A 113367-nucleotide genomic window follows, 5' to 3' on the forward strand; every position below is an offset into this window, starting at 1 on the left:
CGTATTGAATGTGATGGTCGCGGAAACACCGCGCTTTTCCACGTCATTAGGATCCTGGAAGAACGCCATCGACGCAATTTCCGGCGTCAGAGGCTGGGTAGCGAAATTATAGGTCCCGCCGGTCAGAACGACCTGCGACGGAAAAACATCGCGCGCGAATTCGACATGATATTTTTCTCCCGCAGGCCAGGGCTTTTTCGGCTCGAATGTCAGGCTGTAATCGTCAGTCCAGCGCCATTCGCCTTCGATGGCTGGCGTGACGGTAATTCCGGTTAGCTGCCTGCGGCCCGCGAGGCGCAATTTGCGATCCGGGCGATAGCACTCGAGTCGGCTCTGCTGCACAGATTTGCCATTAACCGTCAGCGTCTGCTGGATTTTCTTAGACGAACAAAATCTAACTTGCAGCGGCGAGGCTCCCGCCAAACCTGGCTCCGCGCTTAAATAGGGGTTAAGCGTCAGAGAAATTGTATCCGGCAGTGCGCCCGTGACAGGTCCCTCGACTTTATTGGCCGTAACGGGCTGTGTGGCGGGAGAAGCAGCAAGAACAGGCAAGGAGAAAAGAAAAACGACCGCTGCCGCAATTAAACGCATATTCTTCTCCCCATGCTCACGATGAAGAGAGGCTATGGCAAAGCCCTGATAATTGCAACCAAGAGCAGAATATAAGACTCGGACAGCCCTTCCTGAAGCCCGGTTTTTTTATTCTTCAATCATATCCGATCAAAAGGCCGCGTGCCCTGATTCAGGATATCCAAATAAGCCTGATAGGAAAAGACCTTGTGCCGCTCCTTGCCGGTCATCTCGCGCACGATGCCCAGCTCTTCCAGCACCCCCAGCGCCCTGAGCGCGGTAGGCAGAGATACATTGCAAGCGGTCCTGATTTTGGCCGTCGTGGCAACCGGATGCCGCTGCAGATAGGCATGCACGGCCAGCACTGATGCTGCGGATTTGTCTGCTTCGATAATCCGCTCTTTGTCCTTGCCGAATAGCGCGATGATGGCCTGCGCTGTTTCAGCTGCCTGAGTTGCGGTTTCGGCAACGCCGGTCAGGAAAAATTTGATCCAGGACTCCCAATCGCCGGTTTCGCGCACGGCCTGCAAATGGTCGTAATAGGCTTGGCGGTTGGCCTTTAGATAAAGGCTGAGATAGAGCAGGGGCGTTTTCAGCACGCCCTCAACGCAGAGAATGAATGTGATCAGCAGCCGCCCCAGACGGCCATTGCCGTCGAGAAAGGGATGGATGGTCTCGAACTGCACATGCGCCAGTGCTGCTTTGATGAGAGCCGGGAGCGGGGTCTTCTCGTCATGCAAGAATTTCTCGAACTGTCCGAGCGTATCCATCAGCTTTTCTGGCGGCGGCGGCACAAAGCGGGCATTGCCGGGACGCGAGCCGCCAATCCAGTTCTGCGATTTTCGGAATTCGCCCGGCATTTTATGGCCGCCCCGGGCGTTGCTCATCAGCTTCTCATGGATCTCCCGCATCAGGCGCAGAGACAGCGGAAACTCCTTCAGCCGCTCCAGCCCGTAATTCATCGCCGCGACGTAACAGGAGACTTCCGTCACATCATCCATCGGCACGCCGGGCACCTCATCCGTCTCGAACAGCAGCAGATCGGACAGAGAAGACTGCGTGCCCTCGATCTGCGAAGACAGCACGGCCTCCTTGCGGATATACATATAAAGGAACAAAGCCGGGTCCGGCAGCACCATGCTCATGCCGTCGAGCCGGCCTAGCGCCGTATTCGCTTTGTCGAGCAGCGGATAAAGCTCCTCCATCCGCAGCGGCGGATCGGGCGGCAATTTAGGCGGCAGGTACGCCTTGTAAGGCTCGTTGCCAGCGGCGGAGCATTTAACATAGCGCCCAATGCGCTTATTGATTGGCTTGGCTGACATGATCACAAGTAACAAAAATTGCGATTTTCATTAGTTAAGCCAGATTAGCTCTCATGAGCATGAGTTGCAAGGACTCAAATAACGAAAAAGACTATATTTGTTATTTATTTTGACATGCTCTAAGGACTCTTTTTAAGCCACACAGGCGGGAAACTGAATATTTATGGTGCATTTCAATATGATAATGACATAATAGATAAGAAGAAAAAACAGTATAGAGGGTTTTTTCGCCTCATCTCCGCCAGTCATTCTAAACGATGCACAGCCACTTCCGTTTTGCGCCGGAATACCCGTAAAGATCAAAAGGCAAAGCAACGAAAATGCCAGAACATTCCTGCACACTGCTTGGCTTCTGATCGGTTGGATAGCCTTCATCCTTGTCCTTCCGGTAATATCGATTTCGTTAGACCAGCATTGCTTTCTAGCGGCTGTCCCCGCAAGCAAAAAACCTTGCTGGGCGTTCGTTGTCGCATTAAGGCCGGAGGCTCGGTTGCGCGATACTTCCTGGTTTTCCCCCATCTCCCATCATTTTCCCCATGTGGAAAGCGTTGCGGCGAAAAACCCCCCATGTTGGGGGCTAACGTATCGCAAACTTGTCCACCTTTATGCCTTAATTTAGGTTCATCCTTCCTATCGGCGCCCTTTGCGGATGCTGGCTAATCCATCTGGGGAACGACCGACCTTCATGAAACGCCGATTCTTATCACGTCCCGTTCTGGTTTTCGCGGCGCTGGCCTTGCTTGGCGCCGGCGGCTTGCTTTATTGGCAGAAACCGGCTGCTGGGGCGGCGGGCGCGGAGATGCGGGCCATACCGGTGCGGCTGGGCGATATCGAGGAAACGGTCACGGCGCAGGGCAAGCTGGAGCCAAGAGATTACGTTGATGTCGGCGTGCAAGTCTCTGGACAGCTTAAGAAAATTCATGTCGAGATCGGCGATCCAGTCAAGAAGGGCGATCTGATCGCCGAGATTGATCCGAGGGTTTATGAGTCGAAAGTCGCCGCCGACGAGGCGCAGCTGAAATCGCTGCAAGCGCAATTGGCCGAGCAGCAGGCGCAGGAAGCTTTCGCGCAGAAGACCCTCGACCGCAACCGCAGCCTTATCAAAAACAAGGCCATCAGCCAGGAAGCGCTCGAAGACAGCCAGACGGCCCTCAAGGTCGTGGAGGCCAAGATCGACTCTCTCAAGGCGCAGATGGACCAGCAGCGCTCCTCGCTGGACGGCGACAAGACGAATCTGAGTTATACGAAAATCTATGCGCCGATGAACGGCACGGTCGTTTCGCAGCCGGTGCGCGAGGGGCAGACGCTGAATGCCAGCCAGACCGCGCCGGTGGTCGTGCAGGTCGCCGATCTCGATATCATGACCGTGCGCGTCCAGGTCGCCGAAGCCGATGTGATGCGCCTTGCCGCGCAAATGGATGTCTATTTCACCACGCTCGGCGCGGACGACCGCAAATGGCACGGCAAGGTACGCCAGATTCTGCCGACGCCCGAGACCATCAACGACGTCGTGCTGTATGACGCGTTGGTGGATGTCGAGAATACCAATTATCTGCTCATGACCGGCATGAGCGCGCAGGTCTTCTTCATCGTCGGTGCGGCGCATAACGTGCCCGTCATTCCCGTGCGCGCCCTCGGCAAGCCCGCGGACGCGCAGGTAGCGGAGGGCGCCGGCGCGTCCTATCAGGTCAGCGTGGATAATAACGGCCGGCGCGAAGAGCGCACCGTGACGGTCGGGCTGATGACGCGCACGCTGGCCGAGGTGAAATCGGGCCTGAGCGAAGGCGAAAAAATTCTCGTGCCGGAGCCGGCGAAAAAATCTTCCGGCGGCGGCGCTCGCCAGGGCGGCATGCCGGGCGGCCCAGGCAGGACGCCGCGCCTATGACGGAGGCCGTCCCGCTTCTCGAACTCGTCGATGTTTCCAGGCAGTATCAGAGCGGCGACACCGTGGTGCGCGCCCTTGACGGCGTGTCCTTGGTCATCCGCCATGGCGAATTCGTCGCCATTATGGGGCAATCGGGGTCGGGAAAATCGACGCTGATGAATATCATTGGGTGCCTCGATAAGCCCAGTATAGGCACATACAGCATATTAGGACGCGTCGTGAACGGGCTGGACAGGGACAGCCTTGCCACGCTCCGGCGCGATACGTTCGGGTTTATTTTCCAGCGTTACAATCTGCTCGCGACGGCCAGCGCCGAGGAGAATGTCGAAATTCCGGCGATCTATGCGGGCGCGACGAAGCAAAACCGGATGGAGAAAGCGAAACGCCTGCTCGAGCAATTGGGACTGGGCAGCCGCGTCACCCATCGTCCCGCGGAACTGTCGGGCGGGCAGCAGCAGCGGGTGGCGATCGCCCGCGCGCTGGTCAACGATCCGGCGGTCATTCTGGCCGATGAGCCGACGGGCGCGCTCGACAGCAAAAGCGGCAGCGAAGTCATGGCGCTGCTGAAGGCGCTGCATGGGGAAGGGCGGACCGTCATCCTCATCACGCATGACGAGCATGTGGCCAGGAACGCCCGCCGCATCGTCCGCCTCGCCGACGGGCGCGTCCTTGATGATGCGCCCGTCGGCGGGCGCAGCGACGACGCGCCGGAGAATGCCGATATCATCGAGGGCGCGCTCATCGCGGGAAAACACGACATGCGCGCGGTCAGCGCCATACCGGAGCTTGCCGAAACCGCGAAAATGGCTTTTCGGGCGCTGCGGGTGAATTTTTTCCGCACGCTGCTCACGTTGCTCGGGATCATCATCGGCGTCGCGTCGGTCGTCGTCATGCTGGCGGTGGGCGACGGCAGCAAGCAGAAAGTGCTCGACCAGATTTCCGCGATGGGCACCAATCTTTTGTCGATCCGCCCCGGCGCGCCCGGCGTAAGATCGAGCGGCGACAACGCCACGCTGCTGCCGGACGATGCCGTGGCGATCCGGCGGTTGCCGAACGTCCATAGCCTGGTCGAAGAGCGCAGCAGCCGCCAAACCGTTCGCCATGGCAACATCGATTACGCCACCAGCATTCAGGGCACGGGTTACGCGCTGCCGGAAACGCGTGACTGGCCGATGGCGGCGGGAAATTTTTTCACGGAACGGGATTTGAAGAGCTATGCGCCGGTGGCCATTCTGGGGCAGACGGTGAAGGACAATCTTTTCCCCGGCAGCGCCAATCCGGTCGGCGCCTATATTCTGGTCAAGAACATTCCGTTCGAAATCATCGGCGTGATGGGTGCGAAAGGCGCGTCCAGCTTCGGCACCGATCAGGACGACATCGTCTTTATTCCCTATACGACCGGCATCATGCGCATCTTCGGCAAGACCTTCCTCAATTCCATCACGCTGCGCGTCGACGATGTGAGCAAGATCGACGAGACGCAGGACGCCATCACCGCGCTTCTCATTCGCCGCCACCGCGGCGAGGATTTCAGCATCCGCAACATGGCCTCTATCCTGGAAACCGCCACCAATACGCAGAATACGCTCACCATTCTTCTGGGCACGGTCGCGGCCATATCCTTGCTGGTGGGAGGCATCGGCGTGATGAATATCATGCTGGTCAGCGTGACGGAGCGCACTCGCGAGATCGGCATCCGTATCGCCACCGGCGCGCGGACGCGCGACATCATGCTGCAATTCAGCACCGAAGCGGCGGTGGTCTGCACGCTCGGCGGCCTGATGGGCGTCTTTACCGGCTTTCTGATCGGCTTTTGCCTCAAGTTTTTCGATGTCGAGGTCGTGTTTTCGGCGATGCCGGTTTTGCTTGCCTTTACCTGCGCGGTGGGCACCGGATTGCTGTTCGGCTATCTGCCGGCGAAGAAGGCCGCCGCGCTCGACCCGGTTATCGCTTTGGCCTCGGAATGATCATGCGCCGCATCATATTATCCTTTTTCATTCTGTCGCTCTCCGCATGCACTTTGGCGCCGGACTATGAACGGCCTGCTATCGATGCGGGCGCGAACTGGAAGGATATGGCTGCGCCCGAAGCCTCTGCCAATAACGAACCCCCGGTTTCACCGGCCTGGTGGCAGGACTATCAGAGCGGCGTGCTGAACCAATTGGTGCCCAAGGCGCTGGCGGGCAATAACGATCTGCTGGCCGGGTTTCAGCGCATCGAGCAGGCTCGCGCCGCCGTGACCAAAAGCGAAGCCGATCTGTTTCCGCAAGTCAGCGCTTCGGCAAGCCAGACGAAAGACCGCCAGGAAAGAAGCGGCATCGTGACCCGGAGCGACGGCAACAATATCGGGTTTTCGGTTTCTTACGAAGTCGATCTGTTCGGCAGGATACGCTCCGGCGCGGCGGCGGCGCAGGCGGATTACGAGGCCAGCCGCTTCGATCACGAAAGCCTGAAAATAATTACGGCCGCCGCCGTGGTCGAAGCTTACGCGCAGGCGCTGGCGATGACCGAACGGCTCCGCGTCGCCGACGATAACCTTGCCATCGCCAAGGACGTGCTGTCGATCATCGATGCCCGTTCCACAGCGGGAACTGCTTCCGACCTTGAGCTTTCACAACAGAAAGCGGCGGTCGCCAGCGCCCAGGCCGCCATGGCGGCGCTGGCCGCCAATCATGACGGCTTTCTCAATCAGCTGGCCGTGCTTCTGGGCGAAGCGCCGCAGAATTTCCGCGTCGAGGAAGAAAATTTCTCCGCGCTGATTGCGCCGAAAATTGTTCCCGGCTTGCCCGCCCGGCTGTTGCAGCAGCGGCCCGACATCAGGCGCGCGGAAGCGAGCCTGATGGCCGCCAACGCGGATATCGGCGTCGCGCGCGCGGCGTTCTTTCCTTCGCTCACGCTCGATGCGGCGGGAATATTGAGCGGCAATCCGGCTTCTACGCTGCTCTCGCTCGGCGCGTCGGCGCTCGCGCCTTTGTTCAGGGGCGGGGCGCTGGAAAGCGATCTCGAAATCACCAAGGCACGCAAGGAAGAGCTGGCGGCGAATTATCGTCAGACGGTGCTTACGGCATTTCAGGAATCGGGCAACGCGCTTTCCGCGCTGCGCGCCGCCGACAGCCGCGCGGCGCTGCTCGCGGACGCCGCCGCCGCGTCGCGCAACGCCTATAAGCTGGCGCGCTCCCGTTACGACAGCGGCAGCATCGATTTCCAGACTCTGCTCGATACGCAGCGCACGCTGCTGCAGGCGGAAGACAGCGCCACGCAAGCTCGCCTGGAACAGATCAGCGCCAGCGTTGATCTTACGAAGGCTCTTGGCGGCGGATGGAATGATCCCGGCCCGGTCGATTGAGACGGCACAAATTTCTTCAGACCAGATAATTTTCAGACCAGAATGTCCAGCCTCGTCGGCGGCGTGTTTTGCGATACGGTGTCTTGCGAGCTGGTCACCGGATTTTTTTCCGGCGGGCCGGGCGAGGACTGGTCTTTTTTGTTCGATTTCGCCTTCTCGGCCTAAATTTTGGCCTCAAGCTGCTGCATCTGCTGCGTGTATTGCGCGATTTTTTGCTGTTTCGTCTTCTCGTCGTCCTTGGTGCTGGCTTTTTCCTCGGCGATTTTTCTTTCCAAGGCCGCCTTTTGCGCTTCCAGGCTCGCGACGGAATCATTGCCTCCAGACGGCGGTGGCGGCGGCGAAGCTGAGGCGGATACGATATCCATGACGGTTCCTGCGAGAGATAGAATAGCCAAACCCGGCCAGCCGCCATTAGAGAGTGAAATTGTTTACAATTGATTAGAGCCGAAACCTAAGCTTAAAGCACAACATTAACAATATGTTCCATCCCATCGTCTTGGAGCGGGATGGCGGCGTCCGGCGGCAAGCTTTGGCCGTCCAGTTCGCAGGCGGTGACGGTGTGGCCCTTGCCGCTCCGATTTTGGACCTTGATGTGGTAGCGAGCGGATTTATAGCGATAGAGCATCTCGAAACCGGGCCAGCTTTGGGGAATGCAGGGTTCGAGGCGCAAGCTGCCGGCCTCGACCTGCAGACCCAAAATCGCTTCGATGCCGGCGCGGTACATCCAGCCGGCGGAGCCGGTGTACCAGGTCCAGCCGCCGCGGCCCATATGCTGCGGGTTGGCGTAAACATCCGCCGCGACGACATAGGGCTCCGCCTTATAGTGGAATACGGACATGCGCGATTCCGTATGCCGGATCGGGTTGAGCATATTGAACAGCGAAAAGGCTTTTTCGGTTTGCCGCGCCTTTGCCAGGGCGATGACCGACCACAGCGCGGCATGGGTGTATTGGCCGCCATTTTCGCGCACGCCGGGCGGATAGCCCTTAATATAGCCGGGGTCTTTCGGTGTGTGGTTGAAGGGCGGCTTGAACAGCAGCGCGATGCCCTCGTCCGGCATATGCAGATATTGCTCGACGGCCTGCATGGCGCGGGCGGCGCGTTCCGGCTGGGCGGCGCCGGAGATCACGGCCCACGACTGCGCGATGGAATCGATGCGGCATTCTTCGCTGGATGCCGATCCCAGCGGCGTGCCGTCGTCGTAATAGCCGCGCCGGTACCATTCGCCGTCCCAGGCGTTTTGCTCGACGGCTTCGGCCAGCCGGGTGCTGTGCTCCTGCCAGCGGGCGGCGCGTTCGGGCGCCAGTTTGGCCGCATGGGGCGTGAATTGCTTGATCGTGGCGATCAAGAACCAGCTTAGCCAGACGCTTTCTCCCTGGCCGTGCAGGCCGACGCGGTTCATGCCGTCGTTCCAGTCGCCGCCGCCGAACAGACTCAGCCCGTGCGCGCCGCTCGTCAGGCTGCGGTCGATGGCGAGCGCGCAATGTTCAAGCAGCGTGGCGATCCGCGACGACACCGTGGGCAGATAGAATGCCTCATGCTCGGAATCGGCGAGGACGCGGCCATCCAGGAACGGGACTTCTTCGTCGAGAATGGCGGCATCGCCGGTGACATGGATGTAATAAGCGGTGACGTATGGCAGCCATAGGGCATCGTCGGCGAAACGGGTGCGAATGCCTTGCCCCGCGTCGGCGGCCGAGGGCAGCCACCAATGCTGCACGTCGCCTTCGGGGAACTGCCGGGCCGCCGCGCGCAGAATGTGCTGACGCGTCCATTGCGGCTGGCAATGCGCGACCGTCATGACATCCTGAAGCTGGTCGCGGTACCCATACGCGCCGCTGGTCTGATAGAAAGCGGAGCGCGCCCACATGCGGCAGGCGATGGCCTGATAGAGCAGCCAGCCATTCAGCATGATGTCGGTGGCGCGGTCGGGAGTCTTGACGTGAATCTGGCCGAGCATGCCGGTCCAATAGTCTTTGACCTCGTCCAGCGCGACCGCGACATGCTGCGCGTCGTATTTCCGGGCGAGCGCCTGGGCCTCGGCGGGATTCGCCGCCGTGCCGAGCAAGAGAATAAGCTCGACCTCCTGCCGCGGCTTGAGAACCAGCGTGGTCTGCAGCGCGGCGCAAGGATCAAGTCCGGCGCCGGTTTTGCCGGACAGGGCTTTGCTTTGCATCAACGCGGCGGGATGCTGATAGGTGCCGTTGCGGCCGATGAATTCGCGCCGGTCGGCGGTCCAGACGACATGATTGGCGCCGAGATGGGCGAAGGCGATTTCGTCCGCGGCTTTATTCGTCCAGGCATTGCGGGCGAACATGGTGCCGGTGGTATTGTCCATGGTGGTGATGATGAGGCCTGCCGCGCTGTTGCCGGCGACGCCCAAGACCCAGTCATTATAAGACGTGACCGACAGCCGCCGCGTCGCCGACGATCTGTTGACGATGCGAAGCCGCGTGATCTTCACGCTGTCGTTCAAAGGCACGAACTGCGTCGACTGGGTGAAAATATCGGCGATGGTGGTTTCAAAGACGCTGTAACCCATGCCGTGCCGCGCGATATAGGTCGCGGCTTCCTTGCGGATCGGCGTCGCGGCGGGAGACCAGATCTCGCCGCTGTCCAGATCGGTCAGGTAAACCGCTTCGCCGCTTTCGTTGCTCACCGGATCGTTCGACCAGGGGGTGAGCTTGTTCTCGCGGCTGTTGCCCGACCAGGTATAGGCCGCTCCTTCCGCGCATACGTGAAAGCCGAATCCGGGATTGGCGATGACATTGATCCACGGCGTGGGCGTGTGCTGGCCGGGGGCCAGGATGGTGACATATTCGCGGCCATGGGCGGCGAAACCGCCGATGCCGTTGAAAAATTCCAGAGCGGGGCGCTCGGCGGACGCGGCGGTCAATCGCGCGGCGCGGCGCAGGCGCGGCGGATAAAAGACGATGTCCTCGCGGGTATTGATGTCGATTTGTTCCGCGAGGCTGCCGCGATGGCTCATCAGCACGACGCGGGCGGCGGCTTGCAGCAGCTTGCGGGTCTCGACGGCGAGCTGGTCGCCGCGCAGCACGTAAATCCTGCCTTTGCCGCCTTCGCCATAGGCGCCGGGCAAAGCCTGGCGCGTGCGGACGAGCAATTCCATCTCATCCTGCAGCGTCGCCAGATAGGAGGTGGGCTGCTCGTTGATAATCACCAGATCGAACTCGAGGCCCTTCATCGAAAGATAGCCGTGGGCCTTGACGATCTGGCGCAAGGTTTTCATGTCGGTAGCGACATCGACGCGCAGCAGCAGAATGGGAAGGTCGCCGGAGATGCCGGCGGGCCATAAGATCGCCTGGGCGCCCGCGCCCGCCTTGATCATTTCCGATTTCGGACGGAAAGCCGGATTGGAATAGATCAGCGGATTGGCCAGCTTCTGGAAAAGATGCGCCTCGTCCGGCGTGATGCCGAGATGCTGATATTGCAATTGGGCCAACGTCCAGGCGCGGGCCGCGGTGCGGCTGTACGCGCCTCGCGAGCGGTATTTGTGGGCGAGGTCCAGCGCTTCCTGGCGCGAGGAGGCGGCGAGAGTCCAGAAAGAGACATAGGTAGATGTGTGCGGCTTGAGATGCACGCGGCAGCGCAGGCTGAAAATCGGGTCGAGCACGGAACCGGCGGTATCGCTCAGGGGCCGTCCATCCATGGCGATAGGGCGGCGCGCGGTGTGGCCGCGCCCGAGAAAGCGCGCGCGATCGGTTTCATACTGCATTTCGCCGATGGTCTCGCCGCCGGTGGAAACCAGATGAACCGCCCAAATCGGGGGATCGTCGGGACTGCGCGGGCGGCGGGTGGCGAGCAGAGCGCCAAGCTCCGGCAGATATTCGGTTTCGACGAACATTTTAGAGAATGCCGGATGCGCGGCGTCGGTTGCCGCCGCCGTCAAGACCAGTTCGGCGTATGAGGTAAGCTCGATTTCACGGTCCGTATCGCTGTGGTTGGATATCCTCAGGCGGCGGACTTCGCCATGATCTTCGGACGAGACGATGATGTTCAGGATCGTCGTAATATCGCCGTCGCGCCGCTGATACTCGGCGTGATCCTCATGGAAAATGACGGTATAATCGTCCGGTTCCTTGCCGACGGGCTGATACGTCGCCGACCAGTAGCGGTCGCTGCGCATGTCGCGGATATAGAGGAAGCTGCCCCAGGCGTCGCGCGTCGGGTCTTCGCGCCAGCGGGTGATGGAGGCGCCGCGCCATTTGCTATAGCCGCCGCCGGCGGCGGTGACCATCAGGCTGTACTGGCCGTTGGCGAGCAGATGCGTTTGCGGCGTCAGGCTGTGCGGGGATTTGAATCCGCGCGGAATGGTCACCTGGACCTCGCGGATCGGCGCGATGGCTTCGACTTCCTCGGAACGCGGCTCGGCCAGAGCGACGTGGCGCGGCGGCAATTCCTGCAATAGAAGTTCCGTGGCCTGGATCAGCGGATCGGCATGGAAGCGGTCGCGCATCCGGCCGTTCTGCAGAACATTCTGGATCGCAACCAGACTCATGCCTTGATGATGCGCCATGTAATTATGGACGACGGCCCATTGCTCGCCTTCGGGCAGGCGCTTATGGGTGAAGTCGATCGCTTCATACCAGCCGTAATAGCCGTGCGCGCCGAGCGCGGCCATGCGCTGGTAGTTCTTAAGCGCGCTGGCGGGATCGACCATGGCGGCAAGGGCGGTGGCGTAAGGCGCGACGACGATATTTTCGCTCAGGCCGCGCTTCAGGCCCAAGCCCGGCGTGCCGAAGCTGGAATATTGATACGTCATCTCGAAATCGCGGGCGTTGTAGGCCGATTCCGAATTGCCCCAGGGAATGCCCAGCGTTTCGCCATATTCGATTTGCCGCTTGACGATCAGGCGGTTGGTCTGGCCGATGAGACTCGCGTCGGGCTCGTGCATGACCAGCGCGGGCATGAGATATTCGAACATCGATCCCGACCAGGAGACCAGCGCGGGCTTATGGCCGATAGCGGTGACGGTGCGGCCCAATCTGAACCAGGAATAAGCGTGGATGTCGCCCTTCGCGATCGCGACGATGGTGACCAGGCGCGCTTCGGAGGCCAGCAGATCGTAACAGCTTGGATCGAGGATATCCTCGGCGACGCGCATGCCGATGGACAGCATCTTGCGCTGGGGGTTGAGCAGGAAACGGAATTCCATGGCGCTGAAAAACGCGGCGGCTTGCGCGGCGAGGGTTTCGGTCGCCGCAAGCAGGACTTCCGCGGCGACCGCTCCTTGCCGCACGAGGTCAGACAGAGAACCGAAATTGGCATCATGGCCGGCGACGATCGCGGCGACTTTTTGAGGCAGATGAGATAGTTCTTCCAGCGTGGGGACGGTCTCGGCGAGGATGGCGCGCAGTTCTTTGGGCAGGGCGGCCATCAGTTCCGTCTGCGCCAGCCAGGGCATCATGCGCTGCAGGAGCCGAAGATCGGCCTGGATCGCTTCGGCGACAGCGCGGCACCACTGCTTGATGTCGGTATCGGCGCGGGCGGCTTTATCGCCGCGTTCGACGACATAGAGCGACACGAGATCGTCGTTGGTGAGGGCCATTTCGTTGAGCTTGACCAGCGCATGATAGGCTTTTTCCGGCGTCTGGGCTTCCAGGGGATATTTTTGCAGGATGGCCTGCATGCTCTGCGCGTTGGTTTGCAGCTGCTGCAAGACGAGATGGGGCGCATGCTGAACGGCGCGCTCCAGCACGTCATGAAGAATGGCGAGCGTATCGCCCAGTCCTTCGTGCCAGTTCGCGGCCAGCCATTTTTGTTTCGGCAGCGATTTGCAGAACTGGACGACGACAAGAAAATAACCGGCGAGATTGCCGCTATCGACGGAGGAAATATAGCGCGGCTCAAGCGGACGCAGATCGGTCGTGTCGTACCAATTGAAGAAATGGCCGCGATAGCGCTCCATCCGGTGCAGGGTGGCGAAACTGTTGCTCAGTCTCTCGAGGAGTTCCGCGAGGTGAATCCAGCCGAAATCGTAAGCGGCGATCGCCGACAGGAAATACAGGCCGATGTTGGTCGGCGACGTGCGATGCGCGAGGATGGGGGCGGGGTCTTCCTGAAAATTATCGGGCGGCAGCCAGTTGTCGGCGGCGGTGACGAAATGCTCGAAATAGCGCCAGGTCTCGCGGCCGATCCGGCGCAATTCCAGCTGTTCCGCCGCTTCCAGCCTGATTTGATCGGCGGGGGCGGCGGGCAGGCTGGAATAATACGCCAGCGCGGGGGCTGTCAGCCACAGCAGCAGAAACGGCAGCGCCAGAACCCACATCGCCGATTGCGCCATGGACAGAACGATGATGGTCATGGCCGTCAGAATCAGGCCGCCATGCATATAGCGGTAAAATCCGGCCAGCGTGCGCAGGCGCCTGACCTTGGCTTCGGCGGCGGGTATCCATTCCAGCAGGTTGCGGTGGGAAACATACAGGCGCCAGAGGGTTCGCAGCACCGCGTCCAGCATCAGCCATGCCTGATGCGGCAGGAAGGCGATGAAGAAGATGATCTGCTGGCCGGTGCGCCAGGCATCCGCGGACAAGGTGGCAAGATGGCTGAGGCGCGGGGTATCCCGGCGCGGCAATAGGCCCTCGACCAGGTTGATCAGCAGCGGCATGGTATAGGCGGCGATGATCAAGGTGGTCCAGAAGCTCGCGGCGCCCGGCGGAAAAGTCAGGCCGACCAGCAGCGCCAGGAAAGTAAAGGGGGCCGTCAAGGTGCGGCGAAGATTGTCCACCATCTTCCAGTGACCCAGCCATGGCATGTCATCGGAATAGGGGCCGAATATCCAGGGCAGCAGTTGCCAATCGCCTCGCGCCCAGCGATGCTGGCGGGTCGTGGCGACGTCATAGCGCGAAGGATATTCCTCGACGACTTCGATATCCGAGGCGAGGCCGGCGCGGGCGAAGATGCCTTCGATCAGGTCGTGGCTCAGGACGGCGTTTTCGGTAATGCGCTTCGTGACCGCGCTTTCAAAAGCGTCGATGTCGTATATGCCTTTGCCGGTGAACGAGCCTTCCTCGAACAAATCCTGATAAATATCGGAAATGGCGAAAGCATAGGGGTCGATGCCGCTGGCGCGATAGAAGACGCGCTGGAAAAGAGAATCCGCATGGCGTTCCGGCAGCGACGAGGAAACGCGGGGCTGCAGGATGCCGTAGCCTTCGATCACGTAACCCTGCTTGGCGTCGTAATGGGCGCGATTCAGGGGATGGGACATTTTGCCGATCAATCTTCGGACGGCGCCGCGCGGCAAGCGCGTGTCCGCGTCCAGCGTCACGACATAGCGGATATTTTCGGGCAGCTGTAACGCCGCATAATCGGCGGAGTCCAGAAAGCTCGTGGCCGCGGAGCCGCGCAGCAGCAGGTTTAATTCATGCAGCTTGCCGCGCTTGCGCTCCCATCCCATCCATTTCCGCTCCGTCGGATTCCATTGGCGGCGGCGATGAAAAACATGAAAGCGCGGCGTCGCGTCCGGCAGGGGGTGGCGCTGGTTGAGCGCGGCAATGGCTTGCCGGGTCAGGGCGAGCAAGCGATCGTCGTCCGGCATCGTTTCCTGATCGGCGTCTTTCCAGTCCGTCAGCAGGGCGAAGCGCAAATTATCGTCGGCATTGCTCAGATAATGCACTTCCAGCCGCTCGGTCAGCGACGCGACATCCGATTCCGAACCGATGAGCGCGGGGATGACGATGATGGTGCGCAGATCGTCGGGAATGCCCTCGCGCAACGACATGCCGGGCAGGATGGACGGCGCGAAAATATAGAGGGTGGCGCGATTGACGAGCGTGATCGCCGCTTCCCATGCCGGGAAAAAAGCGGCGGCGGACAAGGTGAATAAAATCCAGGGCGGGTTTTTCTGCAGGACGGTGCCGGCGAGGCCGAGTTCGATGATGCCGGTCACCAGCAGAATATTGGTCACCATATACGCGATGAAATTGGCGGCGGGGCGCGCTTCGCGAATCTTGTCCATCCAATTGCGCCGGTAGCCGATATCGGCGGCCAGCATGGCGCGGCCCGCGTCGATCAGGTAATAGCCCGGATCATGGGCGCGCCGCGCCACCCCCGCCGCTTCATCCTGTTTCTGGGCGGTCTGGGCGAACCAGAGGGTTCGCTCGGCCACATGCAATTCGGACAGTTTCGAGCGCCGCGCCAGTTTTTCGATAGCGCGGCGGTAAAGGTTGCGCGTCGGCAGATCCATGGCGCCAAAGCTGCTTTCGGCGCGGAGCATTTTGTCGACATGGCTGACCGTCTCGAAAAAATCGACCCAGTCGAAGGTCGAAATCAGGCTCATGCTGGTGATGATGTTGCGCACGGTGACGGTTAATGCGCCTTGATTTTGGTGGGCGGCGCTGACGATTTCCTGCGCCGAGCTTCCTTCTTCCTGCAGGCGGCTGTCGAGATGCTGAAGAAACGGAATGACGCGCGGGTCTTGATCGCGCAGCCGCTGGATGAGCTGCACGGCGAAGGAAGGCGACAGGCGCGCCTGTCCGATGCTCTTCAGGCCGGCCTCGATGTCTTTGGGGCCGGCCTCCGCCGCTTTCAGCAGCTCATCGGCCAGTTCGTCGGCTTTGGCGCGAGCTTTGCGGTCGTCGATGATCAGCGTGGCCGTGCGGCAGAGATTTTCCACCAGGGCGGCGCGCAAGCTGACGGCGACCGCCCATAATTCATTGATATTGAGCGACTGTTTGCGCTGATAGGCGACCACGAATCTTTCGAGCAGCTCCGGATTAAAGAAGCTGTCGGTATGCGCGATATAAGCCAGCGCGATGCCGTAAACCCGTGGAAAGCCCGCAAGCGGCCCTTGCGCCAGCTTGGGAAGCTCCCGGTAATAACTGGGAGGCAGATTGTTGCGGATAGCGCGTATCTGTTCTTCGGCGATAAAATAATTATCGACGACCCAGTCGGCGGCAGGCGGCATTTCAAATTCGTCGCCGATGGCTTTGGAGATGGCCAGATAGGCATGACGCAATTGCTGTTCGTTGTAATCCAGCCGCTTTCTGAGCAAGCGGTTATTGGCCGGCGCGCGGCTGATGACTTGCCCGGCGGCCAGGCTTTCCGCAAATTGTTCCAGATGCTCGGGGCTGAAGACTTCGCGGCGAATCAAATGTTCGTGGCGCGTATCTTCCATGGCGTTGGGGTGGGCGTGGCGATGGGGCATATTCAACCATATTCAAGCGGAGGGCATGGGGAACGCAAGCGGACCGAATTTATAAAGGAAAAGCGAGGTTAGCATACCCCGTCAACCGCGTATCATTTAACAAATCGGTCTTTTCGACAGAATGACTACGATGGTGTTCGCAACTGCAACAAAGCCTTGATTTTTTCATATTGAATGCCATGAGTGCCGTATCCGGGATTTGTGATGTGATCCTCTCCTTATGCTGCGCAAGAAGACAATAAATGCGATTGGCTGATTTCATTCGTGAACATAAGGAACGTATTATCAGTGAGTGGGAAGGCTTTGCGCAGACCTTGACTCCTGCCGCGGCCGATATGACGTCTCTCGCTCTCCGCGACCATATCGCGGAAATACTTATTTTTGTCACAAGGGATATTGAATCCACTCAAACCGCGCCGGAACAAATAAAAAAGCCGCAAGGAGAAAAACTCAACGGCCTGCGCCATAGTCCGGCGGAACTGCACGCGGCCTTGCGCCTGGCTGGCGGCTTTAACATCGATCAGGTCGTTTCGGAATATCGCGCTCTGCGCGCCAGTATCATCAGGCTATGGAACGCGGAAGGAAACGGCCCCGCCTGCCAAGATATTATGGATTTGACCAGTTTCAATGAATCCATCGACCAAGCATTGATGGAATCGATCAGCTATTACATGAAGAAAGTCAATCATTCCAAGAATCTGTTTCTGGGCATTTTAAGCCATGATCTTCGCACGCCCTTGAGCGCGGCGCTGATGTCCGCCCAGCTCATGCCCCAGATAGGCGCGCTTAACGAGCGCCAGGCCATGCTGGGCCTGCAAATCGTCGAGAGCATATCGCGCGCGAGCCAGATCGTCGCCAATCTGTTCGATCTGACCCGGGCGAGGTTCGGATCGGGGATTCCCGTTCTCAGAGATCATATGGATATGGGCTTCGTAAGCCGGCAACTTGTCGAGGAAATGCGTACCGTTTATCCCGATCGCATGATCGTTCTCGAAATCTCCGGCGAGCTGAAAGGAGAGTGGGACAAGGCTCGGGTAGGACAGGTCTTCTCGAATCTGATCGGCAACGCCGTACAGCATGGATTCAAAGAGACGCCCGTCAGCGTGTGCGTCAAAGGCACCCCCACGGAAGTTGCGCTATCCGTGCATAATGAGGGCGTTCCCATCCCCGGCGCGATGATAGGAAAAATATTCGATTCTCTGACTCGCGGCAGGGAAGGGGATGATGCGAGGCCGGCGGAGGAAGGGCATCTTGGCCTGGGACTCTACATCACGAAGGAAATCATCGCTTCTCATGGCGGAACGATCTGCGTGGCGTCGTCTGAAAAACACGGCACGACTTTTACCGCGCGCCTGCCGCGTGCCTGCTCGATGCAATAACTACCGCCGCGCAGCGGAAATGCTTGACTGGACAGAATGGGGCGCTTGCGGGCATAATCGGCTCGGTCAGCAGAGGAGTGTCTATGAGAAAGCTTGTTCTTGCCGTTGTCACGATTTTATGGGCGGCAGTCTCGGCTCAAGCGGCGGAGCCGGCGCCTGCTCCGGCGGCGGCGTCTGAACCGCCCATAAAAACCACCGCGCCGCTTCGGGTTGTCGCCAGCTTCAGCATTCTCGGCGACATGGTGGAAAATATCGGCGGCGAACTGGTAACCGTAAAAACTTTGGTCGGCCCTGGCGGCGATGCGCATAGCTATCAGCCGACGCCGGCCGATCTGAAGGCGATTGCCGAAGCCCAGCTTGTGGTTGTCAATGGGCTGGGTTTTGAAGGATGGATGAGCCGGCTGCTGGAATCCGCCGGTTATAAAAAATCCGTGGTTACGGCTTCGAAAGGCGTAGAGCCTCGTCTGATTTTCCTGAACGAGAGCGGCGATGAGGTTCAGCGGCAGATCACCGATCCGCACGCTTGGCAGAACCTCGAAAACGGGCAAAGATATGCGGCGAATATCGCCATGGCGCTGGTTGTCGCCATGCCGGATAAGGCATTGGCCCTTCTTAACCGCGCCGATAAATACCAGAGCGAAATCGGCGAGATGGATAAATATATCCGCGGCGAGATCGAAGCGATTCCGGCGCCGCAGCGAACGATTATCACCAGCCATGACGCGTTCGGGTATTTCGGCGAGGCTTATGGGATCAGGTTTCTCGCTCCTTATAGCGCGAACATGGACACCGAGCCTTCGGCGGCCAACATAGGCAGCCTCGTCACGCAAATCAAAAGCGAAGGGGTTAAAACGGTCTTTATCGAAAATATGACGAACCCTAAATTAATATCGCAGCTTGCCGCCGACGCGGGGGCTAAAATAGGCGGCACGTTATATGCCGACGCCCTGTCGGGCAAAGAAGGGACGGCGCCGTCCTATCTCGGCATGTTCAAGAACAACGTCCCGCTGCTTAAGGCCGCGATGCTGGAGAATAAGAAGAATTAGAGTTCGCTGTCCCCGAGCTTGGGCCTGCCGGGCGGCGGCGCGGGCGATGCGCTCTCTCCGTTATTCTGTTCGATATGGCTGCCGACCGGCAGACCCTGCATGCCGTTCTTGAATGGTCCGAAAGCGCGGTAGAAAAGGGCGAGGGTCAGGACGATGCCGAGCCATAACGCGGCGTTGCGCAACGCCTTGCCGCGATTAAGGCGCAAGATTCCCGGCGTCATCATCGCCGCCATCGTCATCATCCAAAGAATGCTGAGCCAAATACTGACTTGATCCATTTCGCTGTCCCGTCGTTATCGCGTTGCGACCGTATCAAATTTTTCGGGGAGCGGAAAGGTGGGGCGGAAAGAGGCGGGGCGCGAGCTACGATTTCGTGATCCTGACCGACAGCACGCCGAGGCCGATACTGCCTGCCGGGCTGTTGCCGGGCGCAAAATGGCAAACCGCGCCGTTATTGACATCGAATTTGAAGTTAATGGTCGTGTTGCCGCTGCCGCTGACATTGAGCGTTCCGATCTGGCTGTCGCGCACCTTGATCTGTCCGCCGCTCAGGCATTGCTCGACGGCGGCATCAGGCTGGCCCGCCGCGCAGTTCGGCCAGGCATCGCCGTTCGGCTGGAGCGAGGCGGCGGTGACCGTTCCGGAGCAGGAGCGTCCGTCGCGGGTCGTCGCGTTGCTGACGCCCACGGTTAAATTGCGCGAAAGCGAGGGGCGCACCGCGACATAGGCGCCCGGCTGCAGATTGGCGCCCGAGATAAAGTTGCCGATATCGGCTCCCGCGCCGACGCTCGCCGCGTCGAACATTCTCGGCGCGCCGAATTCCACCACCGTGCCGTCGCTCTTTTCGAAGCCGACATTATACAGCGTGAATTGATATTGTGCCGCGGGTGCCATGCAATCGCCGCCGCCGCTCATATCCGTCGTGGCGCAGCATGGCGGCAGCGACCCCGCGCCGCCGCTCGCGGGCGAACAGCCTTGAGCGTGGGCCAGGGCGAATGGAACGGCGAGCGTCAGAACAAAGACCGGCAGAAATAATTGAATGCCATTACGCATGTCGAGGGACTCCCGTTTCGTCAATTACCCCTGCTTACCGTCACCGTCAATCCGCCTCCGGCGGACATGGGATCGCTGCGTTCCAGGATGATGCGGTTTTCGCGGCGGACCTTGGACAGCATCAGCTTGGACAAATCGCGGTCGGCGAAAACACGTTTATCGAGGATGGGGCTGTCGAACAGGTTTTGCGCATTCTCCTGGTTCAATTTGATCCGCAGCATCATGAAACCTTCGGCGTCGCGGCCCTGGTCTTGCCTTGTTCCGGCTTCGACGCTGACCGCGCGATGCACATTGGCTTCGACGGAAAACTGCGCGCCCATGACCTGATGATCGTCGATTTTATGATCCCAGCGGTAGAATTTTCCGTAAACCCTTGCCCAGGGCATATAGGGCATTTGCGATCCCGCTTCTAGATCGAAGCCGCTCGGCACCTTTTCAACGGTGCCGTCCGGCGCGGAGCGCGCGGAGAAGCCGAAATAGCCGTTGGCGGTAAAGTCAAACGGGCCGAACTTCATCTCCCCGCCGATTCCGGTCCGGCGGTGTCCGCGCAGGAATTCGTAGTCGTAAAATACATTGGCGCCCGCCAGCATCCGGTCATGGAGCAGCAATTGGCGGTATCCGACGCCGGCATTGCCCGCGAAGCGCAACAGGTCGAACATGCGGTAGCTCACGCCGCTGAGCTGCGTGAAGCAGATTTTCTTTTTGTCGTCGCTTTGCCATATGGGCTGAACGGTGACGGCCTCGAAGCCGCGCCAGCCGGAAAGGTCGAAATTGCCGTTGACCTCGATGCGCTGCATCCAATCCGGCAGCTTGCCGATGAATTTGGCGACGAGATCGCGATTGTTCAGTTTCTTGGCGGCCATCGCCTGAAGCTGCGCCACCGTCATGCTGGTTATGACGCTGCTGTCATTGGTGCCGAAAGCGTTCTGCAGCGGCGGGACGGGATTGGCGCTCATATTGTGCGAAAGAGGAGGCAGCGTTTCCGCCCGCAGCTGGCTGGTCATGCTTATCAGGGCCGTGAAGGCCGCCGTCAGCAGCGCGCAGAACGCCCGGCGGCGGTTGCCGCTTTTAGCCGCTCTATATATTCGTCCCTTGGTTCCAAGACGCATGCCGGCCTCCTGCCAGTCAGCGCCGCGCAGCAATTGTTACATATTCGTAATAATATGGGCTGCGCCAGCTATTCGCCCAGAATCCAGTTTAACCAAAGCCATTAACAATACGGTTAAGATTACCCGTCATGGTGGAAAATTTTTTATTCTATTGCAATGCGATAGTGAGCATTTGCGCAAATTTTAGACTCCTTAAAATGTTTAAAGGCGGCAACATCCTATTAACGTTCGCGTGACGTGAAAATCCCTTGCCTTTACCGTGATTTGGACTAATATTCACTCCAGCATGAAGATTGACGTTTTGGGAGGTGGGCCAGAAAAGCCCGCCTTTTTTGTTGGGTTTGCGGGTTGCGGATGGAGCGGGAAGAGGTCGAGGCGCAAGTCGCCGTTCTTGTCGAATCCATGCTGCAGCGTATGGGGTATGAATTAGTTCGAGCGCAGCTGGCGGGCGCGCGGCAGGGTCTGACGCTTCAGATCATGGCCGAACGGCAGGACGGACAGACCATCCAAGTCGATGATTGCGCCGCGATTGCGAAGGCGCTCGATCCGCTGCTGGACGAAGCCGATTTGATCCCCGGCGCTTATAGCCTGGAGGTCAGTTCGCCGGGCATCGACCGGCCGCTGACGCGGGAAAAGGATTTTGCCGTATGGGCAGGGCACGAAGCCAAGATCGAGCTTCGCCATCCCATCGGCGGCAGGAAAAACTACCGGGGGATTCTGGCCGGACTGAAGGATGGAATGGCGCTGGTCAATATCGACGGCGAGGATCACGAATTGCCTTTAACGGCGATTGCCAAGGCGAAACTGGTGTTGACGGATAAACTTATCAAGGCCGCCGGGACGGCGCGCTGATCAGGAAGAGACGAGGTAGGGAAAATGGAATTACTGCATGTTGCCGATGCCGTGGCCCGCGAAAAAGGGATCGACCGCGACGAGGTTCTGGTCGCGATGGAGCAGGCCATACAAAAAGCCGGGCGCTCGAAATACGGCCATGAGCATGATATTCGCGCCACCATCGACCGCCGCACCGGGCTGATCGCGCTGCAGCGTTACCTGCAAGTGGCCGATCCGGTCGAGAACGAATTCACGCAAATTCCGCTGAAAACCGCGCGCAAGGCCAAGGCCGACGCCGCCATCGGCGATTTCATCATCGACGATCTGCCGCCGATCGATTTCGGGCGCATCGCCGCGCAGACCGCCAAGCAGGTGATCGTGCAGAAAGTCCGCGAATTCGAGCGCAAGCGCCAATTCGAAGAATACAAGGATCGCATCGGCGAAGTCATCAACGGCATCGTCAAGCGGGTCGAATACGGCAATGTCACGATCGATCTGGGACGCGCCGAAGCCGTGCTGCGCCGCGACGAGTGCCTGCCGCGCGAGCATTTCAAGAACCAGGACCGCACGCGCGCCTATATCTACGACGTGCGCGAAGAAGCCCGCGGGCCGCAGATTTTCCTGTCCCGCACGCATCCCATGTTCATGGCGAAACTGTTCGCCCAGGAAGTGCCGGAAATCTATGACGGCATCATCGAAATCAAGGCGGTCGCCCGCGATCCCGGCAGCCGCGCCAAGATCGCCGTCGTGTCGAACGACAGCGGCATCGATCCGGTCGGCGCCTGCGTCGGCATGCGCGGCAGCCGCGTCCAGGCCGTCGTCGGCGAACTGCAAGGCGAAAAGATCGATATCATTCCGTGGTCGCACGATCCGGCGACCTTCGTCGTCAACGCGCTCGCGCCCGCCGAAGTGAGCAAGGTCGTGCTCGACGAGGACAATAACCGCATGGATGTCGTGGTGCCCGACGAGCAATTGTCGCTCGCCATCGGCCGCCGGGGACAGAATGTCCGTCTCGCGTCGATGCTGACCGGCTGGGATATCGACATCCTGACCGAGAAGGAAGAGTCCGAGCGCCGCCAGGAAGAAGTCAAGCTTCGCACCTCGCTGTTCCTCGAGGCGCTGTCGGTCGATGACGTTATCGCCCATCTTCTGGTGGCCGAGGGCTTCACTAAAGTCGAGCAAGTGGCGGAAACGCCGATCGACGAGATCGCGGAGATCGAAGGCTTCGACGCCGATGTCGCGCAGGAATTGCAGCAGCGCGCCAAGACCTGGCTCGCGGACCGCGCGGCGGCTCTCGAAGTCAAGCGGCGCGAACTCGGCATCGCCGATGCGGTGCTGGGCCTGCCCCACATGACGACGGAATTCGCCGTCAAGTTGGGCGAGAAGGGCATCAAGACGCTGGACGATGTCGGCGATCTGGCGGGCGATGAATTGCGCGAGCTTTTGGGCAATGAGCAGTTGACCGAGAACAAGGCCAACGAAACCATCATGGCGGCGCGTGCGCATTGGTTCGCCGATGCGCCTTCGCCTGTCTCGTGACCATGAGGTACGCCGCTCATGATCGCCGCCGCCGAGGCAGACACTGTCGAACCGGACGATAATTTCGGCAAAGGCGATCCTTGCCGCCGCTGCATCGTCACGACTGCGATCAGGCCGCGCGAAGAGCTGATACGTTTCGTGGTCGCGCCGGATGGGCGGGTAACGCCCGATCTGGATGAGAGTCTGCCGGGGCGCGGCCTATGGGTAGGCTGCGACGCCCAGACGCTGAACGAAGCGGCGCGCAAAAACCTTTTCTCCAAAGCCGCGCGCCGGAAAGTAACGTGCCCGGCCGATCTTGCCATCGAAGTCGCCGGGTTGCTGCGGAGCCGCCTGCTGCAACTTTTGGGCCTTGCCCGGCGCAGCGGGCTTGTCGTCACCGGCTTTCCGCAGGTCGAGGCCGCCGTCGTCAAAGGCGATATCGCGCTGCTGCTGATCGCCGCCGATGCCGGCGAGGATGGCCCTTCCAAGCTGCGCCATAAGATTTCCCCGGATCGCATCTGGCGGATTTTAAGCAGCCAGGAACTGGGCCGCGCGCTCGGCCATGAGCAGTTGGTCTATATAGGACTTAAGCCCCAGGCCCTTACCGGCAAGATCGCGGCGACGTCCCGCAGATTTTCCGGATTTATCGGGCCGGAAAACCAAGGAACTCCCAGAAACCCCCAGGAACCCATTGCGTCCGAGCCGGGCTTGGCGCACATTGCCCCTATAATGGATAGAAGCGGATCATGAGCGAACAGGAAAACAAGAAAGTTCTATCTCTGGGCGGCAAGCCCAAGCTGGAATTGAAGAAATCGGCCGATCCCGGCGCGCCCGCGCACGGATCGGTACGGCAGAGCTTTAGCCATGGCCGGTCAAAGACCGTGGCGGTCGAAGTCAAGCGCAAGCGGGAAGGCGAAGTCGCGCCGCGCGCTCCGGGAGTCGAGACGCCGCAGGCGCCGCCTCGCACGAGCGGAGCGCCGCGCCAGCTGACCCAGGAAGAACGCAATGCGCGCGTGCGCGCCTTGCGCGGCGCGGTGCTGGACGGCACTGAAACGCGGCGCAATCTGCCGCCGGTCATTCCGACCCAGGTTCATCGCGAAACGGAAGCGGAGCAGCCGGGAGCGGAACCCGCGGACGGCGACAGTCTGCGCCGCCGCGAGCTTGAAGAACTGCGCCAAATCCAGGAACAGGAAAAGATCGCCGGAGTCGTGCGCAGCAAGGAAGACGACGCCCGCCGCCGCGATCTGGTGGAAGGCCGCCGCAGCGACGATGGCCGCATGCGCGCCGCGACCCGCATCGGCGACGTGGCGCGTCCCGGCGCGGTCGGCCGCCCTCCGGTCGTCGACGAGGAAGAAGAGCAGAACCGCAGGAAGCGCAAGGCGGGGATCGATGTTCCCACGCGCGCGCGCACCAGCACGCGCCGCCGCGACGGCCACATGACGATTCAGAAGGTTCTGGCGGGCGACGAAGGCGAGCGCACCTACAGCGTCGCCTCCATGCGCCGCCGCATCCAGCGCGAAAAGCGCCAGCAAACGGCGCAGCAGGAGCAGCAGAAATTCATCCGCGACGTGACGATTCCCGAAGCCATCACCGTGCAAGAGCTTGCCAACCGCATGGCCGAGCGCGCGGGCGATGTCATCAAGGCGCTGATGAAACTCGGCATCCTGGCGACGATCACGCAGACCATCGACGCCGACACGGCGGAACTGGTCGCCGCTGAATTCGGCCATCGGGTGAAGCGCGTGGCGGAATCGGACGTCGAGCAAGTGCTGCAGGATCAGGGCGACAGCGCCGAAAACCTGCTGCCGCGTCCGCCCGTGGTTACCGTCATGGGCCATGTCGATCACGGCAAGACCTCGCTGCTCGATGCGCTCCGCAAGACCGACGTGGTCGCGGGCGAAGCGGGCGGCATCACCCAGCATATCGGCGCTTATCAGATCATCCTGCCTCAAGCGCATCACGGTTTCGATCGCGTGACGTTCATCGACACGCCCGGCCACGCCGCTTTCACGGAAATGCGGGCGCGCGGCGCGAATGTCACCGATATCGTCGTGCTGGTCGTGGCCGCCGATGACGGCGTCATGCCGCAGACGATCGAGGCCATCCGTCACGCCAAGGCGGCCGCCGTGCCGATGATCGTCGCGATCAACAAGTGCGATCTTCCCAATGCCAACCCCATGCGCGTCAAGCAGGAATTGCTGCAGCATGACGTGCAGGTCGAGGATATGGGCGGCGAAGTGCTGACGGTCGAGATTTCCGCGAAGACCCGGATGGGCCTCGACAAGCTGCTCGACGCGCTTCTGCTGCAGGCGGAAATCCTGGAACTGAAATCCAATCCCGCGCGCAGCGCGAGCGGCGTGATCATCGAAGCCAAGCTGGAGCGCGGCCGCGGCTCGGTCGCGACCGTGCTGGTGCAAAAGGGCACGATCAAGGTCGGCGATATTTTCGTCGCCGGCGCGGAGTGGGGCAAGGTTCGGGCGCTGATCGACGACCGGGGGCAGAATATCACGGCGGCGGAGCCGGCGAAGCCCGTGGAGGTTTTCGGCCTGACCGCGACGCCGGACGCCGGCGACGATTTCATCGTCGTCGAGAACGAGGCCAAGGCGCGTGAAATCAGCGAGTTCCGCCAGCGCAAGAAACGCCAGCAGGTCGCGGCATTGACCGCGCGCGGCTCGCTTGAGCAAATGCTGGAAAACATCAAGGCGGGGCAGGCGAAGGAACTTGCCATCCTCATCAAGGGCGACGTGCACGGCTCGGTCGAAGCGATCAAGGGCGCGCTCGAGAAAATCGTCGACGAGCAGAGCGAGGTCAAGGTGCATGTGCTCGACGCCGCCGTCGGCCCGATCACGGAATCCGACGTGACGCTCGCCAACGCCTCGAAGGGCATGATCGTCGGCTTCAACGTCCGCGCCAATCCGCAGGCGCGTGAAATGGCGCGTCGCGACGGCATGGAAATCCGCTATTATTCGATCATCTATAACGTGATCGACGACGTGAAGCAGGCGCTGACCGGGATGCTCGCGCCCACCTTGCGCGAGAAATTCCTCGGCAATGCGCAGATTCTCCAGGTCTTCAACATCACCAAGGCCGGCAAGATCGCGGGCTGCAAAGTGGTGGAAGGCATCGTCAAGCGCGGCGCGAAAGTCCGCCTGCTGCGCGACAATGTCGTCATTCACGAAGGCACGCTCAAAACGCTCAAGCGCATGAAGGACGAAGTCAAGGAAGTGCGCGAAGGCTACGAGTGCGGCATGGCGTTCGAGAATTACGACAATATCGAAGCCGGCGACACCATCGAATGTTTCGAGCTGGAAGAAGTCGCGCGGCAGTTATAATTCTGGTGTAAATCCGGTTATGACAATTGAGTGCGATCCGTCCCTGCAATCCTCGCCCGGCGATTTCGGCATCGTCGTGGATGGCGCGACATTGCGGGTGCCTCAAGAGCTTTATGGATTTTTGCGGGAAATGAACCTGCATGACCCCGCGGATATCGTGTCGTCCATTGAAACCTTTCCCGGCGGTTTTGCCGACGCCCTCGGTTGGAACAACAAACAGGTTAAAGCCGCTTTGCGCCTGCTGACCCCTCAACTCGAGGGATTGGTGCACCCCGACATCCTCCTGCCGCGTATCCCCTACCAGTATGCCACGGGTGTCGTGCCGCTGGAGGAAGCGCCGCCAGCTCTGCCGGAAAGGCATCTTAAGCTCGTCAGCGGCGGTGGGTCTAACAAGCCGGGTCCAGCTTAAATCACGATAAGGGGGAAATCCATGATCGTTCGTCTGCCTGCTCTCATGGCGTTCTTTCTCATGGCGCTATCCGTCCCCGCCCTTGCCGCCGAAGATGCCGTCACGCTTGGCATCGGCGCGCCGCTGAGCGGCGCGGGGGCGATGTACGGCCCTGACGTTAAAACCGGCGTGGAACTGGCGGTCGAAGACATCAATGCGCAAGGCGGTGTTCTCGGCAAAAAGCTCAAGCCGGTCTTCGAGGACGATGTTTGCGATCCCAAAACCGGGGTCGTCGTCGCCAACCGCTTTATCAGCATGGGCATCGACATGGCCGCGCATTTTTGCGGCCCGGCCTGCCTTGCGGCTGCGCCGGTTTACGCCGAGGAAAACGTGCTGATGCTGACGGCAGCTTGCTCGCCCCCGCAGCTGACCAGTATGGGATTGCAGAACATAGCGCGGGTCTATCTCGGCAACGAGAAGCAAAGCCCGGCCCTTGCCAAACTTATCGGCGGGCATTTTGCCGGGAAGAAACTGGGATTTGTCTTCTCAACGGACTCATACAGCCAGAGTCTCGCCGACGGCATTACCGAGGAATTGAAAAAAAACCTATGGGATCGATCCTGACTTCATTGCGGCGCTGAACGGCACGGAATTGGATTTCTCCGCCATTATCACGCAGCTCAAGGACAAAAGAATTGACGTCGTCTATCTCGGCGCATGGCCGAAACAGATGTCCATGATGATGCGCCAGGCCTACGAAGCCGGTTATAAGCCGCAATTCATCGGCGCGGACGTCGCCCTCACCGACGATATGCCGAAGATCGCTGGCGCCGCCTCGGAGGGGATGATTTTCACCTTCGCGCCGCTGCCGGAATACACCCCCTCCGCCGCGCCCGTCTTGAAGAAGCTGGCCGAGCGCAACATGGCGGGACGCCCGTTCGCCATCTACAATTACATGATGATTCAGGTCTATGCCGAGGCGGTGAAAAAAGCGGGCACGACTGAAACCGCTGCCGTCATGAAAGCGATGAAGAGCAATAAATTCGCCACGATCATGGGCGAAGTATCCTTCGAGGCCGACGGTAGAATGACCGGCCTCGATTTCCAATATTACCAATGGAAAGACGGCAAAGTTAAACCGTGGAAAATGTAATCCCGGAACGCCGTTCAGCTATGTCCATTGGACGTACGCAGCGCCATGCGGGGAGCGGCCGCAGATAAAGAAGGCCGCTGCGGTTGCGGTGCGCTTCTTGCCGCGTCCTGTTCCCGTGCGATAGCCTCGATTTTTCCGGCCAGCGCTTCATGGCGATATGTTCTTGCGAGGCTTGCGGGAGCGCCGCGCCCCTCTCCTCCCAGATAGATGTTTCTTTCCTCGAGGAAATCGATGATCGATTCCTGGCCATATTGGGCCGCAATCTGCGCAGTGGTCGTTGGCTGTGATCCGCGCATGGCAACGATAGGCGCGCTTAAATCCTGTCCCAGAATATCCGTGGCAAATGCCAGCGTAGGAACATTGCCCGCTTCCCCCGCTTCGAGGGCAATGAGTCCGCGTTTTTCCTGCAGTTCGGTTTCCGTGGGCGCCAGGCCGCGATATTGGCGCATGAAAGCGCCCATAACGCCCTTGGCTATAGTCAAGACTTCAGTTTCCGAATATGTTTTAGCCATAAATTCTCTCTTTCCGTAAATTACATAAATATCGAGGCGACATTAATCCGCATTCCGCCCGCAAGCAATATATTCTTAATCGGCCACCACGATTCTGTTCCTGCCCGCATGCTTGGCGCGATAGAGCGCCTGGTCGGCGTCGTGGAGCAGATCGGCAATAGTGCGATCCGGCTTGGCTTGGATCAGGCCGAACGAGGCCGTGACGCGCAGCGGTTCCCGGCCGGGCAGCGGGATCGACCAGTTGGCAAGCGCCTCGCGCAGGCGCTCCACCACCTGCCGCGCGGCGTCGATGCCGGTCTCTTTCAGGCAAATCAGAAATTCTTCGCCGCCGAGCCGGTAGGCATCGTCGAACGAGCGTATCTGGCGGCTGATGACATCGGCGGCGGCTGCTAGAACCTGATCGCCCATGTCGTGGCCGTAAGTGTCGTTGACCGACTTGAAATGATCGATGTCGGCGATGGCGAGGCAGAAAGGCTGGTTCGTGCGCTGTAGCCGGTTGATCTCGCGTTGCAAATCCTCGTCCATGCCGACGCGCGATCTTAGGCCGGTCAGCAGATCGAGGCCGGAGGCGGCGACCGCGAAGGCGCGTTCCAGCCGCCGGATGCCGGTGATGAAGGCGTGGAATTTCGCCGCGACCGCGTCATAGTCTTCCGGGGCGAGGCCATGGCCTTCCGGAGCTTTCATCAGGACGAGCCGCGCCAGCGTATGCATCTGGTCATGCAGCACGGCGAGACGGTCGATCACCGGCTGATCGTGGGGCAGGGCTCTCGCGGCGTAGCGGAACCAGGCGATGAAGCCGGTCGGCGGCAGGAGGTTTTTGATCTGTTCTTCGCGCCCGACGATCGCGACGAAGGCGAGGCGGTGCCAGGCGACGAACCAGTCGAGATGCTCGTCCACCACGCGCGCGAGCGAGGATTCACCGGTAAGGATGGCCATTATTCTCCCCTTTGCGAATGGGGAAGGCTCAGGCTGCTTTGGCTGACTTTTTGGCTTGGGCGCGGACGATGCGGCGCTTGAGGGTTTTGACCTCGTCGCTCAGTTCCGACATCTTCGACTTGAGCAGATAGGCGTCGATGCCGCCGCGATGCTCGACGGTGCGGATGCCGTTCGGCGTCAGGCGCAGCGTCACCATGCCCAGCGTTTCCGACGGGAACGAGCAGACCTGCAGATTCGGCTGCCAGCGGCGGCGGGTCTTGTTGTTGGCGTGGCTGACATTATTGCCGAAATGGGGCTTCTTGCCGGTAACGGCGCATACACGGGCCATAACGATATTCCTTAACCATTATAATGATGACGCGCCATCAGCGGCAGCGGAGGCGGTTTTATAGGGGAAACTCACGCCAAAAGTCAAATTATCCGTGAAAACAGCGTTTTCGCGGAAATCCTACCCTTTTTTCACCGCGTAAATCTCGATATCGACGCGCACGTCGAATTTGACCGTGCTGTCGCCCGCCCATGGGCCCTGGCCCACGCCGAAATCGGCGCGGTTGAGCATGATGGAGCCTTTCGCCTGGGTGATGCCGTTCTGTTCCGCGAGCGAGAAGGGCAAATCTATATCGCGGGCGATTCCCCGGATCGTCAGCGTGGCGTGCGCGAGATACTGATCCGGCCCGGTCTGGGTAATGCGCTTGGTCGCGAAAGTCGCTTCGGGAAATTGCCCCACATTGAACCAGTCCTTGCCCGGCAGAGCGTCGTCGCGCTCCTTCGATCCCGCAAAGGCGCTGCCGGTATCGATGATGGCGACGATCTGGCTGTGTTCGAGATCGTCCGGGCTGAAGACGATGCTGAGCTTGAAGTCATTAAAGCCGCCGAAAAAGCGCGTGTCGTCCTGGGTCGCGGCGAACACGATTTTGCTGCGCATCGCATCGACCGTGTATTTTTGCGCCGCGGCTTCGGCGGGCGAGGAGAATGCCGCCAGCAGCAGGGCTGCGACCGCCAGGCGATGGAAACTAAATCTCGTCATGTTGTCCTCTCATGTTTTTAAGTGCTCTGGAAAACGCCGCGGGCATCATGGCCAGAAGCACGCTGTCTTTGTTGATGAAGTGATGCTTGAGCGCCGCCGCGATATGGAGGATCAGAAGGGCGATGAGCGCATAAGCCATATACTCATGCCATTCAAAAAGTTCGCGCGTCGTCTGGCCGGGATTCGGATCGCCATGAAAAAAAGGCAAGTGAGGCAATATGAAAAGACCGAAAATCCGCGTCGGTATCTTCATCGGCGACGATGAAACGCCGAGCCAGCCCACCAAAGGCATGCCGATCATCAGGCCGTAAAAGGCCCAATGAGCGGCACGCGCGGCGATTTTTTCCAGTGCCGGCATTTCGGCGGGCAAGGGCGGCACGGGATGCGCCAGCCGCCAGCCCAGGCGAAACAAGGCCAGCGCCAGGATCGTGAAGCCGAAGGATTTATGAAGCTGATACAGGACGAACTTATTCGAATCGGAATTGTCCATGCCGCCCATATAGAATCCGGCCGCCAGCATGCCGACGAGCGCGAGCGCCATCAGCCAGTGCAGAAAGACCGCAACGGCGCTGTACCGTTCCGCGCCCGCCACGGATTACGAACCCTGCTGGAACTCGGTTTCGATATAAAGCTGCACATCGTCGCCGACCATGGGCAGCCACTTCTTCATGCCGAAATCGGAACGCTTGATGGTTGCCGTGGCGCTGAAGCCGACGCCGGTCTTCTGGCCCATCGGATACGGACCCGCGCCGTTCAGCGTCACGGCCAGCGTCACCGGCTTGGTCACGCCGAGGAAGGTCAGATCGCCGGTGACTTCGCCATGCGTCGGGTCTTTTTGCTCCAGCTTGGTCGATTTGAACGTAATGGCGGGGAATTCCGCGACGTTGAATGCGTCCTTGTCGCGCAATTCTTCCTCCAGCTTGGCGTTGTTCACGTCGACGCTGGTGGCTTCGATGGAAATGTCGAGCTTGCTCTTGGTTGGCGCTTTGGGATCGAGATCGAGCGTGCCGCTGATTTTATCGAAGCGGCCCATATAACCGGAGAAACCGAGATGCGAGAGCCGGAACATCACATTGGTATGGCCGGGATCGAGCTTGTAAACGCCCGCGGAAACGGCTGTCAGGTCGGCCTTGGGCGGCGCCATCGGTTCGGCAAGAAGGGCCGGGGAGGCCAGGCCAATGCCAGCGGCCAGAACGAGAGCTTTCATAAGATTCTGCATAGCGAACTCCATAACGGGCGGGGGAAGGGGACGTGGCTGGGGCGCATACCCTAAATCATTCGTCGCCCGCGTCAAGTCGGCGGTGCCGGGAGTGCTTGCGTTAGGGGCGGTTCTGGGGCAAATTCCGGGCTCTTCGATCATGACGGAAAGGCACGGCCAGACATGAATATGCTCAATGAATTCAAGGCCTTCATCGCAAGGGGCAGCGTGATCGACCTTGCCGTCGGCAATGGTCATGGGCGTGGCTTTCACGGCTATCGTCAGCGCGCTGGTCGATTATATCATCATGCCGCCGATCGGGATGATCCTGGGCGGCATCGATTTCTCGGATTTCTTCATTCCGCTTGACGGCAAGCACTATGCGAGCCTAAAAACGGCCAAGGACGCGGGCGCCGCCGTTATCGGCTATGGCTTATTTTTGAACGCGGTCATCAAGTTTTTGATCGTCCGCCGCCGCAGTCTTCATGATCGTTAAGGCGGTCCATCGGCTTCAGGACAGATTAAAGGTGCGTTTGATTGCCGCGCCGCCTCCCCCGACGCCGACGGAAACATTACTGGCGGAAATCCGCGATTTATTAAAACATAACAAGGAGTCACTATGAAAAATACGCATCAGTTTCATTCCACCGTGCTGCGCGAATATGACGTGCGCGGCGTGATCGGCAAGACCCTGAGCGCGGCGGATGCCGCCGCGTTGGGACGCGCCTTCGGCACCGTGGTCGCGCGCCAGGGCGGAAAGAGCGTTGCCTTGGGTTATGGACGGACGGCTCAGCTCGCCGGAACTTTCCGCCGCGCTGGCGGAAGGGCTGATGTCGACCGGGCTGGCAGTCAAGCGCATCGGCCTCGGCCCGACGCCGATGCTGTATTTCGCCGTCTATCACCTCAAGGCCGATGCCGGAATCATGGTGACGGGTTCGCACAACCCGCCCGACTATAACGGTTTCAAGATGATGATCGCGCCGCATCTGCCCGAAGGCGGGCCGGTCTATGGCGCGGCGATCCAGAAATTCGGCGACATGGCCGCGGCCGGCGATTTCGCCGTCGGCGAAGGCAGCGCATCCGATCACGACGTGCAGGATGATTATGTCGCGCGCATGGTCAAGGATTACATCCCCGGCCGCGAGTTGAACGTCGTCTGGGACAACGGCAACGGCGCGGGCGGAGAAATTCTCCGCCGCCTCGTCGCCAAGCTGCCGGGCACGCACACGCTGCTGTTCGACGATATCGACGGCAAGTTCCCGAACCATCATCCCGATCCGACCGTGGCCGCCAATCTGCGCGATTTGCAGGCAGAAGTGGCCGCGAAGAAGGCGGACTGCGGCATCGCGTTCGACGGCGACGCGGACCGGATCGGCGCGATCGACGAGCAGGGGCGCATGATCGCGGGAGATCAGCTGCTGGCGATTTATGCGGGCGAAGTGCTGCGCGACCATCCCGGTGCGACGATCATCGCCGACGTCAAGGCGTCGCAGACCTTGTTCGACGAGATCGCGCGTCTCGGCGGCAAGCCGCTGATGTGGAAGACCGGCCATTCGCTCATCAAATCGAAGATGAAGGAAACCCGTTCGCCGCTCGCGGGCGAAATGAGCGGCCATATTTTCTTCGCCGACAAGTTCTACGGCCATGACGACGCGCTGTACTGCGCCGTGCGGCTGTTGAGCCTGCTTGCCCGCGCCGAGGAAACCCTTGGTGCGATGCGCGACCGTATTCCCAGCGTCGTCAATACGCCGGAACTGCGCTTCCAGGTGGATGAAAGCCGCAAATTCCCCGTCGTGGAAGAGATCAAGGCCCGCCTTAAGCTGAGCGGCGCGCAGGTCAACGATATCGACGGCGTGCGGGTGAATACGGCTGACGGCTGGTGGCTGCTGCGCGCTTCGAATACCCAGGACGTTCTGGTGGCGCGCGCGGAGGGTCGCGACGAAGCGGGCCTTGCGCGGCTGCGCGGCCAGATCGCCAGCGAGCTTGGCAAAAGCGGGCTGGAACTGCCGAGCGACGAGGCGGCATCGGGGGGTCATTAAGCGCAGGGGGCCATGGATACATCGACGGCAGAAGAATCCCCGGAACGCCAGGGACTGGTCTGGAGCGTCGAGGAAGAACAGCGGCTCTATGATGCCTTCGCCGCCGGCAAGACCATCAAGGAATGCGTGGCCGCTCACCAGCGGGCGCCCGGCGGCATTCGCTCCCGCCTGCGCGTGCTGGGCCTGATCGATGAAGACGGCAACACGGTCGAGCCCAGGCCGGAATTCAGCCCCAGCGCGGCATCGCAGAAACGGCACTTAAAGGAGATCGCTTCGCCGAAGCGGAAATCCGTCGTGCGCTCGGACAGGGAGAATCTCTCGCCCGAACTCAACGAGCGTTTCCGCGAAGCCCTGCGCCTGATGGAGGAAACGGACAGGAATCTGTTCGTCACCGGCAAGGCGGGCACCGGAAAATCCACGCTGCTGTCCTATTTCTGCCGCGCGACCGGCAAACAGCCCGTGGTGCTGGCGCCCACCGGCGTGGCGGCGCTGAACGTCAAGGGCCAGACCATCCACCGCTTTTTCAATTTCTATGTCGACGTGACGCCGGAGAAAGTCCGGCGGAAAAAAGCCAAGCCGCGCAACGCCAAGCTCTACAAGAAACTCAAGACCATCATCATCGACGAGGTTTCGATGGTGCGCGCCGACTTGCTGGATTGCATCGACGCTTTCCTGCGCTTGTACGGCCCCGATCCTTCCAGGGTTTTCGGCGGCGTGCAGATGATTTTCGTCGGCGACCTTTATCAGCTGCCGCCGGTGGTCGCGTCGCAGGAAAGGGATATCTTCGCCACGCATTACCAGACGCCCTATTTCTTCAGCGCCCATGCGCTGCAGGGCGGCGGTCTTGAAATCGTCGAACTGGAGAAAGTCTACCGCCAGAAGGATCATGACTTTGTCGATCTTCTGAATAAAATCCGCAATAATTCCGTGGAAGACCATGATATCGCGCGCATCAATAGCCGTCTGGCGAAACCCGGCCTTTCTCCGGATGGTGGTTTTCACATTACGCTGGCGACGACCAACGCCGTCGCCGACGCCCTCAACGACGATCATCTCGCCGCGCTGAAGGGCAAGCCTCGCAGCGCCGCCGCCAGGGTGGAGGGCGAATTCGGCAGGGAATATTTCCCCACCGCCACCGACCTGCAATACAAGACCGGCGCGCAGATCATGCTGCTCAACAACGACAGCAACAAACGGTGGGTCAATGGCAGCATCGGCGTCATCGAGGCCGTGAAAGAGGACGAGGAGGGCGAGGAATATCTTGCCGTCAAGCTGCAGGATGACGGCGGCACCGTCGAGGTCTACCCGTACACATGGGAAGTGTATCGTTTCGGCGTCGAGGATGGCGCGATAGTTTCCGAGCCGGCGGGAACCTTCACGCAATATCCGTTCCGCCTCGCCTGGGCCATCACCATTCATAAAAGCCAGGGCAAGACTTTCGAGCACGTCGTCATCGATGTCGGGCGCGGCGCGTTCGTTGCCGGGCAGATGTATGTGGCGCTCAGCCGTTGCACATCGTTCGAGGGGGTCAGCCTTAAAACGCCTATCCGGGCGCAGGATATCCGCACCGATCATCGGATTTTATCCTTCCTCGAGGACGGCCAATACCTTCAACCGGACGATAAGATGCCCCTGGCGCAAAAAATCGTCTTCATCCAGAAAACCATCGATGAAAACGCGGCGCTCGATATCACCTATCTGAAAGCCGACGACACTAAAATCTCACGCAAGGTCATTCCGCTGAGAGTCGGTCCCGCCACATATCAGGGCAAAGAATATGACGGCATGAAAGCTTTCTGCACCATCGGGGAGGAAGAGCTCATGTTCCGGGTGGACAGGATTTTGGAGATTGCGCGGGCGGCAGGGTGAGGGATTGAGTGGGAAAACTCAACCAGTCCGCCGTCGCTCCGCTTCGCGGAGCTATGGCGGACACTCGGTTTTTCTAAACTCGCTGCGCTCGTTAAGAAAAACCGGTGGTGGGCGATCACGGGCTCGAACCGTGGACCCGATGATTAAGAGTCATCTGCTCTACCAACTGAGCTAATCGCCCGCACCATCTTCGGGATTTTACGCCGCCTTGCCGTGGCAGGGGCGGCGCAGGGGGTTTGATACAAGCATCAGGCGCCGTTTGCAAGCTGTCTCTCAAGCCGTCTCCGCGGGGGCGGTTAACCATGGCGGGACGGCTAATTCCAAGCCGTTTCTAGGCCGCCGAATTCTCGCGCCATTTGATCGAGCAGCCGATGCTTGGAGTCTGGGCCGCGGGAGCCTTGCCGGTTTCGGCCACCTGCTTCATCGCCTCGAATAATTCGCGCTTGCCGCCTTCGATGCGTTTCATGCCGGACTCGTCCAGCCTGCCGCGATATTGCAGCGCCAGGTCGGGGCCGAAGCCGAAGAAATCCGGCGTGCAGACCGCGTCGTAAGCCTTGGCGACTTCCTGGGTCTCATCGATGACATAGGGAAAGGGGAAGCTATGCTTCTCTTTGAACAGGATCATATTGTCGAAGGAATCATCGGGATAATTTTCGACGTCGTTGGCCATGACGGCGATGCTGCCGATACCGAGAGCGGCCAGCTCTTTCATGTCGCGCGCGAGCTTGTCCGCGATCGCCCGCACGAAGGGGCAGTGATTGCAGATGAACATGACGACAAGGCCTTTCGGCCCTTTGGCGTTCGCAAGAGAATAAAATTTACCGTCGGTTCCCTTGAGCTTGAAATCCGGAGCCTTCCATCCGGCCGTTACCGGAGGCGTTTCGAGCGCGGCCATGATCTTCTCCCTGCGGTTAGCGAGATGCCCAGCATAACGGCAATGGCATAAAATACAAAGAGGGAGTCATACGCGTGAATGCAGCGCATAGGCTTGCATGTCTGGGGAGGCGGAAAAAGCGGAAAAGCCGCGCGGCAGTCATCGAAAACTGTGTAATTCCGCCGCATTGTGGTGTAGATATAATGAAAGCCTTGAATGACGCCCTTTCCGTCTTGCAATCGGAAATACCGGGAGAATAAAAAAGCATGGGGCTGGTTGCAAGTTTCCTTATGGTTTTTCTGGCGGGCGGATTGGCGGGATTGCTGATCAATGCCATCCATGCAGAACGGCGGCGCTGCAAAACAGCCGCTGGTCCCGAGTTTGACGAAGGGCGGAAGGCACAAAAAACCGCCGCAACCGATCTTGCCGTGGCGCAAGAAGCTCAGGCCGAATCCGGCATCGCGCAAAAAGCCGTGGAATCGGCTCAGGGCGCGGCAGACAAGCATGCGCGCGTCTCGCAGGACGCCGCCAGCCAAGCCAAGTCGGAATTCCTTGCCAATATGAGCCATGAAATCCGCACGCCGATGAATGCGGTGATAGGCCTCACCGATCTCATGCTGACGACAAAGCTCGATGAAAAGCAGAAGCAATATATCGGCATGTTGAAGACCAGCGCGGAAACGCTCATGGCGCTCATCAACGATTTGCTGAATATCGGCAAGATCGAATCCAGGATTATCGCGCTGGAGGAAGCTCCATTCGATATGAAGGTGCTGCTTGAGCAGGTCGTCAGCGTCATGTCCGTCAAAGCGCAGGAAAAAGGCGTCATCCTGTCGATGGATCGCGATCCGGGCCTGGATAGGATATTTCGCGGCGACGGCGCGCGAATCCGGCAAATCATGATGAATCTCGTCGGCAATGCGGTGAAATTCACCGATCATGGACGCATCTCCATCCATATCGGAAGCGACGGCCGCGAGGGCGGCAAAGAGAAGATTGCGATTTCCGTCAGCGACACCGGTATCGGCATCCCGCAGGAAAAGCTAAGGCATATCTTTAATAAATTCGGCCAGCCGGATACTTCTGCGACGCGCAAATGCGGCGGCATGGGCCTGGGGCTTGCGGTATCCCAGTTGCTGGCGGCATGCATGGGCGGCGCGATCGCGGTGGAGAGCGTTCCCGGCAAAGGCTCGACATTTACCTTGCGCCTGTTTCTGCCGGTGGAAAACGACGGCGGCGCGATCGGCTATTTTGACGATATGATCGACATGGACGAAGGGGCGAACGCGGAAAGGATGCCCATTCTGCTGGTCGAAGATTATCAGCCTAATATCCTGGTGGCGACGATCATGCTGGAGAATATCGGCTACCGTTGCGAAGTGGCCCGCAATGGACCGGAAGCCCTGCAAAAACTTTCTTCGGGCGCTTATTCCGTCATCCTGATGGATGTGGAGATGCACGGCATGGATGGATTCGAGACGACCCATCGCATCCGCGCGCTGGAGAAGGCGCGCGGCATGGCGCGTCATCCCATCGTCGCCCTTACCGCGCAGGCTTTGCTGGATACGAGAAAGAAATGCCTCGACGCCGGCATGGACGATTATCTTTCCAAGCCCTTCACGCCGTACAGCTTGCAGAGAAAATTGGCGGCCTTCGCGCCGGAAGGGCTGTCGGAAGCGGTTTAGCGTTTCCGGAAATTTTTTGCGATGGTGGGAAATATCCCTTGATTTTGTCTTTGTCTTGAGATATTGACAATCCCCAGAGGGCTTGCGCCCAAAATCTGCCGAGCCGAATAAATCCGCCGCGATGATGCATCCGGCGGATTTTTTTATCGCAGCGAATTTCGTTTCATCCAGCAGGGGCGTGCTGATGCTCGAAGAGAGTCTCAGAGAGGTGCATAGAAGCGCCGACAATTTGGCTTTCAGCCATTATATCAGAAGCGGTCATGTGCCGCCGATCCTGCTGGAGATCGTGCAGGCCACGTCTTCTCTCGAAGTCTTCTGCAAATATCGATGCAGGCATAAATTCAAACCTAAGTTCAGCCCCGGCCAGCCGCGCGTTCCTGCTGGCAGTCCCGATGGTGGGCAATGGACGGATGGGGGCGGCGGAGGTGGCGGGCCGACAGGAGGCGGCAAGCCAGAGGAAGCACCCGCGCCGCCGGGCCAGGTCTACGATTGGACCAACGAGCCGAATCCTCGCCGCGTCCTGGTGCCGGATGAGCCGGGGTTGGAGCCGGTTTATCCGATAGAAGGGGCCTTGGCTTTATCGTTAGGAGGGGAAGCCATCGTCACGGCGAGAGAAGCATTGCGCGCTGCCAGAATATTGCAGGCGAGGGAGACAGAAAATTCCATGTTGACAGAACATGGTGCAAAAAGATTGGCTCAACGCGGCATTGCCGATAGTCAGATTCAAGAGGCGGTACGAACAGCAAAGCTGCAAAACCAAGTGATTACAAGAACAGGTAAATATGGTACCCCCGTGCTAATCCACAAAGGTTCGAATGGCGTTACGGTGATTATTGAGACGGTCGGTAGAAATGCGGGTAAAATTATCACAACATATCACCATTAAGTGGGATTCGCGACTATGACCATATCACTTTCCAATGTAGAATCGGCGCTCTTCGCTGAAGACATCGAGGGGTTGCTTGCGCTTGGTGCGCCAGATGACGAATATTTTCCTGAAGCAAAGGACATAACGGCGGCTTTGACCACATTGAGCAAGGATCGATTGACCGAGGCCAACGTCATTGCCGTTATTTCCTTGGTATGGGCAAAATATTTTGAGCTTTCAAACGATGATATCGAAAAGCGTATCCCCGCTTTCCGGCGCATCGCGCAAAATCTTTTGTAGGACGCAGAAAAATTCTACATCTGGGAAATATCCCTTGACTTTGCCTTCGTCTTGAGATATTGACAATCCCCAGAGGGCTTGCGCCCGAAATCTGCCGAGCCGAATAGATCCGCCGCGATGACGCATCCGGCGGATTTTTTATTGGCCGATAATTTTCTGAACATAAGTTGTCTTCCCGTAAGGGAGGGATATTTCCTCTGCCTCGTCGAACCGGGGGCGGAGAGCGATTTCTCACATCCATAAGGATCACACATGGCATTACGCAATTGGCTCGGCGGGCTTGCGAAGCAACCCGCCGTGAAGTCCAGCGCGGCCGGACCCCTGATCGCCTGGAGCCAGATCGGCCGGGCGAAATGGACGCCGCGCCGCTATGACGCGCTGGCGGAGGAAGGCTTTCGCAAGAATGTCGTCGCGTATCGCTGTATCAGCATGGTCGCCGGCGCCGCCGCGCAGATTCCATGGCTGCTATATGACGGCGAGGGGAGGGAACTGACATCGCATCCCCTGTTGCAGATTTTGGAGCAGCCCAATCCGCTGATGGACGGCGTCAGTTTCCGCGAGAATCTTTTCGCGGCATACCAGATCGCGGGCAATGTGTATATCGAGGCGGTGCGCCCCGATAGCGGCGCGCCGCGCGAATTATACCCGCTGCGTTCCGACAGGATGCGGGTGGTGCCGGGGCCGACCGGCTTTCCGCAGGGCTATGAATATCAGGCCGGGGGCCAGACGATGCGCTGGAACGCCGATCCTCTGACCGGCGCCAGCAATATCCTGCATGTCAGGCATTATCATCCGCTCGACGACTGGTACGGGCTCGCGCCGCTGGAAGCGGCCTTGCTCGCCATCGATCAGCATAATGCCGCCGGCGGATGGAACCAGGCGCTGCTGAACAATGGCGCGCGTCCTTCCGGCGCTTTGGTTTTCGCGCCGAAGGAAGGCCCGGCGCATTTGTCCGAGGAGCAGGTGCGGCGGCTGAAAGATCAGCTCGACGAATATTATCAGGGCGCGCGCAATGCCGGAAAGCCCATGTTGCTCGAAGGCGGCCTAGACTGGCGGCCGATGAGCCTCAGCCCCCAGGATATGGACTGGCTGAAGGGCCGCGACGCCGCGGCGCGGGATATCGCCCTGGCTTTCGGCGTGCCGTCCCAGCTCGTAGGACTGCCGGACGCGCAGACCTACGCCAATATCAAGGAAGCGCGGCTGGCGTTCTATGAAGAGACGGTATTGCCGCTCGCGATGCGCTTCGTCGCTTCGTTCAATCACTGGATCGCGCCGATGTTCGGCGACGGTCTGGTTCTCGATCTCGATCTCGACGAAGTCAGCGCGCTGGCGCAGCGCCGCGAGGCGGTCTGGGAAAAGCTTCAGCGCGTCGATTTCCTGACCATCAACGAAAAGCGCGACGCCGCCGGATACGGCCCGCTCGCCGACGGCGACCGTCTGGTATTCAGCGCCGCGCCCCTCTCTGCGCCATCGTCTTCATCGATAACCGAACGAGGTTCCCCATGACCGTGCGTCATTTCACCACGCCGCTTGAAATCAAGAATTACGGCGCCGACGGCCTTTTTTACGGCTATGCCAGCGTTTTCAATAAAATCGACTCTCATGACGAAGCGGTCGCGCCCGGCGCGTTCCGCCGCACGCTCGCGAATTGGCGCGCCGAGGCGCGGATGCCCGCGATGCTGTGGATGCATGACGCGACCTTGCCGGTCGGCGTCTGGCTCGGCCTGACCGAAGACAAGGAAGGGCTTGCCGTCGAGGGGCGGCTGGCGCTCAGGACGCAGCGGGGATCGGAAGCTTACGAACTGCTCAAGATGGGGGCGGTGACCGGGCTTTCCATCGGCTATCGCGTGGCGGCGGCGCGGGCCGATGCCAGGCGAAAATTGCGGACATTGCTCGATATCGATCTGTTCGAAATTTCGCTGGTGACGTTTCCGGCGAACGACGCGGCTCGCGTGACGCGGGTCAAAACGCCGCTGCCCGTATCCGGCAATGCAACCCGCGCCATCGTCGCGCCGCTCTACCGGGCGGCGGAAGCATTGAGAACCCATATCTAGAACCACAACAGGAGAATGAACATGATCGACTCTATGGAAGTAAGAAAAGCGTCGGAGACGCTCGGCAGCGCCTTCGAGGAATACAAGATGGTGAACGACCAGCGGCTGGCCGAACTGGAACGGCGCGGCAGCAGCGACGTTCTGCTGACCGACAAGCTCAGCCGTCTCGACAGCGGCATGACCAAATTGCAAGACGAGGTCAGCCAGGTGAAAACGGCCATGCGGCGTCCCGCGCTCGGCGGCAGCCAGGGCAAGATCGACGACGGCGCGGACGGCGAATACAAGCAAGGCTTCATGCGCTATATCACCAAGGGCGTCGAGCAGGACATGGCGAGCCTGCAGACCAAGGACCTCAATGTCATCAGCGATCCCGCCGGCGGTTATATGGTGCCGGCGGAGATGTCGGACCGGATCGTTAAGCGACAGTTCGATACGACGCCGATGCGCAGCCTCGCCACCGTGATGAGCGTGACCTCGGAAGCGATCGAAATGCTGCGCGATACCAACGAGCCGGACGCCGTGTGGGCGTCGGAGCTCGCGGCGCGCAGCGATACCGCCGAAGGAACGCTTGGGCGCATCCGCATCCCGGCGCATGAGCTGTACGCCCAGCCGCGCGCGACGCAGAAACTGCTCGACGACGCCGTCATCAATGTCGAGGACTGGCTGGTCAACAAGGTGGCGGATAAATTCGCGCGCCGCGAAAGCAACGCTTTCGTCGTCGGCGACGGCGTGACGCAGCCGCGCGGCTTCGCCAGCTATGCGACGGCGGCGACCGGAGACAACAGCCGCTCATGGGGCGTTCTGGAGCATGTCATCACCGGCGCGGACGGCGCGTTTCCGGCGTCGAACCCGGCCGATCTGCTCATCACGCTGATGCATAAATTGCGGGTGGGCTATATGCCGGGCGCGGTGTGGCTGATGCCGCGCTCGGTCGCCGAGCAAATCCGCCGCTTCAAGGAAAATAGCACCAGCGCCTATATCTGGCAGCCGGGACTGCAGGCGGGAACGCCGGCGATGCTGCTCGGCTTTCCGATCATCCTGGCCGAGGATATGCCCGCCCCGGCGGCAAGCTCGCTGTCGGTCGCGTTCGGCAATTTCGCCGAGGGCTATACCATCGTCGACCGGATGGGCATCCGCATCCTGCGCGATCCCTATACCGCGGCGCCTTTCGTCCGCTTCCGCTGCAACAAACGTGTCGGCGGCGACGTGACGAATTTCGAAGCGATCAAGTTCCTACGCTTCTCGGCAACGTAACACTGAACATTGTCATTCCGGCCTCACGCTTCGCGTGCTCCGGAATGACAAGCTTCCCGCAACGGATTTATTTCCAACAAGGAGACCATCCATGACCACACGCGATCTTAACGATAACGTCGACGCGGCGCAGAGTCTCGTGCCTGCCGCGCGCACCAACGGCACCCTCAACGGCGCGACGGTCGATTTGCGCGGCTATGACAGCGCCATGATCGTCGTCAGCTTCGGCGCCTATACCGATGGCGCTCACACGCCTTCGGTGCAGTATTCCGACGACGGCACGAACTTCACCAATGCGGCCGCCGCCGATTTGAACGGCAGCTTCACGGCGGTCAGCAGCGGCGCGGGCGCGAATACCATGCAGAGGGCTGGATTCATCGGCGGGCGCCGTTACGTCCGGGCCGTGATGACGGTCAGCGGCGCGACCAGCGGCGCTCTGAGCGAAGCGCTGGTCCTGCGCGGCAAAGCGCATCGCTCGCCACTCGCATAAACAGGAGGAACGCATGAGCCGTCACGGTAACTACGCAACAGCGACCATAAGCAGCGGCGCGTCGATCACGGGCGCGCTGAATCTCGACGCGATCTCCGGCGTCGCGGAGGCGGGCCAGGCCGTCTCGCAAAAACTCGGCATGAGGCTCGGCGGGATCGTCATGCCCGCCGCATGGACCGCCGCCGGCCTCACTTTCCAGGTGAGCGCGGACGGGACGAGTTTTTTCGACTTGCGCGACAAGAACGACAATGAAGTGACCATGACGGTTTCGGCGGGCAAAGCCTATCTGCTCGACCTGGCCGATTGGGTGACGGTTCCGTGGATCAAGATACGCTCCGGCGCGTCGGCATCCGCCGTCAATCAGGGTGCCGACCGCACGCTGACGCTTTTGCTGCGGGCAACGGGAGTATGACGATATGAGCGTGCCCGTGATCTTAAGGCGGCGGCTGCGTCCGGCCTATCAGGCCGTGCTGTTGCAGGGATTGCCTCCGGCATTTTCCTTCACCCGCGCCAGCGCGGCGAATTATTTCAACGCGTCGGGCGCGCTGCAAAGCGCATCGAGCAATGCGCCGCGCTTCGATTACGATCCGGTATCGGGCGCGGCGCGCGGCTTGCTGATGGAGGGGCAATCGACCAATGTCATTCGCAACAGTGCGCTGGCGGGCGCGTCGGTGGGCGCGCCGGGATCCATGCCGACGAACATGGCGAAATCGGCGCCGGCCGGCGTGACGCATTCCGTCGCCGGAACGGGAACCGAATACGGCATGCCCTATATCGACGTGCGGTTTCAGGGCGCGCCGGGCGCCACCGGCCAATGTTACCTGTCTTTTGAATTCGCCTCCAGCATAGCGGCCGCCCAAAATGATATATGGACGCTCAGCGCGTATGTGCGTCTGGCCGGGGGCACGCTGGCGAACATATCATCTCTGTCCGTAAGCATGAACGAATTTAATTCATCGTTGGCTTATGTGACCGGCGGATCGAACGCCTGCGCGCCGACGTCGACGTTGAAGCGCTATGCCCTGACGAGGACTCTCTCGAACGTGTCGACGGCTTTCCTGCAGCCTTTGATTAATTTCACCGTTACCAGCGGCCAGGCGATCGACGTTACGTTCCGCTTCTATCAGCCGCAGCTGGAGAAATCCGCGCTGATGACGAGCGCCATCGTGACGGCCGGCTCGGCGGCGACGCGGGCGGCGGATATTTGCACGATGCCGGTATCGGCGCTCGGATACAATGGTGCGTCGGGAGCGATTATTCTTAAAGGATCGATGCAATATGCCGGAACGTCAGGAACGCCGTGGCTTTTGTCGATGGATGACGGCACCTCCGGCAATCGTTTCGGACTGCATGCGGCGATGGGAAGTCCGCCGCGCATGTACGGAATGCTGAAATCGGGAGGATCGACGGTGTTCGATACGTCGTTTGGATCGATCAGCGCCGAAGCCGCGGAAACCGATGTCAAATGGGGCATGGGTTTCGCGCCCGGCTCGTTCCTGTCGTCGCGCAACGGCCAGTCGGGCGCGAGCGGCGCGAGTTTCGCAAGCCCGGCGGTGACGACGCTGAATCTGGGCGGCGGCGACGCGGCCTGGAACGGCTGGATCAAGCAATTCGATTTCTACAACATTCCTCTGACGCAAGCGCAACTCAACGCGAGAACGATTTAACACGAGGTGCCTATGAGCTATATCGATCATTATTGGAGCGGCGCGGATAGAGCCGCTTTGGAAGAGAGCATTGCCGCATGCGGAACGGAATGCTCCGTTCTCGGCGTCCGCGAAGGCGGTGTCGCCGAACTGGATGAGGAAGGTTCTCCGACCGGCGCGGTTTATGGAGACGCGGGCATCTTCTACGCCGCGATCCGAAGTCCTTGCGCATTGCCGTTGCCGCAGGAATGCCAGCCTGCCGATGCTTACATGTGCGTGAAGCTGTTCGGCGTTTGGGAATAACACAAGGATATATCATGCAATCGCTTGAACTGGCGGCCGCTCCAGCCGCCGAACCCGTCACCCTGGCCGAAATCAAGAGCCATGCGCGGATTGAAACCTCTGCCGATGACGCTTTGCTGACGAATTTCATCGCGGCGGCGCGGCAATGGACCGAGCAATTCACCGGAAGGGCGATGATGACGCAGAGCTGGCGGTTATGGCTCGATGCGTGGCCGATGCGGGAGGATCGTTGCATTCAATGGGTCGAATTGCCGCGCGCGCCGCTTCAGGCGGTGAGCGAAGTGCGGCTATACAAGCGGGACGGCAGTTTCGACACCTGGTCCGGCGCGAATTACCAGGTCGATGCCGCCGCGCAGCCGGGACGGCTCGCGCTGCCCTATGATCAGGCATGGCCCGGCACGTCCCGCGCAGTGCAAGCGATCCGGATCGATTTCACGGCGGGCTATGCGAGCGCCGCGCTGGTGCCGGAGCCGATCAAGGCGGCCATACGCCAGCTCGCGGCTCATTGGTATGAGCATCGCGGCGCGGGCGGCGCGACGCTGCATGAGATTCCCTATGGCGTGCAGGCGCTGCTGGCTCCCTATGTCGTGCGGTCGCTGTCATGACGGCGGCGAGACCGGGGAGGAATTTACTGCTGCGGGACGGCACGGCTGCGGATGCGCCGGTCATCGCGGCGATGCGGCAGACCACGCTGAGCGTCATCGCCGCGCCGGTGGATGTGACCGACCGCGACAGCGCGGGCGGCTGGCGAGAATTGCTTCCCGGCGCGGGTCCGGCGCGGGTGCGGATCGAGGCCGAAGGGCGGCTGGAGGGGGCCGTGCAAGGTTCGACGCTGATGGCGCGCGCCATAGGCCGCACCGCGGACGCCTATCGCGTCGAATATGATAACGGCGATTATTTGCACGGGTTGTTTCAGATCGCCCGCCTGGAGGCGCAAGGCGGCGCCGAAGGCGAGCAGAGTTACAGCCTGGTTCTGGAATCCGCCGCGGCGCTGACCCATGGGACGGCCGGATAGAAGGATAAATCATGCCAAGCGTTCGATTTTACAAGCCGCCGCGCCGCAGAGCGCCGCGCGCGCGGATGATGCGTCAGCCGCGCGAGAACGATTCCTGGTCGCAGGTCGACCGCGCATTATTTCCTGCCGCCGATATGCAGAGCATCGTCGATCAGCTTGAGCAGAGATTGACGCGCACGTTGCTTGCGAAACTCGCGGTGCAGCCTCTGCAGCAATTCGGCGCGGCGCTGGGCGGCGAAACGGCTGGCGCGCTCTCCGGACTGTTCGATTCAGGCGGCGCTTACGACTTTCAGCCCAGCCGATCGCAAGTGGCGTCCCTGTTCGGCGATTGGATCGGCCAGGCGGAAGACCTTTTTTAGGATGAAAATATGAGTTTCGATGAAACGCAGTTACCGTTGCGCATAGGCTTCGGCGCGCGCGGCGGGCCGTCTTTCGCGACCGAGATCGTCGCGATCGACGGCGGCTACGAAAGGCGCAACCAGAATTGGAGCCAGGCGCGCCGCCGTTACGATGCGCGCACGGGATTGCGCTCCGCCGACGATGCCGCCGCTCTTCTGGCGTTCTTTCATGCCAGAGCCGGGCGCGCACGCGGATTCCGCCTGAAAGACTGGGCGGATTTCACCAGCGCGGCGAACGGCGTCGGCGCGCCGCTGTGGAGCAATCAGGCGGTTGCCGTTGGCGACGGCGTGGCGACGCAATTCCAGCTCGTTAAAATTTATACGAGCGGCGGGGTGACGCACCGGCGCTTGATCCGCAAGCCCGTGGCCGGGTCGGTGACGATCGGCGTGAACGGCGCGCAGGTCGTGAGCGGCTGGAGTGTCGATGTCACGACCGGGATCGTCAGTTTCGCCGTAGCGCCCGCGAACGCCGCGACGATCACCGCGGGCTATGTATTCGACGTGCCGGTGCGGTTCGATACGGACGCCCTTTCGCTTGCCGCCGAGGATTTCACGTCTTTCCGCACCGACATTCCCATCATCGAAATCAGAGTCTGATGAAAACCCTTTCTCCTGCCTTGCAAGAGCATCTCGCGGGCGAGCTGGCGACGTTGAGCTATCTCGTCAAGATCACGCGCCGCGACGGCACGGTACGCGGCTTCACCAATCACGACCGCGATATCGTTCTCGATGGCGTGACCTATAAGGCCGACGGCGCGTTCAGCCCCTCGGCCATCGCCAGCACCAGCAAGCTCGCGGCCGATAATCTCGAGATCGGCGGCATCACGGGGAACGACATCACCGCCGCCGATCTCGCGGCGGGCAGATACGACCATGCGCGGGCCGATGTGTATGTCTGCAATTGGGCCGATCTCGGCCAGGGCGCGCTGCAATTGCGGCGCGGATGGCTGGGTGAAGTGACGCTGGCGGGCGAGCGTTATACGGCGGAATTGCGCGGGCTGCACGACCTGCTGCCTCGCGAATTCGGCGATTATTATACGGCGGAATGCCGTCACGATCTCGGCGACGTGCACTGCGCGGTCGCTCTCGCGCCGCTCACGGTGACAGGGGCCGTGACAACGGTGATTGACACCGCTAATTTCCTCGACGCGTCGCGCGCCGAAGCGGACGGTCTTTTCGATCACGGAAAACTGCAATGGACGACCGGCGCGAATAGCGGCCTTGCGGTCGAGGTCAAGAAATGGGACGCGACGCTGAGTCAGTTCGTCTTATGGCTTCCGCTGCCGAATCCGATAGCGGTGGGCGACGCCTATACGGTTTATGCGGGTTGCGACAAGCGGCTTGCCACCTGCAAGGATAAGTTCGGCAATCTGGCGAATTTCGGCGGTTTTCCGCATATGCCGGGCGTCGATAAAATCCTGCAATATCCCGACGGCAAGCCATGACCGAAGCGCAGGTTACAGCCATGATCGCGGCGGCGCGCGGCTGCATCGGCACGCCGTTTCATCATCAGGGGCGGTTGCCGGGAACGGGACTCGATTGCATCGGCCTTGTGATCGTCGCGCTGCGGGCGGCGGGCATGACGGTGAATGATCGGCAGGATTATAGCCGCCGTCCCGACGGCGCGAGCCTTGCCGAAGCTTTGGCCGCGCATGGAGCGTCCGTCGTCGCGGACATCGTGGCGGGCGATGCGCTGCTGTTCGCTTTCGACGGCGCGCCGCAGCATGTCGCGCTGGCCGCTTCGCCGGACCGGATCATTCACGCTTACGCGCCTGCCGGGAAGGTGATCGAAACTTTTCTGAGCGCGCCATGGCGGCGCCGTCTTATCGCTTCTTATCGTTTCGGCGGGTAAATCATGGCTTCCATCGTTCTCAGCGCCGCGGGCAACGCCGTTTTGCCGGGGGTCGGCGGCATTCTCGGCAAGCTCGCCGGAGGCGCTATCGATCGGCAATTTGGATTCGGCGCGCGCAAGAGCGAGGGGCCTCGTCTCGAAAACCTCAAAGTGCAGGATTCGCGCTACGGCGCGGGCATTCCCATCATCTATGGCCGCGCGCGCATCGCCGGGCAAGTCATCTGGTCGAGCGATCTTATCGAAACCGTCCATGAGGAGGATGCCGGCGGCAAAGGTGGAACCGGCGGCGCTTCGTCCAGGCGCTATAGCTATAGCGTCAATTGCGCCGTGGCGATCGGCAAGGGGCCTATCGGCCAGATTACGGCGGCCTGGGCCGATGGCAAGCAAATCTATGACGGGCTGAACTGGAAGGCCGGTCTTGCCGCCAGCGTCAATTTCTATCCCGGCGATCAAATGCAGAATCCCGATCCGGTGATGGAAGCGGCGCTGGGCGCGGGAAATGTTCCCGCCTATCGCGGCACCGCCGTGATCGTCTTCGAGAATATGCAGCTTGCCGATTTCGGCAGCCGGCTGCCGAATCTAAGCTTCGAGGTGACGGCGGGAAGCGCGTCCGCCGCGCCATTGGCCGCCGAGAATGTCGTGCCGGATTTGCAAAATACGCAAACCGGCCTTGCCACGCATGGCGGGACGCCGCCGCTTGTCATCAGCGGCGATGCGCGGCGCGCGAACCAGGCGATCGTCGCGGGAATGCGCAATGCCACGGCGGCGGGAAGCGATGCCGCCTTCATCGTCACGACCTGCGCGCTGGGAGACGAAGCGCCCGGCGAGCTTGCCCGCGTTGTTTCCGCGGATTTCTCCATCGACGCCATCGTCGGCGTCGTAAGCTGGTCATTATCTCCCGACGGACGCTACGCCGCGATCATCGCCCTGACCGACATGGTGCCGAATACCCTCGTGTCGCTGGCGATTTACGATACGCAGGCGCGGCAATTCGGGCCGGTGGCGCAAGTCACGATGAAAAACTTCGTCAAATCCGTCGCCTGGCTAGACGCGCTGCGTTTCGTGGTTTCGGATCATGACGGCAGCCAGCTGGGGGTGCAGATTTTCGCCCGCGCTGGCCTTACTATCGTATCCCTTGGGTTTCGCGGCGTATGGGGCGCGGGTTCGGCGGGCAGCCGCGCCACAGTCGGTACGGCGCAATTCATTCTCTTGCAGGGCGGGCTGCTCTATTGCGCCGGCAATACGTGGATAAGCCCATCGACGCTTTATCTTTGCCATATGCGCTGGGGGGCGGGAGGCCTTGTCTGCGGCGCGCCTTATACGCTCAGCGCTTCGGTGCCCGCCAATAGTTTGAATCACGCGGACATTATTCCGATAGGGCCGGGAGAATTCCTGTTCTGCTTCGCCAAGACCGACCGCGTGCATGTCATGAGCTTCATGCCCACGGCTTCGGGGGTCGTGGTCACGCGCAACTGGCAGGTCGTGACGTTGGCGGCGATCAGCACGTATGTCTCGCCTTGCCGGTTCGGAGGGCATATCCTGCTGCTGCAGAAATCGATTTTCGACGGGCAATACCGGCTGTCCGAAATCGCGCTCGGAGCCGGAAGTTTCACCCTCGCGACCGACAGCGTGCCGGTCGAAGGCGGCGAAGCCTTCGGCAGCACGCACTTCATGCCGATGGTGATCGATTACAACCGGATTCTGATTCAAGGCGGAGACAGTTTCGGCCTCGACTTCTCGGAGCTGCGCATCATCAGCCGGTATGCGGGCGGCGATAGCCTGCAGAACATCGTCGCCGATATCCTGGCGCAAGCCGGTTACGCTCCGGGCGATAGTGCGCTTGACGTTCTCGCGCCCATTCGCGTGACGGGATACGTCCTGCAGCCGCCGCTCACGGCGCGCGCGGCGCTGGAGCCGCTCAGGCTTTACGGCGCCTTCGATCTGATCGAAAGCGACGACAGGCTCAAGGCGGTCGCACGACACGGCGATATCGACGCGGCGCTGGAGGATGGCGAGCTTGGGGCCGCCAAGGATGCCAGCCGCGCGCCGCCGCCGCTGACGATCACGCGCAAGCAGGAGCTCGACCTTCCGCTTGAGATATCGGTCGATTATATCGATCCGGCGCGCGATTTCGAGATCGGCAGCGTCCGCTCGCGCCGCATCGCTTCGGCGGCGACCGCGCGCGGCAAGCTCGCGATGCCGGTCATATGCAGCGCCGACCGGGCCAAGCAAATCGCCGAGGCCCGGCTCTATGCCGCATGGGCGGAGAGGGAACAGGCGCGCATGACGCTCTCGCGCCGCTATCTGTTTCTCGATCCCGGCGACGTGGTGCAGGCCGGGCAGCGCAGCTTCCGGCTGACCTCCGTGCATCAATCGGGCGGATTGATGCAATGCGACGCCATCAATAACTACGCGCCCGCGAATGCCAGCGCGGCGAAAGCCGATATCGGCAATATCAACGCGCCCGCCAGGGAGGCCGCCGACAGCATCCTGTATCTTATGGATCTGCCGCCGCTGAACGCGAGCGATCAGCCCGGCATTTACGCCGCCGTCAGCGCCGCGCCGGGCTGGCGCGGCGGATCATTGTGGCGCGCCGGCGACGGCGTGACTTACGCTTCGGTCGATTCCTTCCAGGTGGCGGCGACGGCGGGAATGGCGCTGACCGCGCTTGCCGCGCAGGCGGCGGATTATATGGATCGCGTTGGCAGCGTCGATGTGCAGCTGATCCGCGGGACTCTGGCGAGCTGCGGCGATCCGGAATTGCTGAACGGCGCGAACGCGGCTTTGCTCGGCGGCGAGATCATCCAATTTCGTACTGCGACTCTGCTGGGGCCGGGCTATTACCGCCTGACCGATTTTTTGCGCGGACGGCGCGGAACCGAAGACGCCATCGCCGCGCATCAGGTTGGCGAGAATTTCATCATGCTGAATAGCGCCGCGATGCACCTTCTGCCGTTGCGCGCGGAAGACAGGGGGCGGGGCTATCAGTATCGCGCGCTGACGGCGGGGCAGAGTCTCGGCGGCGTGCTGGATACGAATTTCACCAGCGATTTGCGCATTTGGCGGCCGTTATCGCCCGCGCAGCTTCAAGGAGCGCGGGCGTCAGGAACGGGCAGCGATCTTGCGCTCGGCTGGGTGCGCCGCGCCCGGCTGAATGCCGAATGGACGGATTTGATCGACGTGCCGCTCGACGAGGCTCAGGAATTGTACGATCTGGAAATTTACGACAGCGGCGACATTTTGAAGCGCGCGGTCAGCGGCCTGACGGCGGCAAGCTACGTTTATACCGCCGCGCAGCAGAGCGCCGACTTCGCCATCGTTCCGGCCAGTTACCGGGTGCGCGTGTATCAGGTCAGTCCGCGCTATGGGCGCGGCGCGGCGGCGCTCGGCGTTATTTAACAGGAGAAAACACCATGACCAATACCCCCAATCTTGCGATGGCCTACATCGCGGCCGGGCAGGCGCAGAAGGAAGTCACGCATAATGACGCGCTGAACGATCTCGACGCGCTGGCGAAATTGTCCGTCATCGACAGGACGACGAACGCGCCGCCGGGTTCGCCCGCCACCGGCGACGCCTATATCATCGGATCGTCGCCGACGGGAGCCTGGAGCGGATTTGCCGGAAAAGTCGCGGCATGGTACGCGGGCTGGAAGATCAAGACGCCGCTCGCCGGATGGACGGCATGGGTGCGCGCCGAAAACAGGATGCTGTATCATACCGGCAGCGCATGGAGCAATCTCGCGACGCCGTTTCTCGAGGCGTCGTCGACATGGGATCCCGCCAGCATGGGCGCGGGAACCGGGCAAACTTCGTCGGGCATTACCGTGACCGGCGCGGCCTTCGGCGATTTCGCCCGCGTCGCCGCGCCTTACGATCTTCAAGGCGTTACTGCAACCGCTTATGTCAGCGCCGCGAACACCGTCGTCATCCGCCTGCAGAACGGCACCGGCGGCACGATCGACCTGGCTTCTGGAAGCTGGAAAGTCAGAGTCGTCAAACAATAATACGGGAAAAACCATGAAAGCGCGCAACTGGCAGATGGACCGGAGGATTTCGCTCGGCCTGATCGCGGCGCTTTTGCTTCAGGCGGGATCGGCGATCTGGTGGGCCGCGGGCAAGGAGCAGCAGGATCGCTTTCAGGACAGCCGCCTGGTTCAGGCCGAGGCCGCGATGATCCGCCAGAGCGGCGATCAGGCCCTGATCGCCGAACGGCTGGCGCGCATCGAGGCGCGCATGGAAAGCCAGATCGAGATTTTGAAAAATATCGAGAAGCGTCTGGGGCGCGATTGATGGACGATACGGTTGGAATCGCTTTGGCCCGGCATGCGTTCGGGCCACGGCGGATCAACCAGGCGGGGCTGCGGCTCATCAAGGATTTCGAGGGGCTGCGCCTCACCGCCTATCTTTGCCCCGCCAAGATATGGACGATCGGCTATGGCCATACGCAGGCGGCGCGGCCGGGCATGACGATCACGGCAGAGCAGGCCGAATTGCTGCTCGAGGATGATCTGCATCCCATCGAGCAGCATGTCGAAAAATCCGCGCAGGTTCCGCTCGGCGATAACCAGTTTTCCGCGCTGGTGTGTTTTGCCTTCAATGTGGGAAGGACGAATTTCTCGCAATCGACATTGCTTCGCCTGCTCAATCGCGGCTGGTACGAGCAGGTTCCGGCGCAGCTTTCGCGCTGGAACCGCGCGCGCGGCGAGGCGCTTGGCGGCCTCGCGCGCCGCCGCGCGGCGGAGGCGAGATTATGGAACAGGCCGGATGACGGAGCGGGGAGGCAATCATGATTACGGATATTATTTCGGCGGTGGCGTCGATCCTGGACAAGATCATCCCCGATCCCAAGCAGCGCGAGGAAGCCAAGCTCAATCTGCTCAAGGCCGAGAACCAGCAGGCGCTGGAAGAGGCGAAAGCGGGCATGGCCGCGATCCTGGCCGAGGCGCAGAGCCAGGATAAATGGACGTCCCGCGCCCGGCCGTCGTTTCTCTATGTCGTCTATGTGATGCTGCTCAGTGCCATCCCGATGGGCATTGTCTATGCCGTCAGTCCGGCGACGGCGGGCGATATCACCAAGGGCTATCAGGCCTGGCTCGCGGCGATTCCCGAACCCATTGTCCGGCTATTCGAAATGGTGATGTTGGGATATATTTGTGGGCGAAGCTGGGAGAAAATAAAGACGAAGTCAAAATAACATGCACCCCGTTTTACAATCTCCGTGCCAGCCTGCGGCCGAAATCATGCGCGGGCTTTTCGATCAGCCGGTGAATCAGTGCCGCTGCCGTCAGCGCCCAGAGCAGGGCCAGCGGCAGTGCCAGGACTGGCGGGACGCCGGAGAAGCACAGCAGATTGATCGCGGCATAAACATTGATCGCATGAATGACATAGAGCGGATAGCTGATATCCGCGAGCCATCCCAGCCAGCGATGCCATGATATCCGGTCGCGCAGAACATAGCAGAGCGCGAAGGTAACCCCCGCATACGCGTATATCGCCAGATAGGCTTCGATGCCGCGCGACCATGGGCCGATGAGATAGGCCGACGCGAATAGCGCTGCGAGCCACGCAACCAGGCCGCACAGCGTCCGGGAGGGGATCAGGCCGCGATGATGGAAATTGAACGCGGTGCCGATCAGCATGAAGATGATCAGGCAGGCGCTGCGGCCCACCATCATATGACGCTGCCAGCCCTCGATATAATCCGCTCCCAGAAATAGCGCGCTTGCGGCCAGCACGGCTCCCAGGAGCGCCACGCCGATAGCATCGCCGCGCCGCAGCAGCGGCGCCGCCAAGGCGCAGATCAAATAAAATCTCACTTCGATATCCAGCGTCCATGCCACGAGATCGTAGGACTCGCGGAGAAACAAATCATGGGAAAAAATGAGATGCGTGGCCACCGCCCATAAATTCGGGATGAAGGGGCGCTGCGCCACATGGGAGGTCACCGCGAGCGCGGCGATGACGAGGCCGAGTCCCGCGGCATAGGCGGGCCACAGGCGGAAGAAGCGCCCAGCTAGAAATCCGGTGCGCGTGGTTCGGGCGAGCGCGAACGGAATCACGAAGCCGCTGACGAGGAAAAAGAGTCCGACGCCGAACGCGCCCCAATTGCGCGGATTCAGCAGCAGCGGCGCGAGAGCCATATCGGCGGCGGCCAGCGCATGCGCGAACCAATCGTCCCGCGGCACCGCTGTCGGCATATTGAGGATGTCCAGCGCCGCTCCGGGGCCGGAATAGAAAAAGATCAGCGCGTGATGCAGCAGCACGAATAAAATCGCGACGCCGCGCAGCATATGGGCGAAAACGATTTTGCCGCCGTCCTGCTTTTCCTGCACGTCTACCGCTTGTCCACCGGCACGAAATCGCGGGGCGGATGGCCGCTGTAAAGCTGGCGCGGGCGGCCGATCTTGGCCTGTTCCGCCGATTGCTCCTGCCAGTGCGCGACCCATCCGGCGGTGCGCGCGATGGCGAACAGCACGGTGAACAGGCTGGTCGGGAATCCCATGGCGCGCAGGATGATGCCGGAATAGAAATCGACGTTCGGATACAGTTTTTTCTGAATGAAATAATCGTCCTGCAGCGCGATGCGCTCCAGTTCGATGGCGGTCTGCAGCAGCGGATCGTTCTTGATGCCGAGTTCGCCGAGCACTTCATCGCAGGTTTGCTTCATCACCTTGGCGCGCGGGTCGTAGTTTTTATAGACGCGGTGGCCGAAGCCCATCAGGCGGAAGGAATCGTCCTTGTCCTTGGCGCGCTTGATGATGGTGGGAATTTGGTCGGGGCTGCCGATTTCGGTCAGCATTTTCAGCACGGCTTCGTTGGCGCCGCCATGTGCCGGACCCCATAGCGAGGCGATCCCGGCGGCGATGCAGGCGAAAGGATTGGCCTGCGACGAGCTTGCGAGGCGAACGGTGGAGGTCGACGCGTTCTGCTCATGGTCGGCATGGAGGATAAAAATCTTGTCCATCGCCTTCGCCAGGATCGGGTTGATCTTGTACGGCTCGGCGGGCAGCGAGAAGGTCATATAGAGGAAATTTTCCGCGTAGGACAGGCTGTTCTGCGGATAGACGAAGGGCTGGCCGACGGCGTATTTGTATGCCATGGCGGCGAGCGTCGGCATCTTGGCGATCAGGCGGTGGCAGGCGATGTCGCGCTGGGCCGCGTCGTTGATGTCCGTGGAATCGTGATAGAAGGCCGCCAGCGCGCCGACCACGCCGCACATCACCGCCATCGGGTGCGCGTCGCGGCGGAAGCCGCTGTAGAAGCGGATCAGCTGCTCATGCACCATGGTGTGATAGGTGATGTGGCGCACCCAGTCGGATTTCTGCTTGGCGTCCGGCAGCTCGTCATGCTGCAGCAGATAGGCGACTTCGAGAAAATCGCTTTTCTCCGCGAGCTGCTCGATGGGATAGCCGCGATGGAGCAAGACGCCCTTGTCGCCGTCGATGAAGGTGATCTTGGACTCGCAGCTTCCGGTCGAGGTGAAGCCGGGATCGAAGGTGAACATCCCCGTATCGCCGTAAAGCTTGCGGATGTCGACGACCTGCGGCCCGACGGTGCCGTCCAGCTTGTCGAGTTTCCAGCTTTTGCCGGTCTGGTCGTCGGTGAGCGTCACCGTGCCGCTGATCTTGGCCATGATGGAATCCTGTGCGCGGGAGAGACTTCGAGAGCAATGATAACGAATAAGGCGATTATGGTTAATATCGCGTAAATATCATATATGCGGCAATTTGGGTTTTTACTTTCGTTTTTTTGGGATAGGTTGCGCCGATACAAGATTTTTGAAGGAGACATACCATGAGCGTAACACTCAGAGATCAGAATGAGGCGTTTCAGGGCAAGGCGCTCGCGCCCGATGCGTATTCGCCGGTCATCGTCGAGTCGGTGGAAAATTTGTTCAAGCTCGCCGCCAGCCAATTCAAGCGGGAAGAAGGTTTTACGATAAGGCCCAGCGGAAATGCCGTGAATGGCATCACATCATTCGACGTTTATCATGGCAAGGCGACGCTGCAGGTGGGCAAGCCCTTTGCCGATTCCAACGAGGAATTCTTTGCCGGCTGGTCGGCGGGGCGCATGCCGCAACGCAGACAAATGTCTTATCTCGGCATTGTTGGCATAATGGGAGATTTCATGAGAAACTTTACTCCCAAGTGATGGTTTCTCCCGCCGTCCCGCCGATAGAACATTAAGGAGATAGGGCATGAGCATAACGGCCAGCGAACAAGAGGCGGCGTTTCAGGGCAAGGCCCTCGCACCCGTTCCGCATTCACCGACGATCATCGAGTCGGTGGATAATCTGTTCAAGCTTGCGTCTATCAAATTCGGCCGCACGGGAAGCGGCTTTGAGGTTCTTGCCGATCCTGAGCGCAATGAGCAGAACGAAGTCACGGGCTTTATCGTTAGACGAGGCTCGGCGACATTGGAGGTTTCGGAGCTTCCGGTTCGCGGCGACCGGCCTCCCCATATTACGGCGGGCTGGTCTGCGTCCTCGAGTCCCCGGGTCGAGAGCCGGTCTTACCGGGAAGCCGTGTGCCTTATGGGGCAATTCAGAAAGCTTCGCTTCAGCCCCGCGTGACGGCCCTATAAAACATCCCCGATCCGTCCCAGCGTCTCCTCTTTCCCCAGGAATTCCGCCGCGCCGAAAATCGGCGGCGAAGTGGACGAGCCGGTCAGCGCCGCGCGCAGCGGCTGGGCGAGGGCGCCGAGCTTGATCCCTTTTTCCGCCGCATGGTTGCGGCATAATTCTTCCAGCGCTGCGCCGGTGAAATCCGGCAGCGCCTCGATCTGCGGCGCGAGCGCGCGCAGATGGTTTTTCCCTTCATCCGCCAAAATTTTCTTGGCGCTGTCGTCCATCGCCAGCGGACGCGGGGTGACATAGAACGCCGCCGCCTGCGCCAGCTCGGCCAGCGTTTTGGCGCGCGGTTTCAAGTCCGGCATCGCACGCGTGAGAATGGCAAGCGCGGATGTTTCGGTTTTGCCGAGACGCGCCGCGACCAGGGCCGCGAGTTCCGCGTTATCGCGCAATTTCAGATAATGCGCATTGACCGAATCCAGCTTGGTGAAATCGAACCGCGCGGGCGACTGGCCGATATGCTCCAGGTCGAACCATTCCAGAGCTTGTTCGCGCGCGATGATCTCGTCGTCGCCGTGACTCCAGCACAGGCGCAGCAGATAATTGCACACCGCTTCGGGCAGATAACCCTTGTCGCGGTAGTCCGAAACCGCGGGAGCGCCATGGCGCTTGGAAAGCTTGGCGCCGTCCGGGCCGAGGATCATCGGCAGATGCGCGAAGACGGGAACGTCCCATCCCATCGCGCGGTAAATCTGCACCTGGCGGAACGTATTGGTGAAATGATCGTCGCCGCGAATGACATGGGTGATGTGCATGTCATGATCGTCCACCACGACGGCATGCATGTATGTCGGCCCGCCGTCCGAGCGCAGCAGGATCATGTCGTCGAGTTGCGCGTTCTGCACCGTCACCGCGCCCTTGACTTTATCGTCGACGACCGTTTCGCCCTCGGTGGGCGCTTTCAGGCGAATGACCGGCTTGACGCCCGGCGGCGCGGTGGCGGGATCGCGGTCGCGCCAGCGTCCGTCATAACGCTGCGGCAGGCCCTTGAGCTTTTGCTCCGTGCGCATCTCTTCCAATTCTTCCGGCGTGGCGTAGCAGTAATAGGCCGCGCCGCGCGCCACCATCTCCCGCGCCACTTCGGCATGACGCTCGCGCCGCGCATATTGCGAGATCGCGTCGCCGTCCCAATCCAGGCCGAGCCATTTCATGCCGTCCAGGATGGTCTGCACCGACGCTTCGGTCGAACGCTCGCGGTCGGTATCCTCGATCCGCAGCAGGAACTGCCCGCCATGCCGCCTTGCGAACAGCCAGTTGAACAGGGCCGTGCGCGCGCTGCCGATATGCAGGAAGCCGGTGGGGGAGGGGGCGAAACGGACGATGGGTTTCATTTTGCGAAGCCTGGGCTAGAATGCGCGGGGGGGAGAGAGCGTGGAATTTCTTCGCGACAAGATAGCCTGGCTCGCCGCCGAGTTCCAGATGGAACGCGGCAGGTGGCTTCTATGGGCCCCGGTGCTGATCGGATGCGGCGCGTGGGCGTATTTTAGCTGGCCGGACGAGCCTTCGCGATGGTGGCTGCCGGCGGCCCCGCTTCTTGCGCTGCTTTGCTTCGCGCCGCCTCTCAAAGCCGCGCGTCCGGGGCTGGTCGTCCTGCTTCTGCTGGCGATGGGATGGAATGCCGCGCAGCTGGCGACGATGCGGGTGATGCATCCGATGCTGCGCCATGAGATAGGGCCGCTGCGTATCGAAGGCCGGGTGGTCGAGATCGAGCCGTCGGTCAGCGGCGTCTCGGTGCGTCTCGACGATGTGAAAATCGACAGGCTCATGGCCGGAGCGCCGCGCCAGGTTCGGATCCGGCTGCGGGATCAAAGCGCCGAATGGCCGCCGCCCGGCAGCATCGTCGCCATTGATGCCCTGCTGGCCCCGCCGCAGGAACCCGTCGCGCCGGGAGCTTACGATTTTCGCCGCCATGCGTTTTTCGACGGAATCGGCGCGCAGGGATTCGCGCGCGGCAGTTTGAGCGTCGTCGCGCCGCCGAAAGAGGATGGCGGCTTCATGCTGTGGGTCGAATCCGTGCGCGAGACGATCGCGGAACGGGTCTTGCGGGTTCTTTCCGGCGATCAGGCGCAGATCGCCATCGCGCTTCTGAACGGCGCGCAAAGCGGCATTTCCAAGCCGGCGCTGGCGGATATGCGCGCGTCGGGCCTGCAGCATATTCTGTCCATTTCGGGCCTGCATCTCGCCATCGTCGCGGCTTTTGTTTATGTCGGGCTGCGCAGTTTGCTCGCCTTGATCCCTTATGTGGCGCTGCGCTGGCCGATCAAGAAAATCGCCGCCGGATTGTCGCTCGTCAATCTGATCGTCTATACGCTGCTGACCGGGATGCTGGTGCCCGCGATACGCTCGGCGATCATGACCGGCATCATCATGATCGCGGTGCTGTTCGACCGGCGCGCTCTGTCGCTGCGCACCGTGGCGATTGCCGGGATCATTCTGCTGCTGGCCGCGCCGCAGGCGCTGCTCGGCGCGAGCTTTCAGATGTCGTTCGCCGCCGTGCTCGTGATGGTCGCGGGTTTCGAGGAATTGCGGCGCAGGCGGCGGCTGGAGATCGGCCGCGAGCGCGTCCAGGGACGAGCCATAGGGTTGTGGGGCGCGGCTGTGAAGATCGCGGAGCATATCGCCGCCATAGCCACGACATCGGTGTTGGCCTCGGTGGCGACCGCGCCGGTCGCGCTTTATAATTTCCAGCAGATCAACTGGTACGGCGTGATCGCCAACATGCTCGGCATTCCGCTCGCGACTTTTTGGATCATGCCCGCCGGATTCATTTCCTATTTTCTGATGCCGTTCGGGCTGGAGGCGTGGGCGATCAAGCTGATGGGGTGGGGGATCGACGCGCTGATGGCGATCGCCGCCGCCGTCGCCGCGTGGCCGGGGGCCTTGATCCTGACGCTCGCGCTGCCGAGTTACGCTTTCGCGCTGGTTTTGGCCGGAGGGCTGTGGTTATGCCTGTGGACGCGGCGCTGGCGGCTGTTCGGGCTTGCGCCGATCGCGGCGGGACTGGCGCTGTGCCTGTTTCCGTCGGCGCCTGACATTTATATCGCGCCCGATTTCGCCAATTGGGCGGCGCGCGTGGAGCAACGCAAATTCGTCGCCGCGCGTGGCGGCGAGCGCGATTTTATCCTGAAGCAATGGCGGCAGCGGGAAGGCGGCAGGGAATTCGTTACATTGAAGGATTACATCGCGGAACCGGCTTCTCCAGCCGCGCCTTCATCCTCTGTTTTGCGATGCGACGATCTCGGCTGCGTCTATGCCGCGAGAACCCGCGAGGCGGCTTTCGTGTTCGACGCCGCCGCCCTGGAGGAAGATTGCATGACGGCGGCGGTGATCGTCACGCCGCTATGGCATGTGAATTGCCCGGGTTCGACGGCCATGATCGTCGATGGAAGATGGGTCAAGCGGCATGGCGCGACATCCATCACGTTGCGCGAGAACGCGCCGCCGGAAATCCTTTCCGCGCGCGACCGCTGGGGCGCGAGGCCGTGGAGTCCCGGATGGCGGACGGAGGAAAGGCGATGGATGGCGGACGACAAATGAGCCGCCGGACGGCCGCTCTCCGCGACTGCCCCATTCGCCATGACCGCGGCTTCTTCTTTCCATAGCATTCTCGCATAACGGACAAGGTCAACAGCCAGCAGCACCGGCACCGCCGCCAGCATGGCCTGCGTGACCGTGACCAGGGCGCTCGGCGCGCCGCCGCTATAGACATGCAGCGTCACCAGCAGATTGCCGCCGATCAGCGCCAGGGCGATTTTGGTCGCTTGCCAGTTCATCAGTAATGCCTCATCAGCCCGACCAGTTTCCCCTGAATCCGCACGCGGTTCGGGTCATAGATCATGGTTTTGTAGTGGCGGTTGGCGGGTTCGAGCGCGATCATGCCGTTCTGGCGATTGAAGCGCTTCAATGTCGCTTCCTGCTCGTCGATCAGCGCGACGACAGTGTCTCCAAGTTCGGCGCGTTCGGCGCGGCGGATGATGACAAGGTCGCCGTCCAGAATGCCGTCCTCGATCATGGAATCGCCGTCGACTTCCAGCGCGTAATGATCGCCGGGACGCGCGCGCGCGCCGATCATGTCCGGCGGAATGGCAATATCCCGCAAGGGATCGCTGATCGCTTCGATGGCGGTGCCCGCCGCGATACGTCCGTAAAGCGGCAGATTGACGGCATTCATCACGGCGGTCAGCGGAATGTCGGGCATGTCGTTGGCGGCCAGATGCTCCGGAAGCTTCAGGATTTCCAGCGCCCGCGCCTTGTGCGGCAAACGGCGGATGAAGCCGCGTTCTTCCAGCCCCATGATCAGGCGGTGAATGCCCGATTTGGAGGCGAGGCCGAGGCTCTCCTTCATTTCGTCGAAAGAAGGCGGCACGCCGTCGCTGTCGAGCCGCTCTTTAATCAGCAGCAGAAGCCGTTGTTGTTGGCGGGTCAGCATGAAAGCCCTCATGAGGACAAGTTGTAGAACAAAACAAGAATATATTCGTTCTATTCTTGTTCTTATTATCTGTCAAGATGGAAATGAGGATGGAAAAACTATAAGATTTATCAAATAATTGTGATCGTATTCACGCCAATCCAAGGAGATGCCATTGCCTCTTACCAGCCCTTCGGCCCTGGTAGCCGATTATTTGCGCTTGCTCGGCATGAAGGGTCAGCCTTCCTTGCCGAATGTTTCGGGCGCGGGAGGGACATGCGCGATTTTCGCGCCGCATCCCGACGACGAAAGCATCACCACCGGCCTGGCGCTGCGTCTGCGGCGCGAGGCGGGAATGAAGGTGGTCAATATTCCCGTGACATTGGGCAGCAATACCGGACGCAGGGAAGAACGGAAGCAGGAACTGCAAAAGGCGTGCGAGCTGCTCGGCTTCGAGATCGTCGAGCCGGCGGCGCAATGTTTCGATCAAGTCAAGCCGGACACCAAGACGGCGCAGCCGATTTTCTGGGACGGCATGGCGGCAAAACTCGGCGCGCTGCTGGAGCGGATCAAGCCCGACATCCTGTTCCTGCCGCACCGGGGCGATGCGCACCCGACGCATGTCGGCACGCATGATCTGGTGATGGACGCGCTTGCCAAGCTGCCGGCCGAGTTCAGCACCATTCTGGTCTTCACGGAATATTGGCAGCCGCAAATCTTGCCGAACCTGATGGTGGAATCGCCCGCGGACGATGTCGCGCTGTTGATCGAGGCGCTGCAATGCCATGCGGGAGAAATCGCCCGCAATCCCTATCATCGCTCGCTTCCGGCCTGGATGATCGACAATGCGCGGCGCGGCGCGGAGGTCGTCGGCGGCCTCGGCACCGAGGCGGGCCATATCGCCTTCGCGACTTTATATCAGTTCGGCGTGTGGCGCGGCGGGCGCTATGAAACCGCGCCCGTGACGATGATCCTGCCCGCGAGTCACTCCGCCGCTTCGCTGATGGCGGCGGCGGCTTGATTGATGACGGCGCGTTTGCCGCCGTTGCGCGATTTCTTGACCGGCACATCCGCCCATTGCACCGCGACGTCATGCAGCGTGCTGAAGACCTGCCGCAATTCCTGGCCGCGTTCGCTCATGCCATAGGTGACCTGCGGCGGCACGGTCGGCTCGTACTGGCGGTAGATCACGCCCGCCGCTTCGAGCATGCGCAGACGCTCCGTCAAAACCTTCGATGAGATTTTTCCCATCTTGCGCTTCAACTCCAGAAAGCGCGTCGGCCCGTTCTGCGACAGGTTCCAGATGATAAGGCAAGTCCAAGGCCCGGATAAAAGCTTGAGCAGATTTTCCATCGGGCAGGAGTGGGGCGCTTCGGTCATAGGTTTCACCATAAATAATGAGACGGACAATCCATTTCACAGTCACTATAAAGTACCTACTTTCTAAAATCAATAAACTTCCTTATATATCTTTGATATCAACAATAAAGGAAGGATGCAACCATGAGTAAGATCGCCATCGTTTATCACAGCGGGTATGGGCACACCGCCATTTTGGCTGATTCCGTAGCGAAGGGCGTGAACAGCGTCGCGGGCGCCAGCGCGCACATCATCAAGGCCGAAGATGCCGACAAGCATTGGGACGATCTGGCCGCCGCCGATGGCATTATCTTCGGCGCGCCGACCTATATGGGCAGCCTTTCCGCGCCGTTTAAGGCTTTCATGGACGCGAGCTCTAAGGTGTGGATGCAACAGTCTTGGAAAGACAAAATCGCCGCCGGATTCACCAATTCCGCCAGCCAGAGCGGCGATAAGCTGAATTCGCTGATCCAGCTTGCGATTTTCGCCGCGCAGCACGGCATGATCTGGGTAAATCTTGGATTGCTGCCGGGGAATAACGCGTCCACGGCTTCGCCTAACGATCTTAACCGGCTGGGCAGCTTCCTCGGCGCCATGGCGCAGTCGAACAATGACCAGGGGCCGGATCTCGCGCCTCCGGAAGCCGACCGCAAGACGGCGGAGCATCTGGGACGGCGCGTGGCCGAGATCGCGGCGCGAATGAAGAAGTGAGAAGGCGAGGAACGTTCAGTGCTTAGGGTCCAGACTCTAAGGCGCGGGGGATGATTTCTTCGGTTTCATGGCCCTGATGCGGGCTTCCAGAATGCTTTGGCCGAGTTCCGGTTCAGAAGCGATATCGATTCCTGCGGCTTTGAACTGCGCTTTAATGAGTGTGGTCTTAGCCTTCGTCTCGCTCTGAGACATATCGGTGGATGTGCCGAGTTTCCATAGCCTGTATGCAGCGGCAGCGAAATTAGCGCGCGCGCCGGCGAAGGCGATAGTTTTTGCGGCGTCTGGGAGAATCGTGCCGGTTGTTCGGGCGATGCCGGCATAATGCTGATGAAGAAGCATTTGTTGATGGGCAATGGAGGCGGGATCCATCGGCACGATATCGGCCTGAAGATCGAGCGGCGCTTCCAGTTTTTTTATCCTATAGTCAATGGCCCTGCGATGGGCGCGGGCAATGGCCTTCTTGATCTGCCGGTCGAGATCGGAATTGGGAGCGATGACTCTGCCCTCGACCTGGAATTTCTTGCGCAGGTCTTTTTCCTCCGCGTCGATGGCTATAGGATCGAAGATGAGGATTTCCGGACCCTCAAGGGCCGCGAGCCACGTCATGCCGGTTTTTTGGGCGACGCGAAAAGCGCTTCGGGTCAGAGGATCGGGCGTCAACGCTATATTGATCGCCATATATCGGCTTCTCTTCATATTTCTTTTCCCGAGGGCTATATTGCGCCATTCTAATCAAAGAGCGGCGTTACTGGAAGATAAAATCTTTGCTTCAACCCAGGCCAAATCTCGTGAAACACCTCGTGCCCGATCTGCCAAGCGCGGATGAATTGCTGCCATGGCTGCGGCGGATCGACGCCCAGCGCTGGTATACGAATTACGGGCCGCTGGCGCTGGAACTCGAACGGGAACTGCTGGGGCTTGCCGGCGGCGAGGGCGTGGCGCTGACGACGTTGGCGACCGGCTATCACGCGCTGGAATTCGGGCTGCGGGTGCTGGATCTGCCGCCGGGCGGCCATGTGCTGATGCCCGCGGTGACCTTTCCCGCGTGTCCGCTGGCGGCGATCCATGCGGGGCTGATGCCGGTTCTTGCCGACATCGATTCCGCAAGCTGGATTCTGACGCCCGAGATCGCCCGGAACATCGCCGAAAAGAATGCCATCGCCGCCGTGATGCCGGTGGCGGTGTATGGCGTGCCCGTCGATGCGAAGGCGTGGGACGATTTCACGCATGAGACCGGCATTCCCGTGCTGATCGACGCGGCGGCGGCGCTCGGCGCGCAGGAGATTCCACAATACGGCTTGGTCGCCTACAGCCTCCATGCGACGAAGCCTTTCGGCATCGGCGAGGGCGGGGCGCTGGCCGGACGCGATGCCGAACGGATCGCACGGGCGCGGGAGTTGAGCGGTTTCGGCTGTCGCGAGCGCATTACCCATAGTTTCGGCAGCAACGGCAAACTGTCGGAATACCATGCCGCCGTCGGCCTGGCGCAGATCGCGCGCTGGCCGGGGATCAAGGCGCGCCGCGCCGCGCTGCTTGAGCAATATCGCGCCGCGCTGGCGCCGCTGCCGGTGCGGTTTCAGCCGGGCATCGAGAACGCCGTGGTGAGTTTATTGATGGTGGAGGGCGAGGGGATCGACGCGCCGCGCCTGATGTGGGATTTGCCGAAGCGCGGCATTGCCGTTCATCAGACCTATCTGCCGCCGCTCTACCGGCATCCGGCCTTCACGCGCTACGCCGTCGCGTCCGCGCATGGCGAAGTATCGGTGGCCGACGATGTAATCGATGCCAAGGCGGCTTTATGCCGCAATGCCGAATATATGACATGGCATGTCATCGGCCTGCCGTTTCATCCGTTCATGGAGCCGGAAGATATAGCAATGGTGGCGGAGGCGCTGGCGAAGCCGCTTTAGGCGCTGCTGGACAGCGCGGCACGCGGGTTCTATAAACCTGCTGGTCGTTAGTTCATGTCTCAAGAGCCGTGGATATTAAAGTGGATATTAAGCAAATCGTCGCCGAAAGAATCGCGCAGATTACCGAGCGTGTCATGCCTGCCGATACGGACAGAGACGTGGCTTTTCTTAATTTCGGTCTTCACGTCAAGGCGGGAGTTTTTGATCCCAGCCGGGGGCGATCGGCGCGCAAGATGGCGGAAGCCATTGATCTGGCGCCGCCCCGGCCGAATGACAGAGTTCTGGAAATGGGCGCGGGGGCCGGCGGGCTTACCATCCATATGGCGAAGAACCATGGCGCGACTGACATCACCGCGCTCGATATCATGCCGCAGGCCGTTGCCTGCGCGCGCGAAAACTTTGCAAGGCACGGGCTTGATCATGTCAGGCTGAATGTCAGCGATCTTTTCGCCGCCGTCCGCGAGGAAATTTTCGTTCCCGGCGGCGGAAAATACGATTACATCGTTTTCAATGCGCCGACCGCGCACCCGGCTGCGCTCGCGAGCCTGAAAGGCGCCGTGACGCTGTGGGATCATACCGGATCGGTCAAATCGCGCTTCATCGAGCAGGCAAAGGCGTATTCCAGTCCCGATGCCAGAATTCTCATGATGTATTCTAAATATGCCGATTACGACAGCCTGGCGAATCTCGACCTGCGGGGGTTCGAGCAGCGCCGCCTGCTGGTAAGCCGCGACGATATTTCGGAAGCGGGCGTTTTGTTGCTGAGGAAGTTGCCGGTCGCCGCCCCATGAGCAGGACAATTATTCTTGGCACGCGGTCGAGCCCGATGGCCGTCGCGGTCGCGCAGCAGGCCCGAAGCCTTATCGAGCGCCAGCATCATGGCATCAAAGTCGAAGTGCGCGGCTTTGCGTCCCTGGGGGACAGGGTGCCGGGCGACCTCAAGGTTTTTGGCGGCAAAGGCGCTTTCGTCAAAGATCTGGAAGACAGGCTGCTGAATAGGGAGATCGATTGTGCGATCCACGCGCTGAAAGATATTCCGGGCGATATCGCGCCGCATCCCGATCTGGTGCTGTGCAGTTTTTTCCAGCGCAGCGATCCGCGCGACGCCCTCATCATGCGCGCGGGCCTGGCCGCGCCGGGCCGGGACGCGGAGGGGCTGGTGATCGGCACGACCTCGCCCCGGCGTCAAGCGCAGTTGAGAAAGATGCATGAAGGGATGAATGTCGTCGCTTTGCGCGGGAACGTCGATTCGCGCTTGCACAAGCTTGACGACAAGCAATTGGACGGCATTGTCGTTTCGGTCGCGGGATTGGGATATCTGAACGCGCTGGATCGCATCACGAAAATATACGAGCCCGAGGAAATGCTTCCGGCGGTGGGACAGGGCGTTTTGTGCCTGCAAATCCGCCGCGAGGATTTCGCGCGCTGTTCCTATCTGCGCACCATCAATTCGGAGACGACGGAAATCATGGCGAAAGCCGAACGCGCCATGCTGGAAACCCTGCAGGGCAATTGCTATTCGGCGATTGCCGGTTATTGCGCGCCTGACGCTTCCGGGCTGAAAATGGCCGGAGCGGTGTTTTCTCCGGATGGAAAAATTCAGATGAAATGCGAGAGCCGGCAGCCCGATTCCGGCCAGCCGGAACAGTTGGGGCGCGGCATCGGCGAACAGCTTCTTACGCTCGGCGCGCGCGATTTGATCGGCCTGGCGTAGAGCGCCTGCCTAACCCGTCTTCACGCCCGTAGACCCAAACCCGCCCGCGCCGCGCGCGGTCGCGTCGAGTTCCGCGCTTTCCTGCCAGCTTACGCGCGTATAGGGCGCGACGATCATCTGCGCGATCCTCATGCCCCGGCTGACGGTGACGGGTTCGGTGCCGAGATTGGCGATGATAATCTGAATTTCGCCGCGATAATCGGCATCGATAGTGCCGGGGCTGTTGAGCACGGCGATGCCCTGCTTCAGCGCGAGGCCGGAGCGCGGGCGGATTTGCGCCTCATAGCCGTCGGGTAGCGCGATGGCGAGGCCGGTCGGGATCAGCGCCCGCCCGCCGGGCATCAGCGTCAGATCGTCGGCCAGCGCGGCCTGCAAATCCATGCCCGCGCTTTGCGCCGTGGCATAGCGCGGCAGGTCGAGCCCTTCGGCATGGGATAGGCGTTGGATGGTGACATTCACTGCGGTCATCGTTTTACTCCTTGAAATATTCGGCGATTTTTTCCGCCAGCGCCTGCGCCAGAGCGGTCTTGCTTTGCGGCGGCCAGTGCTCATATTCGGCATGATCGCCCGCGCCGCGATGCATGAACCAGACGCTGTTCTCGTCCGCGCCGAAGACCGCGCCGTTGCTCACGTCATTGGCGAGCAGCCAGTCGCAGCCTTTTTGCGCCAGTTTCTTCTTGGCGTTTTCCATGAGATTGTCGGTCTCCGCCGCGAAGCCGACGACCAGCTTCGGGCGCAGATGATGCGCGGCGATGGTGGCGAGAATATCGGGATTGGGTTCCAATGCGAGAGTCGAGACGCCGCCGTCTTTCTTGATCTTTTGTTCGCTGTAATCCGCGACGCGCCAGTCGGCGACGGCGGCGCAGGCGATGAACAGATCGGCGGGCAGGGCTTGCAGGCATGCGCCGAGCATCTGCTCCGCCGTTTCCACATGGATGATTTTCACGCCTTTGGGATCAGGCTCGCTCACCGGGCCGCTGACAAGAGTCACAGACGCGCCGCGCGCCGCCAGCGCCGCGGCAATGGCGTGCCCCTGCTTGCCCGACGAACGGTTGCCGATGAAGCGCACGGGATCGACCGGCTCGTAAGTCGGGCCGCTGGTGACCAGCGCGTGCTTGCCTGAGAGATCGCCGGGTTTGCCGAGAATGTCGGTGATCGCGGCCATGATTTCCGGCACGTCGGCCATGCGGCCCATGCCGGTTTCATTGCAGGCCATCGCGCCTTCATTCGGGCCGGCCTGGTGAAATCCGCGTTGTTTGAGCATGGCGATATTATGCTGCGTCGCCGGATTGTCCCACATGGCATGGTTCATCGCCGGGGCGAGCAAAATCGGCTTGTTCGCCGCCAGCAGCGCCGTGCTGGCGAGATCGTCCGCGAGGCCGTGCGCCAGCTTGGCGATGATGTTGGCGCTGGCGGGCGCGACGATGATGAGATCGCTCTCGCGCACCAGGCGGATATGGCCCATTTCCTGCTCGTCGGTCAGCGACCAGAGGTCGGTATAGACTTTCTCTTCCGACAGCGCGGCGACTGAAAGCGCCGTGACGAATTCCGCGCCGCCCTTCGTCAAGATACAGCGCACGCGCGCGCCTTGTTCCCGCAGGCGGCGGATCAGGTCGAGCGATTTATAGGCCGCGATCCCGCCGCTGATGACGAGCAGAATGACGCGGCCCTGGAGAGGAGAGGTTATCATCAGTCGAACTTCTCCTGCGGATAGGCACCGAAGAAATCGCTCTTGCGCAAATAGCCGCTGAAATTCTTGCCGCGCGCCTTGCACCATTCCGGCGCGCAGGATTTGATGTCGAAGATGACGCCGGGTTCCAGATGGGCGGCGATAGAGGCTTTTTCATTCGGATCGTCGCGCAACTCATGAATTTGTCCGGTGACCATGCCGCGCCGGTCCATCCTGAGCTTGGTCTTATGCACCCAGCCTTCCGCGCCCTCGAAATCCCTGATCCTGTACCAGAGATCGAAGGCGGCGATGATTTCCACCGGCATGCCCGCGCGGCGATAGACCCATTCGATGGGGTAGCGCGTGCCCGGCCCGGTACGCAGATTCACTTCGGAATAGCGCAGCGCGGCAAAACGCGGCAGAGCGATGGTCTCCTTCTTGCCGCCGCTGTTTTCTTCCTCATCCGCATGAGCGGGGAAGGCGGCAAACAAGGTTAAGATCAATAGAAGGCAAATGGATTTCATGACCCTAATTTAGCGGGTTGCGGGGGCGGCGTCACGCGGGAATAATCGCGAATGTATTTTAACCCTTGATCCTCGCCGGGCATAGGCTCTATGCACTAGAGGAGAATATTGCAACGCATTTTCATAAGAGATCATCATGACGGATACGCGTTCACCCCAATCGGCATCGGCCCTGGCTTCCAGAGCAAAGCAAAGGGCGGATTCCCTCGTACCGTTTCAATTATCTGTGGAGGACGAGGAGGCGCTTGTCAGGCAAGTCACCGGGCAAATCCTTCATTGGGACTTGTCGGCGAAGAGTCCCGAAACGCTCTTGGGCGATGTTTCAAAGACGGTCACATCGACCCTATTGCTGGTGACTCATAAACGAGAGGCCGGTGAGTTTAAAAAACTATGCGCGCGTCATTCGGCGGATTCGATCACATTGCGGGATTTTATCTATTCGCCTCTGTTCGAAAAGCCCGCGCGATTGAATATGGCTCGCGCCGCGAGAAAATCGGGCGGAGAAAGCAACAGAAAAGTCACGCCTATGGAAATGGCATTGGCGCAAAGCCTTTATAAGGCATCCTGGCAGCAATTGGCGAAGCTGATGATCCTTGGCGTTCTGCATCACCGTTCGCGTGACCTGCAGGGGCTGGAGCTGCCGCCGGGCCGCCAGATATATTCCGCCGGCGCCGAACTGCTGGCAGGCGTGCCCATGCCGCAGCCCGTGGTGATTGAGCCGCTTGCGGAGCCTGATCCGGACTTGGCCCCCACCACGAAAGCTGCCGCATGGGAGTTGCTCAAGAGGTATAAGTTCAAGGAAGGGCATATTGACGCTTACATCGACAATCGCCCGGTAAGAAAGGCGCTGAAGCTTCTCAAAGAGCTTAAGAACGAATAAAATTCGATTTCATTGACGGAAATTTATACGACGGAAGATCGTTCGGGCATATCGCCTTCAGCCTGTTCGGCGGCGAAAGCCGTCATGAAGGCCGCGTAGCCGCCTGTCTCGATGGCGGCGCGGATATCGCGCATGACATCCTGATAATAATGCAGATTATGCCAGGTCAGCAGCATCGGCCCGAGCATTTCCTCGGCGCGGAACAAATGATGCAGATAGGCGCGGCTATAGCTGCGGCAGGCGGGGCATGAGCATTTTTCGTCGAGCGGGCGCGGATCGCGCATATGCCGCGCGTTGCGGATATTGAGCGTGCCGCGCCGCGTGAAGCCCTGGCCGGTGCGCCCGGAGCGCGTCGGCATCACGCAATCGAACATATCGACGCCTCGCGCCACCGCGCCGACGATATCGCCAGGCTTGCCCACGCCCATCAGATAGCGCGGCCTATCCTGCGGCAGCAGCGGCGTCGTGACGTCGAGCGTGGCGAACATCAATTCTTGGCCTTCGCCGACCGCCAGGCCGCCAATGGCGTAGCCGTCGAAGCCGATTTCTTTCAGAGCCGCCGCCGACTCCGCCCGCAATTCTGGATGCACGCCGCCCTGATTGATGCCGAAGATTCCGTAACCCGCGCGCGGCTGGAAAGCCGCCTTGCTGCGCGCCGCCCATCGCATCGACAGGCGCATGGACTCGGCGGCTTCGTCATGCGTCGCGGGATAGGGTGTGCATTCGTCGAAGGCCATCGTGATGTTGCTGTCGAGCAGATGCTGGATTTCGATGGAGCGTTCCGGCGTGAGGTCATGCGTGCTGCCGTCCAGATGGGATTGGAACTTGACGCCGTTCTCGGTGATCTTGCGCAGCTTGCTCAGCGACATGACCTGGAATCCGCCGCTGTCGGTCAGGATCGGTTTCGGCCAGTTCATGAATTTGTGCAGCCCGCCAAGCTCCGCCACCAGTTCCGCGCCGGGGCGCAGCATCAGGTGATAGGTATTGCCGAGCAGGATTTGTGCCCCTGTCGCCGCGACATTCTCCGGCAGCATGGCCTTCACCGTGCCCGCCGTGCCGCACGGCATGAAGGCGGGCGTCTCGATCTCGCCATGCGCCGTCGTCACGCGCCCCCTGCGGGCGTGATTGTCGGTGGCGAGGAGGGTGAAGGTGGTGCCGTTGGTCATGCCGCAGGTTCTAGCAGACACGCATCCCCATAGGAATAGAAACGATAACCGCTTTTGATGGCCTGGCGGTAGGCGCTATGCATGCGCTCCGTCCCGGCGAAGGCGCAGGTCAGCATGAATAAAGTCGATTTCGGCAGGTGGAAATTGGTCAGCAGCAGATCGGCGCCGCGGATTTTCTTGCCGGGATAGAGGAAGATATCGGTCGAGCCGGAAAAGGGCCGGATCGCGCCCTTTTCGTCCAGCGCGGATTCGAGCAGGCGCAGCGATGTCGTGCCGACGGCGACGATGCGCCCGCCTTGGGCGCGGGTATCATTGATCGCGGCGGCGGTTTCGGCGGCAATCTCGCCCCATTCATGATGCATTTTATGCTCGGCGATATTTTCAGTCTTGACCGGAAGAAAAGTTCCCGCGCCGACATGCAGCGTGACCGTAACGCGGCGGATATTTTTGTCCTCCAGCCCCGCCAGCAATTCCGGCGTGAAATGAAGTCCGGCAGTGGGAGCGGCGACCGCGCCCTCGCGGGCGGCGAAGATGGTTTGATAGTCCGATCTGTCTTCAGCACGGCCTTCCGCGGCGCGCTTGATATAGGGCGGCAGGGGCATGATGCCGTGCGCGGCAAGCCGTTGATGCAAGCCTGCGCCATCGCCGCCGAAATCGATGACGGCGAATCCTTCCGGCAATTTGTCGCGCACGATGGCCGAGAAATCGGCGCTGAAGTTTATCACATCTCCGGTGCGAAGCCGTTTGCCGGGGCGGGCGAAGGCTTCCCATAAGCCCTTGCCGAGATCGCGATGCAGCAGGATTTCAATCTTCACCTCGCCGCGCAGACCGAACAGCCGCGCCGGAATGACGCGCGTATCGTTCGCCACCAGCAAATCGCCGGGACGCAGCAAATCCGGCAGATCGCGGACGGCATGATCGGCAAGCGCATCGGCGCGAACGCTCAAAAGCCGCGCCGCGTCGCGCGGCCGCGCCGGTTCCTGGGCGATAAGCTCCGGCGGCAGCGTGAAGTCGAAATCGCTTAGATTAAGCCCTATGTCGGCGATGGTGGACAATTACGGCCTGGCTTGAGGCGTTGAATCCGCGCCGGGCGGCTGGGACGAAGGGCGGGCCGGGCTTCTCGCGGCCTGAATTCTGGCGTTGACGCCCTCAAATTCGTCCGTGCAATAAAGCTGATTCATGTCTCCGGCGATGTCGAGAGTCAAAAGCGTGCGCGCTTTCTCATCCGTTACGGGTTCGGCATTCTTAATTCTGTTTGCGGATACCAAAACCGGCTGGCCGGGCCGCGCGTATTCTGTGTTGCCGGATACCGCACTGCGCGCGTTCGTCATCCTTAGAAATGCGCCGCCGGTTTGCCTGTCCACAAGATCGGCAATATCCGTGAAGCGCTCTTGCGCGGGAATGACGCGACCATCCTGCATCGTCATGATCGCTTTGGTGCTCGCCCAGGTTTCGAGCTTCACGATGTCGGCCACCGGCAGTTCGATGGGTTGTTCCACGGTTTCGCGCCGGGCGCTTACGATCGTGATCATGTTCGGCGGCATCCGATCTTCTTCCTTAAGCGGGAGTGGATTCGGGATTGGCAACCGTCGCGCCGGAGAACGCAGGCCGTTGCGCCGCCGGTTCCGGGCGTTTGAGTAATTTCGCGCCGCTCGTGATTTCCGCGATTGTGTCTTTGACATGCAGGACGGCGACCCTGTTGTCAACGGCCAGCGCCGTGGAAGAACCGCTTGTCTCCTGGACACGCCTCATGTCTTGTATGCTGTCCGCCGCCACGAGAATAGAGGTCTTGTTGAAGGGAGCGTATACTTGTGTCAGTTGCAAAAGGGGCCTGTTGCTTTTTTCGGCAACGAGTTTCGCGACATCTTCATAAGATGCACGCACGTTATATTCATACATGCGCGTAGAAATAGTGGTGCCGAAGCTCAGCGTCCGATAAGGCTCGACTCTGATAATATCTTGAGCGGAAATCTCAACGGGATTTTGAGATTGAAGCGTGGTTAAATGAATAAGATCATCCGACATTTGTTATCCTTTCATTGATCATGAAATAAGCGAGGCAAGATAGCCCATGAATGGCGAAACTAAAAAACAAAAACCGCCGTTAACCATAAGGGCGGCGGCTTAATCCACCACAACGCCATGGTCGCGGGCGAAGGCGCGGAGCTTGTGGCGCAGGGAGGGATCGGGGCGCAGGAGTTGGGTCGAGAGATATTCCTTGAGCGGCGCGACGTTCAGGCTCTGCATCATTCTTTTGACGCGTGTGAATGACGAGGGCGAGAAAGACAGCGCCCTGACGCCGAGGCCGATCAGCGTCATGGCTTCGAGCGGCGATCCCGCCATCTCGCCGCAGACGCTAAGCGGCTTGCCCGCCACCGCGCAGCACACCACCAGTTCGCGCAGCATCAGAAGGAAAGCGGGCGAGAGCGTATCGTAGCGCGCGCTGACGCGGGCATTGCCCCGGTCGGCGGCGAACATATATTGCAGCAGATCGTTCGATCCGACGCACAGGAAATCGACATGCGGCAGCAAAGCGGGCAACTGCCAGAGCAGCGCGGGAATTTCCACGATGACGCCGACGGAAAGGCTTGCCGGGCCGACGAGGCCGAGCGCGGCGTGGCGCTCGCGGGCCTGCGCGAGAATTTCCTTGGCCGCCGTAAGCTCCGCGACCGTGGCGATCATCGGGAACATCAGGTTGAACGGCTTGCCGCCCGACGCGGCGAGAAGAGCCTCCAACTGCTGGCGCAGGATCGCCGGGCGGTCGAGGCCGATGCGGATCGCGCGCCAGCCGAGAGCCGGATTTTCTTCCTCGCGCAAGCTCAGGCTCGGCAGCATCTTGTCTCCGCCGATATCGAGCGTGCGAACGGTAAGCTGGCGGCTGCCGGTCATGGAAAACGCGCGGCGGTATATATCGGTCTGTTGCGCGACGGAGGGATAATCTTCGCGCGTCATGAACGGGATTTCGGTGCGGTACAGCCCGACCCCCGCCGCGCCCGTCGTTTCCAGATGGTCGAAATCGATGGCGAGGCCGCAATTCAGCAGCAGATCGACCGCGACGCCGTCGGCGGTCATGGAGGGCAATTCGCGCAGTCCCGCCAGTTCGTATTGCCGCTGTTCGGCGATTTCCCTGTGGCGCGCAAAAGATTCCTGCACGTCCTCGCCGGGGCGGATATAGACGATGCCGCGCTCGCCGTCGATGATCAGCGGATCGAGCGGCTCCACCCGCGACAGGATGCCGCTGCATTGTCCAATGACGGGTATGTCGAGCGCCTTGGCGATGATGGCGACGTGGCTCGCCATGGTGCCGGTTTCCAGAACCAGACCGCGCAATTTCCGCCGGTCGTAATCGAGCAGCTCCGCCGGGCCGAGGCTGCGCGCGATCAGGATGGAATCGTCCGGCAGGGTCGCCGCCGCCGTGGCGGCGCGGCCCGTCAGATGTTGAAGTAATCGGTCGACCAGATCGTCGAAATCGGCCAGCTTCTCCCGGATCATGGGATCGGCGACCTGGCCGAAGCGGGCGCGGTAATCGTTTTGCACCTTTTGCACAGCGGCTTCCGCGGTCAAGCCCTGATGGATCGCGTCTTCGAGTTTTCCTACCCAGCCGCGGTCGGCGGCCAGGATGCGATAGGCATCCAGGATGTCGCTGGTGTCGCCATGCGCGCCGAATTGCGGCATCGCCATCATGCTGTCGATTTCCTCCAGCAGGCCGCCGAGCGCTTCATGAAGCCTTTTGCGCTCATGCTCGCTGTCTTCGGCGACCATTTCGCGCAGCGTGATCTGCGGGCGATGCAGAACCGCGTAGCCCGCCGCCAGCCCGCCATTCAGGCTGAGGCCCTCGGCGCGGTTGGGGCGCAGGGAAGGATCGCCTACTGGGGAAATTTCGTTGACCGGCACCAGCTCGTCCTGCGCGATCATCTCGGCGACGATCATGGCGACGGTTTCGAGCAGTTCGATCTCGTCCTCGGCGTAATGCCGTTTTTCCTTATGCTGGATCGCCAGCACGCCGCGCACCTTGCCGCCGCGCAGGATCGGCACGCCCATCATCGACGTAAAGGCCTCTTCGCCGGTTTCCGGGCGATAGACGAAGCTCGGATGCGATTGGGCGTTGGCGAGCGCGAGCGGCTTCGCCTGCGCCGCGATCTCGCCGATGACGCCCTCGCCGCTGCGCAGCTTGGTGACGCGCACCGCTTCCTGCCGCAAGCCGTGCGTGGCGAACAGTTCCAGAACCTCGCCCGCGCGCATGACATAGCAGGAGCAGACATCCGCGCCGAGCTCGGCGGCGATCAGCGTGACGATTTTATGCAGACGCTTAGGAGCCGTGCCGCCTCCGGCCATGACATCGCGCAGCCTTTTAAGCAGGCGGCGGGAGGAAACTTCCTGCGGTATGATATGATGCACCGCTGTCACTGCGTTCTCCTACGAATGGCGATCGGCCAATGCCGCTTCCGCCTGAGCCACCAGCTCAGCGATGATTTCGCCGGCCGGCTGTTCCTTCGTGACCATGCCCACGCTTTGTCCCGCCATGACCGACCCGTATTCGACATCGCCGTCAATGACGGCGCGGCGCAGCGCGCCCGCCCAGAAATGCTCGATCTCCAGCTGCGCTTCTTCCTTGGTAAGCTTGCCAGCGTCGCATAGAGCGATGACTTCGCGTTGTTTTTCCATAAATTTCTTGCCGCCTTCGTTGGCGATGGCGCGCACGGGGATAACCGGAAAACGCGGATCGAGCTGCACCGAAGGCAAGGCCTCGCGGGCGGCGGCGCGGATGAAGGTCTGCTTGAATTTCGGATGGGCGACGGATTCAGTCGCGCAGACGAAGCGCGTGCCGAGCTGTACGCCCGCCGCGCCGACTTCGAGATAGGCGATGATCGCTTCGCCGCGCCCGATGCCACCCGCGACGAAGACCGGCACCTCGCGGATCGCGGGCAGGATTTCCTGCGCCAGCACCGACGTGGTCACGGGGCCGATATGGCCGCCCGCTTCCATGCCTTCGATCACCAGCGCGTCGGCCCCCATCTTGACCAGGCGCTTGCCGAGCGAAACCGCCGGGGCGAAGCAAACCGCTTTGCGGCCCGCGTCCTTGATCTTCTTGATCGCCGCCGCGGAAGGCACGCCGCCCGCCAGCACGATATGGCCCACATTCTCGGCGATGCATACGTCGATCAGCGCGTCGAGCTGCGGATGCATGGTGATGAGATTGACGCCGAAGGGTTTAGACGTCAGCGCCTGCGTGGCGCGGATTTCGGCTCTCAGGATTTCGGCGGGCATGGAGCCGGAGGCGATGACGCCGAAGCCGCCGGCGTTGGAAATCGCCGCGACCAGATTGCGCTCGGAAACCCAGGTCATCGCGCCGCCCATGATCGCCGCCGGAGAGCCGAGAAATTCGCTGCCGCGTTTCCATAACGCCGTCAATGCGGGGCTGAAGCTCATGCGCCGTCCAATCCATAGGCGGTGTGCAGGCTGCGGACCGCGAGTTCCATGTAATCCTCGGCGATCAGCACGCTGGTCTTGATTTCCGATGTCGAGATGACCTGGATGTTGATGCCTTTCTCGGCGAGCGTGCGGAACATGGTGGCCGCGACTCCCGCATGGCTGCGCATGCCCAGGCCGACGATCGAGATCTTGACGACATGCGGGTCGGTAAGCATCCGAACATAGCCGATTTCCCGCTGCTGCCCGGTCAGGATTTCCACCGTGCGCGCGAGATCGGATTTGGTGACGCTGAAGGTCATGTCGGTGGCCTTGCTGTCGTTCGACGCCGTCTGCACGATCATATCGACATTGACTCCGGCCTCGGCCAGCGGGCTGAAGATCGCGGCTGCCATGCCCGGCCGGTCGGGAATATCGGTCAGGGCGATTTTGGCCTCGTTGCGGCTGTGCGCGATTCCGGTGACCAGTTGAGATTCCATACTCACATCCTCATTGGTTAAAAGCGTTCCGGGCAGATCGCTGCCCGTGTCATCGGCGAAGGCGGACAGCACTTGCACCGGCACGCGGTAGCGCATCGCGAGTTCCACCGAGCGGGTTTGCAAGACCTTGGCTCCCAGCGACGCCAATTCAAGCATTTCCTCGAAGCTGATGCGACGCAATTTGCGCGCATGAGCGACGATTCGAGGATCGGAAGTATAAACGCCGTCCACATCCGTATATATGTCACAGCGGTCGGCCTTGAGCGCGGCAGCAAGCGCGACGGCCGAAGTGTCGGAGCCGCCCCGCCCGAGCGTGGTCACGCGGCCCTGCGGCGTCACGCCCTGGAATCCGGCCATCACCGGAATTTCGCCGTCCTCGATATGCGCCAGCAGGCGCTCGGCGGCGATATTCTCGATCCGCGCCCGCCCATGGCTTCCGTCGCTGGTGAGGGGGATTTGCCAGCCTTGCCAGGCGCGGGCGCGCAATCCGCGCTGCTGGAGCGCCAGCGCCATCAGGCCGCTCGATACTTGTTCGCCGCTTGCGATCACCACGTCGCTTTCCTCGGGATCGGCGAGGGGGGATATGGCATGGCACAGGCCGATCAGGCGGTCGGTTTCCCCCGACATCGCCGACACCACGACGGCGACCCTATGTCCCTGTTTGGCTTCCGCCGCAATTTTAGCCGCCGCGTGCTTGATGCGTTCGATCGTGCCGACGGAGGTGCCTCCGAATTTAGCAACCAATAAAGCCATTTTGCTCGCCGCCCTCTAATAAGCTAGGCTCTTTTTAGGCAAGTATGAAAGCATTGTCCATGCCAAGAAAAACCGCCTCTCACAAGGTTTCGCGACCGGCTTCCGCCTTGCGGGAAGAAGTTGCCAAATTCGATGCCTTAGCCGCGTCCTGGTGGGACGAAGACGGGCCTATGCAGCCCCTGCACCGGGTCAACCCGGCGCGGCTTGAATTCATCCGCGAGGCGGTGGCGGGGCATGTTAACCTCGATCCGGCGCGGCGGCAGCCCTATAAGGGCCTGTCTTTCCTCGATCTGGGCTGCGGCGGCGGGATACTGGCGGAGCCTTTGGCGCGGCTGGGCGCGGCGGTTACCGGCGTGGACGCGGCGCCGGAAGCTATTCGCGCGGCGCGCGCCCATGCGGCGGGGGCGGGGCTTCGGGTCGATTACCGTCAGGGAAGCGCCGAGCAACTGCGCGCCGCCGGGGAAAAATTCTCCTGCGTGTGCGCGCTGGAGATCATCGAGCATGTCGCCGATCCGGCGGAATTTCTGCGCGACGTGACGCACCTTGTCGCGCCGGGCGGACTATTGATTGTCTCCACGCTGAACCGCACCGCCAAAAGCCTGGTTCTGGGAATTGGCGCGGCGGAGTATCTGCTCGGCTGGGTGCCGCGCGGCACGCATGACTGGCGGAAATTCGTCAAGCCGTCGGAGCTTGGCGCGATGCTGCGCTCTGACGGTTTCGGCGTGAAGAAAATCTCCGGCCTCGTCTTCGATCCGCTCAAGGATATTTTCCGGCTGGATGAACGCGATGTCGCGGTGAATTATCTGGTGGCGGCGGCAGAAAATTGAGCTTCTAGAGCAGGATATGATAAAGCGGAATCGTTTTTGCCGCTGGCGTCATTCCCGACGCCGTACCTTTGTTTTTTATTGAAGAAAACGAGAATGACGACTCTACTTCAACCTATCAGGCCCTCATGCCGAACCACTACGATTCATCAGCTGATCTTTGAGTTTAGAATGACGTCGCCATGCAATAGTTGCCGCAAGCAAACTGCAAAGCAATGTCCAATAAGCCAAATAAAGCGCAGTCGCCCATGATGCAAAAGGATCTTTGACGGCAATCAAGGCCAATAACATGGCCGTGGCGCTGATAAGCGGGGAGAGTAAAGAATCCTCCCACGGAAGGTTATAGGCTTTGCGCAGCCCGGGAAGAATGCCGAGGCCCTCTACAACAGCCAAAAACAAAATTGCGGCGCGCGGGCTTTCGGTCAGCCACCACAGTGGCATGACTAGCAAAGAGAGACCGAGCATAACGGCATCAATAGGTTTAATATATTCCACACCACGCCGGATTGTCAGAACCAGCATCACTAGGTAGAGGGGCGCGGGAATCCCCATTCGCAACCCTGCCGCTATGTCTCCCTCACCATACATGCCCAACGCAACGCTGATAGTGACGAGAAAATAGACAATGAGCGTAAACGCATGCGGCCTGATGCGCTTAAGGCAGGTAAGAGTCACATAATAGCAGTGGTTTGCCAAAACGATTGCAACTGAAATCATCCCCAAGCTAAATCGCAGATTTTCGGAAAAGCCTTGCTGCACGAAACCATGATACCATAATGCGAAATCGGGTGTCATTTTCCTAACCCCCACTCACTCCCGCATAATCCCGGTCATGCTTCAGGCTCGGCAGCATTTGCCGCACGCGGGCGACTTCATCGAGGTCGAGATCGGCATAGATGATCGCGGGATTATCGCCCGCTTCGGCGATGATCGCGCCCCATGGATCGACGATCAGGCTGTGGCCGAAGGTCTTGCGGTTGGCCTCATGGGTGCCGCATTGGCCGGGCGCGAGGATATAGCAGCCGGTTTCTATCGCCCGCGCGCGCAACAGAACATGCCAGTGCGCCTGTCCCGTCGGAACGGTGAAGGCGGCGGGAACGGCGATGATCTCCGCGCCCGCCTTGGCCAGATCGCGGTATAAATGCCCGAAGCGCAGATCGTAGCAAATCGTCATGCCGATTTTCGCCAGCGGCGTATCGGCGAGAACCGCGCGGCCGCCCGGCGCGACCTTTTCGGATTCGCGGTATTGCTCGCCGCTCGCCAGCACGGCGTCGAACAGATGAATTTTATCGTAATGCGCCGCGACATCGCCCTGCGGGCCGAAGAGACAGGAGCGGTTGTAGTTCTTGCCGTCGTCGCGCCTGACGGTCAGGCTGCCCGCCAGAATCCAGGCATCGAGCTTTTTGGCCTGCGCTGCGAAAAAGGGCATGGCGCCTTCCGCTTCGGGATCCGCCGGGCGGGGCGCCTGCCCGACGACATGCGCGCCGAGCGCGGTGCAGTTTTCCGGCAACGCGATAAGCTGCGCGCCGTTTTTCCTGGCTTCGGCGAGCATCGGCTCGATCATCGCGAGATTGGCCGCGACGTCAGGCGTGGCGGTTATCTGGACGCAGGCGGCGCGGACGATGCGGCTCATGCGCTCAGCATCGCGTCGAGTTTGCCCTCGGCGTCGAGCGCGTAAAGATCATCGCAGCCCCCGACATGAAAATCGCCGATGAAAATCTGCGGAATGGTTTGCCGACCGCCGCTTTTGGCGATCATGTCCTCGCGCACGGCGTCGCTGGTGCGGATATTGATTTCCTCATAGGCCGCGCCCTTTTTCTTGAGCAGCGCCTTGGCGCGGTCGCAATAGGGGCAGCCGGGGCCGGAATAGACGGTGATTTTCTTCATGGGCTTTAATCCTAATCCAAGCCGTTTTTGTCATTATTGATTTTATCGGTGGCCTTATCTTCTTTTATAAAGAAGCTGAACGCATAGACGATGATAAAGACGGCGATATCCGTAACCATGATTTTAGAAAATATTTCATGGCTCCAGACCTGGAACCATAGCTGTATCAAATACAGAAGCACGCCCAGCAGAATAAAGAAGAAGCATGCGGCGCTCGGCAGTTTCATCGATTTCATGGCTTGGCTCCCGCTTCTTCGATCACGACGGCCGTTCCGTAGCACAGGACTTCGGTGACGCCGCTCATGATTTCCGTCGTGTCGTATCGAACCGAGATCACGGCATTCGCGCCGTGTTTGTCGGCGTGCTGGCACATGATGTTGTATGCGTCCATGCGCGCTCTTTCGCACAGGTTGGTATAGACCGTGATATTGCCGCCGAATATGGTCTGCAATCCGGCCATGAATCTGCCGATAATCGACCTCGAACGGACCACGATCCCCCTGACGACGCCGACATTCCGTATTATTCTGTGACCGGCAATTTCAAGTCCCGACGTGACGGCGAATGGTTTCATGGGGCGATCTTTCAAAAGAGGCCTTCGATCATAAACCCATTTTACTTAATTTTTTCCTGAAAAGCCAATTTTGGGTCATTCCTTCATTCTTTGCCGCTCCACCCGGGCGAAGGTGAGAACCTTGACGCCCGCCGCGCCATGAGCGGCCAAAACCTTAGCGCATTCCTCGATTGTCGCGCCGGTGGTCAGCACGTCGTCGATCAGGCCGACGATCTTGCCTTCGATGGCGGCGCGGTATCGGGGCATGATGGCGAAAGCGCCGCGCACATTCTTCGCGCGGCTGGTTCTGTTCATCGTGCCTTGCGGCTTGGTGGCGCGGCGGCGGATCAGCAAATCCGGCATGACCGGCAGGCCGGACAGCTTGCCGAGCTCGTGCGCGAGCAGGGCGGACTGGTTATATTTCCGCGCCAGCAGCCGCCATCGATGCAGCGGCACGGGAGCCAGGAAATCGCATTCCGGCAGAATGTCCGCCCCCGCCCGGAACATCATCCGCGCCATCGCGGCGGCGGTATGAGTCTGATCGGCATGTTTGAAGCCGAGAACGATATTCCGGCTATGGTCGTCATAGATCACGGCGGCGCGCGCTTGCTTGTAGGGCGGGGGATCGGTCAAGCAAAGGGGGCAGGGGAGATCGTCCGTCGCCAGTTCATAAGGCACGCCGCAAACCGGGCAGCGCGGCGCGGCGATAAAGCTGATGCCTTGCCAGCAGCCAGCGCAGACGCCGCCTTGTTCGGCCACGGCGGTATCGCAGGTCAGGCATAGCGGCGGCAGCAGCATATCGAGCGCCGCACCGCCGATTTTCCTGAAATGCGAGGTCAATTGTCCTTTATGCATAGCGATCCTATTATGGGGCATGAGTCAGGCGGAGTCCCATAACATTTTCGATCGCGTCTTGCTGCGGCGGCGGCACAAGCGCTTCGCGCCGCAATTCGCCGCGCATGATTTTCTGCACCGGGAAGCCGCTGCGGGGCTTCTCGAGCGCCGTGCCGATATCAAGCGGCCATTGTCCCGCGTGCTGGCGCTCGGCTATGGGCTGGAGGAAAGCGGTGCCGATGTCGCGGCGTCGCTGGCGGCGGATGTTCTGCCCGGCGGCGCGACCGCCAGGGTGGTGGCGGATGAGGAATTTCTGCCCTTCGCGCCGCGTAGTTTCGATCTCATCGTCGGCAACCTGAATTTTCATATGGTCAACGATCTTCCGGGCGCGCTGCTGCAGTGCCGCCATATCCTTGCGCCGGACGGATTGCTGCTGGCCGCCATGCTGGGCGGAGAAACGCTGCATCAATTGCGCCATTGCCTCTATGAGGCGGAGCAGGCCGCGACCGGCGGTGTCAGCCCGCGGGTCGCTCCCTTCGCCGAGGCCGCCAGCATGGCGGGGTTGTTGCAGCGGGCGGGATTTATCCTGCCGGTCGCGGATCGCGAGGTGATCGAGACGCGCTATCCCGACATTCTGGCGCTGATGCGCGAATTGCGCGGCATGGGGATGGGCAACACGCTGCATGGCCGGATTCGCCATCCGAGCCGCCGCGAGATTTTCGCCCGTGCCGCCGCGCTTTACGCGGAACGCTATCCCGCCCCGGACGGCGGCGTTTCGGCGAGCTTCGAGATCATTTACCTGCATGGCTGGAATCCTTAAGCTCTCCTTAAAAGATTATTGCCATAGTTTAGTCCCTTTCAACCGATAGACGCCGCCATGACGTCGCAGCCGCCACCTCCGGATACGACCGCGATCCGCGAGCCACGCTCGCTGCTGGATATGGCGGTGTTCGTCATCCTCGTCATTCTGACGGGTTTCGGCATTTCCCTGATTCTGTTCATGCTGGTCAGCGGCGAAGTGAATGTATCGCTCGCGCAACAGGTCGAGCGTCCCCTCGTCAAAACCGTCGCCAATATTCAAGCCCGTATCAACGCGGCTTATGACGCGCTCGAGTCGATGCAGCAATCGGTGCAGACCGCGGCGCAGCGTTCCGGCGAGCATCTCGGCGATTTCACCGCCAAGATCAAGGACATGCACTTGCCGTTCACGGGCATCTATATGCTCGAGAAGAACGGCCATTGGCAGTTGCGTCAGACCTTATATGGGGCAAGCGATCCTGCCGTGCCGCTGGCGTCGGATGAAGTGAGTGCGATCATCGCCGCGGCGGAAAGGTCCCATCAGACCGCCAGCAGCCTTTGGCGCTACGGCATCAAGCCCGCCATGGAAAGCGATTTGGTCTTTGCCAGCTCATGCGCCGCCGATACCCCTGATTGCGCGCTTGTCGCGACGATGCCGCTCGCTTCGATAGCCGATGAATTCAACGGCCTGATCAACAGCCGCGTCATTCACGGCTATGCGATCGAAGCCCAGGCTCTTCATCACGATGCCGACCGCGAGCGGAAGATCGGCGTCATCGCCGCGGGGAAGCAGCATTCGGGGCATGACTGGCTCTATACGGCCCCCATCACGCGGGATAGCGTCGCCTTCAAGGACTGGATGTGGGAATTGCGGTTCTTCGCCGATGCCGGAAGCGAGAGCCGTCTGCTGCTGTTCCTGCCTTATATCGTGATCTTTGCCGGCATGCTGCTGACGCTTGCCCTGGTCGTATACATCATCGGCAACCGGGAATATCAGGACGACACGGCGGGCCTCACGCGCTCCTTGCAGCGAACCAACCGGCAATTGCAGGAGCGCATCGCCGCCGAGGAGAAAATGGCGCTGGCGCTGCGGGAAAGCGAGCGGAAATACCGCGCTATTTTCGACAATGCCGGGATCGGCATATGCCAGATCAGCATCGAGGGGCAATGGCTGAAGGTGAACAAGACCTTGGCGCGGATGATGGGCTATGACGGGCCGCAGGATGTTCTCAGGCTGCAGCCGGGCCTGACCGACGGCTTGTTCGTCGATCCCGGCATATGGCGGCGTTTTCTGGGCACGCTCGACCGGCAGGACGAGCAGGCGGATTTCGAGGTCGCGATCAAGCGTCCCAACGGCCCGCCGATATGGGTCAATATGCGCGGCCATATCGCGCGCGATGACGGGGGAACGGCGCTGTATTATGAATGCACCATGTATGACGTGACGCGCCGCCGCATGACGGAACTGGCGCTCATCACTGCCAAGGAGCAGGCCGATTTCGCCAATCGCAGCAAATCGGAATTTCTCGCCAATATGAGCCATGAGCTGCGTACGCCGCTCAACGCGATCATCGGCTTTTCCGAAATCATCAAGAACCAGCTTTTCGGCGTGGAAGGAATTCCGCAATATGTCGAATACGCCAAGGATATCTATGACAGCGGCGAATTGCTGCTTGCGCTCATCAACGATATTCTCGACATGTCGAAGATCGAGGCGGGCAAGCGGGCGCTGTCGGAGACGGCGCTCGACGTCGAGCGGGTGATCCAGGCTTGCGTGCGCCTGGTCATCAGCCGGGCCAAGGCAGCCAATCTGAATCTCACCGTCAATGTGCCGAAGGATTTCCCGCCCGTCCGGGCCGAGGAGCGGGCGCTGAAGCAAATCCTGACCAATCTGCTCACCAACGCGGTCAAATTCACGCCCGAAGAAGGCGAGGTGACCGTCGGCGCCCATATCGATCCGCAGGGCCGCATGTGTTTCGCCGTCGCCGATACCGGAATCGGCATCGCGCCGGAGGATATCGCGACCGCGCTCGCGCCCTTCGGGCAGATCGAAAGCGTTCTAAGCCGCAAGACGCAGGGAACCGGCCTCGGCCTGCCGCTCACCAAGGCGCTGGTCGAGCTTCATGGAGGCGAATTGAAGATCGAAAGCGCGCTGGGCAAGGGAACCACGGTGACGGTGACGTTGCCGCCGGAGCGGGTCGTGGCGCGGGCGGGTTAGGGTTTTTTAGCCCGGCTGTCTTCCGGAATCTCCTTGGCCTTAAGCCAGTCACGCGTCAGGGCGATGTCGCTTTCCCGCATATCGATGATGTCCTGCGCCAGGCCCTTTAGCTTCTCGTCCTCGCCGTATTGCAACTCGGCTTTGGCGATATCGATGGCAGCCTGATGCAGCGCGATCGAGCCGCGCGCGAAGTCGGTGTCGGCATTGCCGGTGAAGGTGATGTCCATATTCTTCATCATGGTGTTGGTGGCGTCGACATAGGCGCCGCTGAAGGTTTTCGGATTTTGCGCCCAGGCCGCGCCGATGCCGATTCCCGCGCACAGGGCCGCGACGGGGAGAAGCCGCTTGATGAGACGCATGGTTATTCTCCTGCTGTTGTGAAAGCCCGCCGATGCATGTAGATTCCATCGACGATTCAACCGCATAATGACTCAATCATGATCGAGTGGGAAGACGAAGCTATCATATTGTCGGCGAGGGCGCATGGCGAGAATGCGGCCATCGTCACGGTATGCGCCGCCGGATACGGGCGCTGCGCCGGTCTGGTCGCGGGCGGGCAAAGCGCGCGCTGGCACGGCGTTTTGCAGCCGGGCAATGCCGTGCGGGCGCGGTGGCGCGCGCGGCTGTCCGAGCATCTCGGCCATTTCACCTTCGATCTGGCGACGACGCCCGCGGCGCGCTGGCTTGACCAGCCGCTGATGCTGGCCGCGATCGCCAGCGCCTGCACCGTCACCGAATACGCGCTGCCGGAGCGGCAGCCGATGCCCGCGATTCATGCCGGGCTTGGCGCGCTGTTGGCCGTGGAGGATGCGGGCCTTTTCGGCGCGGCCTATGTCAAATGGGAGATGGGCGTGCTCGCGGCGCTGGGCTACGGGCTCGATCTTTCCTCATGCGCCGCGACGCAAGCTGCCGACGATCTTATATATGTCAGTCCCAGGAGCGGGCGGGCGGTCAGCCGCGAGGCCGGGCTGCCCTATCACGACAAGATGCTGCCGCTGCCGGGATTTCTGCTCGGCGAGCCGGACTGGTCGGAAGAAGAAGTCTGGCGAGGCTTGCAGTTGACGGGGCATTTCCTGGCTCGGCTGATCTTCATCAATGCCGCGCCGCGTCTTGCGCCGCAATTGCAGGAAGGCCTGCCCCCCGCGCGGCAAAGACTCGCGGCGCTTTATCGCGCGGCCAGCGACAGCGGGACGGAAGAAGCGCGGGTGGCTTGAGTCTGCCCGAGAGAGCGGCGGCGCAAATCGAGGCGCGCCGGAAAAGCATCTCAAAATCATGTTCCGCACCTCCTGTTTTCAAAAGTCGAGTTTTGTGCGATTCGAGAACGGCGCCACCAAGCAGAGCTGTCATTCCCGCCAAGCGATCCGCCGCTTTGCGGCGGATCGCGCGAACGGGAATCCCGTTTTTTCCCGATAAAAAACAAACGGGATTCCCGTTCGACCGGCTGCGGCCGGTCGCCGGGAATGACGGCTACTACCGTTTCAGCCAATAAAAAACCCGCCGGGATTTCTCGCGGCGGGCGGCTCAGGCGCAATGCGCCCTGGGATGGTCAATAGCAGAGGCGGGAGAAAAAGTCAAGGGAAATTTCCTCTGTTTCATGCAAACCCCCTCACCTGCAAAAACTAAGAACTTACTTCGCCTGAAGGAGGCGCAGTAAGTTCAAGTTTTTGCTTCCTCTCCCCGGAGGGGAGAGGGGGCGCTCTATTTACGGCTGCGGCGCGGCCTGGCAAACGCCGTTCAAGATGCCCTGCGCCATGGCGGTGCGCTGGCTGGTCGTGGCTTTGTCGGTACGGACGTAGTCTTCTATGCCAGTGAATTCATTCTTGCACTGGACGGCATAGGTGCCTTCCTGGACGGCGGCGGCTTGTTGTTCCACGGTCAGTTTGGTTATCTCAGCCACTTGGGCTTTCCATGCCGCGTCGTGCCGACGATCCCTTGCTCGGCAAGTTACTATGGTGGTGACCGCAGCTACGGCTCCTGCTCCAACCACTATTGCAATTGCTTGCCCACCCGTGATTTTCACAATTTATTCCCTTCCAAAACTTGGTTATGCCAATGGCATTCGATACCGTAAATATAGCGGAATTCCCCGCCTGAGTCAGGCGCCTTATTACTTTCATTGACCCCCCGCCCCATCTTGGTTAATCAGAAGCATGGCCCGTTCATCTTCCAAAACCTCGCCGCCTTTGCCGCCCGCCGAGATCGCCGACAAGAAATTGTCCGAGGCGCTGTCGGAACGGTATTTGTCCTATGCGCTGTCGACGATCATGGCGCGGTCGCTGCCCGACGTGCGCGACGGGCTGAAGCCCGTCCATCGCCGCCTGCTGTTCGTGATGCGCGAATTGCGGCTCGAGCCGAATCTGCCGCCGAAGAAATCCGCGCGCGTCGTCGGCGACGTCATGGGCAAATATCACCCGCACGGCGACAGCGCGATCTATGACGCGATGGTGCGCATGGCGCAGGAATTCGCGCAGCGCTATCCGCTGGTCGAGGGGCAGGGGAATTTCGGCAATATCGACGGCGATAATCCCGCCGCGATGCGTTACACCGAAGCGCGCCTGACCGAAGTCGCGCGCGCGCTGCTGGCGGGCATCGACGACGATGCGGTGGATTTCCGCCCGACTTACGATTCCGCCGGTATCGAGCCAGCCGTGCTGCCCTCGGCGTTTCCGAATTTGCTGGCGAACGGCGCGGCGGGCATCGCCGTCGGCATGGCGACATCGATTCCGCCGCATAACGCCGCCGAGCTGTGCGACGCGCTGCGGCATCTGATCGCGCATCCGAACGCGCGGATCGACAAGCTTGTAAGCTTGATTCCGGGGCCTGATTTCCCGACCGGCGGGATTCTGGTCGAAGACCGCGCGCAGATCATCACCGCCTATGAAACTGGACGCGGCAGTTTCCGCGTCCGCTCGCGCTGGGAAAAAGAAGAGCTCAAAGGCGGCATGTGGCAGATCGTCGTCACCGAAATTCCGTATCAGGTGCAGAAAGCGGGGCTGATCGAGAAAGTGGCCACGCTGCTGGCCGAACGCAAGCTGCCGCTGCTCGACGATATCCGGGACGAATCCGCCGACGACGTGCGCGTGGTTCTGGTGCCCAAGAGCCGCAATGTCGATCCCGCCGTGCTGATGGAATCGCTGTTCCGGCAGACATCGTTCGAGAACCGCTTTCCGCTCAATCTCAACGTGCTGGACAAGAACGCCGTGCCGCGCGTCATGAGCCTGGCCGAGGCGCTGCGCGCGTTTCTCGATCACCGGCACGAGGTTTTGGTCCGCCGCACCCGCCATAGACTGCAAGGGATCGAAGCGCGGCTGGAAATTCTCGCCGGGCTGCTGATCGCCTATCTCGATCTCGATCTGGTCATCAAGATCATCCGCACCGAGGATGAGCCTAAAGCCGTGCTGATGAAGAAATTGAAGCTCTCGGACGTTCAGGCCGAGGCGATTTTGAACATGCGCCTGCGCAGCCTGCGCAAGCTCGAGGAAATGGAAATCCGCCGCGAGGAAAAAGACCTCAGCGGCGAGCGCAAGCAGCTCAAGACCTTGCTCGGCGACGAGACCGCGCGCTGGAAAAATATCGACGAGGAAATCGCCGCCATCAAGCAGCAGTTCGGCAAGAACACGCCTCTCGGCAAACGGCGCACGGAAATTTCCGGCCCGCCCGCCGAAATGATGGTGCCGGTCGAAGCGGTGATCGAGCGCGAGGACGTAACCATCGTCTGTTCGGAAAAGGGCTGGATTCGCGCCGCCAGAGGCCATATCGCCGAGGACAAAGCCGCGCGCGCCGCCGTGAAATACAAGGAAGGCGACGCCGAAGGCTTCATGCTGAACGCCTCGACGGTCGACAAGATTCTGCTGTTCGCCAGCAACGGGCGCTTCTACACGCTGTCCGCCGACAAGCTGCCGGGCGGGCGCGGCTTCGGCGAGCCGGTGCGCCTGATGCTGGAAATGCCGCAGGAGGCGGAGATCGTCGCGCTGTTCCGCTATGACGAGGCGCTGAAATTCCTGGTGGCCGGAGACGACGGGCGCGGCTTCGTCGTGCCCGCCGCCGACGTGCTGGCGCAGACCCGCAACGGCAAGCAGGCGGTGAATCTGGACGAGAAGAGCCGCGCCGTGGTTTGCGCGCCGGTCGAGGGCGATCATGTCGCCGTGGTCGGCACCAATCGCAAGCTGCTGATTTTCCCGCTCGACCAGTTGCCGGAAATGGCGCGCGGGCGCGGCGTGATCCTGCAGAAATACAAGGACGGCAAACTCAGCGACGCGAAATGCTTCAAGCTGAAATCCGGCCTGACCTGGAAGAGCGGCGAGCGCGAGCGCACCGAAACCGACCTCCGCGCCTGGGTCGGCGAACGCGCCCAGTCCGGCCGCAACGCCCCGCACGGCTTCGCGAAGAACGGTAAGTTTGGTTAAGGCGAAAGTATTTAATTATTGCGGATTTCTTCACGGGCTATTGTCTCTTTCCGGCGGCAGACAATTGCGATAAGGTAGGGCCATGACCCAAGAGCACCTCACCCCTCTGTTTATCGGCCTGCCGGGCGCGGGGAAGACGACGCTGGCGAGAGCTGTCGCGGAGCGGCTCGGCATCGAGGCGGTTGGCACCGATCCGTTGTTCCGCGAGTTCCGCGCGCTGCCGCCAACATCCGACGATCCCAAGGCCGAAGTGATGCGCAGCTTCCTGGCGCGCGCGAAAGACAGTTATCCGGAAATTTATCCCGCGCTCGAGCGCGACGCAGCGGCGCTGGACGAGAAGGGGCGCTGCGCGCTGCATGACGGCGCGCGCTTTCGCCGGCATGGCGAACCGGTCTTTCGTTTGTTCGAGACCGAGATGCTGAAATATCTTCATATTGCCGGAGAATTCGAGGACAAGATCGTCGATCTCAGCGCCTCCGCGCCGCTGCTCGAGGAAAACCGCAAGCTGTTTTCCGTCTCGCTCGGCTATTGCGTCATTCTGCTCGATACGCCGCACGACCGGATTTGCGACAATCTCATCAAGGACTACGAAGAATATTGCGCGCGCCTCAAGGCGACGCGCGAAAAGAAGCCGATACGCGGCACGTATGAGCAGAAATTCGATGAAATGCTGGACAAGGCCGGAAATCCGAGGGATCAGGAGAAGCGGCGCGAGGTTCTGCTGAATCAGGCTTTATGGATGACGCAGGCCGAGGCCGGACGCCGCATGGGGGCTTATAAGCTGTTCGCCGCGCAAACGCTGGTTCCCGCTCCGGAAGACGACGTCAATGATCTCGTCGAGCAGGTTCTGGGCTTTATTTCCATGGACGCGCTGCCGTCGTCTTTGCGGACATATATCTAAGCGGGGGCGTTCCGGCTCATGCCGCGTGAGGGTTCTTCATGCGCTTGACGATTTCCAGCGTTGCCGGATCGCGCCGGTAGATCACCTGCACGCATTCAGTATGCTCGACCTTATCGAGTTCCGGCATCAGAAAGCGAAGAAATCCGTTGTGGCTGGTGATACCGATTTTCCTCGCGCCGGGATTGGCCGCGACGAATTTCTCGATGATCGCCAGGCCGCGCTCGCGCACCTCGATTTTGTTCTCGCCGCCCGGATGGGCGACGGCGTCATGGCGCGGATCGGTCGATTTGTGAAGATCGCGCAGCGTCTTGCCGTCGCTCACGGAAATAGTCTCGCCCGTCAGCGTATCGGCGAAATTCAGCGGCGGATCGAAAATCGTTTTCTTGAATTCCTCGACCGTCCGGCCCTCATTCTCCGCGCCGAAGAACATTTCGCGCAGTTCGGGAAACGCAATCAAATCCGCGCCATAGGCATTCGCGACAATGCCGCCGGTTTCCGCGCCGCGCTTGAGGTCGGAGGACAGGACAACATCGAACGCGATGCCCTGCGCTTGCAGAAAATCGGCCAGCGTTCCGGCCTGATGCAGGCCGCGCGCGTTGAGGCCGAGATCGGCGATGCCGGGAAGCGAAGAGCGGTCGCTCTGCCCCTGGATGATTTTTCGGGCGTTGTAATCGGTCTCGCCATGGCGGAAGAAGAACAGGCTGATTTCGGTCATGCTGTCCGGGAATCCTTGGGAAAGAGGGGCGGCGCGGCGGCGAGAGATTTCGCCAGCCTGTCGAGCATGGCCTTCACTTCGGGATGCCGTTCCGGCGCCCAGGCGGCAAGCAGATGCTCGAGATGCTCGCTCCATGCGGCGGCCACCCGCGCGAAAATTTGCCGGCCATGCACGGTGGGGTGCAAGCGCTTTTCCTGGTCGAACGCGGCGAGATGAAGATGAACGAGGCGCTCGGCGACCATGCGCACATAATCGAGATCAAGGTGAAGATCGCCGGCGAGAGCCTCCGCGGACGGCCCCTCCGCATGCTCCATCAGCCGGGCAAGGAGCCATAGCTCTTCGGGGGCGACCTCCACCTGGGCTTCGGCGGTGACGCGGTCATAAACCTTCCAGCGGTTCTCGTGCTCCATCAGCGTCATGATGATATGCTCGAGCTCCTGCAGCGAGGTCGTTTCGCGCGGAATAGGCAGGAGTTGCGCCAGGCCTTCACCGGCGGTCTTGCGCAGCGGAATGTCTTTCAGCGCCAGGGCCATCAGAAACCCGCAGGCCGCAAGCCCCGTCGCCGTCCAGAATACGGGATGCAGCGCGGCGGTCAGCGCGGCCTCATACGCCAGCTGCGCGGACGGCGAGAGCGTGGCCAGAACCGCATGATCCGCCGCCATAAGCCGCTCTGCTTCGGCGGGGAGCGTTTGCATCAAATGCGCGCGAAGGCCGGACGCGAAAATCGCGCCGAATAGAGAAACCCCCGCCAGGCCGCCGATGGAGCGGAACAGGATGGTGCCCGAAGTCGCGACGCCCAGATTTTTGTACGCGGTCGCATTCTGCACCGCCATTACCAGATTTTGCATTACCATGCCAAGCCCAAGCCCGAGAAAGAACATGTATAGCGAAGCCATCAGCGGAGGCGTATCGATCTGCAGCGTCGATACCGCGAACAGCGCCAACGTCATGATGCCCGTGCCCAAAATGGGGGAAAATCCGGTAGCGTCCGGTGCGGCTGATCATGCGGCCGCTGGCCACGGAAGTGACGACCACGCCCGCCATCATAGGCGTCAGATACAGTCCGGCGCTGGTGGGGTCGATGCCCTTCACCATCTGCAGATAAACCGGCATCAGCGTGATCGAGCCGAACAGCGCCACGCCGACGATGAATCCGACCAGGCAGGCGATCAGGAAAATCCGGTTGCGGAACAGAGCGAGGGGCAGCAAAGGCTCCCGCGCCCGGCGCTCTGCCATGATAAATCCGGCCAGGGAAAGTATCCCCACGGCAGCAAGCGCGACGATCTGGAAGATGCCGGTGAACGCGTCGGCGCCGCCCAGGCTGGTCATCAGAACGACGGTCGTCAGCACCAGTGTCAGCATGACGATGCCGATATAATCGATGGGCGGACGCGGCCCCGTCTGGCGCGCCGCGCGCGGAAACACGGCGCTGATGACCAGCAGAGAGGCGATGCCGATGGGCAGGTTGACGTAGAAAATCCAGCGCCATGAAAAATGATCGAACGAAAATCCGCCAATCAGCGGCCCCAACACGGTGGAAAGCGCGAAAAACCGCGCCGAAGATTCCCTGATAATGGCCGCGGTCGCGCGGCGCCACGAAATCGCCCACCGTGGCCATGGCCGTCACCATCAATCCGCCGCCGCCCAGCCCTTGCAGCGCGCGAACAGGATAAGCTCGAGCAAAGTCCGGCTGAGGCCGCATAGGGCCGAACCGGCGAGAAAAATAACAATGGCGACCTGCAGAATGATCTTGCGCCCGAACAGATCGCCAAGTTTTCCGTATAGCGGCCCGACGAGGAGGTCGTGGTCAGCAAATAGGCCGTGGACGATCCATGAAAGGTGGGCGAGCCCTCCGAACTCATCCATGATGGTTGGCAGCGCGGTCGAAACGATCGTTTGATCCAGCGATGCCAGCAGCACGACCAGGATCAGCGCCATGAAGACAAGACGGATGGGCGGCGTTTCAGAAGGCGACGGTGGATGAGTCATGGGACGTTCGGACCGATACTCGTATAAGCTATCAATACTAGGACGATCTTGCTGAACTGTCAGTCGTTGTTTCGCGTCCGCGCGGAATTGCCGCCGCGCCTCATAGAGCGCCACGGCGGCGGCGTTCGAGACATTGAGGCTGCCGATCGATCCTTCGGTGGGCAGGCGGGCAAGCTCGTCGCAACGCTCGCGGGTCAGGCGGCGCAGCCCTTCGCCCTCCGCGCCCAGCACCAGCGCGGGTCGGGGCCGGTGAGATCGAGCGCGCCGATTTCCTTTTCGCCTTCTTCCGCCAGTCCTACGCACCAGATTCCGGCGTCGCGCAGCAGATCGAGCGCGCGCGCAAGATTGACGACCGATATAAGCGCGACATGCTCCAGCGCGCCGGACGCGGTCTTGGCCATCGTGCCGGTCATGCCGGGCGCATGGCGCTCGGTCAAGATGACGGCGCTCGCGCCGAACGCCGATGCCGAGCGCAACCACCGCGCCGACATTAATGCGGGTCGGTGACCTGATCCAGCACCACGAGGCAGCGCGGCTTTTGCGCCAGAACATCCTCCAGCGATATTTCCGGCAGCGGATCGGCGGCCAGCGCGATGCCCTGATGCACCGTGCCGGACACCATCTGATCGAACGCGGCCTTCTCGGCGCGCATGGGGCTGGGGCGCGGCAGCTTTCTTTCCTCCGCCAGAAGCAGCACGGGCGCGAATTCCTCCGCCGTGGCCGGACTCAGCCACAACTGGTGGCAGCGGCGCGCCGGATTCAGCCAAGCTTCGCGCACGGCGTGAAATCCGTACAGCAACTGGCCGGAGATTTTTTGCGCCGGCGGTTTTCTGCGCCTGCTGAATTTTTCCGGGGTTCGTGTCCGGGCTTGCGGCTCGGCGGGGAGGGAGCGCGATGCGGCGCCGGAGGGCGCGGCGGCGCGCGATGGGAAATCTTGGCCGGACGTTCCTGCTGTTCGCCGGAAGGTTTGGCGGGACGGCGGTCGGCCGAAAGGCTTATGCCTGCCTTCGGGCTTATATTTACCTTCGGGCTTGTATCTGCCCTCGGGCTTGTACTTGCCCTCGGGGTTATATCTGCCTTCAGGTTTATATCGACCTTCAGGCTTGGACCTGCCTTCGGGCTTATATTTTCCCTCAGACTTATATTTGCCTTCGGGTTTGTACTTGCCCTCAGGTTTTATATCGGCCTTCAGGCTTATATTTGTCCTCGGACCCAGGCTTGCCCTTGTGGCGCGGCTGCTGCCCAGGCTGGCCGAATGATCGCTTCTCCCTTCGTCCTTCGGCGGGCGCATTTCTTGCTCCGGAGGACAAATGGGGCTTCGGGGGGCGCCTCCGAGGGCGGTTTGGAAGAATGTTTCATCGAAACCTTGTAAACTTAACCGCCGCGAAGCGCAAATAAAGCCCATGCGGCGGCAAGCGGTTGACAAAAGTGCGTAAATTCCGTTTACTGGGCTGCTTCTCTCCCCTTATGGAAGGGTGGCCGAGTGGCTAATGGCAGCAGACTGTAAATCTGCCCGCGCGAGCGTACGGCGGTTCGAATCCGCCCCCTTCCACCACGCTTCGCCCTTACGGGCTACGCGTGGCGCAGCCACGCGCTAGACCGTTAGAGCGAAGCAGTGCCCGGCGTAGTTCGCGAAGCGAACGAAGCCTGGGCCGGTTCAAATAAAAAACCGATTGTCCCGCCTACCTGTCCTCCGAAGCCTTGGCGAAGGAGGGCTGATGAAGGCGGATGGAGCGGGGCATGACCTTCGTTCAATCAAGCCCTGGCGACTCTTCCAGCTTTTGGCGGTCGGGCCAGGCGCCGAAGAGGATATAACCGCCCCACAGAATTAATTTTACGATGCCGGTTTGAGGCAGAAAGAACAGCAGTGCCTGCGCTGGAGCGTCTTCACTACTGCCAGAAAACTCTCTCTTGCAATGCAACCAACTGATATTGTTTTATTTTTTATAATGTTATGTGTGGTTTCTGCAAAATACGGCGCAATATACGAATAAATATTGACTCTATACACAGGGATTTGTATACATAATTTATGATGAATTATCCCACATAATTAACCTAAGGATAAAAAATGAGCGACAGGTATGAAGCCAAATCAGTCAGAAAAGCGCGAGAAGTTCAGAGAACTTGCAGAAAGCCGAACTAATCGTGCCATCGACTCCATTCTGCGTATTGGCAATCTTTCAAACCGCCAGATTTACGAGTGGGACGAGACGGAAGTGAAGAAGGTCATTCGCGCGCTTCGTGAGGCCGTCATCTCAGTCGAAAGCCGCTTTGAATCTCCCAAGGGGAAGATGTCTGGCGGCTTCAAATTGCGATGAACGGAGCTGGAGCATGACAACTCACAACGAAGTAGCGCCGTTAAAAGTGGGCGATGAGGACTTTCTTGTTGCCAGCATGATCGAGCGTTGCCCGAAAAGCATGATGCTACGCGAGCTTGCGATGAATGCGCTTGAAGCTGCGGGGCATGCGCCCGAAGACAATCGCCTCGTTGAACTTCGTCCGCACGAACATAACGGCGCAAGCAAGCTCGTAATCTGGAACACGGGCAAGGGGATGAATTCGCAGGAGCTGCACAAGATGTGCGATATCGCTTCATCAATTGGAAAAGAAAAAAGCCTCACTGGCAATTTCGGATGGGTGCGAAAGTCGCTTCTCTGCCATCCAATCAGCACGGGCATGCGCTATCGTTCTTGCAAAGATGGACGGGTGTCGGAGGTCATTCTTTGCAAGCGCGAGAGCGCGTACGGTCGTCTCCGTCGCACGGACGAGGCGGGACATATATGCGAAGTCGTCGATGTGACTGAGGCCGCCCAGTCTGAGGGATACGAACTTTCTCAAGATTGGACCGAAGTTATGTTGCTAGGCAATCATCCCAATCAGGATACGGTTCGCGATCCGTATGATGGCAATCCAGCGCAGGACGCGCAGTGGATTGCCACCTACCTCTATCACCGCTTCTATCGGCTGCCCGCTGGCGTCCGTGTCATTCTCAAAAAAGGCACCAACAAACTCGACGGCAATCGCGCCTTCGATCCAATTCCTGCGAGGCTAGAGCGTCATTTCGAGAAGTATGAAACTGTGACGACCACCCACGGCATTAAGGTCCACTATCTCTATGATGCGCCGTACGACAAGGCGATGGGGGCATAACCGTTCCATCAGCGGCGCGATCGCCTCGGCTGTAAGTACCTGTGCCATCGTCTATCGAGACGAGATGTATGACGTGGGTAAAGGGCGTGGCTGGACTCAAAACGCCCCAATCTTCGGTATCCCTTTTGGTGCGCGACACATCTCTGTACATGTCGAGCTGCCTGATGACGCGGCAGTAATTTCGGACGGCTACCGCCAATTTCTTCGTTACGCCAAGGGCGAACAGGAGCAAGTATCGGTCAAAGACTTTGCCGAACTAGTGCGTGATCATCGTCCTCAGTGGTTGCTTGATCTTATCAGATCATTCGCGCCTTGAAAGCGCGTCGAGTGACGACATTCGTGAAGAGCTGCAAAAGCTTCTAAATGATCTGCAGGTACAACGCACGGGTCCCCGTGTGGAGTTGAACGGACCGATGATGGCGGATCCCGGGAAGGCTCCCCGGCGCTGAGGCCGGCGGTTCCGGCGCGGGCGCGGCGCGCTCGAGTGGTGGCGGTGATGCAGCAGGACACAAGCCGACTGACTTAACCGCCATGCCGACAGGAGCCAAGCGAGCCGACATGTTTGTCAACATGGAGCGCGCACCCGAGATTATTCCTCTCTACGGACGATGCCGAGATCGAAGAAAAGGGGGGTGAAGGGACGTGCCGCGCGGTACCTACATTGATACAGGCCAGCTCTTCATCAATATGCAGTACCCTGCCGTTGAACAGATGCGCGCGCTGCTTGAAACAGAATACGCTTCCGCCGCCGATATCGATGCAATGCGCATGCTCGTCCAACAAAACGCGGAGCGCTCAATCATGATCCGCGTAGGACGTGCGGTCGTTTATGCGCTCGCGAAACAGCTCATGAAGGAATGGGGACAGTGGCGCGGTCGAACGGCGCCCTCTCACCTGAAAGTCTTAGCGTTGCCGCCGACGATTATCACGACTCGCTCCAAACTGCCCGCCGCGCATTAGGTGCTCGGCTTCGTGTTTCAAAATTCGGTATTGAAGGCGAGTATTCTGCGGCTTAGGCTAGATCAGATGGTGTTTTTTCGCGTCCGGTGTTAGGCAAGCCCCGGCGACTCTTCCAGCTTTTGGCGGTCGGGCCAGGCGCCGAAGAGGATATAGCCGCCCCCACAAAATTAATTTTACGATGCCGGTTTGAGGCAGAAAGAACAGCAGGACATTCACCGGAATGGAGACGGCGGCGGCAAGCCGCATGGCCGCGCTAAATCCCGGCACGGTTTTGGTGAACATTCCCGCCAGCGTGGCGAAAAATAGCCGCCAGGAATATGCTGATCAGGTTTCCGATGAAAAAGCGCGACGGTCACGCAGAGCGCCGTGGCGGGGACCAGCCATACGCGTATGTATTCCGCGAGCTTTCCCCATTGCTCATGCGTGATGATCGGGCCGTCCGGCGTGTCGGCTATAGAGTGAACCCGGATTCCCGGCCCCTTGCCGTCCAGGGCGATGATTTTGTCCGACGTCACGAGAACCAATATCATCTGGCTTTGCATTTTTCTTGCCAGCAAATCCAGATCGGTGACGGCGTAATCGGGATCGATGAGAATCTTCCCGTAATCCCGGGCATCGCTTTCCTCCGGCCTCTCGATAAAATCGTTGACTCTGATGGTGTAGGGCGTGGTTCTTGACGCTGAAGGCGGGCAGGGACGCCGCGATGCGCGGAAAGGAATCCGCCGTCTGCTGCCAGGGCTTATATTCGGTGATGGCGGCATGGATAAGGTGGATGGCGACCAAGGCCACGAGAAATCCCATCCCCAGACCGCGCCATTCGCGCAGAAGTTCGCGATAGAACGGGCGCGAAAAGAAAGTCAGGGGAAGGCTTCGCGCTATTTTGCCCATGCTGCACCTATTTTAAGGATAAGATATTGTACCGACCGGGACTGAAAACTATGGCTTATTTATTCTCTTATTATCAGAAATCGATTAACTACATATTGCCATATATTTGATTGCGGGAATTATTGACTCGCATCATAATCAGGCTCTTTTCCGCCTCTGTCCAGGAGTCCCTCATGTCCTTCTCCCTTCCCGATCTTCCCTATGCGCCTGACGCCCTCGGGCCATACATGTCGGCCGAGACGATGGGGCTGCATCACGGCAAGCATCATCAGGCTTATGTCACGAAGCTGAACGAACTGACCGCGAGCGGGCCGTTCAGCGGCAAGCCGCTGGAAGAGGTGGTCAAATCGTCTTATGGAGTCGAGGGCGCGGAAGGCGTTTTCAATAATGCCGGACAGCATTGGAACCATTGCCTGTTCTGGACGATCATGAAGCCGAATGGCGGCGGCGCCATTCCGGGGCAGCTCGGAGGGCGTCTTGCCGACACGTTCGGCAGCATCGACGAATTCAAGGCGAAGTTCGCCGCCGAAGGCGTGGCGCAATTCGGCAGCGGCTGGGTCTGGCTGGTCGAGGCGAACGGCAAGCTCGAAATCATGAAGACGCCGAATGCCGTCAACCCGCTGGTGTTCGGCAAGAAGGCGCTGCTGCCCTGCGATGTCTGGGAGCATTCCTATTATGTCGATTACCGCAACCGGCGCGCCGACTACATCAAGGCTTTCCTCGATCATCTGGTGAATTGGGAAAACGTGGCGCGTAGACTAGAAGAAGACGTTAAAGTAGCCCGCTTAAGCCTAACAAAGGGGAACAGTATCATGACCGTACTTTATGTCGCCCAGGCCACGGCCGTCGGCGGGCGCGAAGGCCATGCCGAAACCAGCGACAAGAAAATCGCCGTCGATCTTTCGACGCCGGGCGGCAATAAGTCCGGGACCAATCCCGAACAGCTTTTCGCCTGCGGCTACGCCGCTTGCTTCGGCAGCGCGGTGCAGTTCGTGGCGGGGCAGAAGAAGATCGACGCGGGCGTCATCACGGTCGCGTCGGAAGTCAGCCTTCATAAAGACGACAAAGGTTTTTCCATCAGCGCGGTCTTGAATGTGCTGTTGCCCGCGCTTGATCCGGCGGCGGCGGCCGATCTGGTGCGCGCGGCGCATGAGGTCTGTCCCTATTCCAAGGCGACGCGCGGCAATATCGAGGTTACGCTGAAGGCGAACGGCGCGGCGGTTTAGGGCGCGATTTTTTTGCCAGGGAAGCGCTGTTCGCAAGGTCTCATATAGAGCATGCGCTATATGTTTCACACCGCTCTCCCAGGAATGGGCGGCGTGTCCGTCTGCTCCATCGGTGATGTACTTAAAACAGGAGAATGGAATATCTTCACAATGGCATATCTTGGCCAGGGCATAGGCTTCCATATCCACGACGTTCCATGCACTCGTCGCGCCACTTGTGACAAAGCTATCGCCGGTGCCGCATATGCCGGAGGGGTATCCGTCGAATTGCGCGCCGCGCATGATGGAGGGAATATCTTCGTAGGGCGTCGTATAAGGCGCAAAACCCAATGCGGAGACATCAAGATCGCGCTGCACGAACTGCGTGCAATTGACGATGGCGCCGCGCTTAAAATGCGGCGAGCCGGCGCTCCCTAAATTAACGACCATCGCAGGATGCCGCCCATGCTTCCGGTGCCATTGCGCCAGGCCTTTCGTAAGATTATAGGCCGCGTTGACCTTGCCTACACCGCAATAGACGACATTCAAATCGTTGAAGGCATCTTGCGCTTCTTCGGCCAAAGCGAAAACGATAAGAGCATCGGAAGGGTGCCGCAGAGGAGTCATGTTTTCAAGGCTTCATGCGTGATGATGCTAATGTTCCTCATCTTGGGCCGCGACAGCGATAAGACCCCTGGAATATGCCACGGCGCAGACGGCTTCCAAAAACCATTCTTCAAGATCGCCTGTCGTCTCATCCATAAGAAGCGTTTCATATATTAAGATATTGAGGTCTTCGTCAAAATAATCCGGCGATCTAATTTGGTTTATGATGTTGTCATCCATCGACCAGCGGGCTGTAAAACGAGGAGATCCCAGATGAACGACATAGCCGTCGTCTCCCGAAATGATTGGATCAAAAGGCGAAACTCCAATGATCCATAAGGGGCGCGTCGCGGCCATTTTGTGGCCAAAAGACTCAGCCATTTCATAGCGGTGACGAAATCTATAAAAATCCGGGGGAACCAATGCGGGAATCCTAAAAGGTTTTTTTGTTAGCAATGAAATAATCATTTTTCATCTCCGTGGACCATTTTCTAGGGGCATCCTGTAGGCAGGTAAAGCACTAAATCTCAACGAGACAGCCAATCTCCACGGAGCATGACGTCAAATCGAGGTCTATTACCATACGGCGGTATGTAACGCTATTGTTGCGATCCGATATAAAAGTCCCTCAAAAGTAGTGGGCAGGGCATTCCCCTTTTATGCTAATAGTGATAATAATAACTGGGCCACACGGTTGTAAACAGGAGAAGAAGGATGGATATCGCCAAGTTCATTACACTCTCCAACGAAGCGCAAAATATAGAGCAGCTTTACAAGCTCTTGGAAGAATCCTTAGCCGCGCTTTGCGGGTACGACCGCGTTCTCTTCAGTTTGATGTCAGATCATGCAAGCCTGGGTCTTAAGGCCGGGCACGGCATCATGCGTAATTATCCCGATGATTGGATGCGGCATTATATCGAGAAAGGATACGAACATTTAGATCCTGTCCCGAAATTCGGATTCCGTCATGTTGGGCCGTTTATATGGGATGGCTTGCCCCTCGTAAGGGACTTGTCGCCTCAGGAAGATTTATGCATGAACGAATGCCGCGAGGCCGGATTCTATAATGGCGCTGCGATTTGTTTAAGGGGGCTGACGGGCGAGTCGGGCGGCATAGGTGTTGCAAGCAGTAGCTCCAAGAAGCCGGAAAGCGAGAAAGAGGTAAAGTACAAATTAAGCACGCTGAATGTGATCGCGCAGCAATTTTATGTTATTTTCTGCAGCCTGTATGAAAAGAAACGTACCCTCGGCGATCATCAAGTCACGCTGACGAGCCGTGAAGTCGAGATCATGCGGCAGATGTCGCTTGCGAAAAAGGATGACGCGATCGCGCACGACATGAATATGACAAGGCATGCCGTTGATTTTCATGTTCGCAATATTCTTGTGAAATTCAACGCACCGAACAGAATGTTCGCTGTCATGAAAGCGATTAACGGCGGATTTCTAACCCTCGACGACGCGGCGTTTATTCGGCAGTCTTCGCGCGTCGGCAGGTCGCGTCTATCCGTTTAACAATCTCGGCAGACGTTGGGTAAAATCCCCATGCCTCGCATGTCTGTGCCCTTCTTCAGTTGCCGCCGCGCGATAATAACTCATAATAAAAACGCGAATGGCTGAGGTGAAATTCATCCCCTCGTTCTTTTGCCCCATGATCAAGGATCCTATCTCGTTAATGGATGCTCCCTCGCGCTGGCTGATTTCCTCCAAACCTTCCCACATGGCTTTTTCCAGCCGAACCGAGGTTCTCTGTCCATTCACCTTAATATTTTTACTTATGAGTCCTTGCGGCTCTTCATACCTTTGCTGATTCACAGCAGGTTCAAATGCAATATCCGGCATTAAAAGAGGCTCCCTAATATCAAGACGCTATGGCAATAGAATCCGAGAAATTCGTGGAATAATGATTTTGCAGTACGGGATACTGGATGCCAACCGTACATCGGACTCGTGATAGAGCTTCTGGCGAAACAAAAACCTGACCTGCACGGGTTTTAATGCCATCGATTAATCTCTCTTCGCCGAGATAGTCAGCACCCCAGCCGGAATGGAAGAAGACCCTTTTCCAGATGAAGTTCTGCATGACGCCGATATACTTCTCAATTTTATTGCCGAGGCCGAATTCCAGGTATCCGAGAACGATTTCCCATTTTATTCTTTCTCGCAATTCGCCGGTCAGGGTTTTTATCGATGCAAATCCGCGTTCCTTCCCATATCGATGGTGATGACGGCAATTCTTCTTCGACCATATGCGGCCATAAATCGCGCAACATATACGGGCGATCGGTAGGATTGAGTCTGGAACAGCCGCGTACAATGCGGTGTTCGTCTAACCAGACAAGATAGACTGTCGCCAGGGTGTCGTATTGATCGTATTCCATGTCCTTATAGACAGGAACATCGTAACTCTGCCGATCTTTGAATTGGCGATAACGCAGCTTGTGCAATTGGGAAAGAACATCGCCATATTCATGGGCATTTTCGATATTGATAGCATAGAGCATATCGTTCCCCCTACCAGTAGTAGGGTGTCATAACGGAACACATGTCCTAAAAATAGCTACGAATGTTCGTAGGATTGAGGGCGGCCTCTGTCCGGTTCTGAAATTTTGCAAAGAATGCGATAGCAAAAAGAACGGCGAAAAAGTTTGCGGCAAGATGCGCCCCGCTATTGGCGCTGGGCGGTCGATGCGTTGGATGGGGGAGCTATGCGAAACTCTCAACGAAACGCTGAACAGAAATAAATAGCGTCTATAAGAGAAAGAGCAACGCATTGAATTCATTGGAGCGGGCGAAGGGATTCGAACCCTCGACCCCAACCTTGGCAAGGTTGTGCTCTACCCCTGAGCTACGCCCGCACTCCAAGGGCCGCAGCTTGCCTTCGGCGGCGCGGCAGGTCAAGTGCCAAAACGCGTCAAAAACCGTGACAAGCGACAAAAAGCGGTTTCGGCCCGCTGCCGTTTTATCTTGGTTTCCCGATAGTTGGAGGCCACTTGAAATATGCGATTTCCATACGATCTCATACCTGATACATGGTTACCGCAGCCCATGACCAACCATTGATCAACCATAACGAAGCCATGCCATGCTGACCGCCGCCACGTCTCAACCGGTTTCCGCCGCGCCGTCCGATCTTATCAAAGATACGGATTATAACGGCTTCATGCGCGACGTCGTCGAGGCGTCGCTCAAGGTTCCGATCATCGTCGATTTCTGGGCGCCATGGTGCGGCCCATGCAAACAGCTCGGCCCGCTGCTCGAGAAAATCGTCCTGAGCCTTAAAGGCGCGGTGCGGATGGTCAAGATCGATATCGACGCCAGCCCGGAGATCGCGCAGCAGTTTCGCGTTCAATCCATTCCCGCCGTCTATGCGTTCTTTCAGGGACGGCCGGTCGACGGGTTCATGGGCGTTCTGCCGGAAAGCCAGATCAAGCAGTGGATCGAGCGCATCCTCAAGGTCGCCGCGCCGGAGCCGCCGCGCCGGGCGCACAAAATCCGCTGGCGGAAATAGAAACCGCGCTGAAGCATGCGGGCGAATTGCTTGCATCCGGCGATTGGCAAGGCGCTCAGGACATCTATAGCGATATCGCCGGTCTCGATCCGGACAATGCCGTTGCCTATGCGGGATTAGTCCGCAGCATGATCGTGGGCGGGCATATGGAGCAGGCCAAGACCATGCTTGCTTCCGCGCCGCCGTCGGTTGCCAAGGACAAAGCGCTGGATCAGGCGCGTTCGGCCCTCGAACTTGCCGAGCAAGCCGCGCAGGCCGGGCCGGTGCAGGAGTTGGAAGCCAAGGCGGCGTCGTCGCCGAACGATCATCAGGCGCGTTATGATCTCGCCATGGCTCTTGTGGCGGCGGGCAGAAAAGAAGAAGCGGTCGATCATCTGCTCGAAATCGTCCAGCGCCAGCGCGCCTGGAACGAGGAAGCGGCGCGCAAGCAGCTGGTCAAGCTTTTTGAAGTTTTCGGCCCGGCCGATCCGTTGACCGTCAGCGCGCGCAAGCGTTTGTCCTCTATCCTGTTCGCATAGCATGGGCGACGCCGTATCCCATAGGCTGACCTTGCCGTTCGCCACGCTCGAATTGCCGGAAACGCTGCCTTTATTCGTGTTGCCGAGCATCCTGTTGCTACCGCGCGGGCGCCTGCCGCTTAATATTTTCGAGCCGCGCTATCTCGCTTTGGTGGATGACGCGCTTTCGCAGGGGCGGATGATGGGCATCGTGCAGCAAATGGAGCCTCAGGCCGAAGGCGATGCCGTGTCGCTCTATAAAGTCGGCTGCATGGGCAGGATCATGAGCTTCTCGGAAACGGAGAAGGGGAATTACCTGCTTTCGCTTCAGGGCGTTTCGCGTTTCGGGCTGGGGGAGGAATTGCCGTCCAGGAATGGCTATCGCCGGACGCGCGCGGATTTTACGCTTTACGCCGACGATCAAGCCGAAGCGCCGCACGGCGTCGTGGAGCGCGGACGGCTGTTCGCGGGCGTTGCGTCATTATTTCAAGATCAACAGCATTACCGCGAATTGGGATGTCATCCAGGAGACGTCCGACGACAGCCTGATTATTTCCCTGGCGATGACCTGCCCGTTCGCGCCGTGGGAGCATCAGGCGCTTTTGGAAGCGCCGACGCTGGCCGAGCGCGCCAGGCTTCTCCTCACGCTCATCGAAATGACCACGGCTCGACCGGCAGCACGACCGGGAAGAGATCGTGAGGCATTGATGGCGGCGGAAACCAAACCTGCCGAAGCTGGGCGCGCGATCGATCCGCGGCTTCTTGAAATCCTGGTATGCCCTTTGACCAAGGGCGAGCTGACTTATGACGCGATGCGTGGGGAACTGGTCAGCGCCAAGGCGGGCCTTGCCTATCCTATCCGCGACGGCATCCCGATCATGCTGATCGACGAGGCGCGCAAGATCGAGGACTGAGGGCGGGCAATCAATCCTTCCCCGCCATCGCCCCGGCCTTATGCACGATGACTTGCACCTCGATGCTGCCCGCTTTTTCGAAGCGCAGGATGAGGGGGGAATTTGTCGCCTTCCTTGAGCGGATTTTTCAAGCCCATCAGCATGATGTGCTTGCCGCCGGGTCGCATGGCGGCCGGCTGATGCGGCTCCAGTTCCAGCGCATCGAGATGGCGCATCGTGGCGACGCCGTTTTCGACGGCGCTTTCGTGGATCATCGCCATGTCGGCGGCAGGGGTGCTGACCTCGACTAACTTATCCGGCGCATCGCCGTTGTTGAGCAGCGGAACATAGGCCGCGCCGTTCTCGGCTTTCGCGGACGTGGCGCGCGCCCAGATATGCCCGATTTGTATATCACCTTGCCGGTAGCTGTGAGCGTGGGCGAGGGGCGCGGCAAGCAAAAGCGCAGATAGCAACGCCGGGGCCAATAGTCTTGCAATCATCATGAGTTCACCAGAAAACCGTTCCTTGTCCCATGCCCGCATCCCCCATGGTAAGGCCGCGCGCGACGGCGGGGCGTTCGGCGATCATGTCGTACCAGCGGCGGATGTGGGGATAATCGTCGAGGCTCTGGCCGACACGGGGCATGGTCGCGGATGAAAGGCCAGGTCGCTATGTCGGCAATCGAATAGTCGTCGCCGAGATAATCCCACGCCGCCAAATGCCGGTTCAGCACGCCATAGAGGCGGGCGATCTCCCGGGTAAAGCGGTCGATGGCGTAAGGAACTTTTTCGCCCGCGAAGGTGCGGAAATAATGCGCTTAGGCCCGCCGAAGGGCCGAGGCCGCTGACTTGCCAGAACAGCCATTGCAGCACCCGCATCCGCGCCGCTTGCCCGGTCGGCAGGAACCGGCCTGCTTTTTCCGCGAGATAGATGAGGATCGCGCCGCTTTCAAAAACCGCCAGCGATCCCCCAGCGCGTCGTGATCGACGATGGCGGGGATTTTGTTATTGGGATTGATGGCGAGAAATTCAGGGCGGAACTGCTCGCCCTGCTGGATGTCGACCTTTTTCAGCGCATAGGGCAGCCCGCACTCCTCCAGCATGATCGTGATCTTGAAGCCGTTCGGTGTCGGGTAATAATAAAGGTCAATCATTCCGGAAGTTTAACGGCAGACGCGTGCAACAAGCAAGGCACAAAAAAAGCCCCGCCGCGAGGCGGGGCTTTTATAGAGTTCTATCGTATTCAGTCCCTTGGCTTTTTAGGCGGCCTTCGAGGGCTGAGTGATCGTTTCGACGATCTCGTTGACCCGCTGGCTGATCGGCGCGATCGCCTGGCTGGCGGTGCGGGTGGAGATTTCGGTCATCTTCGTGGTTTCGGCCATGGAGTTATCCATCCAGCTGCGCATCAGACCGCTTTGCAGGTCGACAAGCTCGCGCAGTGTTTTGACGGCAAGCATTTGCTTGCTGACGGTCATGGATTGTTCCATGACGCCTTGCACCCATCCCATCGTATTCTTGGTGATTTCTTCACAGCCCTTGGCCACGATCGTGCAGGACTGCACCATGGCGTCCATATTGCTGCGTCCGATACAGGCCATCTTTTCCATCTGGTCGCTGGCCGTCTTCATGGCCGCTTCGGCAGCCCGCATCGTCGTTTCGGCCTGTTTGCTGGCCGCTTCTTGCCCTGTTTTCATCATAGACTCCATCTTGGGCGTTGGCGGGCGCAGCGAGCGCCACGAGTTTGCTATTTCTAGTCATGAGTGCATTCCTTGTATGTTCTACACCGTTCAGCGCATTATTGCTGAATATTTCAGGCGCAGACCAACAAAGGAAGATATGCCAAAGCCGACATATATCAATATGCTGCACTGCAGCGCGAAATCTACGGCTAATCGAATTTTGGAGTCAAGAGGAATCTTGGTATCGAAACGATTCCAAACCCTTTATCCGGGAATATTATGAAAAAACACAACTTATCTTTTTGAGAGGCCAGGCGCTTTTAATGCTTTCCTTGGCCGGAAAATTACGAAATAGTTGATTTTCGTTAACAATCGCTTCGTAATGATTCGTTATCCTAGGTCGGGGCGTAAGAAACTGCATGATTATAAAATACATTAAAATCATTGTGTTATCCTTATTCTTGGGCGTGCTGACATCCGCCGCCCAAGCCGATGATCGTTACGCTTCGATTGTCGTCGATGCCAAAAGCGGAAAGGTCGTCCAGTCGTATAATTCTGAAAGCCTGCGTCATCCTGCTTCGCTGACGAAGATGATGACCCTTTATATGACGTTTAAGGCGCTTAAGCAGGGAAAGCTGCGCGGCAATGAGGGTTTGCGCGTCTCTTCTTACGCGGCAGCGCAATCGCCTTCGAAGCTCGGACTGAAGCCGGGCGGAGTCTTGCGGGTTCGCGATGCGATTTTGGCGCTTATCGTTCAATCGGCTAACGACGCGGCCGTGACCCTGGGCGAGGAGATCGGAGGCAGCGAGGAAAATTTCGCGCGCATGATGACACAGCAGGCCAAAGAACTCGGCATGACCCGAACGGTTTTCTATAACGCTTCCGGTCTGCCCGACGACCGGCAAGTAACCACGGCCAGGGATATGGCCATTCTTGCCCGCGCGCTGCTTTTTAATTTCCCCGAGCATTACCGTTTATTCAGCACGCGGGATTTCAAGTATCGCGGGGTGCTTCATGCGAACCACAATCACTTAATGTCGCGCTATCCCGGCATGGATGGGATTAAAACAGGCTATATAAGGGCTTCCGGATTTAATCTTGTGGCTTCCGCGGTTCGGGGGAAAACGCGGCTTATCGGCGTTATTTTCGGTGGCGAGACGGCGCGGGGACGCGATAACGATATGGCGGCGCTGCTGAATGACAGCTTCGCCAAAAGCGCGGCATTGCTGACCTCTCAAGCGGCAACGCCGGTGCCCGCGGTGAAAGTCGCCGATGCCGCCGCGGCTCAAGCGGCATTCGCCGCGGCGCCGGCGGCAGCGGCTCCTTACGGGGCGGGCGATACCGTTGAGGATGTTATTACTGAAAATAATAAAACTGAACCGACGCCTGTGGCAATATCAACACAGCCGTCTCCGCCATCTTCCCAGCCTGTTTTACAGCCGGAGAAAAGCTCCGCGGAGAGCGCAGCGCCTCGCGCTCAGTCATGGGCGATTCAAATCGGCGCTTTCCGCAATCGTGCCGCCGCCGAGAAGGCGGTAGGGCGCATCGGCCAGTATTTGCCTAAGGATTTGGCCTCCGCGCGCTATCAGGTCGTTCGGGTCGCGGCCAAGTCCGGCACGGTTTATCGCTCCCGCTTGATCGATCTCGATGAAAGCGCGGCGCGCGCTATTTGCCGCATGCGGCACAGCGCGGCGAGGTCTGTGCCATTATTTCGCCTTCAGAATAGTATAAACGAGTATGTGGGGTGTTAACCAATTCTAAACCCCGCCAATTCTACTTTTTCACGTTGGGGTATTTTTTACCGGTTTTTCAAAACATTCCACCCATTCGTTAAGTCATTTTCTTATCAGAAAGAGCCATGATTTCCGGTCCGTTCAGGATCGACGCCATGGGATGGAAGGATGTATTGGTGCCGCGAAATCTTGCCTCACTGACATTGGGTTGCGCCACGGTGCTGCTGCTTACGCTGTCGGCGTGCGGCGACGTCCATGTGCCGGAGGCCAAATCACTCATTGGCCGGAGGCCGGCCTTGCCGGAGGTGCCGCAGCCTGATGAAACCGTGCGCGGCGAGGACGATCCCGCCGTCGTTACGTTGAAAATCGGCCGTACCTTGCATGAACGGTATCTCGGACGCGCCGATGATTTGCCGAGCGATGTCATCATTCCGCCGACCACTTTGCAGAATGTGCCGGTTACGGCGGCGCTCGAAGCTGTTCTGGCGGGCACGGACTTTTCGCTTTCATACACGGAAGGCGATTATTCGGACCGGCTCGCGACGCTGGTGAATCTTCGCGGGCCCTTGCCGAAAGTCGTGCAGCGAATTTGCTCGGCGGCCAAGATTTTCTGCATTGCCCGCGACGGCAATCTGGAACTGAAAGAAGAACAGAATTTTATCATCGAGCTGCCGCCTATCGAGCGTCATGGAACCGGCGGCGGCGTTGCCGCCACCAATACGATTGCCGACGCCATTTCCGCGCTTGCCGGAAAGCCTGTCAAGCAGGACGAAGCGGGCGGCAATCTTATCTATACGACGACCGTCGAAGGCCAGGAGCGCGTGAGCAAATATCTGGAGCAGTTGCGGCATGGAAGGCCGCTGATCGTGCTGCAGATGTATATCTGGGAGGTGTCGCTCGATTCCGAAGCGGCGGCCGGAATCAATTGGAAGAATCTCAACGTGTCCAAGCTCGGCGGCGACTGGCAAAGCCTGGCGATCAATTCCGGCGCGAGCACCTTTGCCGCCGCGACCGGCGGCGTCAGCGTGGGCGCGGTCTTAAGCGGAAAGGTCGGCGCGGAGATCATCGCCAACTTCCTGGCCACCCAAGGCGAGGTGCAAACGATCAGCGATCCGCAGCTGACCTTCGTATCGGGATCGTCCGCCGAATTTCGCGTCGGCGGCACCCGCAGCTATGTTTCCCAGGTCGGACAGCTGACTTCCAATAATGTCTCGGGCTCTTCATCGAGCGCCAACGGCATCGGCACCAATACCGTATCGACCGATAAAATCGAAACCGGGCTGAAAATCAATGTCAACGGCTCTTATGAATCGGGCGTGGTGTTTTCTACCCTCGAGGTGAACATTACCGATTTGATCAGGATCGATTCGGTCCAAACGGGGGAAACGACCCTGCAGCTGCCCGAAACCAGCAACCGCAATTTCACCACGGTATTGCGTGTGCGTCCCGGCGACAGCATGGTGCTGGCGGGCATGACGTCGTCGCGCGACGATTCGGTTCGCGACCGCCTGAACATACCTTTGATCAACCGGATACCGCTTAACCGCGACGACCAGAAGCAGAACCGGGAATTGGTGGTCATGCTCAAGCCGTCGCTCATTTTCTTTGCCGACGCCAAGACCGTGGAAGATCGGCAGCGCGAGGAAGCCCCGTCCATGCCGGTGAAAGCCGGCGTTGAAAACAACGCCATAGCGCCGCAACAATCCATCCCGGTCTCGCAAACGGACAAGCCGCAATTACCGTCGGCTGTCGGCGTGGCCGATGGCTTGGCTATCGATAAGGAATGGATGCAGCAGGGATTTGCTTCCGCCCTCGCCGAGTTATCGGGAGAGCCGCCGCAGACAGGGCGGGGACAGCCATGAAGCGGTGGTGGATTGTCATGGCCGTGATGGCGATTGTCCTGGGGCAATCGGGGGGACGGGCGTACGCCGCCCGCGACGCATCCTTCATCGAACCCGGGGCGTTGACGACCAAGGGGAATGTCGCCGAGGCCATCGTCGCCGATCCTAAATTATACGATGCCGGCGAGACCATGATTGGAATCGCCCGGCGCATCACGATGTTTTTCGTCAATACCAACAGCGGAACGGTCACGATCGGCGAGATCTCCGCTGCCGGGGACGGCAATGTTACGGTGCAGATTCTCGACAACGACTGCAAGAGAAACGGCAAGCTGGTGGGATTCAGCCGTTGCACCGTCGTCCTGTCGATTACGCCGACCAGCGTCGGCCCGTGGAGCGTCGAAACCTTGGTCGAGCATGACGGCTCGGGACGGCTGGCGCGCGGCATCGTCACGGGCAAGGCGCAGATCGATCCCAGGGCGCTCAGGTCCGCGGAAGGACTCAATCTTACCAGCAAAGAAGTCAAGGCGGTGGATTTCAATGATGTCAGCGCCGACGGCGAAGGCGCGGTGCGAACCGCCCTCATGGTCAATGACAGTCCCGAGAATATAACCTTGCTGTCGATTGAGGTCATCGCGGCCGGACGAGGCCTGGAAAGACTCGACCAAGGCTGCGCCGTCAATCAAATGCTCAAACCCGATGAGTCTTGTCCCATCACGTTGCGGTGGCAACCGCAGGACAAGGGGGCGATTTCAACCGATTTGATCGTGCGTCATACCGGCAAGGCCGGTTTTACGGTTATTCCCGTGCGCGGGCGCTCACAAGGCGGAACGAAAGTCGAGAGCGCCGCCAAGGAAACCCGCATAACGCCTTCAACCGGCACCCCGGCCCCTCCCACGGCGGCTGAAATCGAACATCTCGCGGGCAAGCTTCCCGCCGTCGCCGCCATCGATCTGGGCAGCGACCGGGTCAAGAGCCCCGCGAAAAGCGATAGCGAGATATATTTCATCGGCGCTGTCGGCGACCGGGCCATATTCCAGCGCGATGGAATCACCAAAGTGCTTGCGATCGACAGCGAAACCGAACTGTCGGGAGCGCATGTCAGGCTGATCGAGATTTCCGGCAAAGTCGCCACCGTCGAGGTCGATGGCCGCCGCAAATATTTGAAATTGGGCTCTTCCGGTTATCGGCCTTCTTCATCTTTGGTTAAGAAAGACAAGGCTGTTTCTGAAAAAAAGGATGCCGCGTCAAGTAATTCGCAATCTTCTTTTGGTAAATAAAATGGTAACAGCGGCGATTCCGGTGGGTGCGCAATCATAATGGCACATGACATGCCCGCCCCGGCGAAAGGAAGAGAACGTGAACGAGACCACGCGCGTGGCAGGCATCGAGACCGACGGGAAGAGCCAGCAGGTCAATCCCCGGCACTATGAACTTGCTCGCGCGGAGCAGGCGGTTCACCGCGCTCGCGGGCGCCATTTAAGCATCGACGACATATTGAAGCGCAATGGCTTTGCCGAAAGCAGCAAGGCCAAGGAAAACGCCACCCGCACCCGCGACGATCTGACGATGCAAGCCTTGCGGCTGTATATACCCGCCGCGACCCAGGCGGCGATGGGAATTTGTCTTATGGGATTGAGCGGCGGCGTGTTGCGCATCGCCGTGGGCGACCGTTTGCACCAGGAAGACATGGATCGCCTTACGGCGGTGCTGACGACTGCGCGCCGCAAGGTCGAGCGCGTTGAAATAGAGCCGTGGGATCGTGCCGAGCTGACTCGTCTGATGCGCGAGCAATCGGAAATGCCCGGCGAGCGGCTGCTGCGGATATTCTCCAGCCTCAGCCGCGATTCCGACGATTCGACGCTGATCGAACAGGCGGTGCATGACATTCTGGCCGAAGCCTTGCAGAGCCGCACCTCGGATATCCATATGACGCTGCAGGACGACGACGTGCGCTGCTGGGTGCGCTATCGCGTCGACGGCGATCTCGTCTACAAGCACTTGCTTCCGAACCGGGTGATGGCGCCGATCGTCACGCGTATCAAGACCGACGCTAAAATGGACGCTGCCGACCGCCAGCATCCGCAAGACGGACGCCTCACTTTCGAGTGGCAGGGACGCATGATCGACGTGCGCGTCGCCTGCCTGCCGGTCGCGCCCTCGGGCGAGAAAATCACGATGCGTCTTCTCGATCGCGAAAATTTGCGCAGCTTCGACGAGCTGTTCAATCACTCGGAAGTGGTGGCCGCCCGCCTTCGCCGCACCCTGCACGGCCATGTCAAGGACGGCGGCTTGATCGTGGTGTCGGGTCCCACCGGGTCGGGCAAGTCCACGACGCTGTACGGAATCATTCAGGACATCGACCGCACCGCCAAGGCCGTTTATTCGGTCGAGGCGCCGGTCGAATACGACATGCCTCTGGTCGACCAGACTTCCGTCACCGACAATTCCGCCAACACGATCGCCGATATTATCCGCGCCTTTATGCGGCATGATCCCGACGTCATCATCGTCGGCGAAATGCGCGATGGCGATACCGTCGAGGCCGCGTTGCGCGCCACGGAGTCCGGGCATCTCGTCATCACGACCGTTCACGCCGTCGACGCCTTGCATACGCTTGACCGTATCGACGGCTTTTTGAGTTCGGCGTATCGCACCAGCGGATTGTATATTTTGGGGCATGCGCTGGTGGCCAGCCTGTCGCAGCGTCTCGTGAAAACCGTATGCCCGTCCTGCCACCGCACCGCGCGCGCGGGCGAAGTCTATACAGGAGAGCTGCGGTGCGAGGATTTGGGACTCGATCCCGACGAGGATGTCGGACTGGCCAATCCGGAAGGGTGCGATCTTTGCCATCACCGCGGCTTCTTCGGCCGGGCGTTGGCGCTTGAAGCCATGTTCCCTCCCGAAGATCAAAGCAGCCGGCGGGCCATCACCGAAATGCTCGTGTCCAACGTTTCGAACTCCATTACCGACATCCCGGGCACGATTTACATGCCGCGGCGGGATTCGATCCGCGATCTTATCAGACGCAAGGCCGTGGACGCTCATATGGGCGCGGCGCTTCTGATTGAAGAAGCGGCCACCCGTAGTTCGCGGGGGCGCTAGGGCATGAAACTCTATCACGCCAAATATGCGCAGCCTCTTCCTGGCGGCACGGTGACCATCCGGGAGGAGGATTTTTATCTGCCCGACGTGATCTCGGTGCGGCGGCAGTTGCG

111 protein-coding genes, 3 tRNA genes and 6 pseudogenes (2 of these 120 only partly in view) are annotated in these 113367 nt (G+C 60.1%); 67 read left to right on the forward strand and 53 right to left on the reverse strand.

Annotated elements, in window-relative coordinates; genetic code table 11:
• Together WDO70_03990 and WDO70_03995 are read right to left on the reverse strand one after the other, a co-directional pair.
• Positions 1 to 591, reverse strand: partial view of an alpha-2-macroglobulin gene (locus tag WDO70_03990; GenBank protein ID MEJ0062368.1) — the 5' end (the start) only. Its footprint begins 5262 nt before the window's first position; only the first 591 of its 5853 coding nucleotides appear in the window; the start codon lies at positions 589 to 591; its stop codon lies beyond the left edge, outside the window.
• Between the two features lie 119 nt (positions 592 to 710).
• Positions 711 to 1892 (reverse strand): Fic family protein, encoded by a 1182-nt coding sequence (locus WDO70_03995; protein MEJ0062369.1) that lies wholly within the window; start codon positions 1890 to 1892, stop codon positions 711 to 713.
• Positions 1893 to 2577: 685 nt separating this feature from the next.
• On the opposite strand from WDO70_03995, the gene WDO70_04000 reads away from it, so the two are divergent.
• The 4 genes from WDO70_04000 to WDO70_04015 are packed head-to-tail and all read left to right on the forward strand — an operon-like array spanning position 2578 to position 7288.
• Complete coding sequence (locus tag WDO70_04000; GenBank protein ID MEJ0062370.1) at positions 2578 to 3777, forward strand: efflux RND transporter periplasmic adaptor subunit; 1200 nt, start codon at positions 2578 to 2580, stop codon at positions 3775 to 3777.
• The gene (locus WDO70_04005) at positions 3774 to 5744 is read left to right on the forward strand and encodes a MacB family efflux pump subunit (GenBank protein ID MEJ0062371.1); all 1971 of its coding nucleotides are present in this window, start codon (positions 3774 to 3776) and stop codon (positions 5742 to 5744) included. Before WDO70_04000 ends, WDO70_04005 begins: the two co-directional genes overlap by 4 nt.
• Positions 5745 to 5746: 2 nt before the next feature.
• Positions 5747 to 7123 (forward strand): efflux transporter outer membrane subunit, encoded by a 1377-nt coding sequence (locus tag WDO70_04010; protein ID MEJ0062372.1) that lies wholly within the window; start codon positions 5747 to 5749, stop codon positions 7121 to 7123.
• 42 nt (positions 7124 to 7165) lie between these two features.
• Positions 7166 to 7288, forward strand: coding sequence for a hypothetical protein (locus tag WDO70_04015; protein MEJ0062373.1), 123 nt, complete (start codon positions 7166 to 7168; stop codon positions 7286 to 7288).
• On the opposite strand, the gene WDO70_04020 is transcribed toward WDO70_04015, so the two are convergent.
• Both WDO70_04020 and WDO70_04025 read right to left on the reverse strand, forming a co-directional pair.
• Entirely contained in the window at positions 7285 to 7488 is a 204-nt protein-coding gene (locus tag WDO70_04020) for a hypothetical protein (GenBank protein MEJ0062374.1), read from the reverse strand. The two genes, WDO70_04015 and WDO70_04020, sit on opposite strands and share 4 nt — an antisense overlap.
• A 92-nt stretch (positions 7489 to 7580) precedes the next feature.
• On the reverse strand, positions 7581 to 16292 hold the full coding sequence (locus tag WDO70_04025; protein ID MEJ0062375.1) for a glucoamylase family protein: 8712 nt from the start codon (positions 16290 to 16292) through the stop codon (positions 7581 to 7583).
• 314 nt (positions 16293 to 16606) lie between these two features.
• Between WDO70_04025 and WDO70_04030 the strand changes: the two genes are divergently transcribed.
• Positions 16607 to 17671, forward strand: a complete 1065-nt coding sequence (locus WDO70_04030; protein MEJ0062376.1) for a HAMP domain-containing sensor histidine kinase — start codon at positions 16607 to 16609, stop codon at positions 17669 to 17671.
• An 83-nt stretch (positions 17672 to 17754) separates the two neighbouring features.
• Positions 17755 to 18717: a zinc ABC transporter substrate-binding protein gene (locus WDO70_04035; GenBank protein MEJ0062377.1), complete on the forward strand. Its 963-nt coding sequence runs from the start codon at positions 17755 to 17757 to the stop codon at positions 18715 to 18717.
• On the opposite strand, the gene WDO70_04040 is transcribed toward WDO70_04035, so the two are convergent.
• From WDO70_04040 to WDO70_04050, 3 genes are all read right to left on the reverse strand, one after another.
• Positions 18714 to 18995, reverse strand: coding sequence for a hypothetical protein (locus tag WDO70_04040; GenBank protein MEJ0062378.1), 282 nt, complete (start codon positions 18993 to 18995; stop codon positions 18714 to 18716). The two genes, WDO70_04035 and WDO70_04040, sit on opposite strands and share 4 nt — an antisense overlap.
• An 85-nt stretch (positions 18996 to 19080) precedes the next feature.
• Positions 19081 to 19770 (reverse strand): hypothetical protein, encoded by a 690-nt coding sequence (locus WDO70_04045; protein ID MEJ0062379.1) that lies wholly within the window; start codon positions 19768 to 19770, stop codon positions 19081 to 19083.
• Positions 19771 to 19790: 20 nt separating this feature from the next.
• Positions 19791 to 20879, reverse strand: a complete 1089-nt coding sequence (locus WDO70_04050) for an inverse autotransporter beta domain-containing protein (protein MEJ0062380.1) — start codon at positions 20877 to 20879, stop codon at positions 19791 to 19793.
• Between the two features lie 354 nt (positions 20880 to 21233).
• Between WDO70_04050 and rimP the strand changes: the two genes are divergently transcribed.
• From rimP to WDO70_04085, 7 genes are read left to right on the forward strand one after another with little or no spacing between them, the layout of a single operon-like run.
• A complete protein-coding gene (gene rimP / locus WDO70_04055; protein MEJ0062381.1) occupies positions 21234 to 21731 on the forward strand; it encodes a ribosome maturation factor RimP in 498 nt (165 codons plus the stop codon).
• A gap of 24 nt (positions 21732 to 21755) precedes the next feature.
• Positions 21756 to 23252, forward strand: coding sequence for a transcription termination factor NusA (gene nusA, locus WDO70_04060; GenBank protein MEJ0062382.1), 1497 nt, complete (start codon positions 21756 to 21758; stop codon positions 23250 to 23252).
• Positions 23253 to 23270: 18 nt separating this feature from the next.
• Entirely contained in the window at positions 23271 to 23981 is a 711-nt protein-coding gene (locus WDO70_04065; GenBank protein MEJ0062383.1) for an RNA-binding protein, read from the forward strand.
• Positions 23978 to 26563 carry a translation initiation factor IF-2 gene (gene infB, locus WDO70_04070; protein MEJ0062384.1) on the forward strand — a complete coding sequence of 862 codons (2586 nt, stop codon included), beginning with the start codon at positions 23978 to 23980 and terminating at the stop codon, positions 26561 to 26563. Before WDO70_04065 ends, infB begins: the two co-directional genes overlap by 4 nt.
• A gap of 19 nt (positions 26564 to 26582) precedes the next feature.
• The gene (locus tag WDO70_04075) at positions 26583 to 26972 is read left to right on the forward strand and encodes a hypothetical protein (protein MEJ0062385.1); all 390 of its coding nucleotides are present in this window, start codon (positions 26583 to 26585) and stop codon (positions 26970 to 26972) included.
• A 21-nt stretch (positions 26973 to 26993) separates the two neighbouring features.
• Positions 26994 to 27575, forward strand: a complete 582-nt coding sequence (locus tag WDO70_04080) for an ABC transporter substrate-binding protein (protein ID MEJ0062386.1) — start codon at positions 26994 to 26996, stop codon at positions 27573 to 27575.
• A gap of 28 nt (positions 27576 to 27603) precedes the next feature.
• Positions 27604 to 28104: an ABC transporter substrate-binding protein gene (locus tag WDO70_04085; GenBank protein ID MEJ0062387.1), complete on the forward strand. Its 501-nt coding sequence runs from the start codon at positions 27604 to 27606 to the stop codon at positions 28102 to 28104.
• 14 nt (positions 28105 to 28118) lie between these two features.
• Here WDO70_04085 and WDO70_04090 read toward each other — a convergent pair whose 3' ends face one another.
• The 6 genes from WDO70_04090 to WDO70_04115 form a co-directional block, all read right to left on the reverse strand.
• Positions 28119 to 28616 (reverse strand): hypothetical protein, encoded by a 498-nt coding sequence (locus WDO70_04090; protein MEJ0062388.1) that lies wholly within the window; start codon positions 28614 to 28616, stop codon positions 28119 to 28121.
• Between the two features lie 75 nt (positions 28617 to 28691).
• Complete coding sequence (locus tag WDO70_04095; GenBank protein MEJ0062389.1) at positions 28692 to 29552, reverse strand: diguanylate cyclase; 861 nt, start codon at positions 29550 to 29552, stop codon at positions 28692 to 28694.
• A 28-nt stretch (positions 29553 to 29580) separates the two neighbouring features.
• Positions 29581 to 29880, reverse strand: coding sequence for a 50S ribosomal protein L28 (gene rpmB / locus WDO70_04100; GenBank protein MEJ0062390.1), 300 nt, complete (start codon positions 29878 to 29880; stop codon positions 29581 to 29583).
• A 120-nt stretch (positions 29881 to 30000) separates the two neighbouring features.
• On the reverse strand, positions 30001 to 30579 hold the full coding sequence (locus tag WDO70_04105) for a YceI family protein (protein MEJ0062391.1): 579 nt from the start codon (positions 30577 to 30579) through the stop codon (positions 30001 to 30003).
• On the reverse strand, positions 30566 to 31171 hold the full coding sequence (locus WDO70_04110; GenBank protein ID MEJ0062392.1) for a cytochrome b: 606 nt from the start codon (positions 31169 to 31171) through the stop codon (positions 30566 to 30568). The genes WDO70_04105 and WDO70_04110 overlap by 14 nt, the downstream gene beginning before the upstream one ends.
• Before the next feature lie 3 nt (positions 31172 to 31174).
• Positions 31175 to 31939, reverse strand: coding sequence for a YceI family protein (locus WDO70_04115; protein ID MEJ0062393.1), 765 nt, complete (start codon positions 31937 to 31939; stop codon positions 31175 to 31177).
• 21 nt (positions 31940 to 31960) lie between these two features.
• Between WDO70_04115 and mscL the strand changes: the two are divergent.
• The 3 genes and pseudogenes from mscL to WDO70_04130 all read left to right on the forward strand — a co-directional run bounded on the left by mscL (position 31961) and on the right by WDO70_04130 (position 35685).
• A pseudogene (gene mscL, locus WDO70_04120) lies at positions 31961 to 32400 on the forward strand (large-conductance mechanosensitive channel protein MscL).
• Positions 32397 to 33816, forward strand: a pseudogene (locus WDO70_04125) (phosphomannomutase/phosphoglucomutase). The pseudogenes mscL and WDO70_04125 overlap by 4 nt, the downstream one beginning before the upstream one ends.
• Before the next feature lie 12 nt (positions 33817 to 33828).
• Positions 33829 to 35685 (forward strand): AAA family ATPase, encoded by a 1857-nt coding sequence (locus WDO70_04130; GenBank protein MEJ0062394.1) that lies wholly within the window; start codon positions 33829 to 33831, stop codon positions 35683 to 35685.
• Between the two features lie 105 nt (positions 35686 to 35790).
• Here the strand turns inward: WDO70_04130 and WDO70_04135 are convergent.
• Together WDO70_04135 and WDO70_04140 are read right to left on the reverse strand one after the other, a co-directional pair.
• Positions 35791 to 35866, reverse strand: a tRNA-Lys gene (locus tag WDO70_04135).
• A gap of 150 nt (positions 35867 to 36016) precedes the next feature.
• Positions 36017 to 36580, reverse strand: coding sequence for a thioredoxin family protein (locus WDO70_04140; GenBank protein ID MEJ0062395.1), 564 nt, complete (start codon positions 36578 to 36580; stop codon positions 36017 to 36019).
• A 245-nt stretch (positions 36581 to 36825) separates the two neighbouring features.
• Here WDO70_04140 and WDO70_04145 point away from each other — a divergent pair, with 245 nt between their 5' ends.
• The 21 genes from WDO70_04145 to WDO70_04245 all read left to right on the forward strand — a co-directional run bounded on the left by WDO70_04145 (position 36826) and on the right by WDO70_04245 (position 53621).
• Complete coding sequence (locus tag WDO70_04145; GenBank protein ID MEJ0062396.1) at positions 36826 to 38244, forward strand: ATP-binding protein; 1419 nt, start codon at positions 36826 to 36828, stop codon at positions 38242 to 38244.
• 121 nt (positions 38245 to 38365) lie between these two features.
• Positions 38366 to 39130 carry a DUF4258 domain-containing protein gene (locus WDO70_04150; protein ID MEJ0062397.1) on the forward strand — a complete coding sequence of 255 codons (765 nt, stop codon included), beginning with the start codon at positions 38366 to 38368 and terminating at the stop codon, positions 39128 to 39130.
• A gap of 15 nt (positions 39131 to 39145) precedes the next feature.
• The gene (locus WDO70_04155; protein ID MEJ0062398.1) at positions 39146 to 39412 is read left to right on the forward strand and encodes a hypothetical protein; all 267 of its coding nucleotides are present in this window, start codon (positions 39146 to 39148) and stop codon (positions 39410 to 39412) included.
• A 252-nt stretch (positions 39413 to 39664) separates the two neighbouring features.
• On the forward strand, positions 39665 to 40918 hold the full coding sequence (locus tag WDO70_04160) for a phage portal protein (GenBank protein ID MEJ0062399.1): 1254 nt from the start codon (positions 39665 to 39667) through the stop codon (positions 40916 to 40918).
• Positions 40915 to 41466, forward strand: a complete 552-nt coding sequence (locus WDO70_04165) for an HK97 family phage prohead protease (protein ID MEJ0062400.1) — start codon at positions 40915 to 40917, stop codon at positions 41464 to 41466. Before WDO70_04160 ends, WDO70_04165 begins: the two co-directional genes overlap by 4 nt.
• Positions 41467 to 41487: 21 nt before the next feature.
• Positions 41488 to 42720, forward strand: coding sequence for a phage major capsid protein (locus WDO70_04170; GenBank protein ID MEJ0062401.1), 1233 nt, complete (start codon positions 41488 to 41490; stop codon positions 42718 to 42720).
• 91 nt (positions 42721 to 42811) lie between these two features.
• Positions 42812 to 43210, forward strand: a complete 399-nt coding sequence (locus tag WDO70_04175) for a hypothetical protein (protein ID MEJ0062402.1) — start codon at positions 42812 to 42814, stop codon at positions 43208 to 43210.
• Between the two features lie 13 nt (positions 43211 to 43223).
• Positions 43224 to 43622, forward strand: a complete 399-nt coding sequence (locus WDO70_04180) for a hypothetical protein (protein MEJ0062403.1) — start codon at positions 43224 to 43226, stop codon at positions 43620 to 43622.
• Between the two features lie 4 nt (positions 43623 to 43626).
• Entirely contained in the window at positions 43627 to 44877 is a 1251-nt protein-coding gene (locus WDO70_04185) for a hypothetical protein (GenBank protein ID MEJ0062404.1), read from the forward strand.
• A 12-nt stretch (positions 44878 to 44889) separates the two neighbouring features.
• Positions 44890 to 45159: a hypothetical protein gene (locus tag WDO70_04190; protein ID MEJ0062405.1), complete on the forward strand. Its 270-nt coding sequence runs from the start codon at positions 44890 to 44892 to the stop codon at positions 45157 to 45159.
• A gap of 14 nt (positions 45160 to 45173) precedes the next feature.
• Positions 45174 to 45764: a head-tail connector protein gene (locus WDO70_04195; protein MEJ0062406.1), complete on the forward strand. Its 591-nt coding sequence runs from the start codon at positions 45174 to 45176 to the stop codon at positions 45762 to 45764.
• Positions 45761 to 46174: a phage tail tube protein gene (locus WDO70_04200; GenBank protein ID MEJ0062407.1), complete on the forward strand. Its 414-nt coding sequence runs from the start codon at positions 45761 to 45763 to the stop codon at positions 46172 to 46174. The genes WDO70_04195 and WDO70_04200 overlap by 4 nt, the downstream gene beginning before the upstream one ends.
• Positions 46175 to 46185: 11 nt before the next feature.
• Positions 46186 to 46533, forward strand: a complete 348-nt coding sequence (locus WDO70_04205) for a hypothetical protein (GenBank protein MEJ0062408.1) — start codon at positions 46186 to 46188, stop codon at positions 46531 to 46533.
• A gap of 9 nt (positions 46534 to 46542) precedes the next feature.
• Complete coding sequence (locus WDO70_04210; protein ID MEJ0062409.1) at positions 46543 to 47169, forward strand: DUF2460 domain-containing protein; 627 nt, start codon at positions 46543 to 46545, stop codon at positions 47167 to 47169.
• Positions 47169 to 48017 (forward strand): DUF2163 domain-containing protein, encoded by an 849-nt coding sequence (locus WDO70_04215; protein MEJ0062410.1) that lies wholly within the window; start codon positions 47169 to 47171, stop codon positions 48015 to 48017. Before WDO70_04210 ends, WDO70_04215 begins: the two co-directional genes overlap by 1 nt.
• Entirely contained in the window at positions 48014 to 48424 is a 411-nt protein-coding gene (locus WDO70_04220; GenBank protein MEJ0062411.1) for an NlpC/P60 family protein, read from the forward strand. Before WDO70_04215 ends, WDO70_04220 begins: the two co-directional genes overlap by 4 nt.
• Positions 48425 to 48427: 3 nt before the next feature.
• A complete protein-coding gene (locus WDO70_04225) occupies positions 48428 to 51823 on the forward strand; it encodes a phage tail protein (protein MEJ0062412.1) in 3396 nt (1131 codons plus the stop codon).
• A gap of 14 nt (positions 51824 to 51837) precedes the next feature.
• A complete protein-coding gene (locus WDO70_04230; GenBank protein ID MEJ0062413.1) occupies positions 51838 to 52431 on the forward strand; it encodes a DUF2793 domain-containing protein in 594 nt (197 codons plus the stop codon).
• Between the two features lie 13 nt (positions 52432 to 52444).
• Positions 52445 to 52717: a hypothetical protein gene (locus WDO70_04235; GenBank protein MEJ0062414.1), complete on the forward strand. Its 273-nt coding sequence runs from the start codon at positions 52445 to 52447 to the stop codon at positions 52715 to 52717.
• Positions 52717 to 53217 (forward strand): lysozyme, encoded by a 501-nt coding sequence (locus tag WDO70_04240; GenBank protein ID MEJ0062415.1) that lies wholly within the window; start codon positions 52717 to 52719, stop codon positions 53215 to 53217. Before WDO70_04235 ends, WDO70_04240 begins: the two co-directional genes overlap by 1 nt.
• Positions 53214 to 53621, forward strand: coding sequence for a holin family protein (locus tag WDO70_04245; GenBank protein MEJ0062416.1), 408 nt, complete (start codon positions 53214 to 53216; stop codon positions 53619 to 53621). Before WDO70_04240 ends, WDO70_04245 begins: the two co-directional genes overlap by 4 nt.
• A 13-nt stretch (positions 53622 to 53634) precedes the next feature.
• Here the strand turns inward: WDO70_04245 and WDO70_04250 are convergent, their stop codons facing one another.
• Positions 53635 to 54759, reverse strand: a complete 1125-nt coding sequence (locus WDO70_04250) for an acyltransferase (protein MEJ0062417.1) — start codon at positions 54757 to 54759, stop codon at positions 53635 to 53637.
• Between the two features lie 2 nt (positions 54760 to 54761).
• On the reverse strand, positions 54762 to 56060 hold the full coding sequence (gltA, locus tag WDO70_04255; GenBank protein MEJ0062418.1) for a citrate synthase: 1299 nt from the start codon (positions 56058 to 56060) through the stop codon (positions 54762 to 54764).
• Between the two features lie 161 nt (positions 56061 to 56221).
• Here gltA and WDO70_04260 point away from each other — a divergent pair, with 161 nt between their 5' ends.
• Complete coding sequence (locus tag WDO70_04260; protein MEJ0062419.1) at positions 56222 to 56578, forward strand: hypothetical protein; 357 nt, start codon at positions 56222 to 56224, stop codon at positions 56576 to 56578.
• Positions 56579 to 56624: 46 nt separating this feature from the next.
• The gene (locus tag WDO70_04265; protein ID MEJ0062420.1) at positions 56625 to 56999 is read left to right on the forward strand and encodes a hypothetical protein; all 375 of its coding nucleotides are present in this window, start codon (positions 56625 to 56627) and stop codon (positions 56997 to 56999) included.
• 5 nt (positions 57000 to 57004) lie between these two features.
• Here the strand turns inward: WDO70_04265 and gltX are convergent, their stop codons facing one another.
• Entirely contained in the window at positions 57005 to 58387 is a 1383-nt protein-coding gene (gene gltX / locus WDO70_04270; GenBank protein MEJ0062421.1) for a glutamate--tRNA ligase, read from the reverse strand.
• A gap of 40 nt (positions 58388 to 58427) precedes the next feature.
• On the opposite strand from gltX, the gene WDO70_04275 reads away from it, so the two are divergent.
• Positions 58428 to 60593, forward strand: coding sequence for a ComEC/Rec2 family competence protein (locus WDO70_04275; protein MEJ0062422.1), 2166 nt, complete (start codon positions 58428 to 58430; stop codon positions 60591 to 60593).
• Positions 60594 to 60828: 235 nt separating this feature from the next.
• On the opposite strand, the gene lexA is transcribed toward WDO70_04275, so the two are convergent.
• Complete coding sequence (lexA, locus tag WDO70_04280; GenBank protein ID MEJ0062423.1) at positions 60829 to 61485, reverse strand: transcriptional repressor LexA; 657 nt, start codon at positions 61483 to 61485, stop codon at positions 60829 to 60831.
• 154 nt (positions 61486 to 61639) lie between these two features.
• Here lexA and WDO70_04285 point away from each other — a divergent pair, with 154 nt between their 5' ends.
• Complete coding sequence (locus tag WDO70_04285; GenBank protein MEJ0062424.1) at positions 61640 to 62485, forward strand: PIG-L family deacetylase; 846 nt, start codon at positions 61640 to 61642, stop codon at positions 62483 to 62485.
• Here WDO70_04285 and WDO70_04290 read toward each other — a convergent pair.
• The gene (locus tag WDO70_04290) at positions 62449 to 62844 is read right to left on the reverse strand and encodes a helix-turn-helix domain-containing protein (protein ID MEJ0062425.1); all 396 of its coding nucleotides are present in this window, start codon (positions 62842 to 62844) and stop codon (positions 62449 to 62451) included. The two genes, WDO70_04285 and WDO70_04290, sit on opposite strands and share 37 nt — an antisense overlap.
• Before the next feature lie 123 nt (positions 62845 to 62967).
• Here WDO70_04290 and WDO70_04295 point away from each other — a divergent pair, with 123 nt between their 5' ends.
• Positions 62968 to 63534 carry a flavodoxin family protein gene (locus WDO70_04295; protein ID MEJ0062426.1) on the forward strand — a complete coding sequence of 189 codons (567 nt, stop codon included), beginning with the start codon at positions 62968 to 62970 and terminating at the stop codon, positions 63532 to 63534.
• A 36-nt stretch (positions 63535 to 63570) separates the two neighbouring features.
• On the opposite strand, the gene WDO70_04300 is transcribed toward WDO70_04295, so the two are convergent.
• Complete coding sequence (locus tag WDO70_04300; GenBank protein MEJ0062427.1) at positions 63571 to 64212, reverse strand: hypothetical protein; 642 nt, start codon at positions 64210 to 64212, stop codon at positions 63571 to 63573.
• Positions 64213 to 64322: 110 nt separating this feature from the next.
• Between WDO70_04300 and WDO70_04305 the strand changes: the two genes are divergently transcribed.
• From WDO70_04305 to hemC, 3 genes are all read left to right on the forward strand, one after another.
• Positions 64323 to 65444, forward strand: coding sequence for a DegT/DnrJ/EryC1/StrS aminotransferase family protein (locus tag WDO70_04305; protein ID MEJ0062428.1), 1122 nt, complete (start codon positions 64323 to 64325; stop codon positions 65442 to 65444).
• An 80-nt stretch (positions 65445 to 65524) separates the two neighbouring features.
• Positions 65525 to 66235: a methyltransferase gene (locus WDO70_04310; GenBank protein ID MEJ0062429.1), complete on the forward strand. Its 711-nt coding sequence runs from the start codon at positions 65525 to 65527 to the stop codon at positions 66233 to 66235.
• A complete protein-coding gene (hemC, locus tag WDO70_04315) occupies positions 66232 to 67158 on the forward strand; it encodes a hydroxymethylbilane synthase (protein MEJ0062430.1) in 927 nt (308 codons plus the stop codon). The genes WDO70_04310 and hemC overlap by 4 nt, the downstream gene beginning before the upstream one ends.
• 9 nt (positions 67159 to 67167) lie before the next feature.
• Here the strand turns inward: hemC and dut are convergent, their stop codons facing one another.
• Genes dut through WDO70_04330 form a run of 3 tightly spaced genes read right to left on the reverse strand, consistent with a single transcriptional unit; the run spans position 67168 to position 69351 of the window.
• Positions 67168 to 67626 carry a dUTP diphosphatase gene (gene dut, locus WDO70_04320; GenBank protein MEJ0062431.1) on the reverse strand — a complete coding sequence of 153 codons (459 nt, stop codon included), beginning with the start codon at positions 67624 to 67626 and terminating at the stop codon, positions 67168 to 67170.
• Positions 67627 to 67630: 4 nt separating this feature from the next.
• Positions 67631 to 68848, reverse strand: a complete 1218-nt coding sequence (gene coaBC, locus WDO70_04325) for a bifunctional phosphopantothenoylcysteine decarboxylase/phosphopantothenate--cysteine ligase CoaBC (GenBank protein MEJ0062432.1) — start codon at positions 68846 to 68848, stop codon at positions 67631 to 67633.
• Positions 68848 to 69351 (reverse strand): SH3 domain-containing protein, encoded by a 504-nt coding sequence (locus tag WDO70_04330; GenBank protein MEJ0062433.1) that lies wholly within the window; start codon positions 69349 to 69351, stop codon positions 68848 to 68850. The genes coaBC and WDO70_04330 overlap by 1 nt, the downstream gene beginning before the upstream one ends.
• A 136-nt stretch (positions 69352 to 69487) precedes the next feature.
• On the opposite strand from WDO70_04330, the gene WDO70_04335 reads away from it, so the two are divergent.
• Positions 69488 to 70231 (forward strand): hypothetical protein, encoded by a 744-nt coding sequence (locus tag WDO70_04335; protein ID MEJ0062434.1) that lies wholly within the window; start codon positions 69488 to 69490, stop codon positions 70229 to 70231.
• Positions 70232 to 70254: 23 nt separating this feature from the next.
• On the opposite strand, the gene tgt is transcribed toward WDO70_04335, so the two are convergent.
• From tgt to WDO70_04370, 7 genes are all read right to left on the reverse strand, one after another.
• The gene (gene tgt, locus WDO70_04340; GenBank protein ID MEJ0062435.1) at positions 70255 to 71397 is read right to left on the reverse strand and encodes a tRNA guanosine(34) transglycosylase Tgt; all 1143 of its coding nucleotides are present in this window, start codon (positions 71395 to 71397) and stop codon (positions 70255 to 70257) included.
• Complete coding sequence (queA, locus tag WDO70_04345) at positions 71394 to 72452, reverse strand: tRNA preQ1(34) S-adenosylmethionine ribosyltransferase-isomerase QueA (protein MEJ0062436.1); 1059 nt, start codon at positions 72450 to 72452, stop codon at positions 71394 to 71396. The genes tgt and queA overlap by 4 nt, the downstream gene beginning before the upstream one ends.
• Positions 72453 to 72929, reverse strand: coding sequence for a hypothetical protein (locus WDO70_04350; protein MEJ0062437.1), 477 nt, complete (start codon positions 72927 to 72929; stop codon positions 72453 to 72455).
• Between the two features lie 25 nt (positions 72930 to 72954).
• Positions 72955 to 73422, reverse strand: a complete 468-nt coding sequence (locus WDO70_04355) for a hypothetical protein (protein MEJ0062438.1) — start codon at positions 73420 to 73422, stop codon at positions 72955 to 72957.
• Between the two features lie 99 nt (positions 73423 to 73521).
• Positions 73522 to 75804, reverse strand: a complete 2283-nt coding sequence (ptsP, locus tag WDO70_04360) for a phosphoenolpyruvate--protein phosphotransferase (protein ID MEJ0062439.1) — start codon at positions 75802 to 75804, stop codon at positions 73522 to 73524.
• Positions 75805 to 75813: 9 nt separating this feature from the next.
• The gene (locus WDO70_04365) at positions 75814 to 76827 is read right to left on the reverse strand and encodes a nitronate monooxygenase (GenBank protein MEJ0062440.1); all 1014 of its coding nucleotides are present in this window, start codon (positions 76825 to 76827) and stop codon (positions 75814 to 75816) included.
• Positions 76824 to 78059, reverse strand: coding sequence for an aspartate kinase (locus tag WDO70_04370; protein ID MEJ0062441.1), 1236 nt, complete (start codon positions 78057 to 78059; stop codon positions 76824 to 76826). Before WDO70_04370 ends, WDO70_04365 begins: the two co-directional genes overlap by 4 nt.
• Positions 78060 to 78118: 59 nt before the next feature.
• On the opposite strand from WDO70_04370, the gene ubiG reads away from it, so the two are divergent.
• Entirely contained in the window at positions 78119 to 78886 is a 768-nt protein-coding gene (gene ubiG / locus WDO70_04375) for a bifunctional 2-polyprenyl-6-hydroxyphenol methylase/3-demethylubiquinol 3-O-methyltransferase UbiG (protein ID MEJ0062442.1), read from the forward strand.
• A gap of 123 nt (positions 78887 to 79009) precedes the next feature.
• Here ubiG and WDO70_04380 read toward each other — a convergent pair whose 3' ends face one another.
• The 6 genes from WDO70_04380 to WDO70_04405 all read right to left on the reverse strand — a co-directional run bounded on the left by WDO70_04380 (position 79010) and on the right by WDO70_04405 (position 82178).
• On the reverse strand, positions 79010 to 79678 hold the full coding sequence (locus WDO70_04380) for a hypothetical protein (GenBank protein ID MEJ0062443.1): 669 nt from the start codon (positions 79676 to 79678) through the stop codon (positions 79010 to 79012).
• A gap of 4 nt (positions 79679 to 79682) precedes the next feature.
• A complete protein-coding gene (locus WDO70_04385; GenBank protein ID MEJ0062444.1) occupies positions 79683 to 80516 on the reverse strand; it encodes a carbon-nitrogen hydrolase family protein in 834 nt (277 codons plus the stop codon).
• Positions 80513 to 80770, reverse strand: coding sequence for a glutaredoxin 3 (gene grxC / locus WDO70_04390; protein MEJ0062445.1), 258 nt, complete (start codon positions 80768 to 80770; stop codon positions 80513 to 80515). The genes WDO70_04385 and grxC overlap by 4 nt, the downstream gene beginning before the upstream one ends.
• Positions 80771 to 80781: 11 nt before the next feature.
• A complete protein-coding gene (locus WDO70_04395) occupies positions 80782 to 81006 on the reverse strand; it encodes a hypothetical protein (protein ID MEJ0062446.1) in 225 nt (74 codons plus the stop codon).
• The gene (locus WDO70_04400) at positions 81003 to 81344 is read right to left on the reverse strand and encodes a YbjQ family protein (GenBank protein ID MEJ0062447.1); all 342 of its coding nucleotides are present in this window, start codon (positions 81342 to 81344) and stop codon (positions 81003 to 81005) included. Before WDO70_04400 ends, WDO70_04395 begins: the two co-directional genes overlap by 4 nt.
• Before the next feature lie 75 nt (positions 81345 to 81419).
• A complete protein-coding gene (locus WDO70_04405; protein MEJ0062448.1) occupies positions 81420 to 82178 on the reverse strand; it encodes a ComF family protein in 759 nt (252 codons plus the stop codon).
• A gap of 19 nt (positions 82179 to 82197) precedes the next feature.
• Between WDO70_04405 and WDO70_04410 the strand changes: the two genes are divergently transcribed.
• Both WDO70_04410 and WDO70_04415 read left to right on the forward strand, forming a co-directional pair.
• On the forward strand, positions 82198 to 82977 hold the full coding sequence (locus WDO70_04410) for a methyltransferase domain-containing protein (GenBank protein MEJ0062449.1): 780 nt from the start codon (positions 82198 to 82200) through the stop codon (positions 82975 to 82977).
• A 57-nt stretch (positions 82978 to 83034) separates the two neighbouring features.
• Positions 83035 to 85173, forward strand: coding sequence for an ATP-binding protein (locus WDO70_04415; protein ID MEJ0062450.1), 2139 nt, complete (start codon positions 83035 to 83037; stop codon positions 85171 to 85173).
• Here the strand turns inward: WDO70_04415 and WDO70_04420 are convergent.
• Positions 85170 to 85532 (reverse strand): DUF305 domain-containing protein, encoded by a 363-nt coding sequence (locus WDO70_04420; protein ID MEJ0062451.1) that lies wholly within the window; start codon positions 85530 to 85532, stop codon positions 85170 to 85172. The genes WDO70_04415 and WDO70_04420 overlap by 4 nt on opposite strands.
• A gap of 78 nt (positions 85533 to 85610) precedes the next feature.
• Between WDO70_04420 and recO the strand changes: the two genes are divergently transcribed.
• Positions 85611 to 86387, forward strand: a complete 777-nt coding sequence (recO, locus tag WDO70_04425; protein ID MEJ0062452.1) for a DNA repair protein RecO — start codon at positions 85611 to 85613, stop codon at positions 86385 to 86387.
• 488 nt (positions 86388 to 86875) lie between these two features.
• Here recO and WDO70_04430 read toward each other — a convergent pair whose 3' ends face one another.
• Positions 86876 to 87070 (reverse strand): hypothetical protein, encoded by a 195-nt coding sequence (locus WDO70_04430; GenBank protein MEJ0062453.1) that lies wholly within the window; start codon positions 87068 to 87070, stop codon positions 86876 to 86878.
• A 253-nt stretch (positions 87071 to 87323) separates the two neighbouring features.
• Here WDO70_04430 and parC point away from each other — a divergent pair, with 253 nt between their 5' ends.
• Both parC and WDO70_04440 read left to right on the forward strand, forming a co-directional pair.
• Complete coding sequence (gene parC, locus WDO70_04435; protein MEJ0062454.1) at positions 87324 to 89579, forward strand: DNA topoisomerase IV subunit A; 2256 nt, start codon at positions 87324 to 87326, stop codon at positions 89577 to 89579.
• 82 nt (positions 89580 to 89661) lie between these two features.
• Positions 89662 to 90480, forward strand: coding sequence for a shikimate kinase (locus tag WDO70_04440; protein ID MEJ0062455.1), 819 nt, complete (start codon positions 89662 to 89664; stop codon positions 90478 to 90480).
• 16 nt (positions 90481 to 90496) lie between these two features.
• On the opposite strand, the gene WDO70_04445 is transcribed toward WDO70_04440, so the two are convergent.
• The 5 genes and pseudogenes from WDO70_04445 to WDO70_04465 form a co-directional block, all read right to left on the reverse strand.
• Entirely contained in the window at positions 90497 to 91195 is a 699-nt protein-coding gene (locus WDO70_04445) for a histidine phosphatase family protein (GenBank protein ID MEJ0062456.1), read from the reverse strand.
• Entirely contained in the window at positions 91192 to 91857 is a 666-nt protein-coding gene (locus WDO70_04450) for a hypothetical protein (GenBank protein MEJ0062457.1), read from the reverse strand. Before WDO70_04450 ends, WDO70_04445 begins: the two co-directional genes overlap by 4 nt.
• Positions 91799 to 93487, reverse strand: a pseudogene (locus WDO70_04455) (MFS transporter). The gene WDO70_04450 and the pseudogene WDO70_04455 overlap by 59 nt, the downstream one beginning before the upstream one ends.
• A complete protein-coding gene (locus WDO70_04460) occupies positions 93379 to 93660 on the reverse strand; it encodes a TrmH family RNA methyltransferase (protein MEJ0062458.1) in 282 nt (93 codons plus the stop codon). The pseudogene WDO70_04455 and the gene WDO70_04460 overlap by 109 nt, the downstream one beginning before the upstream one ends.
• Before the next feature lie 14 nt (positions 93661 to 93674).
• Positions 93675 to 94475 (reverse strand): RNA methyltransferase substrate-binding domain-containing protein, encoded by an 801-nt coding sequence (locus WDO70_04465; protein MEJ0062459.1) that lies wholly within the window; start codon positions 94473 to 94475, stop codon positions 93675 to 93677.
• 178 nt (positions 94476 to 94653) lie between these two features.
• Here WDO70_04465 and WDO70_04470 point away from each other — a divergent pair.
• The 5 genes from WDO70_04470 (at position 94654) to WDO70_04490 (ending at position 97297) form a co-directional block, all read left to right on the forward strand.
• Positions 94654 to 94739: transfer RNA gene (locus WDO70_04470), tRNA-Tyr, on the forward strand.
• A 529-nt stretch (positions 94740 to 95268) separates the two neighbouring features.
• The gene (locus WDO70_04475) at positions 95269 to 95505 is read left to right on the forward strand and encodes a hypothetical protein (protein ID MEJ0062460.1); all 237 of its coding nucleotides are present in this window, start codon (positions 95269 to 95271) and stop codon (positions 95503 to 95505) included.
• A 13-nt stretch (positions 95506 to 95518) separates the two neighbouring features.
• Positions 95519 to 96337: an ATP-binding protein gene (locus tag WDO70_04480; GenBank protein ID MEJ0062461.1), complete on the forward strand. Its 819-nt coding sequence runs from the start codon at positions 95519 to 95521 to the stop codon at positions 96335 to 96337.
• Positions 96338 to 96401: 64 nt separating this feature from the next.
• Entirely contained in the window at positions 96402 to 96653 is a 252-nt protein-coding gene (locus tag WDO70_04485; protein MEJ0062462.1) for a hypothetical protein, read from the forward strand.
• A gap of 326 nt (positions 96654 to 96979) precedes the next feature.
• On the forward strand, positions 96980 to 97297 hold the full coding sequence (locus tag WDO70_04490) for a hypothetical protein (GenBank protein ID MEJ0062463.1): 318 nt from the start codon (positions 96980 to 96982) through the stop codon (positions 97295 to 97297).
• A 212-nt stretch (positions 97298 to 97509) separates the two neighbouring features.
• Here the strand turns inward: WDO70_04490 and WDO70_04495 are convergent, their stop codons facing one another.
• On the reverse strand, positions 97510 to 98058 hold the full coding sequence (locus WDO70_04495) for a hypothetical protein (GenBank protein MEJ0062464.1): 549 nt from the start codon (positions 98056 to 98058) through the stop codon (positions 97510 to 97512).
• Positions 98059 to 98358: 300 nt separating this feature from the next.
• On the opposite strand from WDO70_04495, the gene WDO70_04500 reads away from it, so the two are divergent.
• A complete protein-coding gene (locus tag WDO70_04500; protein ID MEJ0062465.1) occupies positions 98359 to 99411 on the forward strand; it encodes an Ohr family peroxiredoxin in 1053 nt (350 codons plus the stop codon).
• Between the two features lie 138 nt (positions 99412 to 99549).
• Here the strand turns inward: WDO70_04500 and WDO70_04505 are convergent.
• Both WDO70_04505 and WDO70_04510 read right to left on the reverse strand, forming a co-directional pair.
• Positions 99550 to 100017: pseudogene (locus tag WDO70_04505) on the reverse strand (nucleosidase).
• Between the two features lie 27 nt (positions 100018 to 100044).
• Complete coding sequence (locus tag WDO70_04510; GenBank protein ID MEJ0062466.1) at positions 100045 to 100464, reverse strand: hypothetical protein; 420 nt, start codon at positions 100462 to 100464, stop codon at positions 100045 to 100047.
• 246 nt (positions 100465 to 100710) lie between these two features.
• Here WDO70_04510 and WDO70_04515 point away from each other — a divergent pair, with 246 nt between their 5' ends.
• Positions 100711 to 101511 (forward strand): autoinducer binding domain-containing protein, encoded by an 801-nt coding sequence (locus WDO70_04515; protein ID MEJ0062467.1) that lies wholly within the window; start codon positions 100711 to 100713, stop codon positions 101509 to 101511.
• On the opposite strand, the gene WDO70_04520 is transcribed toward WDO70_04515, so the two are convergent.
• The 3 genes from WDO70_04520 to WDO70_04530 all read right to left on the reverse strand — a co-directional run bounded on the left by WDO70_04520 (position 101500) and on the right by WDO70_04530 (position 102854).
• The gene (locus tag WDO70_04520) at positions 101500 to 101838 is read right to left on the reverse strand and encodes a ribbon-helix-helix domain-containing protein (protein MEJ0062468.1); all 339 of its coding nucleotides are present in this window, start codon (positions 101836 to 101838) and stop codon (positions 101500 to 101502) included. The genes WDO70_04515 and WDO70_04520 overlap by 12 nt on opposite strands.
• A 263-nt stretch (positions 101839 to 102101) precedes the next feature.
• Positions 102102 to 102500, reverse strand: coding sequence for an acyl-homoserine-lactone synthase (locus tag WDO70_04525; protein ID MEJ0062469.1), 399 nt, complete (start codon positions 102498 to 102500; stop codon positions 102102 to 102104).
• Between the two features lie 279 nt (positions 102501 to 102779).
• Positions 102780 to 102854, reverse strand: a tRNA-Gly gene (locus WDO70_04530).
• 227 nt (positions 102855 to 103081) lie between these two features.
• Between WDO70_04530 and WDO70_04535 the strand changes: the two are divergent.
• The 3 genes and pseudogenes from WDO70_04535 (at position 103082) to WDO70_04545 (ending at position 104918) form a co-directional block, all read left to right on the forward strand.
• Positions 103082 to 104025 (forward strand): annotated as a pseudogene (locus tag WDO70_04535) (co-chaperone YbbN).
• A gap of 1 nt (position 104026) precedes the next feature.
• A complete protein-coding gene (locus WDO70_04540) occupies positions 104027 to 104704 on the forward strand; it encodes an LON peptidase substrate-binding domain-containing protein (GenBank protein ID MEJ0062470.1) in 678 nt (225 codons plus the stop codon).
• Between the two features lie 7 nt (positions 104705 to 104711).
• The gene (locus WDO70_04545) at positions 104712 to 104918 is read left to right on the forward strand and encodes a Trm112 family protein (protein MEJ0062471.1); all 207 of its coding nucleotides are present in this window, start codon (positions 104712 to 104714) and stop codon (positions 104916 to 104918) included.
• A 38-nt stretch (positions 104919 to 104956) separates the two neighbouring features.
• Here the strand turns inward: WDO70_04545 and WDO70_04550 are convergent, their stop codons facing one another.
• The 3 genes and pseudogenes from WDO70_04550 to WDO70_04560 all read right to left on the reverse strand — a co-directional run bounded on the left by WDO70_04550 (position 104957) and on the right by WDO70_04560 (position 106590).
• Positions 104957 to 105400, reverse strand: a complete 444-nt coding sequence (locus WDO70_04550; GenBank protein MEJ0062472.1) for a copper chaperone PCu(A)C — start codon at positions 105398 to 105400, stop codon at positions 104957 to 104959.
• Between the two features lie 4 nt (positions 105401 to 105404).
• Positions 105405 to 106050 (reverse strand): annotated as a pseudogene (locus tag WDO70_04555) (glutathione S-transferase N-terminal domain-containing protein).
• A gap of 105 nt (positions 106051 to 106155) precedes the next feature.
• On the reverse strand, positions 106156 to 106590 hold the full coding sequence (locus WDO70_04560) for a phasin family protein (GenBank protein ID MEJ0062473.1): 435 nt from the start codon (positions 106588 to 106590) through the stop codon (positions 106156 to 106158).
• Positions 106591 to 107021: 431 nt separating this feature from the next.
• Between WDO70_04560 and WDO70_04565 the strand changes: the two genes are divergently transcribed.
• The 5 genes from WDO70_04565 to WDO70_04585 all read left to right on the forward strand — a co-directional run.
• Positions 107022 to 108326, forward strand: coding sequence for a serine hydrolase (locus WDO70_04565; GenBank protein MEJ0062474.1), 1305 nt, complete (start codon positions 107022 to 107024; stop codon positions 108324 to 108326).
• 107 nt (positions 108327 to 108433) lie between these two features.
• The gene (locus WDO70_04570) at positions 108434 to 110170 is read left to right on the forward strand and encodes a hypothetical protein (protein ID MEJ0062475.1); all 1737 of its coding nucleotides are present in this window, start codon (positions 108434 to 108436) and stop codon (positions 110168 to 110170) included.
• Positions 110167 to 111429 carry a hypothetical protein gene (locus WDO70_04575; protein ID MEJ0062476.1) on the forward strand — a complete coding sequence of 421 codons (1263 nt, stop codon included), beginning with the start codon at positions 110167 to 110169 and terminating at the stop codon, positions 111427 to 111429. Before WDO70_04570 ends, WDO70_04575 begins: the two co-directional genes overlap by 4 nt.
• Positions 111430 to 111508: 79 nt before the next feature.
• Positions 111509 to 113254 carry an ATPase, T2SS/T4P/T4SS family gene (locus tag WDO70_04580; GenBank protein MEJ0062477.1) on the forward strand — a complete coding sequence of 582 codons (1746 nt, stop codon included), beginning with the start codon at positions 111509 to 111511 and terminating at the stop codon, positions 113252 to 113254.
• 3 nt (positions 113255 to 113257) lie between these two features.
• Positions 113258 to 113367: the 5' portion of a type II secretion system F family protein gene (locus WDO70_04585; protein ID MEJ0062478.1), read on the forward strand. The gene runs 1114 nt beyond the window's last position; the window shows 110 of its 1224 coding nt (coding positions 1-110); its start codon is at positions 113258 to 113260; its stop codon lies beyond the right edge, outside the window.

It is taken from the genome of Alphaproteobacteria bacterium (genome assembly GCA_037200005.1).
Taxonomy (GTDB): Bacteria; Pseudomonadota; Alphaproteobacteria; order UBA9219; family RFNS01; genus JBBCGY01.

Bases quoted from the DNA above. Each gene is read 5' to 3' on its own strand.
- WDO70_03995 (MEJ0062369.1), bottom strand. From the start codon at position 1,892: ATGTCAGCCAAGCCAATCAATAAGCGCATTGGGCGCTATGTTAAATGC.
- WDO70_04000 (MEJ0062370.1), top strand. From the start codon at position 2,578: ATGAAACGCCGATTCTTATCACGTCCCGTTCTGGTTTTCGCGGCGCTG.
- WDO70_04005 (MEJ0062371.1), top strand. From the start codon at position 3,774: ATGACGGAGGCCGTCCCGCTTCTCGAACTCGTCGATGTTTCCAGGCAG.
- WDO70_04010 (MEJ0062372.1), top strand. From the start codon at position 5,747: ATGCGCCGCATCATATTATCCTTTTTCATTCTGTCGCTCTCCGCATGC.
- WDO70_04015 (MEJ0062373.1), top strand. From the start codon at position 7,166: ATGTCCAGCCTCGTCGGCGGCGTGTTTTGCGATACGGTGTCTTGCGAG.
- WDO70_04020 (MEJ0062374.1), bottom strand. From the start codon at position 7,488: ATGGATATCGTATCCGCCTCAGCTTCGCCGCCGCCACCGCCGTCTGGA.
- WDO70_04025 (MEJ0062375.1), bottom strand. From the start codon at position 16,292: ATGCCCCATCGCCACGCCCACCCCAACGCCATGGAAGATACGCGCCAC.
- WDO70_04035 (MEJ0062377.1), top strand. From the start codon at position 17,755: ATGAGAAAGCTTGTTCTTGCCGTTGTCACGATTTTATGGGCGGCAGTC.
- WDO70_04040 (MEJ0062378.1), bottom strand. From the start codon at position 18,995: ATGGATCAAGTCAGTATTTGGCTCAGCATTCTTTGGATGATGACGATG.
- WDO70_04045 (MEJ0062379.1), bottom strand. From the start codon at position 19,770: ATGCGTAATGGCATTCAATTATTTCTGCCGGTCTTTGTTCTGACGCTC.
- WDO70_04050 (MEJ0062380.1), bottom strand. From the start codon at position 20,879: ATGCGTCTTGGAACCAAGGGACGAATATATAGAGCGGCTAAAAGCGGC.
- rimP (MEJ0062381.1), top strand. From the start codon at position 21,234: ATGGAGCGGGAAGAGGTCGAGGCGCAAGTCGCCGTTCTTGTCGAATCC.
- nusA (MEJ0062382.1), top strand. From the start codon at position 21,756: ATGGAATTACTGCATGTTGCCGATGCCGTGGCCCGCGAAAAAGGGATC.
- WDO70_04065 (MEJ0062383.1), top strand. From the start codon at position 23,271: ATGATCGCCGCCGCCGAGGCAGACACTGTCGAACCGGACGATAATTTC.
- infB (MEJ0062384.1), top strand. From the start codon at position 23,978: ATGAGCGAACAGGAAAACAAGAAAGTTCTATCTCTGGGCGGCAAGCCC.
- WDO70_04075 (MEJ0062385.1), top strand. From the start codon at position 26,583: ATGACAATTGAGTGCGATCCGTCCCTGCAATCCTCGCCCGGCGATTTC.
- WDO70_04080 (MEJ0062386.1), top strand. From the start codon at position 26,994: ATGATCGTTCGTCTGCCTGCTCTCATGGCGTTCTTTCTCATGGCGCTA.
- WDO70_04090 (MEJ0062388.1), bottom strand. From the start codon at position 28,616: ATGGCTAAAACATATTCGGAAACTGAAGTCTTGACTATAGCCAAGGGC.
- WDO70_04095 (MEJ0062389.1), bottom strand. From the start codon at position 29,552: ATGGCCATCCTTACCGGTGAATCCTCGCTCGCGCGCGTGGTGGACGAG.
- rpmB (MEJ0062390.1), bottom strand. From the start codon at position 29,880: ATGGCCCGTGTATGCGCCGTTACCGGCAAGAAGCCCCATTTCGGCAAT.
- WDO70_04105 (MEJ0062391.1), bottom strand. From the start codon at position 30,579: ATGACGAGATTTAGTTTCCATCGCCTGGCGGTCGCAGCCCTGCTGCTG.
- WDO70_04115 (MEJ0062393.1), bottom strand. From the start codon at position 31,939: ATGATCGAAGAGCCCGGAATTTGCCCCAGAACCGCCCCTAACGCAAGC.
- WDO70_04130 (MEJ0062394.1), top strand. From the start codon at position 33,829: ATGGATACATCGACGGCAGAAGAATCCCCGGAACGCCAGGGACTGGTC.
- WDO70_04140 (MEJ0062395.1), bottom strand. From the start codon at position 36,580: ATGGCCGCGCTCGAAACGCCTCCGGTAACGGCCGGATGGAAGGCTCCG.
- WDO70_04145 (MEJ0062396.1), top strand. From the start codon at position 36,826: ATGGGGCTGGTTGCAAGTTTCCTTATGGTTTTTCTGGCGGGCGGATTG.
- WDO70_04150 (MEJ0062397.1), top strand. From the start codon at position 38,366: ATGATGCATCCGGCGGATTTTTTTATCGCAGCGAATTTCGTTTCATCC.
- WDO70_04155 (MEJ0062398.1), top strand. From the start codon at position 39,146: ATGACCATATCACTTTCCAATGTAGAATCGGCGCTCTTCGCTGAAGAC.
- WDO70_04160 (MEJ0062399.1), top strand. From the start codon at position 39,665: ATGGCATTACGCAATTGGCTCGGCGGGCTTGCGAAGCAACCCGCCGTG.
- WDO70_04165 (MEJ0062400.1), top strand. From the start codon at position 40,915: ATGACCGTGCGTCATTTCACCACGCCGCTTGAAATCAAGAATTACGGC.
- WDO70_04170 (MEJ0062401.1), top strand. From the start codon at position 41,488: ATGATCGACTCTATGGAAGTAAGAAAAGCGTCGGAGACGCTCGGCAGC.
- WDO70_04175 (MEJ0062402.1), top strand. From the start codon at position 42,812: ATGACCACACGCGATCTTAACGATAACGTCGACGCGGCGCAGAGTCTC.
- WDO70_04180 (MEJ0062403.1), top strand. From the start codon at position 43,224: ATGAGCCGTCACGGTAACTACGCAACAGCGACCATAAGCAGCGGCGCG.
- WDO70_04185 (MEJ0062404.1), top strand. From the start codon at position 43,627: ATGAGCGTGCCCGTGATCTTAAGGCGGCGGCTGCGTCCGGCCTATCAG.
- WDO70_04190 (MEJ0062405.1), top strand. From the start codon at position 44,890: ATGAGCTATATCGATCATTATTGGAGCGGCGCGGATAGAGCCGCTTTG.
- WDO70_04195 (MEJ0062406.1), top strand. From the start codon at position 45,174: ATGCAATCGCTTGAACTGGCGGCCGCTCCAGCCGCCGAACCCGTCACC.
- WDO70_04200 (MEJ0062407.1), top strand. From the start codon at position 45,761: ATGACGGCGGCGAGACCGGGGAGGAATTTACTGCTGCGGGACGGCACG.
- WDO70_04205 (MEJ0062408.1), top strand. From the start codon at position 46,186: ATGCCAAGCGTTCGATTTTACAAGCCGCCGCGCCGCAGAGCGCCGCGC.
- WDO70_04210 (MEJ0062409.1), top strand. From the start codon at position 46,543: ATGAGTTTCGATGAAACGCAGTTACCGTTGCGCATAGGCTTCGGCGCG.
- WDO70_04215 (MEJ0062410.1), top strand. From the start codon at position 47,169: ATGAAAACCCTTTCTCCTGCCTTGCAAGAGCATCTCGCGGGCGAGCTG.
- WDO70_04220 (MEJ0062411.1), top strand. From the start codon at position 48,014: ATGACCGAAGCGCAGGTTACAGCCATGATCGCGGCGGCGCGCGGCTGC.
- WDO70_04225 (MEJ0062412.1), top strand. From the start codon at position 48,428: ATGGCTTCCATCGTTCTCAGCGCCGCGGGCAACGCCGTTTTGCCGGGG.
- WDO70_04230 (MEJ0062413.1), top strand. From the start codon at position 51,838: ATGACCAATACCCCCAATCTTGCGATGGCCTACATCGCGGCCGGGCAG.
- WDO70_04235 (MEJ0062414.1), top strand. From the start codon at position 52,445: ATGAAAGCGCGCAACTGGCAGATGGACCGGAGGATTTCGCTCGGCCTG.
- WDO70_04240 (MEJ0062415.1), top strand. From the start codon at position 52,717: ATGGACGATACGGTTGGAATCGCTTTGGCCCGGCATGCGTTCGGGCCA.
- WDO70_04245 (MEJ0062416.1), top strand. From the start codon at position 53,214: ATGATTACGGATATTATTTCGGCGGTGGCGTCGATCCTGGACAAGATC.
- gltA (MEJ0062418.1), bottom strand. From the start codon at position 56,060: ATGGCCAAGATCAGCGGCACGGTGACGCTCACCGACGACCAGACCGGC.
- WDO70_04260 (MEJ0062419.1), top strand. From the start codon at position 56,222: ATGAGCGTAACACTCAGAGATCAGAATGAGGCGTTTCAGGGCAAGGCG.
- WDO70_04265 (MEJ0062420.1), top strand. From the start codon at position 56,625: ATGAGCATAACGGCCAGCGAACAAGAGGCGGCGTTTCAGGGCAAGGCC.
- gltX (MEJ0062421.1), bottom strand. From the start codon at position 58,387: ATGAAACCCATCGTCCGTTTCGCCCCCTCCCCCACCGGCTTCCTGCAT.
- lexA (MEJ0062423.1), bottom strand. From the start codon at position 61,485: ATGCTGACCCGCCAACAACAACGGCTTCTGCTGCTGATTAAAGAGCGG.
- WDO70_04290 (MEJ0062425.1), bottom strand. From the start codon at position 62,844: ATGACCGAAGCGCCCCACTCCTGCCCGATGGAAAATCTGCTCAAGCTT.
- WDO70_04295 (MEJ0062426.1), top strand. From the start codon at position 62,968: ATGAGTAAGATCGCCATCGTTTATCACAGCGGGTATGGGCACACCGCC.
- WDO70_04300 (MEJ0062427.1), bottom strand. From the start codon at position 64,212: ATGGCGATCAATATAGCGTTGACGCCCGATCCTCTGACCCGAAGCGCT.
- hemC (MEJ0062430.1), top strand. From the start codon at position 66,232: ATGAGCAGGACAATTATTCTTGGCACGCGGTCGAGCCCGATGGCCGTC.
- dut (MEJ0062431.1), bottom strand. From the start codon at position 67,626: ATGACCGCAGTGAATGTCACCATCCAACGCCTATCCCATGCCGAAGGG.
- coaBC (MEJ0062432.1), bottom strand. From the start codon at position 68,848: ATGATAACCTCTCCTCTCCAGGGCCGCGTCATTCTGCTCGTCATCAGC.
- WDO70_04330 (MEJ0062433.1), bottom strand. From the start codon at position 69,351: ATGAAATCCATTTGCCTTCTATTGATCTTAACCTTGTTTGCCGCCTTC.
- WDO70_04335 (MEJ0062434.1), top strand. From the start codon at position 69,488: ATGACGGATACGCGTTCACCCCAATCGGCATCGGCCCTGGCTTCCAGA.
- tgt (MEJ0062435.1), bottom strand. From the start codon at position 71,397: ATGACCAACGGCACCACCTTCACCCTCCTCGCCACCGACAATCACGCC.
- WDO70_04350 (MEJ0062437.1), bottom strand. From the start codon at position 72,929: ATGATCACGATCGTAAGCGCCCGGCGCGAAACCGTGGAACAACCCATC.
- WDO70_04355 (MEJ0062438.1), bottom strand. From the start codon at position 73,422: ATGTCGGATGATCTTATTCATTTAACCACGCTTCAATCTCAAAATCCC.
- WDO70_04365 (MEJ0062440.1), bottom strand. From the start codon at position 76,827: ATGAGCTTCAGCCCCGCATTGACGGCGTTATGGAAACGCGGCAGCGAA.
- WDO70_04370 (MEJ0062441.1), bottom strand. From the start codon at position 78,059: ATGGCTTTATTGGTTGCTAAATTCGGAGGCACCTCCGTCGGCACGATC.
- ubiG (MEJ0062442.1), top strand. From the start codon at position 78,119: ATGCCAAGAAAAACCGCCTCTCACAAGGTTTCGCGACCGGCTTCCGCC.
- WDO70_04380 (MEJ0062443.1), bottom strand. From the start codon at position 79,678: ATGACACCCGATTTCGCATTATGGTATCATGGTTTCGTGCAGCAAGGC.
- WDO70_04385 (MEJ0062444.1), bottom strand. From the start codon at position 80,516: ATGAGCCGCATCGTCCGCGCCGCCTGCGTCCAGATAACCGCCACGCCT.
- grxC (MEJ0062445.1), bottom strand. From the start codon at position 80,770: ATGAAGAAAATCACCGTCTATTCCGGCCCCGGCTGCCCCTATTGCGAC.
- WDO70_04395 (MEJ0062446.1), bottom strand. From the start codon at position 81,006: ATGAAATCGATGAAACTGCCGAGCGCCGCATGCTTCTTCTTTATTCTG.
- WDO70_04400 (MEJ0062447.1), bottom strand. From the start codon at position 81,344: ATGAAACCATTCGCCGTCACGTCGGGACTTGAAATTGCCGGTCACAGA.
- WDO70_04405 (MEJ0062448.1), bottom strand. From the start codon at position 82,178: ATGCATAAAGGACAATTGACCTCGCATTTCAGGAAAATCGGCGGTGCG.
- WDO70_04410 (MEJ0062449.1), top strand. From the start codon at position 82,198: ATGAGTCAGGCGGAGTCCCATAACATTTTCGATCGCGTCTTGCTGCGG.
- WDO70_04415 (MEJ0062450.1), top strand. From the start codon at position 83,035: ATGACGTCGCAGCCGCCACCTCCGGATACGACCGCGATCCGCGAGCCA.
- WDO70_04420 (MEJ0062451.1), bottom strand. From the start codon at position 85,532: ATGCGTCTCATCAAGCGGCTTCTCCCCGTCGCGGCCCTGTGCGCGGGA.
- recO (MEJ0062452.1), top strand. From the start codon at position 85,611: ATGATCGAGTGGGAAGACGAAGCTATCATATTGTCGGCGAGGGCGCAT.
- parC (MEJ0062454.1), top strand. From the start codon at position 87,324: ATGGCCCGTTCATCTTCCAAAACCTCGCCGCCTTTGCCGCCCGCCGAG.
- WDO70_04440 (MEJ0062455.1), top strand. From the start codon at position 89,662: ATGACCCAAGAGCACCTCACCCCTCTGTTTATCGGCCTGCCGGGCGCG.
- WDO70_04445 (MEJ0062456.1), bottom strand. From the start codon at position 91,195: ATGACCGAAATCAGCCTGTTCTTCTTCCGCCATGGCGAGACCGATTAC.
- WDO70_04450 (MEJ0062457.1), bottom strand. From the start codon at position 91,857: ATGGCGGCGGATCATGCGGTTCTGGCCACGCTCTCGCCGTCCGCGCAG.
- WDO70_04465 (MEJ0062459.1), bottom strand. From the start codon at position 94,475: ATGCGCCCGCCGAAGGACGAAGGGAGAAGCGATCATTCGGCCAGCCTG.
- WDO70_04475 (MEJ0062460.1), top strand. From the start codon at position 95,269: ATGAAGCCAAATCAGTCAGAAAAGCGCGAGAAGTTCAGAGAACTTGCA.
- WDO70_04480 (MEJ0062461.1), top strand. From the start codon at position 95,519: ATGACAACTCACAACGAAGTAGCGCCGTTAAAAGTGGGCGATGAGGAC.
- WDO70_04485 (MEJ0062462.1), top strand. From the start codon at position 96,402: ATGTATGACGTGGGTAAAGGGCGTGGCTGGACTCAAAACGCCCCAATC.
- WDO70_04495 (MEJ0062464.1), bottom strand. From the start codon at position 98,058: ATGCCGCCATCACCGAATATAAGCCCTGGCAGCAGACGGCGGATTCCT.
- WDO70_04500 (MEJ0062465.1), top strand. From the start codon at position 98,359: ATGTCCTTCTCCCTTCCCGATCTTCCCTATGCGCCTGACGCCCTCGGG.
- WDO70_04510 (MEJ0062466.1), bottom strand. From the start codon at position 100,464: ATGATTATTTCATTGCTAACAAAAAAACCTTTTAGGATTCCCGCATTG.
- WDO70_04515 (MEJ0062467.1), top strand. From the start codon at position 100,711: ATGGATATCGCCAAGTTCATTACACTCTCCAACGAAGCGCAAAATATA.
- WDO70_04520 (MEJ0062468.1), bottom strand. From the start codon at position 101,838: ATGCCGGATATTGCATTTGAACCTGCTGTGAATCAGCAAAGGTATGAA.
- WDO70_04525 (MEJ0062469.1), bottom strand. From the start codon at position 102,500: ATGCTCTATGCTATCAATATCGAAAATGCCCATGAATATGGCGATGTT.
- WDO70_04540 (MEJ0062470.1), top strand. From the start codon at position 104,027: ATGGGCGACGCCGTATCCCATAGGCTGACCTTGCCGTTCGCCACGCTC.
- WDO70_04545 (MEJ0062471.1), top strand. From the start codon at position 104,712: ATGGCGGCGGAAACCAAACCTGCCGAAGCTGGGCGCGCGATCGATCCG.
- WDO70_04550 (MEJ0062472.1), bottom strand. From the start codon at position 105,400: ATGATGATTGCAAGACTATTGGCCCCGGCGTTGCTATCTGCGCTTTTG.
- WDO70_04560 (MEJ0062473.1), bottom strand. From the start codon at position 106,590: ATGAAAACAGGGCAAGAAGCGGCCAGCAAACAGGCCGAAACGACGATG.
- WDO70_04570 (MEJ0062475.1), top strand. From the start codon at position 108,434: ATGATTTCCGGTCCGTTCAGGATCGACGCCATGGGATGGAAGGATGTA.
- WDO70_04575 (MEJ0062476.1), top strand. From the start codon at position 110,167: ATGAAGCGGTGGTGGATTGTCATGGCCGTGATGGCGATTGTCCTGGGG.